This window comes from Crenothrix sp. (genome assembly GCF_043729335.1).
GTDB lineage: Bacteria > Pseudomonadota > Gammaproteobacteria > Methylococcales > Methylomonadaceae > Crenothrix.
In genome coordinates, this window is sequence record NZ_JAYTLQ010000019.1 from 1 (window position 1) to 115,343 (window position 115,343).

A 115,343-nucleotide genomic window follows, 5' to 3' on the forward strand; every position below is an offset into this window, starting at 1 on the left:
TGAGCTTGTCGAACCATGAACTACAAGTCCTTCGACAGGCTCAGGACGAACGGAGTATTTTATAGTACTCGACATTATAAAGCTGACTAAGTACTAGTACTCGACAATGTAAGATTGACTGAGTGCTCGAAGTGATTAATTTTCGAGTTCTAATTCAGGGTACATTTTGGATAATATGGGAATAAAGCCACGGTGTCTAGATTATTTTTGATAATTTTCACATGCAAACTTGTAAAAATTAATATATCAGCTACGTGTGATTAAATGCTTTGTAAATCAATTATATTTTATACAAATATATAGCATTGTTGACTTAATTTTGATAAATTTTTACAATTAATAAGGTTGCGTTATTGGGTTTTCCCAATTCATTTTTGCAGCAGTAATTTGTGATGGTTGCTGTTGAGCAATCGGGATTTAAATTACATCTTTTCTTTCAATTTTAAAAATCGCTGATACCGGCTGATTGATAACGTCCCATTTTCAACCGCAGGCAATATCGCGCAGCCTTTATCGTGCGTGTGGCTGCAATCGTTAAATTGGCATTCATCCATCAACGCCTGAAATTCGCGGTAACCATAAGCCAGTTGCGCATCAGATAATTCAGCCAAGCCAAAAATAGCCACGCCTGGGCTGTCGATTAAATCACCGCCATCGGGCAAATGGTACAGGGTTGCCGCCGTAGTGGTGTGGCGACCGTGTTTGGTGGTGGCGGAAACCGTGTTGGTTTTTAGCAGTTTATCCGGCAAAATAGCATTGGTTAATGATGATTTACCCACGCCGGATTGCCCAGCAAACAAGCTTACCTGACCTTTCAATGCTTGCTTAAGCGCCTCCATACCCGAACCGCTGGCCGCACTCACACGATACAGCGCATAGCCCAAATCTTCATAAACACGAAGTTCTTGTTCAATAATGTCAGACAGTGGCAGATCAGTTTTATTCAGCACCAAAGCGGCGTCTATATTCCGATTTTCGCAAATCGCCAGATACTGATCCAGCAACAGAAAATCGCAGCGCGGCTCTACCGCAAACACCACAAAAATAGTATCGATATTGGCGGCTACCGGTCGGCTTTTGGCGCTTTTTGAGGGGCGTACTAAAACTGAGCGGCGTGGTAAAATTTCTTCAATACGGCCTTGATCTTCCGATGCTCGTGACCACAGCACACGATCGCCCACCGCGACGGTATCCAGCCGTCGCACCGTTTGGCAAAGTATGATTTGATTGTCATATTCAACCGCAATTCCCTGACCCAAATGGGCAATTACCAAACCTTCGTTATGCGTCATCCTAAGCTTTGGCTTCTAAATGTGCGATGCGGATGGCGGCTGGCGGGTGGCTGTAATGGAAGGCAGAATACAGCGGATCGGGCGTTAACGTGCTGGCATTTTCTTCGTATAATTTAACTAAGCCACTGATCATTTTGCTGGCTTTCGCATTGGCGGCGGCAAAATCGTCGGCTTCAAATTCAAATTTACGCTGAAAATACGCGCTGATCGGCTGCATAAAGAAAGTAAATGACGACGACACCAACATAAACAACAATAAAGCCACGGCATTAGAACCGTGATCGACACCCAGGCCATTAAAGAACCAGGGTTTATTAATCAGCCAGCCTAAAATGGCAAGGCTGATTAAGCTCATGATGGCGCTGGCGAGCAGCATTTTAATAACGTGTTTACGCTTAAAATGGCCTAATTCATGTGCCAATACCGCTTCCAGTTCTTCGTCGTCTAAGGAGTTAACGAGGTTGTCATAAAATACGATGCGCTTATTATTGCCAAGGCCAGTAAAATAAGCATTGCCATGACCGGAACGCTTAGATCCATCCATAATAAAAATACCCTGGCTGCTAAAGCCGCAACGCTCTAATAAACCTTGAATCCGGTTTTTTAACGAACCTTCTTCCATCGGGGTAAATTTGTTGAATAACGGGGCAATTACAGTAGGGAACAACCAGCTAATCAATAACGAAAAGCCCATCATAATGGCCCAGACCCAAATCCACCAGCTGGAGCCAACGCCGTCCATCACCCATAAAATCAAAGCCAATAAGGGTAAGCCAATGGCCGCACTTAAACCCAGTTGCAACAAGTGATCTTTAGAAAATTGGGCTACCGTACTTTTATTAAAGCCAAACTTTTCTTCAATAACAAAGGTTTGGTACACGCTGGTAGGAATGTCAACCAGCATCATCAGCAACGAAGTTGTGGCAATTGCAGCCACGCCAGCGAAGATAGGTGATGAAATCTCCGCCGACCAGTAATTGAAAATGGCATTAACGATGCCCCCTAAAGTAAAGAGCAACAAAGCGATCAGGCTAATAATGCTGTCGATTTTGCCGAGCTTGCCTTTTTCCAGGGTGTAGTCAGCGGCTTTTTGGTGCGCTTCTAACGAAACCGTGTTTTTAAAGGCATCCGGCACTGCGGAGCGATGTTCTGCCACATAGTTAGCCTGGCGTTGTGCCAGCCAATAATGCACTGCAAAAGAAAGAGCTACCGTGCACAAAAAAATAAAAGTAAACGTATTCATAGGTTAAAATCGTCGTGTTTAAGAATTAATATACAAAGATGTGTCAATGCTACACTAACCATAACAGTGAATACAAAGAAATCAACCTATGACGCAAAATCCTCAGCACCTTATCTGGATCGACCTTGAAATGACAGGGCTTAATCCGGACACTGATGTCATCATCGAAATAGCAACAATTGTGACCGATAAAGACTTAAATATCGTGGCAGAAGGCCCCGTATTGGCGGTACATCAACCGGATGCTGCGTTGGCGGCAATGGATGATTGGAATCAAAAACATCATGGCCAGTCCGGTTTGATTAAGCGAGTAATGGCATCAACGATTGATGCGGTGGAAGCGGAACGCCGGACACTGGAGTTTATAAAACAATGGGTACCTGAAAAAAAGTCGCCGATTTGTGGTAATAGCATTGGCCAGGACAGGCGGTTTTTGTGGCGTTATATGCCTACTTTGGAAGCCTATTTTCATTACCGTAACCTGGATGTGTCTACGCTAAAAGAACTGGCAGCACGTTGGGCTCCTAATTTAAAAGATGGCTTTAATAAGCAATCCAAACATCAGGCATTGGATGATGTGATTGAATCAATTGAAGAATTACGTTATTACCGGGAACATTTTATCAGAGTGTAACTGGGGTTGTGTTTTCCACATAAGATTTGTCCTTTTCGTGGGCAATAATTGAAATTAGCGTGTAACCATGAATCATATCATAGGGTTGGCATTAGGAGGCGCATGTGGTTCGGTGCTGCGGTTTTTGGTGTCGACTGGCATTTACCAGTGGCTGGGGCGTGGGTTTCCTTATGGTACGCTGACCGTTAATCTTATTGGATCATTCCTGTTGGGATTGCTGACAGAGGCGCTAGTCTTGCAGCGAGTAGCGATTGCACTGGAATACCGGACGGCTATTTTAGTGGGCTTTATTGGCGCGTTCACTACCTTTTCTACCTTCGCTTTTGAAACCTTGTATTTGCTAGAACAAGGGAGCGTGAGCAAAGCTGCGTTAAATGTTTGCGTAAGTGTTATTGCCTGTGTGTTTGTGGTATGGATAGGGCTGATATCGGGCCGTTATTTGTTTGCGCATGAATATGCGGTGGTACATTGGCAAGGCGGCATGATGCCTTATGCCATGCTGGCGGTGAATGTATTGATTGCCTTTCTGATTGGGCTAGTGACAGCTCTGCTTTCACAAAAAGTCACGTTGCCTATTGAGCAACATGCCGTCATTATCATTATTACCGTGGGTGGGTATTTAACCTTGTCGGGGTTGTACTTAGTGTTGTATTTAATTGAACACGGTTATACCAGTGCGCAACATCCTAAAGCGATGTTGACAGTATTCGCTGTTAACACATTGATGTGTTTATCCGTTATGTGGTTGGCGTTGTGGGCCGTTAAACAGCTAGGAGCTGATTGATGAATGACGCCTACAAGTTAACAGCAATGCTGGCGGTTACGCTGGGTGTTTTTGTCTGGTCAGCTATTAACCCGCATTATTATCTCACTTGGTTTTTGGAAGTGTTGCCCGTTATTATCGGTTTTGTTGTGCTGGTTTTAACCTTCAAATCATTTCCTTTGGCTCAACTTACTTATGGCTTAATCACCTTGCACGCTGTAATTCTTATGGTCGGAGGGCATTATACGTATGCGCAGGTTCCTGCGTTTGATGCGCTTGGCCATACATTAGGCTGGACCCGTAATAATTACGATAAGTTAGGCCATTTTGCCCAAGGTTTTGTGCCTGCTATTATTGCCAGAGAGATTTTATTGCGTAAAACGGCATTGCGAACCGGTAAAATGCTGTTTTTTCTGGTTATCTGCGTTTGTCTTGCCATTAGCGCAAGCTATGAATTGCTGGAATGGCTGGTTTCGGTGCTATCCGGCAGTGCTGCCGATGATTTTTTAGGCACACAAGGCGATGTTTGGGATACCCAAAAAGATATGGCTTTTGCATTCATGGGTGCAGTGCTTGCCCAATTAACCTTGGCACGATGTCATGAGCGCAGTATGTTAAAAATCGGCCAGTAATAATCCTTTTCAGTTTATAAATTATTTTAAGGTAAAGCGTATTATGTTAGATCCCCGTTTATTTAGAACCGAGCTTGATTTTGTCACCCAGCAGTTAAATAGACGCACATTTAACTTTAATGCCCAACTGTATTCCGACCTGGAAGCACAGCGCAAAGAAGTGCAAGTTAAAACCCAGGAATTACAAAACGAGCGCAACAGCCGATCTAAAACCATTGGCCAAGCCAAAGCCAAAGGTGAGGATACTCAGCCGTTGTTGGATCAGGTACAGCATTTGGGTGATGCACTTAAAGAAGCTGAAAGTGCCTTAAATGATATCCAGGAAAAAATGACGCTGATGATGGAAGGCATTCCCAATATTCTCGATGAGTCCGTACCCAATGGCAAAGACGAAGCCGCAAATGTTGAAATCTCCCGCTGGAGCGAGATACCTGAATTTAGCTTTACGCCCAAAGATCATGTCGATTTGGGTGGCCAGCTTAAGCAGATTAATTTTGAACTGGGCGCAAAAATCGCCAGCAGCCGTTTTGTAGTGTTAAGCGGCGGTTTGGCCAGATTGCAACGTGCTATTATTCAGCTCATGCTGGATACCCATACCGATGAACACGGTTATAGCGAAACCTATGTGCCGTTTTTGGTGAATGCTGATAGCTTGCGCGGTACCGGACAATTGCCTAAGTTTGAAGACGATTTGTTCAAAGTCAACAGTGATCCGGCTTTGTATTTAATTCCAACCGCCGAAGTGCCCGTCACCAATATTGTTCGGGACGTGATTGTTGATGCCAAAGATTTACCGCTGAAATTTGTTTGTCACAGCCCGTGTTTTCGCAGTGAAGCCGGTGCTTATGGCCGTGACGTACGCGGCATGATCCGTCAGCATCAGTTTGAAAAAGTTGAAATTGTGCAAATCGTAAAGCCTGAAGATTCTGCCAAAGCCCATGAAGAACTGACCGGTCATGCGGAAGCCATTCTTAAAAAATTAAAATTACCCTATCGCAAAATGCTGTTGTGTGCGGGAGATACCGGATTCTCTTCCAGTAAAACATTCGATCTTGAAGTGTGGTTACCAGGGCAGGGTGCGTACCGGGAAATTTCATCGTGCAGCAACTTTAAAGATTTCCAGGCGCGGCGCTTGCAGGCACGCTGGCGCAATCCGGAAACCGGCAAGCCGGAATTGGTGCATACCTTAAATGGCTCAGGTTTAGCGGCGGGTAGAACCTTGATTGCAGTCATGGAAAACTATCAGGATGAACAGGGGCGAATTCAGATTCCCGAAGCATTATTGTCTTATATGGGTGGAATGACGGTGATTGAATAACATCTACAAATGCACTTTTTGAGTTTACGCAGACTATTTGAAAATCGAATCAAAATTTGCCAATTCCTTAACAAAATATAGTTTTTAAATGTACTTTGGTGTTGAGGCTGCTCTAATAATGACTAGCCGTGTGGATGTTTTTATCTGTATCTCATAGATCAAACCGTATATAATCAAGTTATTTTGTTAAATCTTTTACTGAATTCAGACCGGAAAAAAACATGCTGGGTAAGCTAGTTAAATTAGTGATAGGAAGCCGTAACGACAGGCTGGTCAAGAAGAAAAGAAAGCTGGTAAATAGCATTAATGCGCTGTCTTCTCAATACGAAAAATTGTCTGATGAAGCGCTAAAAGCTAAAACCCAGGAATTTCGTAATCGTCTTGCACAAGGCGAAAAACTGGACAATTTGCTGCCAGAAGCTTTTGCAGTAGTGAGGGAAGCCTCGGTACGCGTTTTTGGTATGCGTCATTTTGACGTACAGCTGATCGGCGGCATGATTTTACATGACGGCAAAATTGCCGAAATGAGAACCGGTGAAGGTAAAACCTTAATGGCAACCTTGGCGGCGTATTTAAATGCCCTGCCAGGACAAGGTGTGCATGTTATTACCGTCAATGATTATCTGGCCAAGCGTGACTCGGTGTGGATGGGCAAGCTCTATAGCTTTTTAGGCTTAACCACTGGCGTTATTATCAGCCAGATGGATAATGAAGAACGCCGCGTCGCCTACAATTCTGACATCACTTACGGTACCAATAATGAATTTGGCTTCGATTATCTGCGCGATAACATGGCGTTTACCCTGGAGCAAAAAGTCCAGCGTGAATTAAGCTTTGCGATTATCGATGAAGTCGATTCCATTCTTATCGATGAAGCCAGAACGCCGCTGATTATTTCCGGCTCTACCGAAGAAAATACCGATATTTATGTTCAGATTAATAACATCATTCCGTTATTGACCAAGCAAGAAAAAGACGGTGAGCCTGGCCATTACACGATGGATGAAAAAACCCGTCAAGTGCATTTGACTGAAGCCGGACACGAGCGCGTCGAAGACTTAATGGTTGAGCATGGCTTGATGCTGGATGGCAGCAGTTTGTATGATGCGTCCAATATACGGCTCATGCATTACCTCAATGCCTCTTTACGTGCCAACGTGCTGTATAGAAAAGATGTCGATTATATTGTTACCAATAGACAGGTTGTTATTGTCGATGAGTTTACTGGGCGCATTATGACCGGGCGTAGATGGGGCGAAGGTTTGCACCAAGCCATTGAAGCCAAAGAAAAAGTGCCGATTCAAAATGAAAACCAGACGCTGGCTTCCATTACCTTTCAAAACTATTTTCGTTTGTATCACAAGTTGTCCGGTATGACCGGTACTGCTGATACCGAAGCGTTTGAGTTGAATAAAATTTATGGGCTAGAGGTTATTGTCATTCCGACCCATCGCAATATGATCCGTAAAGATTTAGGCGATATGGTGTATTTGACCACCGATGAAAAATACAACGCAGTCGTTAATGATATTAAGCGCTGTGTGGAAAAACAGCAGCCTGTTCTGGTCGGCACCACTTCAATCGAAAATTCCGAGCGCATCTCCAATCTGTTAAAACAGCAAGGTGTTGCGCACGAAGTCCTTAATGCCAAGCAGCATGAACGCGAAGCGCATATTATCTCGCAAGCCGGCCAACCCAGCGCAGTTACCATTGCAACTAACATGGCCGGTCGCGGTACCGATATTGTATTGGGCGGTAATCTGGATGCAGAATTAGCGGCTCTGGACGTTAACGCCAGTGCAGCTGAAATACAAAAAGTACGCGAGGATTGGCAAGAGCGCCATAATCAGGTGGTCGCTAGCGGTGGTTTACATGTTATCGGTTCGGAACGCCATGAATCGCGCCGTATTGATAACCAGTTAAGAGGCCGTTCAGGACGGCAAGGTGATCCCGGATCCACCCGTTTTTATCTGTCTTTGCAAGATGACTTGATGCGTATTTTTGCATCTGATCGTGTCGCGGGCTTAATGAAAAAACTCGGTATGGGAGATGGTGAAGCCATTGAGCATCCGTGGGTAACGCGCTCTATTGAAAATGCACAACATAAAGTTGAAGCCCGTAACTTTGATGTCCGTAAAGAAATTTTAGCGTACGACGATGTTGCCAACGACCAGCGTAAAGTGGTTTATACCCAGCGCAATGAATTAATGGGCGCAGAAGAAATTTCCGAAATTATTACCGCCATACGGGAAGATGTGGTCAACAACTTGATTACTCAGTACATTCCGCCGAAAACTATGGCGGAACAGTGGAATATTCAAGGCTTGGAAGAGCATATCCAACAGGAATTTAATGTTGAAGTGCCCGTGCCCAAGATGTTTGAGGAAAATAATGCGCTCAATGAAGCAGCACTGCGTGCGCGTATTATTAGCATTTTGGAAGAAAGCCATAAAGAAAAAGAACAGCAAATTACCACACCGGTCATGCAGCATTTTGAAAAATCTGTCATGTTGCAAGTGTTAGATAATAGCTGGAAAGAACACTTGGCGGCGATGGATTATTTACGCCAAGGTATCCATTTTAGAGGTTATGCGCAAAAAGATCCCAAGCAGGAATATAAACGCGAAGCCTTCACCATGTTTACCACTTTGCTGGATCGTATTAAATACGAAGTCATCAGTATTTTGTTTAAAGTTCAAGTCAATGAAGACGAAGATGTGCAGGTTATCGACGATCAAATGCAATTGCCTAAAGATATGCACTTTGAGCATGCGTTAGCGCCATCAATAGACGATTACGATAACGCGCAAGCCAGTGTCTTTGGTGAGGACGAGTTGGCAGTTAATATGAGTGACAATAATACCGTGGGTCGTAACGATCCTTGTCCTTGTGGCTCTGGCCTTAAGTTTAAACAATGCCACGGCAAAATCAGCTAAAGCATAATCAACGCTGTACTGTTTATAGCTGCTATCTTATAAAAAACTCTTCGATAGGGTAATCGTATAACACCCGAATACCCTATCGATCAGTTCCTTGTTATTTCAAAAGTGGCGGTAAATGCTGCTAGCCGTTTTATCCAGTAAGCATTTTGTTCCTCTGTTTAATTGCTGTTTGCTTTTACCTGAACAGACGGTATATCAGCCGATGCATCGCTCGTTCTCCCTGTTCTTGTTGATAGCTCGCCTTTAAGTAGATGGCCAAAATGGTCTTTCTTTCATATTTCAGTCGAGATTATTGCATGTCGAACAACACTATTACTGCCCCTGAAATTCTAAGCCCGCACAGCCATAAAGCTTCCAGTAGCGCATTGTTACTGGGTGCTATCGGCGTGGTGTATGGCGACATTGGTACCAGCCCGTTATATGCTTTAAAAGAATGTTTTCTTAGCGAACACGCGCCAGCGCTGATCCCAGCCAATATTTTAGGTGTGTTATCGTTGATTTTTTGGTCGATCATGATGGTGGTCACCTTGAAATACTTGGTTTTCATCATGAAGGCCGATAATCACGGTGAAGGCGGTATTTTGGCGTTGTTCGCGTTAACGCACAAACTCACCGGCGATAAGGGTTTTTTAGCTAAATTTGCGTTAACGGCGGGTTTATTAGGCGCGGCACTGTTTTACAGCGATGGTATTATCACCCCTGCCATTTCGGTATTGAGTGCCGTGGAAGGGCTAGGCGTTATTGCCCCAAAATTGGAAGCCTTTATCTTGCCGTCTGCGCTGGTAATCTTGGTGCTGTTGTTTTCTATTCAGCATCATGGCACCGAGCTTATCGGCAAGTTTTTTGGCCCCATTATGTGCGTGTGGTTTCTGGTGCTGGCGACACTGGGTGTGGTGAATATATTGCAGCATCCTGACGTTTTACAAGCCGTAAACCCCCGTTTTGCCTGGCACTTTATTCAGATGGATCCCCATCGCAGTTTTCTTAGCTTGGGTGCTGTAGTGCTAACGCTGACCGGTGCTGAAGCTTTGTATGCGGACATGGGGCACTTTGGCAAAACCCCCATACGGTATGCGTGGTTTAGCTTTGTTGCCCCCGCGTTGTTACTGAATTACTTTGGACAAGGCGCGTTACTTATCCAAAATCCAGCCGCAGTACAAAATCCTTTTTATTTATTGGCGCCTGAATGGGCGTTGATACCTTTGGTGATATTGGCGACATTAGCCACAGTCATTGCCTCGCAAGCAGTAATTACTGGCGCATTTTCCCTGACCAAACAAGCCGTGCAATTAGGATTTTTGCCACGGGTACAGATTGAACATACTTCTGCGAAAGAAATTGGCCAAATTTATGTGCCGCTGGTTAATTGGGGCTTGTTAGTCGGTGTTTTATTGTTGGTGATATTATTCAAAACTTCCGGTGGACTGGCGGCAGCTTATGGTATTGCTGTAACTGGCACTATGGTTGTTACGACATTGCTGGCCGGTATTGTTATGCTACGTGGCTGGCATTGGCATTGGGCAAAAGTGACGGCACTTATGGTAATTTTTCTTGCAGTGGATCTGGCTTTCTTTAGTGCTAATCTGCATAAAATTCCCAGTGGCGGCTGGTTACCGCTAGCGATGGGTGTTATTATTTTTACGGTATTGTTAACATGGCGTCAAGGCAAGCAGCTCATGGCCAAACGCCTTTTAGAAATCATACCCTTGAACACCAACACGGTAAATGTGCGTAATGATCTGGTCTTACAAGTGCCAGGCACTGCGGTTTTTATGACCAGCGACAGTGGCTCGATTCCCATCGCCTTTTTGCACAATGTAGAACACAATAAAGTGTTGCATGAACGTGTGGTCTTTCTTACTTTACATACTGAAGATGAACCTTATGTTATGGATGCCGAGCGCATTGTGATTCAAGATTTAGGCGCCCAATTTTTTCGTGTGCTTGTTCACTATGGCTTTATGGAAGATCCTGATGTTCCAACCGCTTTGGCTTTATGTACCTCCCACGGTTTAACGTTTGATTTAGGACAGACTTCTTTCTTCTTAAGCCGCGAGATTGCTATTCCTACTGTGCGCCCTGGTATGGCTTTATGGCGCGAGCATTTCTTTAGCTGGATGGGGCGTAATGCGGCCAGCCCTATGGAATATTTTAACCTTCCGGCGCATCGGGTGGTGGATTTGGGCTGTCATCTCGAAATTTAGAAAGTGTTTGCTATGTCGTAGTTTTTAGCTAAATACATTCGAAATGCGACTAACCCAAATACTATGAGCTTACGCTACCAGATCAACCTCAGAATTTTGCTGTCATCGCTGTGTATTTTGTTTTTGGGTGGCGCAATCGCCGTGTGGCAGGCGAGGCAGTCTGTTAATAAAGAAGTTGAATCATCGATTAATTTGGCTGCGCAACTCATTTCTATTGCTTTCGCTCAAAACTCGCCTGCGGCTTATCACTCTGGCGATTGGCTGCCCCAATTGAATATACTCAAAGAAACACGACATTTGAGCATTCAGCTTCAGGAGTCTGGTGGCAAAATTACCCGCTTTAGCGCTAAGAAACAGCCTATCTACTCAGATGACTCCCCGCCACAATGGTATATTCAGCTGGTTGAAAGCAAGCACCCGAAATCAGAACGCCCACTTATTGCGGCTAATGGCCAACAATTAACATTGGTTATTTTGGCTAACCCGCTGGATGAAATTACCGAGGCTTGGCAAGAAAGCCTGGCGTTTTTTAACTCTGTTTTATTATTGATGCTGTTTACCTTCTTAACGGTCAATCTGGTTTTTAACAAAGCATTACAATCCATAGCCACGATTGTTAATGCGCTAAAAACTATTGAAACTGAGGATTATCAACATAAACTACCGGATTTTTCCATCCAGGAATACGACCGTATCGCCAAAGCCATTAATCATTTGGCTGATAAGCTTAAAGCAAGCCAACAAGATAATCGGGCATTAACGCAACATTCGCTGGCTATACAAGAAGACGAACGGCAAAAACTGTCGCAGGAATTACACGACGAACTCAGTCAATCATTAACCGCAATTAAAGTGATGGCGGTAACCTGCGCCCGTCCAAAAGCAGATATTAAAAACACTTCCGATACTATCGTTGAAGTCTGCGATCATTTGATTAACGTCGTGCGCTCCATGATGCGCCAATTGCATCCGTTAATACTCACTGAATTAGGCTTAAAAGCCACTATGGAAGACTTGGTGTATCAGTGGTCAGTCAGAAATCCACAATTAAAACTGGTTCTGGACTGTTCGAATGCTGTTGATGAGTTAGAACAGCACATTGCCATCCAACTGTTCCGGGTAGTGCAAGAATGCCTGACCAATATTGTGCGCCATGCTCACGCTACGCAAGCCTATATCACTATGAGCATTAATCCTGCAACCCACACTTTGCACCTACAGGTAAATGATAACGGCAAGGGCTGCGATATCCAACAAATCAATCAAGGCTTCGGGCTATTGAGCATGAAAGAGAGAATAAAAAGTTTAGGCGGTGAGTTAAACTTTCAAACTGCGCCACAACAAGGCTTGTGTATGGTTGCAATTATTCCGCTATTATGAAAACACCAATCAAAGTTATTTTGGTAGATGATCATGCCATTGTGCGAGCCGGTTTTCGTATGTTGTTGTCTACTGAAGACAGTATTGACGTGGTGGCAGAAGCCGAACGCGGCGAAGAAGCTTGGCAATTGTATTTAAAACATCGTCCGGATGTGCTGATAATGGATTTATCTATGCCCGGCATTGGTGGACTTGAAACTATTCGGCGAATTTGCAATAAAGACAGCGATGCCAAAATTTTGGCGTTTAGTGTGCATGATGAAATGGTCTATGTGAATAGAGCGTTGGATGCTGGAGCCAAAGGTTATATCAGTAAAAACAGTGCACCGTCTTCTTTGATAGAAGCCATACAAGCCATCGCAGCAGGTAACGATTATATTGAACCGGTATTCTTGAAAAACAGTATCGATCAAATCCCCGAAACTGATTACAAGGCTATTATTGAATCACTTTCACCCAGAGAGTTTGATGTATTTTTATTGTTGGCTAAAGGTTTGACTGCGCATAAAATTTCAGAAGACCTGTGTTTGGGCTATAAAACTGTGGCTAATTACGGTACGCAAATCCGCAGTAAGTTAAAAGTTTCTTCTGTGGCTGAATTGGTGCATATTGCGTTGGTTTCTGGGGTTATAAAAAGTTGATTTTTGTCGCTAAAAATATAAGATTTAATTAATGATCTCACCTGAAACAAGACAGAACGTAGAAGGTGTATGCTACGTTCTGTCTCGCTGCATGGACTGCCTATGGATTTTTAGGTAATAATGTCAGCGCCAGCTCTGCCGGTGCGTTTTTTGACTTCACAAAACCGTTCTGCTAATTCAGCCAATTCAGTCAAAGCCACTTGAGCATCCTGATTATGTTTAGTTGCGTCGGGTTCAAACTTTTCCAGATAGATTCTTAAGGTAGCTCCCACGGTACCGGTGCCGGAAAGCCGGTAGACAATACGCGAACCGTTGTCGAAACCAATGCGAATCCCCTGATTTTTGCTAACGCTGTTATCTACCGAATCTTCATAACTAAATTCGTCCGCATATTTAACCGTGTAATCACCAAATGATTGCCCTGCTAAAGTCGGTAATAGATCTCTAAGATGAGTAATCAGATCATTGGCAATGGTTAAATCTACCGCTTCATAATCATGGCGACAATAAATATTTCTGCCGAAAGTACGCCAATGTTCATGCACAATATCTTCAACTGACTGCTGTTTGACAGCAATCAAATTCAGCCAGAATAATACCGCCCACAAGCCGTCTTTTTCACGGATATGATTGGAACCGGTGCCAAAACTTTCTTCACCGCAGAGCGTTATTTTGCCCGCATCCAATAAATTGCCGAAAAACTTCCAGCCCGTAGGCGTTTCAAAGCATGGAATATTTAACTGCGCTGCCACTCTATCTACCGCTTGGCTGGTCGGCATAGAACGGGCAACACCGCTCAGCCCTTGCGCGTAAGCCGGAATTAAATGCGCATTGGCCGTCATAATGGCAAGGCTGTCGCTGGGGGTGACAAAAATATTGTCGCCGGTAATCATATTACGGTCACCGTCACCATCGGAGGCCGCGCCAAAAGTAGGTGCAGCAGCGCTGAACATGATTTCGGCCAGTTCTTTTGCATGGGCAAGGTTGGGGTCAGGATGGTGACCGCCAAAATCTTCTAAAGGTATGGCATTTATTAGTGAATCGGAGCTTGCACCTAGCATTTCAACCAGTATTCTTGTCGCGTAAGGCCCTGTAATAGCGTGCATGGCATCAAAAAGCAGGGTGATTTTGCCTGAACCGATGGTTTGTTTTAACAGATCAAAATCAAAAATTGATGCCATTAGCTCAGCATAATCGGTAACGGGATCAATAATATTAATAATGACACCGTTGGAATTTTGGCTACCAAGACTGTCTAAGTCTATATCGTTCATCTCTAATATTTTATAGCTATCAATGGATTGACTTCTTTTATAAAAGGCATCTGTGTATTTTTCAGTTGCAGGGCCACCATTGCTGACGTTGTATTTAATACCAAAGTCTTCATCAGGCCCACCGGGGTTATGGCTGGCAGAAAGCACTAAGCCGCCATAAGCTTTATTTTTACGGATAATATGTGAGGCTGCGGGGGTAGACAACAGCCCACCTTGGCCTATAATTAGTTCGCCGAAACCGTTGGCTATAGCCATTTTAATAATGATCTGAATTGCCTGACGATTAAAGTAACGACCATCACCGCCCAAGACTAGGGTTTTTCCGGTAATATCTTCCAGAGAATCGAAAATGGATTGGACAAAATTTTCCAAATAACCCGGTTTTTGGAATATCTTGACTTTTTTTCGTAGTCCTGAAGTACCTGGATTTTGGTCAGTATAGGGTTGAGTTGTAATTGTCTTTAATTGCATACTTTGTCCTTGTTGTGGTGATAAATATGGTGAATAAGTTACACCAAAACCTCTAATGATTGTATAGGATTTATGTTACGCATTTTTTTGTTGTTATTTTGTGTGTTTTCTTCTTTTAATAGTTTTGCAAATAAAGATGAAGATGAAGAGGCAGATATTTGGTTGTTAGTAGATACGGCTGCCAGAAAGATTGAAATAAAAGAGGGACAACGTACTGTCGAAACATTGGACAAAATTGCGATTGGTCGGGGCGGTGCGGGGTTTAAAGATCATCGTGGCGATGACATTACGCCTATGGGAACTTATAAGATAGGCTGGATCGGTGAAAAAAGTGCGTTTCGGCGTTTTTTTGGCTTGACCTATCCGTCAGTTGAAGATGCCCAAAAAGCCTTGCGCAAGGGCATGATTAACCAATTTACCTATAACCGCATTTCTGATGCACATCGCTATGAAGGCATACCGCCGCAAAATACCCCTTTAGGGGGGCAAATTGGTATTCATGGCCTTGGAACCGCCGATCCTAAGGTTCATGAAATATTTGATTGGACACACGGTTGTATTGCTTTAACTAACGCACAAATTGATAAATTATATGAATGGATAGAGCCAGGTACGGTAGTAAAGATAAAATAAAGCTGGAAAATATGAAAAACAGTGCTAGAATTATAACAGTATTGCTTTTTTATAATAAACATCAGAAATAAGGAAAAAACATGAAAAAATTAGTAAAATTATCTATGATTGCTTTGGCTTCTAGCTTAGTCGTTGGTTGTGCCACTAACTCAGATATCGAAAATTTGCAATCACAAATTGACGGCTTGAAAACTTCTGTAACTCAAGCATCTTCTGACGCTGCTAGCGCACAAGCTGCTGCTTCTGAAGCAAAAGACGCTGCTAACCGTGCTGCCTCAGCTTCTGAAGAAGCTAACCGCAAATTGGACAAAATGTTCGAACACACAATGCGTAAATAATACATATTTTTTGTTCGTAGCACTAAAAAAGCCCGGTAGCTTTATTGCTCCGGGCTTTTTTTATGTGCACTTATTTATAAACTAGCTTGTAGGCTATCAGTTATTTGCTGGTGCCTTGGAATCTTTAGCTTCAGGTTCATTAGTACCTGATACGCTTTCAACAGCTTTATTAACAGCATTTTTGGTATCTTCAACCATCGTTTTTACGCCTTCAACGGCATCTTTGGGTAAGCCCACAATACCTGCATTGGTTGTCGCAGTTTTTTCTTTAGCATTACTGGGATTTTTATTGGCAGCATCGCTTTGAGCGTTGTCAGCAGGCGCTTCTTTTTCGGCAATTTTTTGCGCTGAATTAGAGGTTATTGCCGGTGCTGAGTCTTTATCTACTTTTTTAACCATTGTGTCGGAAGATTTTGAACTATTGCCCGATTTATCCTCCGATACTTTGTCGGTAACAGCATCAACTGCCTGTGTTACGGCATTTTTTGTATCTTCAGCCATTGTTTTTGCACCTTCAACGACACCTTTGGGTAAACCTACAATACCGGCACTTGAGGTTGTGGGATTTTCTTCAGCATTACTGGGATTTTTATTAGCAGCATCAGTTTGAGCATTGTCCGCAGGTGCTTCTTTTTCGGCAGCAGTTTGTGCAGAGGCAGCGTTTTTGTCTGTTTGGCCGGAAGTTGAATCATTGCCTGGAGCCTTATTGGTGTCAATTTTGTCATTTGATGCCTTACCCGTAACAGAGTCTACGGCTTTGTTCACTACATCTTTGGTGTCTTCAATAATATTTTTCACCCCTTCTACGGTATCTTTAGGCATGCCTACAATACCGGCACTGGTTGGATCAGATTTTTTGCTCGTAGTGGACTTTATAGTATGGTCGGGAGTTTTGGGTTTATAAGCAGTCTGTTTGTTAAACGATTTAGCAAATTCATCTGCTTCTTTTTGAGCCGATTTAATGGTGCCGACAGAAGTGCTTTTGCTGTCATTATTACAGGCTGTCATTGAAGCCAGAGTAATAAAAATGCTCATTAGGGGTAATATCTTCATATCAAAACCTCGCGTTTTGTAGTAAATAACATGGATTAAAATTTCAATAGACTAAAAGTGATAACGCTACTAACTTCTGTAAAAATGTTTGGATTTGGTTTCTATAAGATTTTAAATCTGCCATAATCAAAAAAAGAGTTAATACTTTTTAGCATTCGTTGAAAAATATACCTGCGACATACTCTAGGGTCTGTACGTCATCTAACATAGGGTTGCTTTTTTGGGCTACCAATGCTTTCTAAGCAATAATTTAGTAGGGCTGATAGTTCAGAAGTGATAACTAGTGAGGGGGCTATTTAAATTATTAAAATGTGCTGTTTTTTGTGACACTTCAGACTCAAAAAAAAAATTATTTTATTTGATTTAAATTAAGTCGTGTTTGTTGATAGACGTAAAGTCGAAAAAGTAGTATTCTGATCACGCTCGACTACAGACTAAAGACTGTTAAAATTTTGGCCTGTTTTTCTTTTACTATGCTTCACAAGGAAATTTATGAAAAAAATATTGGCAACGTTGGCTATTTCTTTATTCACTTTAACTGCTTTTGCAGCGGGTAGCCCGTTGAATGAAGATTTCACAGAACTTCTTAGCATCTCCGATAAAATACTTGAAGCTGCTAAAAGTAGTGATGGCGCTACAGTTACTTCTTTAGCTGAACAAGGTGTTTTAGTTGCTAAAGACCAAGGCATGAAAGGTCAATCACCTGGTTTGCAAAGAGTTGCTGAAAGAATGAAAGCAGCTAAAAAAGCTGGCAAAAAAGGTGACTTTGAAAAAGCCACTACAGTTATGAATGAAGCGATCGCAGAAATGAAAAAAGTCAAACCAGCACCACATTTTGGTGGCGGTTCTGAATCAACATCTTATGGAATTTTAGAGAAATAACTCTTAAAGCTTCAGTGTTGTTATAAAGATGAAAGCGGGACAGTGTCCCGCTTTTTTTATGCCTGTGTTTTTTGGTTTAACGCGATTTTTTCACTGTACAATCCAGTTTTAGTGAGGAGAAAAATGTATATTTCACATTTTGAAAATCATTATACAACCCGTATTGGCTGGTTACGTGCTGCAGTACTGGGAGCCAATGACGGTATTGTGTCTATGGCGAGTTTGGTATTGGGTATTGCTGCGGCCAACGTGGGAAGAGATCAAATTCTTCTGACTGGCGTTGCAGGGCTTGTTGCCGGTGCTATGTCTATGGCGGCGGGAGAATATGTTTCGGTCAGCTCGCAAGCGGATGTTGAAAGCGCTGAGCTTATCCGTGAGCGCTACGAATTGGATAACTCTTGGGATTATGAACGCGCTGAATTAACCGAGTTATATATAGAACGCGGCCTTGAGCCGGAATTGGCTCAACAAGTTGCTGACAAACTTATGGCGCATGATGCGCTGGCCGCTCATGCACGTGATGAATTAGGATTGTCGGGGATTCATCAAGCCAAGCCGATTCAAGCGGCTTTTGTGTCTGCAACTACGTTCGCTGCAGGCGCAGCGCTGCCTTTAGGGTTAATGTTACTTATTCCACCCGCAATGATTGTTGCCGGTGTGGCGACAGGTTCTCTTGTTTGTTTGGCTTTTCTCGGTGCATTAGCTGCGCGTGCAGGGGGTGCCAAGGTTTTTATCGGTGCAGGTCGCGTTACCTTGTGGGGTGCGGTTGCCATGATGGCAACGGCAGCAGTGGGTCATTTTTTTGGTGTTGTGGCTTAAATCAACTCGTAAAAATTAAGTCCTCACTTTCTCTTTCTTCAAAATAGCTGCATGGTGAGCGAGGTTGAAGTCTGTCATACCGGTTGTTCGTTAACTCCGCTCAGTAAACGGTGGATCAAAATGTTGGCTTGAAGACGAGACGCTAATCTTTGGTGCTAGATTAAATTTCGTTTTTTTAAAGTCACTTTATTTTTATTTGCCCTAAATAACCTTAAATTGTGACTGAAGTCACATTTTTTTTAAAAATATTCTTATTAACGCATAGTTAAATTAGCCTGCTCTATACTTTGAAGCACGGTATGGCCGCTTACAGTGGTCGTTACCCTCTACACAAAATCTCAGCTAATTATAAGGATATCTTTTTATGAAACACCCTAAATTATTACCCCTAACTGCCGCCATGGCTCTATTAATGGCTTCTGTAGTCCCTTTGCCAGGATTGAGTAGTGTTGCGTTTGCGGCCAGCAATAATATAGATCAAGATAGTGATAATGATGGCATTAAAAATAAAGCCGATTTGGACGATGATAACGATGGCATTGTTGATAAAAAGGATTTTGATGATGATAACGATGGCATCCCCGATAGCAAAGATTTAGATGACGATAACGATGGTATTTCCGATAAAAACGATACTGTAGACAGTGACGGCGATAACGACGGCATCCCTGATTATAAAGATAAAGATGACGATAATGACGGTATCTTGGATAGTAAAGATAAAGATGACGACCATGACGGCATCGCCGATAAAAAAGATAACGACGATAATGATGATGACAATGACGGCATTGAAGATTTTCTGGATAAGGATAATGACAATGACGGTATTCCCGATGTAAAAGACATCGACGATGATAATGACAGTTTGTCAGATACTACCGAAAAGCTGGACGACACTGATGACGATAACGATGGTGTTGCTGATAATGTCGATAACGATGACGATAATGACGATAATGACGGTGTTGCCGATAAAATCGATACTGATGATGACAACGATGGTATCGTCGATAAAAATGACACGGATGATGATAACGACGGCGTGTTAGATCAAAACGATATCGATGACGATAATGACGGCGTTGCTGATAAAGACGATGAATCGGGTAGCGATGATGATAATGATGGTGTCTTAGATGATGTCGACGTGGATGATGATAACGACGGCATTGATGATATGGAGGATATGGACGATGACAATAATGGCCAAGATGACGGCCAGGATATGGGCGTTTACGATGAAGATGAAGATGGCACCGAAGATAGTCTAGATACCGATGATGACAACGATGGCGTTAGCGATGCAATAGATGTCGATGATGACAATGACGGCGTTACCGATGTTAGCGATATGGATGATGACAATGACGGTGTTTCTGATGATATTGATACCGACAACGATAACGACGGGGTTGCTGATACTGATGAGGATGTTTGTGATGACATTGACAACGACGGTATTCCAGATGACGAAGATGAAGATAATGACAACGACGGCATAATAGATTTTGAAGATGACGACATTGACAACGATGGTTTACATAATGACCATGACCATGATCATGGCAATAAAGGCCGCAAAACTCAGGGCAAGTACTTCACTCTGGATGAAAGCTGTGAATACAGCTGATAGCCGCTTTAATGTAATTTAATCACCTAAAACAGGGTGGAGCTCTAAACTCCGCCCTGAATAGTTTCACCCATAGTTTTATCTGTAGTCGTTCAAACCTAATCTGGCCATTGTTGGTTTTTAGACAAGTCGGCCAAATTTTTTCTTGCTGTAGCAATAGCCGCCCTAACCGTATCCGGTGCAGTACCGCCAATATGGCTACGCGCAGCTACCGAGCCTTCCAGTGTTAAATATTCAAAAACATCTTCGCTAATCAATCCCGAAAATTGCTGTAATTCGGTTAATGCCAGTTCAGCTAAATCACGACCTGTCTCTACACCTAAACGCACCGCTAAACCGACCACTTCATGGGCATCTCGAAACGCCATGCCTTTACGTACCAGATAATCCGCCAAATCGGTCGCTGTTGCAAAGCCCCGTTTTGCGGAATTATACATATTGGCTTTTTTGGGGGTGATGTGCGGCATCATATCGGCATACGCCCGCAGGCAGTTGACGATGGTATCCACGGTATCAAACAGCGGTTCTTTATCTTCCTGGTTGTCTTTGTTGTAGGCGAGTGGCTGGCTTTTCATCAGCATTAATAGCGATACCAAATGCCCTGTGACGCGGCCCGATTTGCCGCGCACCAGTTCTGGTACGTCAGGGTTTTTCTTTTGCGGCATGATGGATGAGCCGGTACAAAATGCATCGGGGATATCAATAAAATCAAACTGGGCACTAGACCACAGGATCAGTTCTTCCGAAAACCGCGACAAGTGCATCATGATCAAGCTGGCAGCGGCGGTAAATTCAATGGCAAAATCCCTATCACTGACCGAATCCAGCGAATTGGCCGAAGGCTTACTAAACCCCAGTAATTTTGCGGTCATAAAACGGTCAATCGGGTAGCTGGTGCCCGCCAATGCCGCAGAGCCTAAAGGCATAATATTGATGCGCTTGCAGCAATCTTGCAGGCGTTCATAATCGCGGTTGAGCATTTCAAACCAGGCCATCAGGTGATGTCCAAAAGTAATCGGCTGGGCTACCTGTAAATGGGTAAACCCCGGCATAATGGTGTCGGCGTTTTGCTCGGCCAAGTCTAAAATAGCACTTTGCAGGCGGATGAGCTGAGCGTTAATACAGTTAATTTCGCTGCGCAAATATAAGCGAATATCGGTGGCAACCTGGTCATTACGCGAGCGTCCGGTGTGCAGTTTTTTACCGGCGATGCCTATTAAATCGGTTAAGCGGGCTTCAATGTTCATGTGGACATCTTCCTGCTTGATCGACCAGACAAATTGGCCGCTACTGATTTCCAGTCGGATACGATCCAAGCCTTCTATAATGCTGGCGCATTCCTGCTTAGTGATTATGTTGCAAGCACTGAGCATGGTGGCATGAGCGATAGAACCTTGTATATCTTGCTCTGCCATACGTTTGTCAAAATCGACAGAAGCGGTGAAGACTTCAACAAAGGCATCGGTGGCTTGTGCAAAACGCGCACTGGAAAGTTTATCGGAATTAACGGTGGACATGAGATTTTGGCGTAATGGCTGAAAATGCTTAATTATACAACCAAGCGGTAGTCATCCATTAAAATCAGGGCAAATTGATGTAAATCAAGCCAGATAAATTTTTTCAGGCTAGTCTCGGCGCATAATGGCAATCACGCTAGAAGTGATATTATTCGCTTTTTTCTTACTCAACACGACATCAAATGACAAGCTATGGATAACACTATTGACCGGGTAAAAAATTATTTGCTCAGCTTACAAGATAATATTTGTAATAGCCTAGAAGGTGAAGAGCCCGAAGCACGCTTTATTGAGGACTTATGGCAACGTGCTGAAGGCGGTGGTGGCAGAACGCGTGTTATCAGCAACGGCCAGGTTTTTGAACAGGGCGGGGTTAATTTCTCCCATGTATCGGGTTTTCAATTACCGCCGTCCGCGACGGCCAAACGCCCTGAACTGGCTAACCGGGAATTTGAGGCGATGGGGGTGTCGTTGGTAATGCACCCTAATAACCCTTATGTACCTACTGTACACGCCAATATTAGGTTTCTTATCGCCAAAAAAGCCGGTGAATCGGACATTTGGTGGTTTGGCGGTGGTTTTGATTTAACGCCGTATTACCCGTTTAAAGAAGATGTTATCCATTGGCATCAAACGGCCCTTGCAGCTTGCCAGCCGTTTGGTGACGAAGTTTACCCCACCTATAAAAAATGGTGTGATGAGTATTTTTATTTAAAACACCGTGATGAAACCCGTGGTGCAGGGGGTTTATTCTTTGATGATTTGAATGAATGGGGTTTTGAACCGTGTTTTGCGTTTATGCAAAGTGTGGGTGATCATTTTTTGAAAGCTTATTTACCGATTGTGCAACAACGCAAAAATACGGTTTATGGAGAACGGGAACGTGATTTTCAATTATATCGACGTGGCCGTTATGTGGAGTTTAATCTGGTATTTGATCGGGGCACTTTATTTGGTTTGCAATCGGGGGGTAGGACCGAATCTATTTTAATGTCCATGCCACCTGCGGCTATCTGGCGTTATAACTGGCATCCCGAAACCGGAACGCCAGAAGCAGTGTTGTACGAGGAGTATTTAAAACCCCAAAATTGGTTGGGGATTTAAGCAAGATTACTATAACTTCGGATCGGTAAAAACCTAACGGCTGCGAGAAGCCTGAGGTTTAGCACGTTGTGGTCTTTTAGGGTCATCATATTTATGTGCAGCCGCTCTGGCATTACGATCACTGGGTTTTTTAGTGTGCCGTAAGTCTTTCTTGCCGTTGGGTTTGGCGGGTTGTTTTCTGGGTGCATCAATTACCTTGAGTGATACCGGTTCATAACCTGTATCAACCACACGCGGTATTGTGCGTTTGAGGATTTTTTCGATTTCTACCAGTAAATGCGCCTCATCCGGGCACACCAACGACAAGGCTTCACCTTTAGCGCCCGCGCGTCCTGTGCGGCCTATGCGATGGACATAATCTTCCGGCACCTGCGGCAAATCAAAATTAACGACGTGCGGTAAATCATCGATATCCAAGCCGCGTGCTGCGACATCGGTTGCTACCATTACCGTCGCTTTGCCGGTTTTAAAATACTCCAACGCTTTATTGCGTGCGCCTTGGCTTTTATCGCCGTGTAAGGCCGTACTGCGTATGCCATCTTGAATCAGTTGTTTTTCCAGGCGGTCAGCACCGTGCTTGGTGCGTACAAACACCAATACTTGTTGCCAGTTATTACTGCCTATCAAGTACGATAATAGCGCACGTTTATCCTCACGATTAATACCGTAAACGCGCTCGGAGATATTGTCAGCAGTAGCATTTTGCTTGGCGACTGCAACCTCAACGGGATTGTTAAGTACTGTTGCAGCCAATGTTTTAATGGCATTAGGCACTGTTGCCGAGAATAACAAGCTTTGGCGTTGCTTAGGTAGCGAGCTCATAATCTGACGGATAGACGGTAAAAATCCCATATCCAACATACGATCAGCTTCATCCAATACCAGTATTTCCACTTGGCTTAAATTAACATTTCTTTGCTGGAGATGATCAATTAACCGACCTGGCGTGGCAACAATAATATCGCAGCCTTTACGTAAATTACGGGCCTGCATAATAATGCTAGCGCCGCCGACAATCACTTCGGCGCGTAACGACAGGTTTTTTCCGTAGGTATTAACATTTTCATGTACCTGCGCAGCCAATTCGCGGGTAGGCGTTAAAATAACGGCACGTACTGGCCGTGAGCTATGGTGTACTTTTGTTGAAGCAGTTAAAAGTTGCAGTAACGGTAAGGTAAAGCTGGCGGTTTTGCCGGTACCGGTTTGTGCGCCGGCCAGTACATCGCGGCCTTCCAAAATAAGTGGAATGGTTTGTTGTTGTACGGGAGTGGGCGTGGTGTAGCCTTGTTCGGCGACAGCGGTAAGAAGTTCCTGGATTAAACCCAGTTGTGAAAAAGACATGAAAGAAAACCTTTATGAGCTAAATGAATGAGGAATTGAAATATGTGGCAACGCGGTCTGTGATTAACAGCTCGGTGCTACGCATTCGGTAGGTAGAAAAACGGGAAACAATATTTACTTAGGCAACGCTTTGTCAGGTAAATATTATCCGCCGGTCATATTCATGTGTCGCAATATAACGGGCTGCTCGTGGATATTAAACTCATGTTTTTCGGGTTTAATCCGCATGGCGTCAACAATGGCTTGTTTTAAAGCCATCATGTCATTTGGATGGGTACGCATGACGTGTTTTAAATCAACAGAATGCTCATTGCCCAAGCAAAGTAATAAGCGTCCTTCAACAGTCAATCGTACGCGATTGCAGGTACTGCAAAAGTTAGCACTGTGTGGCGAGATAAAACCGACACGGGTTTGGGTATCAGCCACTTTAAAATAATCCGAAGGCCCGCCGGTTTTTTCAGTCGTGGCGATTAAGGAAAATTTTTCGGTTAAATCAGCCCGGATTAAATCGCTAGGGTAATAGGCTTCAGAGCGGTTGTGCTCATCAATGATACCTAACGGCATTTCCTCTATAAAGCTGATATCAATGCCCTGATCAACGGCAAACTGAACTAGATCGGTGACTTCCATGTGGTTGCGGTTTTTAAGGATGACAGCATTAATTTTTAAACGCTCAAACCCCGCTGTTTTAGCGGCTTGAATACCGCGCAGCACTTGATGCAAATCGCCAGTACGGGTAATCGCTTTAAATTTGTCAGCATCGAGGGTATCCAAGCTGATGTTAATGCGTTTTAATCCTGCTTGTTTTAATGGCTCTGCCATTGTTTCCAACTGGGAGCCATTGGTAGTTATCACCAGCTCATGCAAGCTTTCAATGCTACCCAGCTGTTGCATTAACTCCAGCGCACCCTTTCTGACCAGCGGTTCGCCGCCGGTTATTCTGATTTTTGTTACGCCCAGTTCGGCAAAGGCTTTCGCCAGCGTATAAATTTCTTCTAAGGATAAAATCTGGTTGCGCGGCAGAAATGTCATGTCTTCGGCCATGCAGTACACGCAGCGAAAATCACAACGATCGGTGATGGAAATTCTTAAATAAGTCACAGCCCTACCAAAACGATCAATCAGTTGTGTAGGTTCAGGGAAGCAGGTCATACAGCAGTCAACATAAAAACTAGAGTGGCAATAATAACATACTATGGGTTTAAGCTGATAAATCGCTTAGTAATTGGCATTGATTTAGGCTCCTCAGTCTTAACGGTTATTGTGTTTATTGTCCCCGCCTTTGAAGACAAATCCTTTCCTTTGTAATGCCTAAAATTTTGATACTCCTGTGTGCTGTCTTCGGCTTGCTTGGGCATATTTTGTCATGTGGAGACAATTCTTGTCATAACACAGCTTAGTGTTATTAGGGCTATTTGAAAGATAAAGTAATTTAAAATCAATTTGTTGGCGTTGTTTTTTGCAGTGGCATGGTAAGTGCTTGATCTTTTGAAAGATTCAAAATTCTTTCTGGCTATTTAAATACAAAAGGCATTTTTATGTTAACAAAACATTCGATTACAGTTGTCAAGCTCGCCACTTTACTGTTGTGCAGCCAATCAGCTATGGCTAACAGTTTTAGTTTTACCGGCAATTTTACCTATGACAATGATGTACAGCTTTTTAATTTCTCCCTGGCATCTGATTCAACAGCATTAACGATCCACACGCTCTCTTTACTGGGTGCTACTAACGCAGCAGGAAATCTCATAAGTGGTGGCGGTTTCAATCCCTATTTGGCGATTTTTGATGAGAGCGGTGCATTGATAAAAGACACTTCCGGGAAGAATGAAAGTGAAGAATCCATTATTGCCAATTACGGCACGCTCCTGGCCGGTACTTACACTTTGGCCTTAACCCAATTTGACAATATTGCTGTAGGCACTTATTTGTCCGAAGGGTTTGCTGATGATTATGTTTTGGCTTCATTTGATCCTACTCCCTTTACAACAATGGGTGGTGGCGGCAGTAGCCATTGGGCGGTAGATATTCTTACTGCGGATACTGCTACCAGTGTGCCCGCACCCGAAGCGCTAACTTTAACCTTGCTAGGGTTGATCGGTTATGGCGCAAAGACACGCGTTAAATTCAATATTAAAACAGGCTTATCTGCCTAATTTTTTAAGCCTTATATAATTATAAAACGGTGATTACCATGAACTTTGCCCTAAATCCTCTCCGCCTTGCTATTTTGTTGGCTAGTCTTAGCCCATTGGCCGCACAAGCGGTTATTGCCCCCATTATTGCTGATACTAATATTGCTGCTGCAAATGCAGGTACATTGGTTACTATTAATATTAACGCTACCAACACGGGGTTGATGAATTTTGATTTATCTACCCTGCCAGATGGTATTAAGCCTGAAGATATTGCGAAAGCGACGCTGGTGTTTTATGTAAAAACAGTACCGACTGGCGGCAAACTGCAAGCTAGCCCTATTACTGCGTCATGGACTGAAACGGTTGTTACCTCTGCGAATGCACCGGTATTCCCTTTTAGCTCACTCTCTGCAACCAGCGCTACCATCAGTGCCAATAGCGGCAATAGATATTACGGTCTTGATGTTACCGCAATGGTAGCGGATTGGGTGGGTTTTCCAGCAAATAATCACGGTCTTGCACTGGAGCCAGATAGTATATCGCCGGTATCCCTTACTTTAGATAGCAAAGAATCTCTTCAAACCAGTCATCCTGCGTATATTGAAATTGTTTTGAAAGGGCCATCTGGGGCTGTGGGTGAGACAGGCGCACAAGGTCCTATGGGTCTAACAGGCCCTGCTGGTTCAGCGGGAGCTCAAGGCATACCAGGTGCAGTCGGACTTACTGGTTTAACGGGTGCCCAAGGTATACAGGGTATTATGGGTTTACAGGGACCCATAGGTCTACCGGGTTCAATAGGACTTACTGGTTTAACGGGGCATCAAGGTATACCGGGTATTCAAGGTGAGGTCGGCCCAATAGGTTTGCAGGGGCCAATAGGCCTTACAGGTGATAAAGGCGATAAAGGTGACATAGGCTTGCCGGGCGAACAAGGCTTACCTGGAAAAGATGGTGCAGATGGGCAAGATGGTGCGCAGGGTCCTCAAGGTCCAGCAGGTGCAGATGGACAAGACGGAGCACCAGGTGCCCAAGGTCCAGCAGGTGCAGATGGACAAGACGGTGCGCAGGGTATACCGGGTATTCAAGGTGAGATTGGGCCAATAGGTCTTACTGGCGATAAAGGTGACATAGGATTGACGGGTGAACAAGGCTTACCGGGGACAGATGGTGCCGATGGTCAAGATGGCACAGATGGTGCAGATGGACAAGACGGTGCGCAGGGTCCTCAAGGTCCAGCAGGTGCAGATGGACAAGACGGAGCACCAGGTGCTCAAGGTTTAACAGGGCCGCAAGGTCCAGCGGGGGCAGCCGGTGTTAAAGGTGACACTGGCGCAGTTGGTCCTCAAGGCCTTCAAGGCCTTCAAGGCGTACCAGGCACTGTAGGTTCTTTCCCTGTAGGCACGGCATCCGGTGATATACAGTATTGGAATGGTGCCCAGTGGACAATGCTGCCTAAACCTAGTATTAACGGCAAAACCTTGCATTTTTGCAGTGGCATACCTAGCTGGTCAGCTTGCACTACTTACACTATTGGCAGCACAGGACCTTCAGGCGGTAAAGTCTATTATGTAGATGCTACTGGCGAGCATGGCTTAGAAGCATTCTTGACAGATGATACCGGTGCTACATGGAGCAACGCAATTATTGCAGCAAACGCTCATGGAACAGGTTGGCATTTGCCGACAAAAACCGAGCTGGAATTGCTGTTTGAACAAAAAGCTGCTGTAAGTGTTACGGGAACTAACTATTGGAGTTCTACAGCAGCCAGTGCAGCTAACGCATGGGCTCAAAACATTAACAATGGAACGAGTGCTAGCGGTACTCAGGGTAACTTTGTAAAAACCAGTTCATTTGCAGTACGGGCAGTTAAGGTTTTTTAAACTAAAAAGCTCTAAAATTACTTAGCAAAGAGTTTGATGTATACCTTTTCAAGTTATACGAATAATCTTTATTTGGGATCTCTTTTATTGCATAAACCGTCTAGAGGTGGCTTTAGGCGGTTTTTTGTTTAGGACATAATGGTAAATGAGTTGAGTGTGTAGACTGAAAGAGACGTAACTTTGCTAGCAAGATGAAAATCCAATGCCCAGGTTTAACATCCTGGCTGACTAGCGCATTTAATGCACATACTGGCATGAGGAATGGCTTTTAAACGTTCTTGACTGATGGTTTCACCACACAGTTCACAAATGCCATATTCACCTTTATCAATGCGGGCGAGGGCTTGAGTTATCATTTCTCGTTGTATCCGCGCGGAGTTACCTAAAAAATCCAGCACTTGGTCATTTTCAGTTTGAGTGGCTTGTTCTTCAAAATCTTGTGCCAACGGTTCATCAATATGCTGAACGTCAGCGGTAATTTTGCCTAGTCGATCGTCAAGTTCTTCCAGCATTTCAAATAGTTGCTCACGTACCGAGTCATATTCTTTCATAATAAATCCTCCATAGCCTTCATAGCCTTTTTGTGGGGTACTGGGTGGCAGTGTTTTTAATGCTAACCCGTGTATCGTACACCTACATTAATAAAATGTAATTAAGCCACCGTTAAAATCGGTAAGCTGCCGTTAATTTTATTAATCACAAAAGCTTGTGGAGCAGACATTAAGTAACGTGCACGAAATAAGTTGAACCACATAAAACACCGCTCCCGTTCGTGCTGAGCTTGTCGAAGCATGAACTTGCTCAAGTTATTTCGTGCGCGTTACTAAACTTGTTGGGGCCGTTCAGGGTCCCAAATACATGATGTGCCGTATCGTTGGGGTTTGATGCCTTACCCCAACTGCTAAGACTTATCTTAGCTTAAAGGGATAGCCCGAAAAATGCGTTTCATAATGGCGCGCAATAGGGCAGGGTGGTGGAGTATTGTTTAACAGGCTATCAGCAAATAGCTTGCTGTACCACGGTATGTACAAGCTACCTTTTGCACCAAATCCGTTAAAAATAGCCAATTTTTTATGGTGCGGATGATGGCCGATGAACGGTTGTTTGTCTAGGGTGCATGGCCGAATATGAGCTTGATGGCTAATGAGTGTTGCTGTTGATAGGCTGGGGGAAATCACCTGGAGCTCCTTCAGTAAGCTGTTTTTGCCAGTAACAGTAGGTTGTAAATTGATATGATTTCTATCAAAAGTTGCGCCCACACGAATATGCTGGTTGTTTAAGGGAATCAACCACTGGCCGTAGTTGAGTATTTTATCCGGTAAGAATGTCGGATATTGCAGCGTTAAAATCTCGCCTTTTGCCGGTTGAAAGGGCAACCAAGAAAACCAGGGATTTTGCATAGCGAGATAACCTTCACAAAAAATAATCATTTTTGGGTTTAAATTGTGCCAGCGTAAATCTGGGGTAAGTTGAAGGTCTTGGTAATTAAAGACGGCACCTTGATAAGTGTTATTGGCAATAAAGAAATCTTTGAGGCACTTAAGTAACGGACACGTTAACAGGTAGCCGGTTTGCTTTTGCTCAAGATAACCCAGCGGCGTTTGAAGGTGATCGATAGGGACAATGCCCAGCTTATTGTCGTTAAGATAAGGGTGATAGTCCGCTGTATTACTGCGCTTTAACCCGTAATGGCACTCACTGACATTGCGAAAAATCCGCAGCATGGGCTTTTCTATGTAAAACGGCTGCTGAAAAAAACGGGCCAATTCTGCATAAAGCATTTTTGCGGCGGGTAATAAGGTGTCGATATCGTCGGTTTTTACCATGCGCATACCGGTAATAGGATTAATTAATCCAGCGGCAACTTGCGACGCATTTTCTTTGCCATTATCAGTAATAAGCACTGTGCAGCCACGTTGCATGAGTTCCCATGCCAATAAACTGCCCGCTAAGCCTTGGCCGATAATAAGAAAATCAACGTTCATGATGCGTATGCGCCAGTTTGAAGAAAAAATTTTGCATTGATTTTTGAAGTATTTAGTAAAAGAAGATGCGTGAGCATTAATAACCTGTAAAAAGTAGCCTACGTTAAGATCATCTAAAAGCTTTGCCGGAATTGTGCTTGAGTGATTGATGGTTGCTCATTCGGGTTTATCCATCATAGAATGCGCTCTTCTTCTCTCTTTAAATAGGAATATGCAATGTCAGATACAATTTGGTTTAGAACCGGTGAAGCAACCGTATTTGCAAGTGACGGCCAAGGTACCGATGCTATGCCGGAAATACTGATCGGCAGCGTTAAAGGCCCTGCTGGCCATGCGTTTGCTAACTTAATGGGGCAAACCGAAGGCCATACGCGCATGTTCGCTATTCGTGCATGTAATCAACAAGTTAAACCGGCAACGATCATTGTGCCTAAAGTCACTATGAAATCGAGTGCTTATATCAATTTGTTTGGTGGGCCGGTACAGTCTGCGGTTGCCGATGCTGTATTAGACAGCGTGATTGCCGGTGTTATCCCTGCTGATCAAGCCAATGACTTGTGTATTATTGCCATGCTCTGGATTGCACCTGAATGCGCTACTAATCCGGAATTAGACCGCAAAGACCTGTACCGCACTAATTACGAAGCCATGAAGCTGGCTATTTCTCGCGCCATGAATAATTCGCCTAGTATTGAAGAATTAATAGCTAACCGTACTAAAATTACGCATGAAATGTATGATCCTGAAACTGGCGAGTCTCAGTGGTAATTATTGGGCTAGAGATTTAATCGCTCATGTAAAAGTCAGTGATATAGGTTGATAGGGCGTAATATAACGTATGTGTCCTAATCTACTGCGCTGTAGACGAAGCAAAAAATACAATGAGGCTTGGCAGGTTTTATAAATCTCCCAAGTCTTTGTTGCGTTATAGGGAAAGCCACTAGTCTTTTAAAACATTACAGAAATTTGATATACCTCGCTAGTTTTATATTTTACAATTCGGTTGGGTGTAGGGCGTTTAGCTGTCTTGCAGCTGTGTAACGTAACCACCATAAATACAATAAATTAATAATACGTTTTGGAGGGTAGTATGTTTAAAATTCGTTTGCTAGTTACAGCAATCGCTCTGCTGGGTTCAATTTCCGTTAGTTCTGCATGGGAAGCCTTGCCAACCACTGTTCCAGCTCCGGCTGATAATCCCACCACTGAGGCTAAAGTCACTTTAGGGCAAATGTTGTACCACGATCCAAGGCTGTCTTCTACCGGTACTGTATCGTGTGCATCTTGCCATAACACTATGTTAGGCGGTGAGGATAACAGACCCAATGCTATGGGTGTTAATGGCCAAACGGGTGGACGCAGCGCACCTACCGTATGGAACTCTGCCTTTAATACCGTTCAGTTTTGGGATGGCCGTGCTGCAACTTTAGAGGCGCAAGCCGCAGGCCCCGTTACTAATCCTATCGAAATGGGCATGAAAGACTGGGATGAGGTGGTGGCGCGTTTAGAAAAAATTGAAGGCTATCAAAAAGCTTTTGATGCGGCCTTTGGGACAGCGCCTATCTCTAAAGATAACGCCACCAAAGCCATTGCTGCTTATGAAAGAACTTTAATTACGCCTAACAGTCCTTATGACAAGTTTGTTAACGGCGATAAAGAAGCGTTAAACGTACAACAGATTCGGGGCATGGAAAAAATGGCGGAATTGGGATGTACCAATTGTCATAGCGGTCCTGCGTTTAATGGACCGGGCGTGTTTCAGAAGTTCCCTGCCTTTAAAAATGGTTTTTTTGAAGCGCAACATCATTTCAATAAGGATAAGGGTTTAGCCGAAGTCAGTAAAAAAGTTGAAGATGAACATCTCTGGAAGGTTCCAACCTTACGTAACATTGCACTGACTGCGCCGTATTTCCATAATGGTTCGGTTAAAACCTTGGATACTGCTGTTAAAATTATGGGCAAAACCCAATTGAACAAAGATTTATCGGATACAGAAGTCGCTGATATTGTGGCCTTCTTGAATACCTTGACCGGTGAATTCCCTGTGCAAAAAATGCCGATTTTACCCCAGACAGCAGGCAGTACCTTTAATTAATTATTTTAGGGCTTCCAACTTAAGGCGGGACAGGTGAAGGTGTGCCGTTCGTGGTGAGCTTGTCGAACCATGAGCGGTACACCTCAGGCCCTTCGACAAGGCCGGTGCGCCTTATTGAGTGTCCCGTCTTTCAGCGTTTTCAGTATCGATTAGTTATATTCGAGGGAATACAAACCTAGGTTTGTACTCCACTACTAATAATTAATGTTATTCACCTGATATGAAAACGCTGTATGTGTGTAGCCGTATTTTTAGAGACGCGTTATCGCGTCTCTATTTTTGCTCAGGCTGGTAAATTTTTAACGCGGCCATTCGTGTTTCTATTTTTTTAACCAGGTTTTTATAAACTGGGCTTTGTATGGAACCATAGCGCTTTTTAAACTCCGCTTCGTCCATGTGCTCAGGTAAGTCAGTCGGGTCAGGCATAAAATCACGGTAATCGTTAATTTCCGACATAAATTTTTGAAGCTTGCGGGCACTTTCTGGGGAAGCCGTAGCCATTTCTCCAAACCGCGTTCCGGCTTTATCTGCCGTTAAATCGACAAAACTAAAGCCACTGCCGTCTTTGGCATCACTGAGTTCTTTTTCCTCGCCCACCATTCTGGCTAATTGCCCATTGGCTGATGCGGTAATAGCCGCCGAAGCAATAAAATGCTGTGCCAAATCGATTCTTTTGTATAAAAACGTCGACGTTTGCCTGACGGAGGTGGTATCCAGTATTTGCTTGGGTAAGGTTTGCTGGCCTTCTTTATTCACATAATCATTGATAGTAAAAATAACCTGCTTGTTTTCTTCAATGGCAGTATCCAATGCAGATTTTTGATAGGCAGTTGCAAACAAAGGTTTAAGCAATTCTGCCAGCGACAAACGCCAATTTGGATCATGATGAGCAACAATATCCAGCAGTTGTTGTTGATAGGGATTGATTGCAATGCTGTCTGTGCCATGCGTCAATAAATCACGCGCCTTAACCAGGGTTTCACGATTGGAATGGTAAGTGATCACGATTTTATTGTCCCCTATGTCGACTGCCTGAATAGGATGGGTGGCTAAAATAAAATAGTCTTTTAAAGAGCTGTGTTCAATAACTTTGTTGATAACAAAGGCCGCTAACTTAGAAGGCAGCAACAATTTACCGGCTTTAAATTTGGTGAGACTGGGCAAAGCTGCGTTGTCTTCATTGCCTAAGCGGAAAGTGACATTGAGATATTTGCCAAAAGGATTTTCCGGTAGTGTTGCCGTAACAATAAATTTCAGTTTATTTTCTTTCAGGGAAATATTAACCGCGCTTTTGCTGTAGCGGTTCAATAGATAATTGGCCGCCAGATTTAAATCAGCGCGTGTTAACTCCAGCGTCCCAATTTCGTCGGGTTTGGTTTTAGAGCCTTCGTGCAATATTTTTTGTGCCCTTACCATATCGGCACGGGTCAATGTCCACTTTAAGGCAACATCAGGTGTGTTACCCACTCCAAAAAAAACCAATATCGCACACAATAGCAACAGCGTTGCCATGCCATATAGCAGTAAACGTGATAATGTTTTCATAAACAAGGCTTATGAAAACTCCATTTTGAAGCCAGCCGATTTAAAATAATCAGCTTCCTGAGCAAGATCAGCATGGGTTAAAGGCCGTTGCAATAGATAGTCTTTAGGAAATTGTAGCCGAATTTTATTTTTTACTAAGGCTATTTTAAAATCGGGCAGGCTGTGGTCATAACGATTACGGTGGAGCACAACCGACAACCGTAAAATAACACTCAGATAAATAGCTTGCTCGTCCCATGGCGTAGGTAAATCGCTGAAATTAACCGTGGAAAATTTACGTCGATGCGCTTTAACCACGGCGGCCAGCATTTTTTGATCCTGACTGGAAAAACCAGCTAAATCACCATTTTCAATAATATAAGCACTGTGTTTATGATACTGGCTGTGCGCAATATCCATGCCTATTTCATGCAAGGCCGCCGCCCAATTTAAAAATTGTATGGCAATATTGTTTTTGAAGAGCGGGATATCATTATTGAGCTGCATCACCATGGCGGCAATCGTTTGTTGAATACGCGCCGAATGTTCTCGATCAGTATGATAGCGTTCGGCCAGCGCATAGACTGTGGTCGAGCGGATATCGTCATCATATAAGCGGCCTAGCAAATCCAAAATTAAGCCTTCGCGCAAAGCACCCTCAGAAATAGTCATTTGCTCAATACGCAAACTTTTAAAAGCAGCGTAGACGATTGCCATTCCACCGGCAAACACCGGCAAACGTTCGGCATCTAATTCTGGCAGGTTCAATTCATTGACATGGCTACACTGGTTCATGTAAGCCACCAGTTGATCCAGGCCGTCGCGGGTGATGCCATTATTGCTCCAGTTTTTGGCCTGCAACACTTTGGCAATTGAGCGCAAACTACCCGATGCGCCTATTGCCTGTTGCCAATGTTTACTGTGGTAATCTTTTTCAAAAGGCTCCAGACGTTGCTCGGCAAACAGTGTTGCCTGGGTAAATGCACTTTTGGACAATCGACCCTCCTTGAAAAACTGATTGCTCATTGAGACGCAGCCCATATTTAAGCTTTCTTTTTTTAGCGGCGTATTACCAGAACCGATGATACATTCAGTGCTGCCACCGCCAATGTCCATCACAAAACGCTTGTCACCATTACCGCCCAGACTGTATGCCACGCCCATGTATATCAGCCGCGCCTCTTCAATGCCGGAAATAATATGGATGGGATGGCTTAAGGCTTGTTCGGCTTTAAGTAAAAATTGTGGTGCATTTTTTGCCATACGCAGGGTATTAGTGCCCACGACTCGCACATTGCCATGTGGAAAATCGCGGATACGTTGCCCAAAACGTTCCAGACACTCCAAAGCCCTTTCCTGCGTTTTAGTATCCAGCACGTTTTTTTTATCTAATCCGGACGCTAAACGTACCATCTCTTTCAGGCGATCAATAATTTGTAGGCTGCCGTTGTTGTAGCTGCATACAATCATGTGAAAGCTATTAGAACCCAGATCAACAGCGGCAACAATTTCAGGGGTTTTTTTTGACACGACATATCCGGTTTTTAACTACAAAATTTAGTAGTTTCTGCTAGAATCGACGGCTTTAACTGCCGTCTTAAATGAAGCCACTGTTTGAGACGGGTATTAATTTAACTTATTTAAGAGATTCCGTTAAGTAATAGTTTTAATATGCATGCATTGTCCCTACGTAATCTCAAAAAAACTTATAACAATGGCTTTGAAGCGCTCAAGGGCATCGATCTTGACGTGGAAGCCGGCGATTTTTTCGCTCTGCTCGGTCCCAATGGTGCCGGGAAGTCCAGTGCGATTGGCATTATCAGCTCTTTAGTGAATCCTACCAGTGGGTCAGTCAGTGTATTTGGGCATGATTTAAAAACCGAACGCGAAAAAGCTAAAAGCTGTATTGGTTTGGTGCCACAGGAAATCAACTTTAATCAATTTGATACGGTAAAAGCCATTGTTTTCAATCAGGCGGGTTATTACGGCATGTCGCGTAAACTTGCCTTGCAGCGCACTGAATACTGTCTTAAGCAAATGGATTTATGGGACAAGCGTGACAGTGTTTCCAGAAGGCTTTCCGGCGGCATGAAACGCCGAGTGATGATTGCCCGTGCCATGGTGCATGATCCTAAGTTGCTGATTCTTGATGAGCCTACCGCGGGCGTAGATATAGAAATCCGCCGTGCTATGTGGAAGCTGATGAAGGAAGTCAATGACCAAGGCACCACCATTATTTTAACCACGCATTATTTGGAAGAAGCCGAAAGCCTGTGCCGCAATATTGCTATTATTGATCAAGGCAAAATCGTGGAAAATACGGATATGGCCAGTTTATTGGCGCGGTTAAACCTGGATCATTTTGTACTGGATTTGGCTGAAGCTGTCACCACGATCCCACATTTAGACGGCTATCATATTGAGCAAATTAGCGGTAAAGTGCTTAACGTCGCGGTGCCGAAAGCCGCCGGTCTTAATCAGTTATTTACCCAGCTCAGCGCCCAGAATATTAAAGTTATCAGCATGAAAAATAAAACCAATCGGTTAGAACAGTTATTTATGGACTTAATTGACTCCAAACCCGTACGCGCTAGCTTATGAATCATCTGATTGCTTTTAAAACCATCGTTAGAAAAGAAATTTACCGGTTTCTACGCATCTGGCCGCAGACGTTACTGCCTCCTGCTATTACCACTGCCTTATATTTTTTGATTTTTGGCAAATTAATGGGCGATCGAATCGGCACTATTCATGGCGCAAGCTATATGGATTACATTGTGCCGGGCGTTATTTTAATGTCGGTCATCAGTAATGCGTATTCCAACGTGGTATCGTCTTTTTATTCCACCAAATTCCAGCGCAATATTGAAGAATTATTGGTAGCCCCCGTGCCCAACTGGGTTATTTTAGGGGGTTATATCAGTGGCGGAATTGCCAGAGGTTTGCTGGTAGGCGTAGCCGTCGCGTTAATATCACAGATATTTACCGATATTCCCGTTAACAATGTTATTATTGCCCTATCCAGTGCGGTATTAACCGCCACAGTGTTTGCTCTGGCCGGTTTTATCAATGCTACGCTGGCAGAAAGCTTTGATGATATATCGATCATTCCCAATTTTGTGTTAACACCACTCAGTTATTTAGGGGGCGTGTTTTATTCTGTCGATATGCTGCCGGGTATCTGGCAAAAAATATCGCTTGGCAACCCTATATTGTACATGATCAATAGTTTTCGTTATGGTTTGATAGGTATCAGCGATATTGACATACGCGTGGCGTTTGCCATGACCGGCGGTTTTATTGTCGTTTTAACCAGTATCAGTTTAATTTTATTGCACAAAGGTATTGGCATTAAAAACTAACGCTCGTTAGACCATGAAATACGAGGGATTCAGAATGAACGTATGCTTATCAACGAGTGTCGGACTTATTGGCACAGGTGTTTTTCAATGTATTTGTTCAGCCCCCCCTTTTTCAAAGAGGGAAGTGAATACTTACTTTTCAATTAACGGCTGGATAGTTACTTCCGATGAAAATAAAATCTAGGTTATGCGTGCCTCATTACAAAATTAACCCATTGAATTCCTTCTTAATCTAAACAAGACAATACTTATGCAAATTATCGCTAATTGTTACCCTTATTTCTTACTCTGTTCTATCAATGCCCCCAAAATCTAAAAAAGAGCTCGATTTTACATCAGCTAAAGATCCATACGCTCAGCGCGAAGCTGAAAAATACGAACAACCGATTCCGAGTCGGGAACTGATCCTGCAACTCATTGAACACCGCAGCAAACCGCTGTCGCGCACCGAAATTTCTGAAGCTTTTTCCCTCACCGATGAAGATCAGCTTGAAGCCCTGCGCCGCCGACTGCGTGCTATGGAGCGCGACGGCCAATTATTGTTCAATCGCGGTCAAAAATACTGCCAAGTCAACAATAAAGATTTAATTGTCGGTCGTGTTATCGGCCATATTGATGGCTTTGGTTTTATTAAACCTGATGACGGTTCGGATGATTTGTTTTTATCGCCACGAGAAATGGATCCATTGCTGCACAACGATCGCGCCATGGTGCGTATTGTTGGCATCGACAAAAAAGGCCGTCGTGAAGCCGCCGTGGTAGAAATTCTAGAGCGTAACACCCATTTCGTGGTCGGCAGACTGTATCAGGAAAACGGTTTTACTTACGTTGTGCCCGACAAGAAAAACATCGCACAAACCATTTTGCTGCAAAAAGATGGTATCGCTGGCGCTAAACAAGGCCAAATCGTTGTCGCCGAAATTATTGAACAACCCACTAAACAACGCCAGCCTATAGGCCGTATTACCGAAATATTAGGCGATCATCTTGCCCCCGGTATGGAAATTGAAATGGCGTTGCGTTCGCATGACTTGCCACATGTCTGGCCGGATGCGTTGTTAGAAGAAATCAAACCACTCACTGCAGAAGTGCCCGAATCAGCCAAGGAAAACCGTACCGATTTACGCAAAATTCCTTTGGTGACGATTGATGGTGAAGATGCGCGGGATTTTGACGATGCCGTGTATTGTAAGAAAACCCCGAAAGGCTGGAAATTGCTGGTTGCTATTGCCGATGTGTCCCATTACGTGCAAATTGGCAGCGAATTAGATAAGGAAGCCCATAACCGCAGCACCTCAGTGTATTTTCCTGAGCAAGTTATCCCGATGTTGCCGGAAATTTTATCTAATGGTTTATGCTCACTCAATCCGCATGTTGATCGTTTGTGCATGGTGTGTGAACTGTTGTTTGATGAGCTGGGCGAGGTCATTTCCTCACGGTTTTTTGATGCAGTCATGCAATCGCATGCCCGTTTAACTTACACAGATGTCGCTAAAATTCTAGTGGATGGCGATAAAGAACTCATTAAAAACTATCAACCCTTGCTGCCGCATTTGCGTGAATTATACGCATTGTACAAAGTGTTGCGTGTCAGCCGCGAACAACGCGGCGCAATGGATTTTGATACCCAGGAAACCAAAATTGTCTTTGGTGCTGATCGCAAAATTGAAAAAATAGTCCCCACTGTTCGCAATGATGCCCACAAGCTGATTGAAGAATTCATGATTGCCGCCAATGCAGCGACTGCCCGTTACTTAAGCAAGAAAAAGCTGCCTAATCTGCGCCGTATCCATGAAGGCCCTACCGTTGATAAAATTTTAAATTTAAGAACTTTTCTAGGTGAATTAGGCTTAACAATGGGCGGTGGTGCCAATCCTACACCGCTGGATTACATGCACCTGGTGGATAGCATCAAAGGCCGCGCCGATGCGCATTTAATCCAGACGGTATTGTTGCGGTCTATGTCGCAGGCAGTTTATAGCCCAGAGTTGAAAGGTCATTTTGGTCTGGCGCTGGAAGCTTATGCGCATTTTACCTCGCCTATCCGCCGCTATCCCGATTTACTGACTCATCGCGCCATACGCCATACCTTACAGGGAAAAACCGCTGACAGCTTCGCTTATGGTGTGCCTGATATGGTGATGTTAGGTGAACATTGTTCCACCAATGAGCGCCGTGCCGATGATGCTACCCGCGATGTTATCAGCTGGCTGAAATGCGAGTATATGATGGACAAAATCGGCGAAGAGTTTCCAGGGATTATTTCTGCGGTTACCTCGTTCGGCTTTTTTGTTGAGTTGGCCGATATTTATGTGGAAGGCTTGATACATATCAGCAATTTAGGGCAGGATTATTTTCATTTTGACCCGACTAGCCATAGCTTAATAGGCGAGCGCAGCAACACCCGTTTTCGTTTAGGTGATAGCGTAAAAGTTAAAGTGGTGCAGGTTAATCTGGATGAGAAGAAGATTGATTTTGAGTTGGTACAAAAAATGGGTTCTGCTAAAAAAGCCAAACCCACTAAGCCTTCTATAAAGCCTGCCAAAAAGCGCCGCAAGAAACAACACGACTGAACCCGATGAAACTAAGCAAACTCTACGGCTTACATTCTGTGCAAGCCGCACTCGATTACTCCCCGAAAAAAATTGGTAAAGCCTGGATAGACGAGCAGCGCCAAGACAAACGCCTAACACAAGCGCTTGAGGCTTTGCTTGATCTTGGCATTGAGCCGGAAAAAGTTGACCGCAAAAAACTGGATAAATTAGCCGATAGCCACAACCATCAAGGCATCGTCATTGAAGTTGAATTGCCTGCTGAATTATCCGAGAACGAACTCAAAACCGCCGTCGAATACCTGACGACACCGGCATTGTTTTTGGTATTGGACAACGTACAAGATCCGCATAATCTCGGCGCGTGTCTGCGCAGTGCTGATGCGACCGGCGTACACGGCATTATCATTACTAAAGACAACGCTACCGGCATTACCCCAACAGTGTGTAAAGTGGCTAGTGGTGCTGCTGAAACCGTCCCTGTCTACCAAGTCACCAACTTGGCCAGAACTTTACGTTGGCTAAAAGATAACGGCTTGTGGATTATGGGTGCGGCCGGTGAGGCCACACAAACCGCGCATCAAACTGATTTTACCGTGCCAATGGCGCTGGTGTTGGGTGCAGAAGGCAAAGGATTACGGCGTTTAACCAAAGAGCAGTGCGATATACTGGTAAAGTTACCAATGCTAGGGCAAGTAGAAAGCCTTAACTTATCGGTCGCTACCGGCGTGTTACTGTATGAAACCATACGCCAAAGGCAGCTCTCTGTTAAATAATGGCACAGCAACCAACATCTGTTCTTGAGGGCATCAACCTAAGCTGTATCCGTGATGATCGCGTCCTGTTTGAAAACCTCAATTTCCGCTTACCTGCTGGCCAGACTTTATTGTTAGAAGGCAAAAATGGCAGCGGCAAAACCTCGCTGTTACGGATATTGTGCGGCTTTCGCGAAGCCGATACCGGCCAAATCCATTGGTGTGGCGAAATAATTGATGACAGCCCATATTATGCCGATATGGCTTATGTGGGTCATCTGGATGGTGTTAAGAAAGAATTAACGGTACTGGAAAATTTGAAAGTATCGTTGGCCTTAGCTAAGCCTGGTGCTTATAGCATTCAACACGCTTTGGCCAAAGTCCAATTGTCAGCTTACGACGATGCCTTGGTACAAACCTTATCGGCCGGCCAAAAACGCCGCTTATCGTTGGCGCGGCTATTGATTACCCGTAACATATTATGGATACTCGATGAACCGTTCACCTCGCTCGATAAGCAAGGCATTGCTCTCATTGAAGTCCTTATGACCGAACATTGTGCCAGCGGTGGCATGATTGTGCTTACCTCACACCATGACATCGCATTGCCAGATGTCAGCGTCCAGCGTATTCACTTATCCTGATGTCTTTATCACACGCTTTTTTGGCTATCGTTCGCAGAGATTTGGTACTGGCTTTACGTCGCCGCTCGGAAGTGGCTAACCCTATTTTCTTTTTTATTTTAGTGATTACTCTGTTTCCGTTAGGAATAGGCGCAAAACCTAATATATTGCAGGCGATTGCCCCCGGCATCATCTGGGTTTCGGCATTACTGGCGACTATGTTGTCCTTGGACAGCTTGTTTCGCTCGGATTTTGACGACGGCTCACTGGAACAAATTATTTTAAGCCCACAACCCACTTCCATATTGGTGTTGGCCAAAGTCACCGCACATTGGTTGGTGACAGGATTGCCGTTACTCATCGTTGCGCCATTGCTGGCAGTTTTTTTAGGCATGCCCAACCAGGCCTTGCCCGCGTTATTAATCACCTTATTACTGGGTACGCCAATATTGAGCTTAATCGGCGCAATTGGCGTTGCCTTAACTATTGGTTTGCGGCGCGGTGGTATGATTTTATCGTTACTGGTGTTACCGCTGTACGTGCCGGTGTTAATTTTTGCCAGTAACGCGGTAGAAATTGCCAGTAGCGGCTTGGCCGTTAACGCTCAAATCAATATCTTGATTTCAATGCTAGTGATGGCTTTGGTTTTAGCGCCTTGGCCCACTGCTGCGGCTTTAAAAATGAGCATGAGTTAACATTTTTAATAGGCATGGCATTGGTTTTTATTCAAGTTCCACTTCCAATTTAATACCCAGCGCCATCCTCTACTAAGACTTGGCTTCTAGGCTAAAGCGTGGATTCATTATATTTTGGTATTTCTTTTTTTGTTCGGCTGTTAAAACCGCATCAATACGCGCACGCTTTTTTTTATCAATGTCTATTATTTTTTTCCTCAGCACTTGGGCTTTATCACGGGTTTGGATAAATACTTCATTAAGCTCTTGGGCTTGCCGTTCACTAAGATTTAACTGGGCTTTTAAGACCGCTACATTCGGATCTGTAGCGCCAGCCAACGATACTTTGTCAATGAATAGCCCCATAAATATCCAAAGACCTGATAATAATGTTTTCATGGCACACCTCGCATTTCCTGCTGGTTAAGTTATCTATTTTATATACACAGTTCAGATCGAAAAACCCCGCCCTAGTTCCATTAGGACGGGTAATAGGTTAACACCACTCTTAAGGGGTTACTTTTCTAATGGTTAAGGTACCGCTTTGTTCGAAAGAACTGGCATCGTTACTGCCGGTCATGTCAATTTTGATCTTACAAACACCGTTGCCTTTGGCTGAAAACAAACGATCTTTCCAAAACACGGTGGTTCCATTTGAGCCGTCAGAACGAGTGGCTTTTGAACGTTGCCACCATTTGTCCTGTGGAACAAATTCTTTGCTAACAGACTGCAAGCCCCAATCGTAGATAACGGGTACTTGTGGATCATAGCAACCAGAAGTACATGCGAGTTTGCCTTCATCAGGAATAACCCCAGTAGGCAGCACTTTATAGAAATCTTTTATAACGCTGCCGGTAAGGTGATCGATAGCATAGTTAACATTCCCCACCCAAAACTCAGCCGACATAGTCATCATTTGTCCTGTTTTGCTGTAGTAAGCAGTGCCGTCATAGTAAGGAAGTTTGATACCATTTAAAACATTAGGTGGGCCTCCGGTTATACGAAATTTTTTCCCGCCTAAATAAGACGGTGCAGTCATAGCTTGTTCGCTCACATTAAGGCGGAACTGTTGCACCCCATTGGAGCCGACTTTAACAAAACCAGTGCCATCCTCATCCGCAAAGGCATGGATATTCCATGTTTTGTTAGCTGCGGCTGAACATCCACCTTGATAGATAACAGCCTCAGCCTCTTGCATTGCCCCTTCGAGCGCTGCAAAGGCGGCCTTTTCGCTTTTAAATAAGTTCGGCGCCAGATAGGGTGCTTTTAAAGGCCCAGAACCGTAAGGCACTGGAGGGGGAGGGGGGTAAACGCCGCCATAAGCACTAACAGTAAATGCGGAACCCATTAAAATGACGCTGGTCATCACGGTGAATTTTGTTTTCATTGCCTTATCCTCACATTAGGATTACTGAAAATTGACATACTCAAGGTATGTCCTGTATAGACACACTTCAACTTCTACTAACGACTTGTCTTTTATCTATGGCTAACTTAATGCAATGTGTATAAACTTTTGTTTTGGTATGACACCCTATTGTCAGAATCACACATATCAAAAAGAATCTTTGTCTGTTAGTTAAAGTTGGAAAGGTAGAACTTTCTACCTGGTGATTAGCTTATATAAAAAAATCAATATTTTCTGCGCATAAATACCCATAAAAATGGGTAATATTTCACTTTACTTTTATATATTTAATCATATTAAACAATAGCTAGCGCCTACGGTATGGTGTAGTGACAAAAATCTATTTTCGAGGTTTACAGTCGACGCTAGCTGCATTTGGCTTATCGATGAAATAACGTCTTCTTAGTGCTATCATAGGCCTAAATATTGAGAAATAGGCGAGGAGAGCTGTGAAACTGGAATTGCTGGGCAGAATGTTGTTTAGCTGGATTAAAGTTATCTTGCCATGGTTATTCGTCGTATTGGTGATTGCTTTGCTAACATGGCGATACCCTAATTATCAACAGCGCACGCACAGCACTCAAAAAAGTGACCGCGAAACCGTGCTCATTCCTGGGGTTTCTGCTAAACAAACCGAGCATTTAATAGAACAAGCTGCGCCTGGCATCAATAACAGTTTTGAATGGAGCAAAGATTTAAGGGATACCTTAGCTGTGCATCATCTGGAGCTTAGCCGTGAAAACATTTGCGCCATGATTGCTGTCATTAGTCAGGAGTCTAGTTTTGCGGCAAACCCTTCTATATCGGTTTTGAGTGAGAAAGACTTGCGTGTGCTTGCAACAAAATGGATTAAATTACCGCTGTTTGAACGGCATAATGAGCGCTCATTTATAGCTTGGCTAAGGCACAAGCCCACTATAAGAAATAGTTACTGGAAAAGATTTCGTAATGCAAAAACAGAGCGGGAACTCGACTGGACGTATCGGAAAATGATTTCTGATACATTATCGTGGTCCAGCAAAGACAATAATGTGTTACAGAATAATGTCCTGTTACGTAATTTACTTGAAGATGCTAACGAAATCTCTACCATAGGCTCAATGCAGGTGGCGGTTAGTTTTGCCATGCAAATTGAAGAACAGCGGATAACGCGGCCTTTAAATCTGGAGGAGGTCTGGGCTATGCGGGATCGCATGTACACACGTAAAGGAGGCATGTATTACGGGGCGTTATTACTGCTAGGCTATGATGTAGGTTACGACAAAAAACTGTACCGCTTCGCTGATTTTAATGCGGGGCGTTTCGCTAGCCGCAATGCGGCTTTTCAGGCTACAGTTGCCGAACTGCTGGGCAAGCCGGTTACCGCCGATGGTGATTTGTTAATGTACGATCCACAGGGCAAGCCTGCCACCACTGTGAGTAATAGTGAACACGCCATCAACGAAATAATACAAAAATATGATTTAGGTTTAACCGCCATAGAAATTCATAACGATTTACTGCAAGAAAAGCAGATTAACTTTAGTCATACCCAAACTTATCAAATCATTAGGCAACACTACCAAAAGCTAATGCACAAACAGGCACTGACTGCGATAGTGCCTAATATTGTTTTGCGCAGCGAAAAAAATACTGAAATGATGAGCACCGAAAAATTTACTAACACGGTTAATAGCCGTTATCAGCAGTGCATGGGTGAGCGGTAAATTACAAGACTTTTCTCTAAACTGTGTTGTACACTAAATTAATAGCCATGATATATGATGTATCTGCACCTCAAAGGTGAGGTGGCTGTGTATTTTTTTCAGACAAAACTTGCATAAATCTATATCATACTCAGCTTTCAATCTACGGACGAAGGTCTTTACTATGCAAGTCGCAAACAATATGGCGGTTTCCATTCACTACACACTCACTAACGATGCTGGCGAGGTTCTTGATAGCTCTATAGGCCAGGATACATTGGTTTATCTGCATGGCACAGGAAATATTATTTCTGGACTGGAAAGCGCCATTACCGGCAAAGTTGTTGGCGATAAATTTAATGTCCGCATAGCGCCTGAAAATGCGTACGGCGAAATTCATGATGACAGAGTGCAGGTTATTTCCCGCGATATGTTTGAAGGCATTGATGACATTCAAGTCGGTATGCAGTTTCATGCTGATGTCAGCCAGGGCCCTGGTGTAGTCACTGTGGTGAGTGTTAATGATAATGACATCACTATTGATGGCAATCACCCGTTAGCGGGAATGGCGCTGACATTTGATGTGGAAGTCGTTAACGTTAGGCCTGCTACAGCCGAAGAAATGGCACATGGCCATATTCATGGCGATGGTTGTCATCATTAAAAATGATGGATTTTTGATAACCGGTTTTAATAAAACTAAGCTACTCTAAAGTTGAGTCGTTGACAGTGAATGTGCCGGGCTATCTAGCATCTCATCGGAATTAAGGTAAAGACGCAAGATTGTGCGTCTTTACTGGTTACATTTTGTTGGCTATTGTGCTTTAGTTTTTATAAAAAGAATAAGCGCGATTACCTCCATGGCAATAACAGGAACAACAAAAAATTGCCTGGCGGGTGTTCCCGATTTTTGGTTTCTTTATGCATTGGGCTACCGACTTAAAACGGGACATCCGTTCGAGCTTGTCGAAGGGTTTGTGGTTCATGGTTCGACAAGCTCACCACGAACGGCTTTTTTTAAACTGTCCCGTCTTAAGTGAGTAGCCATGCATTGCAAGATGAGTCGATCTTGCGTTAAATTGCGTCAAATTTATTTATTCAAGGATTTTCCAATAGTACAGCGCTCTTATGGTAGAACCCCATTCATTTCTTGATATTTCCATCAGCCATCAACAATTAAGCATTATTGAAAATAGCCACGTAATAAAAGCTTATCCGGTATCGACAGCTAAAAAAGGCGTAGGCGAGCAAAAAGGCAGTGAATGTACGCCGCAAGGCTGGCACAGTATTCGTGCAAAAATAGGAACACATCAACCGTTGCAGTCGGTTTTTAAAGGCAGGCGACCCACGGGAGAAATCTACACTACAGATTTAGCTGGAGATTATCCGCTGCGTGATTGGATATTAACCCGTATTTTATGGTTAGGGGGGCTTGAGCCAGGTAAAAACAGATATGGTGATGTTGATACCTGTTGGCGCTATATTTATATTCATGGCAGCCCCGATCATTTAGTGACGGGTGTTCCGGATTCACACGGTTGTGTACGTATGAAAAACGCTGATGTGCTGGATTTGTTTAATCGCGTTGAGGTTGGTATTAAGGTTTATATTCATGAATAAAACGCGCATAGTGCTGGGTGTGGAATATGATGGCAGCCGTTTTTTCGGGTGGCAGTGGCAAACCAAACAGCGTAGTGTACAGGCGGTATTGGAACAGGCGTTGTCGAAAGTTGCCAATCATGCCGTTACTGTGCAGTGTGCGGGCCGTACCGATACGGGGGTTCATGCGCTTGAACAAGTGGTGCATTTTGATACCAGCGTGCAACGTCATACGGATGCCTGGTTGTTAGGCGGTAATAGACATTTACCTGATGAGATCCGTATCATTTGGGTAAAACCGGCGCTGGCAGATTTTCATGCCCGTTACAGTGCAATTGCCCGTTTTTATCGCTATATTATCGCCAATCGACCGGTAAAATCAGCTTTGTTAGCGAAGCAGACGACCTGGTGCTATTATCCATTGGACGCAGATAAAATGCACGAAGCGGCGCAATGCCTGATAGGCAACCATGATTTTTCATCGTTTCGAGCGAAGGGCTGTCAATCTAAAAGTCCCTGTCGTGAGATGTATTTTATTCATGTGTACAGAGAAAATGACCAAGTTATTATGGATATTTCCGCGAATGCTTTTTTGCACCATATGGTCAGAAATATCGCAGGTGCGTTAATGGAGGTGGGTATGGGTAAGCAGCCGATAGACTGGGTGGCTTCTTTGCTGGCGATTAAAAATCGCATGTTAGCCGGTGTGACAGCGCCGCCGGATGGGCTGTATTTGGGTGGGGTGTATTATCCTGAACTTTATGGTATTGCCAAGCATCCCATATTCGCTAGATTACCGCCTGATGCGCGTCGATTCGGTTGATTGCTGTAGTAAGAATGTGTAGGGTTGTGACTATTCAAATAGCAAGTATATTGCTTTTTTATCTTATAAAATATCCAAAATGACAAATTTTTTATCGTTCCAAATTCATGGCAACGCCGATCATGCTGGCGGTAGTCCTGCTGAAAGTGTAGAAAGCCTGTTAGTTTTTATCACCGGTCTTGTCGATAAACAGCCGCTGGAAATTTTTGCTGTTTTGCTACCAGGACTGAGTAGCCTCCAGAATATTCATCCCATGCTGGTGCATTTTCCCATTGCGTTTTTATTGGGTTTTTTTGTGCTGGATGTGGTGGGGGCTTTCGCATTTAAACCCCACTGGCGTGCGGTGGCAAGCTGGTTTTTATATCTCGGCACACTTTCTGCCGTGGCTACGGTTTGCGCTGGAATTTTGGCGGCCCGAAGTGTAGAGCATGGTAATGCGGTCCATGAGATTATGGAGCGACATGAGCATTTCGGTTTTACCATACTGGGGTTGTCATGTTTATTATCCTTTTGGCGCCTGAGAGTTAAAAGCCTGGTTTGTGATGTCGCTAATAGTATTTTTATGATGCTATCTACTGCGCTGTGTGTTTTTCTGTTTTTAGGTGCTGATTTAGGCGGCTTGATGGTATACAAGTATGGTGTGGCTGTTGCGGGTGTGCATCAGGATAGCCATGATCACAATCATGGCGATGCCAGTCCATCTGTTGATACTCTGCCTTTGCAAGAATCTTTGCCTGTGACTGAGCAAGGGCATAGTGAGGCTCATGCCCATACACATAGCCATGAACAGATGGATCATCACGAGCATTAAAATATTTGAAAAATATCCTTCACCATTGCACAGCCTTATTTAAGGCGACTTTCGACGAGTAGAAACGCAAAGTATTGCGCCTCTACCTTTGATAGAATATTTTTCATAAATCGACTAAGTATCGCCCTCAACACCTGACATAAAATAATGGACAGACTAAGAAAAAAAATTCGTGATATTTCTGACTTCCCCAAACCCGGTATTGTGTTTAAGGATATTACACCGCTTATTAAAGATCCTGCGACTTTACGACTTACAGTGCATCAATTATTGCAGCCTTTTTTGTGTAGAAATATCACTGCTGTCGCTGGTATGGAAGCGCGTGGCTTTATTTTTGGTTCATTAGTGGCGTGGGAGTTGGGCTTGCCATTTGTGCCGCTCAGAAAGCCAGGAAAATTGCCTTATGAAGTGGAAAGTGTGTCTTATGATTTGGAATATGGGTCGGCAACTTTAGAAGCACATATTGATGCGTTTAATGCCGATGATCGTATTTTGCTGATTGATGATTTACTGGCAACAGGTGGAACCGCAAGGGCTAGTTGCGAATTGGTTGAAAAGCTGGGCGCTACTGTGGAGGCCTGTGCTTTTGTTGTGGAACTGGATTTCCTGAAAGGTAGGAATCTACTGAGTAATTACGAAGTTCACTCGCTGGTGCATTTTTAAAATAATCGAGACGATAAAATTTTATTTTACTGTGGTTGAACGAATATTGGTAACCGGAGGCGTGGTTGTGTTTGCGGGTGATTCAGTGCCAAAAGAAGGTGTAATGTAAGAAGGACTAGTTTGATCGACTTTCTTCGTCGTATTGGCCGTAGGGGTGGGTAATATTGTTTTTGCATCGGCAGCGCCACTTTTGGATTTTATATCCGTAGTTTCATCATCTAGCAAATCTTCGCCATAACCTGTAGGATCGGTATCTTGATCTTTGCCATCAGTGGCTAAATGTTTGCGCCACTGTAAAAATGATTCGCGAGTAAACACATAAGGATCAAGTGCGGCTTCATCAATAAACTTCAGTGAACCTTCAGCATTAGCGCGAGTATTGAGCAAAGACACTAATTGCACGGGTGCGCCCACATAGCTGGCCGGATTTGCCGCCGTATCAAATATAGCCCCGGGAATACCACGGGTAGTCACTGGCCCAAGCAACGGAAAAACTAAGTACGTCCCTTGCGGTACACCCCAAACGGCTAAGGTTTGTTCAAAATCCTCTTCATGCTGCTCTAGCCCAACTTTTTTGGCGACATCAAACAAACCGCCAATACCGACCGTTGAATTCATTAAAAAGCGGCCGGTATCTTGTGCGCTTTGGTCAAACTTAGCCTGCAACAGGTCGTTAAGCACAACATTAATATTTTTTAGGTTATTAAAAAAATTAAATACTCCGGTTTGGAGCACTTGAGGCGTAATTTTTTTGTAGGTACTTGCAATGGGTTCAGCCACGTAGTCATCAACTTTATCGTTGAAGCTGTATATTTTCCGGTTTATATTTTCATAAGGATCAATTTGGCTGGCGGCACTTTGTCCAGGATGCGTGGTTGCGCAGCCTACTAAAGTAACGCTAGCAACCGCCAGTATCAGTAATGAAAATTTTTGAATGGTACGGTTACAATGTGCATTGTAGTGCGTGTTCATGGCGGCAAACCTAAGGCATTAAAGTTTTGAATAGTTATCAATCTTTTCGTTGATTTTTGCTATTAAAGCATCAAAACCTTCACGTTGCAAAATGGTTGTGTATTCTGAACGTTTTAAAGCTAAATCACTGACCCCGTTAGCGATGATATTGATGATACGCCAGCTATCACCTTTTTCTTTGAGCATGTAATCGAATTTAACATCTTTTTCATCAGGGATAGATAAATGCGAATGTACGATTACGCCGCCTCTAGCTGTTTGTTCCTCAGAATCAATCGTAAATGATTCGCCAGCATAATCTTTAAAATTATGTGCGTATGAGGCAACGCTCAGCCTGCTAAACACATCCGCCAATTTTTGCTGTTGATCGCCGGATAGTTTTTCCCATTCTTTACCGACCACGATACGTGCAATTTTGGTCAAATCATGGCTGTTGGTCACCGGGCCGTTGAGTTTGTCATAACGCCCAGAGTAACCCAGTTTTTTGCCATTTTTCATGACATCTATTAGTTCGACCTGAAATTTGTCTACAACTTGCCTCGCTGTTTCAGCCGCGAGCGCATTCCCTATCGCAGTTAAGCTCATTAAACAGACAGCAAGAAAACGCATGCTTTTTGTAACCATAATAAAAAACCTCGAATGTAAACGATCTGATTATTTTTAAAAACTACCCATTACTCTACTCGGATGGGAATGCCCGCCAATGTTGGTAGCGTTTTTTCTGTGGCATAACGGGGAGTGGGTTCTTCAACCATATCGCCTTCAGTTTTTGGGCCTCTAATGGCGGTTAAAAGTCCTTTTAATGGATTTTTTAGCATGTCTTCAACAGCGGTGGCTTCATAGCCACAGTGTGCCATGCAGCTCGCACATTTAGGATTGTTGACTGTGCCATACTTTTCCCAGGCAGTTGTATCTATTAGTTCTTGAAAGCTGGAGGCATAGCCTTCATCGCTTAATAAATAGCAGGGTTTTTGCCAGCCGAATACATTACGGGTAGGGTTGCCCCAAGGCGTGCAATCGTAGCTTTGGTTGCCGGCTAGAAAATCAAGGTACAAGGATGAGTGGTTGAGTTTCCAGTTGCGATTTTTGCCCAGTTTAAAAATGCCTCGGAACAATTGCTTAATATCATTGCCCTTGATGAAAACATCTTGCTGTGGCGCATGTTCATAGCTAAATCCGGGGGCAATGGTAACGCCTTCAATGCCTAATGCCATGGCATAATCTAGAAATTCAGCGACTTCTTTTGGTGTTTCGCCCTGAAATAAAGTGCAGTTTACAGTGACTCTAAAACCTTTGCTTAAGGCTAATTTAATGGCTTCTACAGCGCGGTCAAATACACCGTCCTGGCAAACGGATGCATCATGCCTATCTTGCATGCCATCCAAATGAATGGAGAATGTCAGATAAGGGGACGGGGTATAATCGTCGATACGCTTTTTTAATAACAGCGCATTGGTACACAAATAAACATATTTTTTACGGGCGATAATACCCGCGACAATTTGCGGCATCTCTTTATGGATGAGGGGTTCGCCGCCGGGAATGGATACCATAGGTGCGCCGCATTCATCAACTGCCTGCATACATTCTTCAAAAGACAGGCGTTTATCAAGGATATCATCGGGATAATCTATTTTACCGCAACCCGCACAGGCTAAATTACAACGAAACAAAGGTTCTAACATCAGAACCAGGGGATATTTTTTGACCCCTTTTAGTTTTTGCTTTATCAGATAACTGGCTACGGTTAGCTGTTGACGTAAAGGAACACCCATGAGTACACACTCCTAAAAATTTATTCAAAAAATTGAGCTGCAGCGATGGATAGCCAGATCGGCTTCCAAATTACCTAACTACAAGTCCTGTTTGTTTCTAAAAAACAACAGACCGAACTAGGTGCTCTGTTGTGTCGTTGTAATATTCTAACAATGTTGTTTAGGATACTATCTTTTAGTTGACGACTCCAGCTTTTACGCCGAAATATCTAAAAATAATCCTGTGCGAGGCGATTGTGTGTTAATACGTAAAATAACAGCAGACGCGCATTAATCGGTGATTTTTGGGGTTTTTTTCGGCTATAGATAAGGTTGAAAAATAACTTAAATAAACACTCTGGCAACAAAACAACATTGTTTTGCAAAATACCAACAAACAGTCTATCATTGCTATACGCAGACCTTGAAGCCAATGTTGTAGACTATTGTTCAAATCGAGTATGAGAAATACGCAATTATTCCTGAAAGATCCGAAATTATTAAACCAGCTCTCTGACTTCGAATTTCAGTCAGTGCTGCTTGAAGGCGTGTCCAGAACATTTGCGTTAACCATTCCGCAGTTGCCACAAGGCCTGTTTGCACCTATCGCTAATGCTTATTTGTTATGTCGGATCGTTGATACCATAGAAGACGAAGTCTCTTTGTCTCCAGAACAAAAGAAATACTTTTGTTCTGAATTTACCCATATAGTGGCATCGGGCGTTAATTCCGAGCCGTTTGCGGTAGAGCTTGCGCCGTTATTGTCAGATCAGACTATTCCTGCTGAGCATGCCCTGATTCATGTTTTGCCACGCGTTATTGAAATTACCCATAGTTTTGAGCCTGATCAAATTGCAGCTTTGGCGGGTTGTGTAGAAACCATGGCTGAGGGGATGCCCCTATTCCAAGCGCAAAATTTACAGGCAGGCTTGGCAACACTGGCCGATATGGACCAATATTGCTATTACGTTGCCGGATGCGTAGGTGAAATGTTGACGAAGTTATTTTGTCATTACTCGCCAGAAATTGCCCAGCACAGGGAACAATTGCTATCACTGTCGGTATCTTTTGGCCAGGGTTTGCAGATGACCAATATACTAAAAGACATCTGGGATGATGCGCAACGTGGTGTATGTTGGCTGCCCCAAGATATTTTTTTGGAAGCAGGTTTTAATCTCAAAGAGTTGACTGCTGAAAATAGCAATGAGCAGTTTAGATTAGGCCTTGCGCGTGTTATTAGCATCGCTGATCAACATTTACATGATGCACTCAGGTACACACAGTTTATTCCTGCTCATGAAGTGGGTATACGTAACTTTTGTCTTTGGGCATTGGGTATGGCCTTGTTGACGCTGAAAAAAATTAAAAATAATTTGAGTTTTACCGCTTCCAATCAGGTCAAAATAAATCGTAAAAGTGTTAAATCTACGATTTTAACCACCAAATTAATAGGACGTAGCAACCTGTTGCTATCTTTGCTATTCGATTTTACCAGTCGGGATTTAAAAACGTCCGATTGGCATTATGTACAATCTCCCTCAAAAGCCACGCCGCTCTTTTAAGGACGACCCATGATTAATGACGCCAGTAACGAAACGGTTTCTGATACGGTTAATAGTTCCGCTACGCCGATTCGCTCTAATAAATACAGTCTTGATATTGCCATACAGCATGCGCAAAATAAGCTACTAAGCTTGCAGGATAAAGATGGTTTTTGGGTATTTGAACTGGAAGCGGATTGCAGTATTCCATCAGAATATATCCTGATGATGCACTATTTGGGCGACATCAATGAGTCTTTGCAAGCTAAAATAGCAGTGTATTTACGGTCTCGCCAAGCCAAAGACGGCAGTTATCCATTATTTACCGGTGGCGCTGGTGACATTAGTTGCAGTGTCAAGGTTTACTACGCTTTAAAAATGGCGGGCGATGCTATTGATGCCCCGAATATGCTCCGCTTAAAAGAGTACATCCTTAATCAGGGCGGCGCAGCTAAAGCCAATGTGTTTACCCGTATTACCCTGGCTATTTTTGAGCAATTGCCGTGGCGCGGTGTTCCCTATATTCCTGTGGAAATCATGTTGTTCCCCAAATGGTTTCCATTCCATCTGGATAAGGTTTCCTATTGGTCAAGAACCGTTATGGTGCCGTTATTTATATTGTGCACTTTAAAGGCTACTGCGAAAAATCCAAATAAGGTTAATATACTTGAGCTGTTTGTTACCCATCCTGATGAAGAGCAGCATTACTTTCCAGAAAGAACACTGCTAAACAAAGTTTTTTTGGGTTTGGATAAGCTAGGTCGACTCTTTAACCCCTTAATACCCCAGAGAATGCGCCAGCAGGCGTTAACAAAAGCCCAAGACTGGATTACTGAGCGCCTTAATGGCGAGGATGGTTTAGGTTGTATTTTTCCTGCCATGGTAGGGTCTTACGAAGCGCTGATGTTATTGGGTGTGCCGGAAGATCATCTTAATGTGGTGACCGCGCGTAAAGCCATCGATCGCTTACTGGTGATTAATGAACACGATGCGTATTGTCAACCGTGTTTTTCACCGGTATGGGATACTGGTCTTGTTGCTCTGGCTTTGCAAGAAGCCGATGAAAAAGGCAACAGTAACGCCTTAACTCACGCTTATGACTGGCTGAAAAGCAAGCAGCTATCCGATGAACCCGGCGACTGGCGTATTGCAAGGCCCGATTTGGCTGGCGGCGGCTGGGCGTTTCAATACGCAAACCCGCATTACCCTGATGTAGATGATACCGCTCTTGTGGCCGTTGCTATGGCGTGTTCAAACTTGCCTAATCTGGAAGAGTCTGTTCATAGAGCGACTAACTGGATTGTAGGTATGCAGTCTAAAAATGGCGGCTATGGTGCATTTGATGTCGATAATACCTATTATTATCTCAACGAAATTCCGTTTGCAGATCATGGTGCATTACTCGATCCTCCTACGGCTGATGTGAGCGCACGTTGTGCTATGGTTATGGGGCGATTGGTATCTAAACACCCGCAATACCGTCCTGCTTTAGAGCGTACCATCGCCTATTTGCGTAGCGATCAGGAAACCGATGGCTCATGGTTTGGTCGCTGGGGAACTAATTACATTTATGGCACATGGTCAGTGTTGATTGCGTTGGAACAAACCGATGTGCCTAAAACTGATCTGATGTATAGCAAAGCAGTCACTTGGTTAAAAAGTGTGCAGCGCGACGATGGTGGCTGGGGCGAAGATAACGACAGCTATCACGATGTCGGTTTGAGTGGGCAGTACAGTTTCAGTACTGCTTTTCAAACGGCTTGGGCGGTTTTAGGTTTGATGGCAGCCGGTGAAGCGCATAGCCCAGAAGTCAAAGCGGGCATTGACTTCATTTTGCGAAATCAACAGGGCGATGGGGTATGGAACGATAAATGTTTTACAGCGCCAGGTTTCCCCCGGGTCTTTTATCTAAAGTATCATGGTTACGACAAGTTTTTCCCACTGTGGGCGTTGGCACGCTACCGCAACGAGCTTAATAAAAAGTGATTACAGGTATTGTTGTCGCGTTACCCGAAGAACTTGGCACCTTGACAGAAAAACAAATTGAAAAAGGCCACTGTGTTTTTATCGCTAAGCAATTATTGGTGGTTTATGCGGGCACCGGTTGCCATAATGCGCAGGCCGCAGCCGAATCATTGCTTGCCAAAGGGGCAACCCAGCTGATCAGCTGGGGTTGTGCTGCAGGGCTGAGCCATATTTTACGCCCTGGCGATTTAGTTTTGGCCGATACCGTCATGGATACGAATGATGTTAAAATAGCCATCGATCCAGATTGGCATGGCCACAGTAAGCAGGTACTGTCAAAATCGCACGTCGTTCATGCAGGTTGTCTGCTGACTACAGCGCATATTGTTGCCCCTAGCAAGGATAAAAAACAGCTGCATTTAAAAACGGGTGCTATTGCTCTGGACATGGAAAGTGCTGCTATTGCCAAGGTTGCCCAGCAGCATTCAGTGCCTTTTCTGGCTATTCGTGTCATTGCCGATTCCGTCAACACCAGTTTACCTCGTGCTATCAATAATGCACTGAATGATCAGGGTGACATCGTTTTAAATAAGTTATTACTGTCCATTGCCAAAAATCCTATGGAAATAGCGCGATTAATCACGCTAGGATTGAATTTTCGTGCTGCTAAAATAACGCTAAAACAGGTTGCGGGGCAGTTAAATGACATTATCGCAGTTAAGCCTGGTAGCTCGATAGGCGCATAATAAGGATTTTCGTTGAATTGTTAACCCTAATTTTATAAATAAGGGTATATCTTGAGGAACACATGACTTTCAGTATCGCCGAACTTTTTGCTCAACATGCAACGGATAAATTTGATCTGTACGAACAGCATCTTAACCAGCAAATGGTCAAGGTGTTGAAAACGATAGGTTATGACCGCCATTATAAAAGAGCGCTAGGCCAATACTTGTATGATCAAGATGGCAATGAATATCTGGATTTACTCAGTGGCTTTGGCGTGTTTGCTATCGGCAGGAATCATCCTGTTGTGATCAGCGCGTTGCAAGAAACCTTACTGTTGGAATTGCCTAATCTGGTACAACTGGATGTATCAGTGCTTAGCGGTTTGCTGGCGCAAGAAATCCTTAAGACCACGCCTGAAAATATCACCAAAATGTTTTTTTGCAACTCCGGTACCGAAGCCGTTGAAGCGGCTATCAAGTTTGCCCGTTACACCACCAAACGGCAAAAAATTGTCTTTTGTGAGCATGGCTATCATGGGTTAACTCTGGGGTCGTTATCCTTAATGGGCGAAGAAATTTTCCGTGAAGGGTTTGGGCCGTTATTACCTGGATGCAGTAGCGTACCGTTTAATGATTTGGTGGCTTTAGAAAAAGCCTTGGCCAATAAAGATGTCGCTGCTTTCATCGTAGAACCGGTGCAAGGTAAGGGCGTTAATATTCCCGATGATAATTATCTGCCCGAAGTCGAGCGACTGTGTAAACAATACGGCACGCTGTTTGTCGCCGATGAAGTACAAACCGGTTTAGGCCGTACCGGCAAGTTTTGGGCGATCGATCATTGGAATGTGCAGCCTGATATGATTTGCATGGCGAAAGCGTTGTCTGGTGGCTTTATACCGGTGGGCGGCGTGGCGATGACACAAAAAATCATGGATACTGTTTATAACCGCATGGACAGAGCGGTAGTGCATGGCTCAACCTTTGCCAAAAACAATATGGCGATGGCGGCAGGCTTGGCAACCTTACATGTAATGGCAGAAGAAAAGTTAGTTGAAAACAGTGCCAAGATCGGCTCGGATATTATTACTAGTCTAAATGCGCTGTCAGGAAAATATGAATTCTTAAAAGAAGCGCGTGGCCTGGGCATGATGATTGCCATTGAATTTCAATCACCTAAAAGTCTTACCCTAAAAGCCGCGTGGGCAATGTTGGAAGCGGCCAATAAAGGCTTATTCTGTCAAATGGTGACTATTCCGTTGTTTAAAGATCAACGCATTCTTACTCAAGTTGCAGGCCACGGTATGAATGTGGTCAAGCTGCTGCCACCGTTGACTTTAACCGAAAAGGATCGCGATCACATCGTCAGCGCGTTCGATAAAACCATTGCTGACACCCACCAAATTCCTGGCTCTATATGGGATTTGGGTAAAAATTTAGCGAGTCATGCGCTTAAGAGTAAGAAAAGTGCCTAAGCACTGCCTTTGGTTATTAATTGGGATGCTCGGAATTTCTTATGGAAATTTGGCTTCGGCGCACGCGGTAATCACTGATTATTCTTTAAAGCTCATGCCGATCCATGCCAATCAGGCGGATAAGGTAGGGCTGCGCTTTAATTCGCAGGTAGAGTTGGGGCTGTCTCAAGTCTTTCTAATCAGTAAAGGCGATACACACACCGCTTTACAGATAATGCAGGGCGATAAACAAGGTGAGATTGTTGTGCTATTACCGGCATTAGAGCTAGGTGATTATGCGCTTAAATTTAAGGTTTTTGCTGCCGATGGGCATTTGACCGAAGATCTTATTCATTTTTCTGTAATACTGTAGGTCATCGGAACCATGGCAGGTATTGCAGATTTTTTAGATTCTTTAATTGGCGGCTTTGATCTGATTTGCTTTTCATTGGCAATTGGCGGCTTGTTATGGGTGCTGTTTGTGTTGCGTCCCTGGTTAGATGTGCATCAGCACAACGGTATTCTGTTAAAAAATACTATTGCTTTGTTGTACAAAAGCGCGTTTTTGTTGGCGGTGGTACAGGTTTTTAAGATTATTCTGAAAATATGGCTGATGACGGCAGTATTAGAGCGCTGGCCTTTTCCTGAATTTGCGCAAACCACGCAATTTATTGGCGGCATTATACGCAGTGCCTTAACGTTACTTTTAAGTGGTTACTATTATTTCTATTTAAGTCCTAATTCCACTTCAAAAAAACATTGGTATGGGGCGGCGCTAGTGGCATTGCCCATGATTATTTCAGGCGCTTGGCTGGTGCATGCCGCCGGGCGTTTTGATAATAAATTATTTCTTATGAGCTTAACAGTGCTGCATCAAATTGCTGCTGCTGGGTGGATAGGCGGCGTGTTTCAGCTGATTAATGTCTGGCGCTTGCGGCGTAGCAAACAGGTGAGTGCAGAATTGTGGCCTTTATTGCTCAAACGCTTCTCGCGTTATGGCATGGTATCTGTGGGCATGATTTTAGTTTCAGGGTTGCCTATGGCTTTTCAGTATATTGATAGCTGGAACGGCTTGATTGGTACAGGTTATGGTAATTTGTTGACGGTAAAATTCATCTTATTAAGCTTGGCATTAGGGTTTGCGTGGTTAAATAGATCAGCGGTGCGGCAATACGGATACGCTGGCAATGACTATAATTTAACCCAGCGCGTACCGTTTTACATTGAGGCGGAAACGTTTATTCTGATTACTTTATTGTTTACCGCTGCAAGTTTGGCATCTCAGCCGCCAGCCATAGATATTCCGACACTGACCGCTAGCTGGCAAGAAGTTTTGGAGATGTTTAGCCCTAAAATACCCCGTATCAGTTCGCCAACCCATAATGCACTTATTGCAGGGGAAGCAGGTCGAGTGGCGATTATTGATCAGGTGCCTTCAGTAGCGGCTACTGAATGGTCTAATTATAATCACAATATTGCAGGTATTTTCCTTGCCGTGATGAGTTTGTTTGCCATGCTGTCTTATATTAATCGTCCCTGGCGCAGGCTTACCAAATATTGGCCATTGGGCTTTGTTGGATTGGGCGTATTCTTGTTTTTCCGCAGTGATGCAGAAACGTGGCCATTAGGGCCGATAGGTTTTTGGGACAGCACCTTTAATAACGGCGAAGTGCTACAACACCGGATTGCGACTTTTTTGGTATTTGTGTTAGGGGTTATTGAGCTTAGCGCCCGTGCCTCCAATAACCGTAGCGTTAAACGTCCGTTATTTTTCCCCGTGCTTGCTGCTTTTGGCGGTTTAATGCTTTTAACCCATTCACATGTGGGGTTTCAAGCTAAAAGCGCCTTCCTTATCCAAGTGGGCCATACGACCATGGGAATTTTTGCTCTGATTCTGGCCTGTGGTCGTTGGCTGGAATTAAAACTGGACAGCCCCGGCAAAGAAATAGCCGGTTTTATTTCCGTTGCTGCCCTGTTTCAAATTGGGCTCACTCTCATATTCTATCGAGAACCTCTTTATTAATTATGAAACCATCACACGCTTACCCCTTGCTTGACAATATCACTCTGCCGGCGGATGTTCGTAAACTCGCCAAAGATCAGCTCAAGCCTTTGGCTAAAGAATTGCGTGAGTTTTTAACGCAATCGGTGAGTGTTTCCGGCGGTCATTTTTCAGCAGGGCTCGGTACAGTTGAATTAACCGTTGCCTTGCATTACGTATTTGATACGCCTACTGATCAATTAGTCTGGGATGTGGGACATCAGGCATATCCGCATAAAATTCTGACCGGACGCAAAGATAAGCTCACTACCATACGTACGCGTAACGGCGTGTGTGCGTTTCCAAGTCGTTCCGAAAGCGAGTACGATGCTTTTGGGGTAGGGCATTCCAGCACCTCAATTAGTGCAGCCTTAGGTATGGCGATTGCCTCTGAATTAAAAGGTGAGAGCAAGCACATGGTCGCTATTATCGGCGATGGCAGCATTACCGGCGGCATGGCTTTTGAAGCCATGAATCATGCAGGCTCCATTGATGCCAATGTGCTGGTGATTTTGAACGATAATGATATGTCCATTTCGCCCAACGTAGGCGCGATGAACAATTATCTGGCCAAAATCCTGTCCAGTAAGTTTTATTCTTCCATACGCGAAGAAAGTAAAAAGGCATTGAGTAAAATGCCTACGGTTTGGGAATTGGCGCGCCGTACAGAAGAGCACATGAAAGGCATGATTATTCCTGGCACTTTTTTTGAAGAGCTGGGCTTTAATTATATCGGCCCTATTGATGGCCATGATGTCGATATCTTGGTATCCACACTGGAAAACCTGAAACAGATTTCCGGGCCGCGTTTTTTGCATATTGTCACCAAAAAAGGCAAAGGTTACCCACCGGCTGAGAAAGATCCTTTAGCCTATCATGGCGTACCCTCATTTGATCCCGATGGTGACTGTTTGCCCAAATCAGCGCCATCGCCACATCCCACTTATACCGAAGTTTTTGGCAATTGGTTGTGTGATATGGCAGCACAAGATGAACGCTTATTAGGTATTACGCCTGCCATGCGTGAAGGATCGGGTTTGGTAAAGTTTTCCGAACAATACCCAAACCGTTATTTTGATGTGGCCATTGCCGAACAACATGCGGTCACCTTAGCCGCAGGTCAGGCCTGTCAGGGTGCAAAACCGGTGGTGGCTATCTACTCAACCTTTTTGCAACGCGCTTATGATCAGATGATTCATGATGTCGCCATACAAAATTTGGATGTATTGTTTGCTCTGGATCGTGCGGGTTTAGTGGGTCCTGATGGGCCAACTCATGCCGGTAGTTTTGATTATAGCTATATGGCCTGCATACCCAATATGCTAGTAATGGCGCCGGCTGATGAAAATGAATGTCGGCAAATGTTATATACCGGTTTTATCCATGAGGGGCCGGCATCAGTGCGTTATCCACGCGGTAAAGGCCCGGGTGTTGCTGTCCAACAAGCCATGACCGCGCTGCCCATCGGCAAAGCGGAAATACGTCAACAGGGCACGCGTATCGCTATCCTGGCGTGGGGCAGTATGGTAACGCCTGCATTGGTGGCCGGTAAACGTTTGAATGCGACTGTGGTTAATATGCGTTTTGTTAAACCTATTGATCAGGCATTAATTCTGGAACTGGCTAAAAGCCATGAGGTCTTTGTTACCATTGAAGAAAACGTCATTTCCGGCGGCGCAGGCAGTGCGGTGAATGTATTTTTGCAAGCACAAAAAATTCTTATGCCGGTGTTAAATATTGGTCTGCCGGATTGTTTTATTGAGCAAGGTACGCGCGAAGAATTACTCAGTGAATGTAAGCTTGACAGTGAATCTATTTTTAACACTATTCAGGCATTCTGTGCTTAAGACTTGCCAGTAAAGCGATGCTAGAAATAGTACAGCTGCCTATACTTGAAGATAATTATATTTACCTGATTCACGATCCGGAATCAGGTGAAACGGCTGCGGTTGATCCAGGGCTTGCACAGCCGGTTTTAGATATATTGAGCCAAAAAAAATGGCAGTTAACCTACATTTTTAATACCCACCATCACTGGGATCATGTTGATGGCAACCTGGAATTAAAGCAGAAAACCGGCTGTAAAATTATTGCAGGGCAGGGTGATTACCATCGTATTCCCGGTATAGATAGCGGGGTTAATGACGGCGATACACTGCGGTTAGGCAATCATCAGGTGGGTATTATTGCTACGCCAGGTCATACACTTAATCATATCGTCTATTATTTTGCCGAACAACAAAAGCTGTTTTGCGGCGATACTTTATTTGTTATGGGTTGTGGGCGCTTGTTTGAGGGAACTGCCGAGCAAATGTGGCAATCATTACAAAAACTGAAAGCCTTGCCACCCGCAACGCAATTTTATTGTACTCATGAGTACACGCAAACTAACGGCCAATTTGCGCTAACGGTGGAGCCGGATAATGTGCAGTTGCAACAAAGAATGCGTACGGTTAAGCAATTACGTGCCAACCATCAGCCTACTGTGCCATCGACTATAGCGCAAGAACTGGCAACTAATCCGTTTTTTCGGGAAGACAGTGCCAGTTTGCAGCAAACGATTGGCATGATGAATAAGTTACCGGTGCAGATTTTTGCAGAAATTAGACGCTTAAAAGACAGTTTTTAAATGGATAACGTTAAATACGTTGCTTATTGCGATGTGATCTGTAAAGAATATCCGCTAAATCCGTGGGTTAGAGCTGCAAACAACCACTATATAGGTATAACTACCTATGTATGAGAATAGCAACGTTGGTGTATATTTGTCTTTTAAGTAGTCACGATATTTTCAAAGTGATCTATATTCACTATACGCTTCATAACTACACAAACATCAAAAATTATGATTAATGTTTTGCTTGTTGACGATCACGAACTTGTCCGCACGGGTATTGAGTCATTATTGAATGCGATCGAAAATATTACCGTAGTTGGCATTGCTAAATCGGGGGAAGATGCCATTATTGCGGTTAAAACGTTGATACCAGATATTATTTTAATGGATATCAATATGCCCGGCATAGGCGGCGTGGAGGCGTGCCGGCGAATTTTGCAGCACGATCCTGAAGTCAAAATCATTGCCCTGTCAGTGCATAATGATGGCCCGATTCCGCACCAATTGCTCAAATTGGGGGTGATGGGGTTTATCTCAAAAAATTCGCCGGTAGAGGAAATGATTATTGCCATGAATAAAATCATGGCCGGAAAGCGTTATCTTTGCTCGGATGTGGCTAATAATCTGGCTTTTCAGGGCTTGCCCGGTACCAATGAATCGCCGTTTGCCAAGTTATCGCAACGCGAGGCGGAAGTGGTGACTTTAATTCTACAGGGCAAAACCATTCAAGAGATGGCCGAAATGTTGGCCTTAAGCCCGAAAACCGTCAATACTTACCGCTATCGATTGTACACTAAGCTTAATGTTAAAAATGATGTTGAATTAACCCGTTTGGCGGTTAAATTTAGTCATATTGATACGGGTTTAATTTGAGTTTGTTGGCTACCAACTTAACGCGGGACACCCAACAAGACGTAGCGTGGACAGGCTGTTTTGCCCACCAGCTATATCACGGTAATATCCCGCATACCCAAAGGGCATAAAGGGGCTTGCCCACCCGACAACTTACACCCCTCGACAAACTCTGGTGGCATGGTTAATACTTATTGAATGTGCCGTCTTAGATGGGTAGTCAATCTACATATGTTTAAATCTGTCAAAGCCGTCTTCAATTTAATTACAAACAACGTGCTGCTGCGTATATAATTAACATATCCCCAACGTGCCCAAAAAATAAAAAGTATGTCAATGAGTCTTAGAAAAATCACCCATCCCGTTATGATCGGTAATGTAAAAGTTGGCGGTGGTGCGCCTATTGTGGTGCAGTCAATGACTAACACCGATACCGTTAATATCACTGCAACGGTTAATCAAATTATTGAATTATCCACGGCGGGTTCTGAAATCGTCCGTATTACGGTTAATTCCGAAGAGGCTGCTAAAGCCGTGGCCGAGATTCGTAATCAACTGGATAAAAAAGGCTACGATGTGCCTATCGTGGGTGACTTCCATTTTAACGGCCATAAGTTGCTGGAAAAATATCCCGATTGCGCAGCAGCATTAGATAAATACCGCATTAATCCGGGTAATGTCGGTCGTGGTAAAAGCCGCGATCCACAATTTCAGCAAATGGTTGAATTCGCTTGCAGGTATGATAAGCCGGTGCGTATTGGCGTTAATGGCGGCAGTTTGGATCAGGCAGTATTTACCCGTTTACTCGATGAAAACCGTGCTTTAGCTAATCCGGAACCTTTACCGGCAGTAACGCGCAAAGCCATTGTTTTGTCGGCACTGGAAAGCGCGGCCAAAGCGGAAGAAATCGGTCTGTCTAAAAATAAAATCATACTGTCTTGTAAAATCAGCAATGTGCAGGAGTTGATTAGTATTTATCAGGATTTATCTGCTCGCTGCGATTATGCGCTGCATTTGGGTTTGACTGAAGCAGGCATGGGATCCAAAGGTATTGTGTCTTCATCGGCCGCGTTATCGGTATTGATGCAGCAAGGTATCGGCGACACCATCCGTATTTCTTTAACCCCAGAGCCTGGCGCATCACGTACCCAGGAAGTGATTGTAGGACAGGAAATATTGCAGACCATGGGTTTTCGTTCGTTTACCCCGATGGTGATTTCATGTCCTGGCTGTGGTCGTACCACCAGCGATTATTTCCAAAAGCTGGCGATGGATATTCAAAGCTATCTGCGCGACCAAATGCCAATCTGGCGCACGCAATATCCGGGTGTAGAAACCATGGAAGTGGCGGTAATGGGTTGTGTGGTCAATGGTCCTGGTGAGAGTAAAAGTGCTAATATTGGTATCAGTTTGCCGGGTACTGGTGAAACGCCGGTTGCACCTGTGTATGAAGATGGCGAGAAAACCGTGACTTTGAAAGGCGATAGGATTGCCGAAGAGTTCCAAGGCATTGTGCAGCGTTATATTGAGTCTCATTACAGCGTTTCGTAGAAGTTTGAATCGTTGTCGATTAGCGCAGAATTTGAAGCATACGTTATAACGGAGCTTACACAAGGCAGCGTGCTGGTCGATTTGTATTCGATTCTGAAATGAAAATAGCGGGGGGAAATATGATAAGTTCTATTTATGCGGCACTGGCGGCGTTATGGATAGTGTGGCTATCACTTGGGGTTATCAAGGTGCGCCGCGCAAAGCAGGTGCGGCTTGGCGATGGCAATGAACCCGAACTTCAGGCCGCAATTCGCGCCCAGGGTAATGCTACTGAATATATTCCCATCTCGCTCATTCTGTTGGTTTTGCTAGAACTTAGCAAATCGCCGATTGCACTCGTGCATGTGGGCGGTTGTCTCATAATTGCTGGTCGTATTTTACATGCAAAAGCATTGAGGACGGATAATCTGCGTTACCGTGTGTTGGGCATGCAGCTCACTTTTTTTGCGATAATAGGCTTGGCAATTGCTAATTTGGTCTACGGTGGCTTAACTGTATTCTTATAACCAAATTTAATCAGTGAGCTATTCTAACTTGCAGCCTTGAAATACACTGCCCTTCGTCCTGAGCTTATTGAAGGATGATTGCCCATCAGTAATTGATAGAGTGGATACCCATGACCCCAGAACAACTCATTGTAAAATGCTATGCTGAACAGGAAGGCGATTGCTGGGTTGCCGTTTGCCTTAATTTTAATTTGGCTGCGCAAGGTGATTCTTTTGAAGAAGCTAAAATCAAGCTGGAAGCCATGATTGCTGATTATGTTTATGATGCCTTGGTCGGAGAAGATAAGTTTTATGCAGCCCAATTGTTATCAAGACACGCACCGTTTTCTACCTGGCTTAAATATCACTTTATTAAGTTAAAAATTGCGCTATTACACAGTGCAGAACGTGTTTTTGATGAAATGTTGCCGCTGATTCCTGCGTGAGCGGAGAATATCCACCGCTTACCTGTAAAGATGTTAAAGCTATTCTCGCCTACCTTGGTTTTGTTGCCAGATCCACAAAAGGTACGTCACATGAACAATGGATAAAAGTCGAGAATGACAGGTTGTATAAAGTGACGGTCCGATTGCCCTAAAGCGCCGTTTTTCATAAACGCTTATCAAAAGCATGGCAGAACAAGCGGGATTGAAAAAGAAGGATTTTTACCGGATATTCAAACAAACTTTGAATTAATTGCCTCTGTAATTGAATAAATACATTGTCCACGCAGAAGAATACTCAATCTTGCAATACAGTCAACTGGAACGGCTATTTGATTTGCAAGTGGTTATGATATTGATTTTTCGCTATAATCGTCTATTGAAATTAGCGCCTATGTGTGAGTTAAGTGGATATCAAAGAATATATGCAAGACCTGGGTCAACGAGCCAGAGCAGCCAGTCGAATTATCAGCAAAGCCGAGTCCGGCAAAAAGAATCTGGCCTTGTTAAAAATAGCCGAGGCTATCGAGAACAATCAGGCCACGTTAATCAGTGAAAATCAGCGAGATTTAGAGCTTAGCCGCCAAAATAATTTGGATAACGCTTCATTAGATCGCCTGACACTATCGCCAAAAACCATTCAAGCCATGATAGATGGCTTAAAGCAAGTTGCCAGCTTACCTGATCCCGTCGGCGAAATTACCGATTTGCGGTATCAACCCAGTGGCATTCAAGTGGGGCAAATGCGCGTACCGTTGGGTGTAATTGGCATTATTTACGAATCGCGCCCGAATGTGACCATTGATGCGGCCGCGTTGTGTCTTAAATCCGGCAATGCCTGTATTTTACGTGGCGGTTCGGAAGCGATTTATTCCAATCAGGCTATTGCTGCATGTATTACCCAAGGGTTGATTGCCGCCGATTTGCCGGAAGATACCGTGCAATGTGTTGCTACCGCTGACCGTGCGGCAGTGGGTGAGTTGATCACCATGAACCAGTATGTTGATATTATCGTGCCGCGTGGTGGTAAAAGTTTAATTGAGCGGATTTCTAAAGAGGCTACTATTCCAGTCATTAAACATCTGGATGGTATTTGTCATGTGTATATTGATGACAGCGCTGATATTGATAAAGCGGTGGCTATTGCCGATAATGCCAAAACCCATCGTTATGGCGTGTGCAATGCCATGGAAACGTTATTGGTAGCGGAAACTATTGCGCCTAAAGTGTTACCTTTATTGGCTAAGATTTATCTTGATAAGGGTGTGGAGCTGCGCGGTTGTACTAAAACCTGTACACTTATTTCACAATGCAGCCGAGCTTTTGAGGACGATTGGCGTACCGAATATTTGGCGCCGGTTTTATCTATCCGCATTGTTAAAGATATCGACGAAGCGATGGAGCATATCCATCAATACAGCTCTGCACACACCGAGGCTATTGTGACGGAAAATTACACTTTGGCACGTCGGTTTTTACGCGAAGTCGATTCCAGCTCAGTGATGGTCAATGCCTCAACGCGTTTTGCGGATGGTTTTGAGTACGGTTTAGGTGCGGAAATTGGTATCAGTACCGATAAATTGCACGCCCGTGGCCCAGTAGGGTTAAACGGTTTAACGTCATTAAAGTATGTCGTGTTGGGTGACGGTCATATTCGTCAGTAAATGATTGGTATTTTTGGCGGTACCTTTGACCCTATTCATTATGGCCATTTGCGGGCGGCACTGGAAGTTAAAGAGATTTTTAATTTAACCCAAGTAAGATTAATTCCCAGCGCCCAGCCGCCGCACCGTGTGCAACCCATTGCATCAGCGGCGATGCGCTTACACCTGCTGAAGCTGGGGATTAGCGATCAACCTAGCTTTGTAGCCGATGATCGTGAGTTAAAGCGGGCAGGGCGCTCCTATATGATTGATACCTTGCACTCGTTACGACAAGATTTTCCCACTCAAAGCTTGCTGTTATTCATGGGCAGCGATGCTTTCAACACCTTGGCCACCTGGTATTGCTGGCAAGATTTATTCACTTACGCCCATATTGTAGTGTTAACGCGTCCGGGCTTTGTAAGCCAGACACTGGACGATTTTTTTATGGCGCGATTAACTACTGAATCACAAGAACTGAAAGAGCAGCAAGCAGGCAGGCTGTTTTTTCAGTCAGTTACCCAACTGGATATTTCGGCGAGTGCAATTCGACAATTGATTGCAGCAGGCAAAGATCCGGGATTTTTGTTGCCCGATAAGGTTCTAACCACTATAAAACAAAACAAACTTTACCAATAAATTAATTTTATTATTACTATCAGGAATTTAAATGCAAACAGAAGTGTTATTAAAGATTATCCAGGATGTTTTGGACGAGCATAAAGGACAAAATATTGTCACCTTAGATGTTATAAAAAAATCCAGTTTTACCGATTATATGGTAGTGGTTACCGGCACGTCCGACCGTCATCTACATGCACTGTGTGATTATGCGTCCGACAAAAGTAAGGAAAATGGGGTTAGGCCTTTGGGAATTGAAGGAGGCTTGGGTTCGGGCTGGGTGCTGCTTGATTTAGGCGATATCATTGTGCATGCTATGACAGATCAGGCACGGGATTTTTATCAACTTGAAAAATTATGGTCGGTAGGTGATGTAAAAGAAATTCAGAAACAGGCTGGTTGAGTTTCTTTATAGTTCCCGCGCTCCGGCGTGGGAATTCATTCGGCAGCGCTCCAGCGTTGCGTGACGTGGGAACGATGCGGATTCCTGTTTAAACCCGTAAATTCATCCGAAGCCTTTTTTATTAAAATAGCATCTGTTAAGCTGCTAAGCTTTTACATGGCGATCTATTTAATGCCAAACTTACCAGCAAAGCCAAAATTACCCACAAAAATTTACACTGTAGTGCAAATCAAAGCGCTCGAGCGTATTGCAATACAAGAGTGTGGTATTACTGGCTTAGAATTAATGAAACGCGCAGGGTCTGCGGTATTTTTGCGGCTGCGTGAAAACTGGCCTGATGCCATGCGCATTGCGGTTTTTTGTGGAGCAGGCAATAACGCAGGCGATGGCTATATTGTTGCCACGCTGGCATTACAAGCGGATTTGTCGGTAACAGTATATAGCGCTGTTTCGTGCGAAAAATTAAACGGGGATGCTTTGCTGGCTTATCAGGCTTACTGTGCGCTGCAAGGGCATGTCGAGCCTTTTCAGCCTGAGCAACCGATTGCAGCAGATGTGATTGTTGATGCGTTATTAGGCACAGGTTTGAACAAGCCTGTGATCGGTATTATGGCGCAAGCTATTGAGAATATTAATAACAGTCAAATTCCCGTTATTGCCGTTGATGTGCCTTCTGGCCTGAATGCAGATACCGGTGCAGTTATGGGGTATGCGGTGGCAGCTGATTGTACGGTTACTTTTATCGGTTTAAAACAAGGGCTGTTTACAGGGCAGGCCGCTGATTATTGTGGTGATATTTTTCATGATGGATTAGCCGTGCCCAATGCTGTTTTTGAGCAAGTTCCTTCAGTAACTTACCGTGTTACCGGAGCGCAATTACCGCCCCGTTCGAAATGTTCACATAAAGGTCATTATGGCCATGTATTAGTTATTGGTGGCGACCAAGGTTATTCCGGTGCAGCCAGACTGGCGGGTGAGGCGGCTTTACGTGTCGGTGCAGGGCTTGTCAGTATTGCTACACGCCCAGAACATGCCAGCTTAATGAATGTGGGCAGGCCAGAATTGATGTGTCATGGTATAGACACCGCTAACCAACTGGCCAAATTGTTAGATAAGGCCAGTGTGATTGTTGTCGGGCCAGGCTTAGGCCGTAGTGCCTGGGCCAAAGAATTATTTATTGCGTTAGTTAATGCCACTAATGTGCTTGATGCCCGTAAGCCATTGATTGTCGATGCCGATGCTTTATATTTGTTGGCCAATGCGCGCATAAAACATGCTGATTGGATTTTGACTCCCCACCCTGGTGAAGCCGCTCGACTCTTGCATATTTCTACCCCAGAAATAGAGCAGGATCGGTTTAGTGCAGTTACTGCCATACAAGCCCGCTATGATGGTATTGCCGTTTTGAAAGGTTCAGGTACTTTAATCGCTTCCAGTCATGATATTGCCGTTTCTAATACGGGTAATCCCGGCATGGCTTCAGGCGGTATGGGCGATGTCCTTAGCGGTATTATTGGAGGCTTGGTGGCTCAAGGTTTAACCCTGAAAGAAGCAGCACAGCAAGGCGTGTATTTACACGGTTTGGCAGCCGACAAAGCCCGTGAACATTACGGCGAAAGAGGATTATTAGCCAGCGATCTCATGTTTTTTATTAGTCAGGTGGTTGCATAATGACAAGCTATCTGGCAACGCCGGAAGATACCGAACAGTTTGGTGCTAAGCTTTGGCAGGGTTTGCCATCTAAAGCAGTGGTGTTTTTGCATGGCGATTTGGGTGCGGGTAAAACCACGCTGGTTCGAGGCTTTTTGCGGGCAGGTGGTTTTTTAGGTGCCATTAAAAGCCCAACCTACACGTTAGTTGAAGAGTACAGTATTGGTGCTCAAAAAATATTTCATTTTGATTTATATCGCCTTAGCGAACCCGAAGAGTTGGAATGGATAGGGATTAATGATTATTTTGACCAGAATAGTCTATGCTTCATAGAGTGGCCAACCAAGGGCGCAGGGTTTTTACCGATGCCGGATTATGAAATCCGTTTGATGACTCAAGGTACAGGTCGGCAAATAATAATGCAAACACTGAAGAATGTGTAAAAATAAATGATAGCTACTATTGAAAAACAATGACATACTGCTACAATCTAATCCAAATTATCACCTATTGAGTTGCAGCCATGAAAAATTTATTAAAAATTTTATTTTTCTATGCAGTGCAGTTAGTGTCTGTGCCGGTTTATGCGCAACAAGTTAATGTTCATGCATTGCGTTATGTAACACTGGAAAATAAGCTCCGGTTATTGTTTGATGTTACCGCATCACCCAAACATCACCGCGTTTTTGTACTGAATAATCCTCCTAGACTTGTGATTGATCTTACTGATACGCATGCACAAAAAAACCTGAGCCAACCTTCATCGGCGCACCCCTTATTTGCCAGTATCCGTACTGCACAGCAAAGTGATGATTTAAGAATTGTTGTTGATTTAAAAAAGCCGGTGAATGCTAAAAATTTCGGTCTAAAGTCAAGCAATGCAGACGGCCATCGTTTAATTGTCGATTTAATTGATAAAGGTTTGGCTTCTTATAAGCATGTTGAGAGTGAGCCGGTAGTTCAAATAGAAACGCCAAGAAAAATTGTACAGGCCAAACGTGATGCAAAAGATGAAAAAACAGACGAGCTAAAACCCGTTAAACGACATGGTAAACGCATTATTGTGGCGATTGATGCAGGTCATGGCGGCGAAGATCCGGGAGCAAGAGGTCCGCAAGGCACCATGGAGAAAGATGTTACTTTTTCAATCGCAAAAAAATTAAAAGCTTTTATTGATGCAGAACCCGGTATGAAGGCGGTTTTGGTTCGAAAAGGTGATTTTTATGTGGGGCTTAGAAAAAGAATGGCGATTGCCAGAGCAGTAAGAGCGGATTTGTTTATTTCAATTCACGCTGATGCGGTTCAGGATTCATCTGTAAAAGGTGCGTCTGTATTTACTTTATCTACCAAAGGTGCCAGCAGTGAAGCGGCGCGTTGGTTGGCTAACAGTGAAAATGCTTCTGAGTTGGTCGGGGGCGTTAGCCTTGATGATAAAGAAGATATGTTAGCTTCTGTCCTACTTGATTTATCGCAAAGCGCAACCCAGGAAGCCAGCAATAATGTCGCTTCTAAAATTCTGAAAAACTTTGAAAACATAGGCCAATTACATAAAGGTGATGTCCAGCAAGCCGGTTTTATGGTGTTAAAGTCACCGGATATTCCCTCCATTCTGGTTGAAACAGCGTTTATCTCCAATCCTTCCGAAGAGCTTAATTTATTAAGTAACCGCTATCAAAATAAAATGGCTTCAGCTATCTTTAGGGGCGTGGTTAATTATTTTAAACATGCCACCACTGATAATAGCAAAATGGCTGCTTTATAAAAGACGATATAACGCCGCTGTTAGGCAATCAACGCGTTTAACGCTTACATAAGTCCATTAGGTTGTATAGAATACGTATTTTGCTTTAAATCAGCTCATGCGTATTCACCTTCTCCCTCCCCAACTCATCAACCAAATTGCCGCCGGTGAAGTAGTCGAAAGGCCGTCTTCCATTGTTAAAGAATTAGTTGAAAACTGCTTTGATGCCGGTGCTAGCCAAATTGTTATTGATATAGAGCAGGGTGGTACACGACTCATTAAAATCAGAGACAATGGCTGCGGCATTGAAAAAGATGATCTGTCTTTAGCCTTATCCAGACACGCCACCAGTAAAATCGCTTCACTACACGACTTGGAACAGGTGGCCAGCATGGGCTTTCGCGGTGAAGCCTTGCCCAGCATCAGTTCCGTTGCGCGACTCACCCTAATTTCTCGTGTGGCCAATGATGAGTGTGCTTGGCGGGTGAGTGCAGATGGCTCTGAACGTGATTTTAACCCCCAGCCCGATCCGCATCCGCCAGGCACCACCGTTGATGTGCGTGATCTTTTTTATAATACTCCGGCACGGCGCAAATTCTTAAAAACCGAAAAAACTGAATTTGCCCATATAGAAACCATTGTGCAACGGCTGGCCTTAAGCAGATTTGATATTGGGCTTAGCCTTTTACATCATCAAAAAGAGATACTGACCTTAAAGCCAGCCTTTACTGATATCGAGCAAGAGCAGCGTATTGCAGGTATTTGTGGCCCTGCATTTATTGATAATGCGGTAAAAATTGATTTTGAATCGTCGGGTTTGCGCCTAAACGGTTGGGTGAGTTTGCCGACATTTTCACGCAGCCAGCAAGACATGCAGTTTTTTTATGTCAATGGTAGGCTAATTCGCGACAAGCTGGTGGCCCATGCAATCAAGCAAGCTTATCAGGATGTTTTGTTTCAGGGTCGCCATCCGGTATTCGTGCTCTATCTTACGCTTGATCCGGCTTTAATAGATGTCAACGCCCACCCCGCCAAAACGGAAGTGCGTTTTAGAGAAGGCCGGTTGGTACATGATTTTCTTTTCAGTGCCTTGCATCGATCATTGGCTAATGTACGGCCTGGAAAAACTACAGAACCGGCTTTTGCCTCGCCCACGTTTAATTCTACTTCCGTTTCCGAAAGTTCACGATTACCTCCTACACAGCCATCTTATCGTTTTCAGCGTTCACCGCAACAGGGCAATTTGCCGCTGCATGTTGCAGAAGATATGCAAACTTACGGGCAATTGCTGCATAGCGTTGTAGTTCCAGAAAATAAAGTAACGCCAGCGCAAACTGAACAGGTATACCCGCCCTTAGGTTACGCACTCGCGCATATTAGAAACATTTTTATTCTTTCCGAAACTAAGACGGGCATTATTTTAGTGGATGCGCATGCCGCCCATGAGCGTGTCACTTATGAGCGGTTAAAACAACAGTATGGCAACGGCGTTGTGCCCAGCCAGCCTTTACTATTACCCATTAAATTGACTGTAACTGCCGTAGAAGCTGATGTGGTTGAACAACAAAGTGAGTTTTTTACATCGTTAGGTTTTGAGTTGAATCGCAGCGGCCCTGAAACGATAGTTTTGCGTTCAACGCCTGCTTTGTTAGGGCAAACTGATGTGGATACCCTGATTAAGGATGTTTTGGCCGATTGGCTTGAGCATGGTATGAGCCAGCGTATACAAGAGCGGTCTAACCAGCTATTGTCTACTATGGCTTGTCATGGTGCGGTAAGAGCGCATCGACGACTGACTATAGCGGAAATGAATGCTTTGCTACGAGATATGGAACGTACTGAAAGAAGTGGCCAATGTAATCATGGGCGCCCCACTTGGGTGGAGTTATCAGAACAAGATTTGGATAAGTTTTTTCTGCGCGGACAGTAGTTCAATAATCGGATAGAAATAATAAGTCAACAGGCAAGTTTGAATTTTCAGCAATAAGCGTTGCAAACCAGGAATTTTGGGTTATCAAAATGGTCTATCTGTGTATGTTCAGTATATAGAAAGAGGAAAGCTCATTATGAAACATTTTGCATTAGCCGTTGTTTTTGCTGCAAGCATATTTGGGCTAAATGGTTGTGTGGCCTATGCCCCCCCCATTAGCTATCCTAGTGCTTATGGCGCAGCTCCCTACGGAGGTTATGGCTATGGTTATCAGCCTTACGGCTACGTAACTGTAGGATCGAGATTTTACGGCGGATATAGAGGTGGTTGGGGACGGCATCATTGGAGAGGCCGCCACTGGGGTGGTCATGGTTGGGGGAGGCATGGTTGGCGTTGATAGGTAAGTAAAGTAATAAGCCAATTTATTCAAGTTTTTAAACTATGGCATATAATAAAATATATGTCTCAGTCGCTCTTTTAAAGAAATGTCAGCCTTGCTTAACCATAAGCAGAGTCAGGATCAACAGTTAGGGTTGTATTTACTTTGATCGTGCGGATTACTTACCTCCTCACCTGTTTGTCTTAAATTTGGGGTGATTGTCATGCTAATATTTTTTAAATGTTCCCTAAAGTATTTTAAGCCGCAAGCGTTCAAGGAGTGCTAATCCCACCGATTCTTTTTTGCCTTTTAGCGTTAGGATATTAGCCTTTTTATTAGTTTTTAGAGCATCGGCAATTTCACCAAGCATAGCGACCTTATCAGCTTGGTGGGTATACATTGTCGATGTTTTTTTGGCTGTTGCCATGATTCCTTCATCGCACTTACTATCCTGCGACCATTCCAGTTCTTTCTGAAATTTATTCAATAGGTTCCAAGGTCTATACTTTATGAGGGTCATGTGCATTTCTCCAGGGACAATATTTAAAAAGGGGGCAAGTTTTCAGCTTACAACAAATTGCATCTTTAATCTTGATCTAAATCAAGAGAACGGCATATATGTATAATTGTATTGCATTTTAAATTGTTATTTAACATTTTGAGCTAAATCTATTCCCCACTTGGCTTGCAGATAATCATGCCGGCTATCAAAAATTAATTTCAATTTTTTACCAATGAGCATAGCGTGTAATAGTTGGCCTAACCACGCAAATGGCATGGTGTAAAACACAATATCCTCTAATAATATACCAGCGTTATTTTGAGTTAAAACCACTTCATGGCTCCAAAACTTGAAAGGGCCTACACGTTGTTGATAAATAAAACGCTTGGGCTTTTCACAATGGCTCACTTCCGATAACCATTCCATCGGTATGCCAAACACCGCTTTCATCCGATAGCTGATCATTAAACCGGCATAGATATCGTCAGGCACTGGCGACGTAATATCAACGTTGAAAAAATCCGGTGTAATTTGGTTTAAGTAATAGGGTGAGGAGAAAAATGCCCAAGCTTGTTCAATGTTTAAGGATAATTGTTGTTGGCGGTAGAGTTGGTAGATTTTCATGATTGGGGTGGAAAGCACCAACTTAATTAAAAGGGGGTTCTGCAAATGACTAAAGATTATACTTTCGTACCCGATAGCGCAAAGTTTCCCGTGTAGTGCCTAACGCCCTGGCCGCCGCCACCAGATTATTATCGGTTTTTTCCAAAGCCATTTTAATAATGTAACAATCGATATCATCCAAGGCCATACTGCCATCTAGCGGCAAGTAAATACTGTATTCTGAGTTCACCCCATAGTTTGCAGGATTATTTTCCTGTTTAGGTAGATTCAACCATTGTTCAGGAAATACCTCACCATCAGCAAACAATACACAACGCTCAATAACATTGCGTAGTTCCCGCACATTACCGGGCCAATAATGCGCTTTTAATTTTTTCCAAACTGTAGCGGGAATATCGGTTACGCGGCGACCTGCCTTAGCGTTATATTCAGCAACAAACAACGGCACGAGTTCATCCAAATCTTCTATTGCTTCGCGCAATGGTGGCAGCATCACTTTAAACACGCTTAGCCTATGATACAAATCAGCACGAAAACTACCGGTTTGTGCCATTTTTTCTAAATCCCGATTACTGGCGGCGATAATCTGAACATCCACTGAAATTTCTTTTTCTCCACCTAAGCGGCGGATCTTATGATCTTCAATCGCTTTGAGCAATTTGGCCTGTAAATCTAAGGGCATTTCGCCGATTTCATCCATAAATAACGTACCGCCAGCGGCCTGCTCCAGTAAGCCTCTATGACGGCCCGTCGCCCCCGTGAAGGCTCCTGCTTCATGACCAAATAATTCCGATTCCAGTAATTCGCGGGGTAAGGCGGCGCAATTGACTTCAATTAACGATTGAAGCGCACGCGGGCCACCGTAATGTAAAATGCGTGCCGTTAAGCCTTTACCAGTACCGGTTTCACCGCCAATAATCAACGCACTAAAGGGCACTTGGGTTAACTTGGACAGCATTTTCCGAACGGTTTGCGCGTGGCTGCTGTGCCCCACATAAGCATCCGGTGAATAACCGAGTTGCCGGTTTTTGGTTTGCTCGCTAATGCGACGTTGAATAGTTGCACCGCGTGCTGCACTGGCGACAATTAAATCTAGATGGTCTAAATCACAGGGTTTTTCCAGAAAATCATAAGCCCCAAGCCGTAACGCCCTCACCGAATCAGGTACACTGCCGTAACCGGTTAAAAACAGCCATTCGGCGTAATCGATATTATTTTTTACGGACTCCATAAAATCCAAAGCATTGCCGTCTGGTAGATTCATGTCGGAAATAATCAGCAATGGGCCTATTTTCTTTTTAAGCAACAAGTCTTTTGCTTGCGCCAGAGTAGTCGCCAATACCACTTCCCACCCTGAATTTTGGTAGTGCCGCGATAACTCTGCGCCTAACAGCTTTTCGTCCTCAATAACAAGTAAAGTTTCGATCACTACTATAACTCCAAAAAATCAAGCATCGGGTAAAAATAATAACACACAGGCACCGTGAGTCCTCTGGTTAGCCAATTTGATAGTGCCGCCCAGATCTCTAATAAAGCGCTGCACCATAGCAAGCCCCAATCCGGTACCTTGGGTGTGGCTGGTACGAAAAGGCCGGATACCATAATCGAGCATCTCCTGGGAAAAACCGCTGCCGTTATCGGCGACTTGAATAGTTAAACCCAGTCTATCTTTATGGGCTTTAATGGCGATGGTATCGCCTTGTGTAGACATGGCACCTGCGGCATTCAGGATAAGATTTAACAAAATTTGCCGTATTTCCGATTCCGGTAAAAATACTAACAGCGGTGCTGGTGCATCAACGTCTATATTAATATGCTGGGCAATTTGGTAACGGGCGAGAATAACCAAGTCACGGATTAATACGCTTAAATCGAAATGTGAGGCCGCTTCGGGTGCATGTTTGCTTTGGTCAAGCATTCTATTAAGCAAGCGTGTCAAACGCTTTAGCTCATCATCAATCATCTGCATTCTTTCAGTTTGATTTTTGTCATCAATTTCCCTGCGTAAGTTACTGAATGCCATTTGAATGCCCGCCAAAGGATTGCGGATTTCATGCGCCAGTTCGGCGGCAACTTCGCCGATTGCCGCCAGCCGTTCGGCCCGTGCCAGGCTGTATTGTTGCTCTAATATCGCCTGCGTTGCCAAGCGCACTTCGCGTTGCAGGGATTGCGCGTGCAGACGGTTAGCTTCTTCCAGATCGGCAAGATGAGCGACCATGTGGTTGTAGCTGTCGAACACCGGCAGCAGTAACGGATCAAGATGGTGTATGGCGATAGGCGTGTAGCTTTCTTCGGTGAGCTTTTCCAATAGTTGCCGCAAATCGTTAAGCGGATGCAAAATTCTAAAATGCAAAAATAACATGGCGCCCAGCAAGATCAGAACAAACACTAATAACGCGACATAAAGCTCAGTTTGGGTTTCAAGGTTGATGTCTTCCAGCATGTTTTCACGTTGTAAGCCTTCCTTATCCAAGGTCTCATTCATCGCGTTAAGTACCGCTGATAAACGCTGATGTTTTTCTGGCCGTTCCAGTGAGCCAATATCAGCCAACATTGATTCTATTTTCTGCAAATTCTCCCGCGTCATGGTGGATAAATGCCGTTGGTCCGTCATTAGTTCTTGCATTTTCTTCAAGGTGGTATTGAGCTCCACTGGCGGCACGCTACTATCAGATTCGGTTAGATAATCGAAAACCGACTGTTGCAATCCTACAGATACATTTTGAATGCGATGAGAATAGTTGACGTAGGACACCACCGTTTGAAAGTGATGCACGTTACGCCAAATCATGCCACCCAAAATAGCCAATGCCAGTAATAAAAGTCCAAGAAAAACCAGGCCTCGGCGTTGAGCGGGACGGTAAAAAATGGGCTGCATAGCATCTCCAAATAAAAGTTAAAGCATTGAACCTGCTGAATGTTTATGATGTGGTTTTAGCAAACACCACCACAATACGCGTTCCACCAGTAGTTATAGTGTCTAATTCAAGATACGCTTTGTGCAAGTCGGCAATCTCCTTAACAATTGCCAATCCCAATCCACAGCCATTACCCGGACTGTTCGGCATACGATAAAAACGCTCAAAAATTTTATTTTTTTCACTGTCAGGAATGCCAGGGCCATCGTCTTCAACCGTTAAACTGGCTGTCGGGAAATGATTAAGTTTGACGACAATATTGCCACCCTTGTATCCGTAAGTAATGGCATTATCCAGAAGATTAGTCAGTAACTCCCCTAACAAGATCTCATCGCCAAGAATAAAAATCGAGTGTTCGCTAGATTCCAGGCTTAACTCTATTCGACGTTGCAAGGCCTTGGGGACCCAATCGATACAAACTGCCTTAATCACACTATAAAGATTGACCGGTTTTAATTCATTCATGCCATCAATAGGCCCTGACTTTGCCAATACCAACAATTGGGTAACCGTGTGCGATAAACGGTCCGCTGAATTTTGCATTTGCAACAGGGCTGGCTTCATTGCCGACAAATCTTGTTCACGTAACGCTCGCTCTGCCTGCACAACCAAGCCAGCCAAAGGGGTGCGTAATTGATGTGCCGCATTGGCAATAAATTGTTGCTGGGCATCAATAGCGATGGTCAAGCGTTCAAACAAGCCATTAATGGTATCGGTAAGTGCGCGAACTTCCAAAAAAACATGGGCTTCCTGAATAGGGCTTAAGTCGCGTGAAGAACGTTGTGTAATTTTATCGGCTAACACATGCAGAGGCTGCAAGCCGCGTTTCAAACCTATCAACAAACAAAGGCTGGCAATAACAACCAAGACAAATTGTGGTATCAAATCAGCCAAAAGAATATCGATCATCATTTGCTGGCGCTTATTGAGGGTTTCCGCCACATGAACAAAAAGCTTGTCCGGCGTTTCCTTTTTCAGCACCTGCATGGACACCACACGTACCGGTTCGCCATTAATGTCGGCCTTAAAAAAAACCGGATGCGCCCAATCTACCGGCTCTACAGCCTCCGGTACTAACGCATCTCCGGCCAGCAAACCTTTTGTGGCTGAACTGATTTTGAAATATGTTTTATCCAGATCATCCCATTTGATGATCTCCAGTGCTGCGGGTGGGAGCTCAACAATTATATCGGCATCCTTAACTTTAATTTCCTGTGCCAAAGAACGTGCCGAGTCCAGCAACCAGCCATCATAGGTTTTATCCACATAATGCAGGGTAACAAAATAAGATAAAACCGACTCCAGCGAAATAAAAAAAATCAACGGTATAATCAGGCGAAACAGAATTCCGGTTTTAAGACTTTTCCTTTTAGGCATCGCTGATCTCCAATAAATAGCCCAGGCCGCGCAGGGTTCTTATTACTCCCCCATAAGGCTCTATACGTTTTCTGACCCGATGGATGTATACCTCAATGGCATTGTCGGCGAGTGCATCGCCTTCCGTGGGTAAGCGCTGTGCCAGCCGGTCTTTACAAACAACTTTCCCTGCCTGTAGCAACAGTATTTCCAGCACGGCGTATTCGCGCGGCGATAGCATCATATCCTGACCATCGGCCAGAATCCGATGGTCATGGGTATTAAGAGCCAGGCGGCCAAGCACAATATCATTATGAAAGCCGCCGTAGCAACGTCTGATCAGCGCATGGATTCTGGCCTCCAATTCCCTAAGTTCAAAGGGCTTGGTCATATAGTCATCAGCTCCCTGCTCAATGCCTTGTATTCTGTCGTTGATGCCATCGCGTGCCGTTAAAATTAATATTGGCATAGGGACTTTACGCCGCCGTAATTGCCGTAATAACGCTAACCCATCCATATCTGGCAAGCCTAAGTCCAGCACGATCAAATCGAAATCTTGTGCCAGCATCAGATGCTCGGCGTAAGCGCCGGTTGTTGCACACGTCACCGAATAGCCACTTTTGCTTAAGGTATATAATAAGCCATCCGCTAATACGGCATCATCTTCTACTAGCAAAATGTTCATTTAGCTGCTCAGTTAGCATTGAAAGGTTGTTGAAAGGTTGTGTGCATACACTAAGCTCATATTAAACGTTATTAAGGTTTTGATCAAAATCATCAGCCTGAAATAAATTACTCAAAATAAATCAAGCCATTTGAATCATGGAGCGAATACAATATGCAATCGTTTGAAAAATTATTATTGGAAAACAAGGCGTGGGCGGCAGAAAAAAAACGGGTGGATCCTAAGTTTTTTGAACAGTCGGCAAAAGCGCAAAACCCTGAATTTCTCTGGATAGGCTGCTCAGATAGCCGCGTACCTGCCGAAATTATCGTCAATGCCGAACCCGGAGAAATTTTTATACACCGCAATATCGCCAATCAAATGGTAGAGACCGATTTTAATTCGCTCAGCGTTTTGCAATATGCGGTCTCTGTATTAGATGTCAAGCACGTTATCATTTGTGGCCATTACAATTGCGGCGGTATTAAGGCGGCTTTAGGCAAACAAAACCCTAATCTGGTCATTACCAACAAATGGCTGATGCATATTAAGGATATTTACCGTTTCCATAAAAATGAAATTGATGCCTTACCCACCGAAGAACAACGTGTTAATCGATTGGCTGAACTCAATGTGATTGAACAGGTAAAAACTATCTCCCATACCTCAATTATTCAAGGTGCCTGGCACAATCATCAGCGCCCTGTGCTGCACGGCTGGATATATGGCTTATCTGATGGCTTACTGAAGCGACTTATTACACTCTATCCAGACACCCCTCTTGACCCTGTCTATAAGTATGATTTTCAAACAGAGCGCACCTATTAACTATTTAATAACTAACTCAATATAATGCATAAACACATCGGCTTCTATGCAAAGCATTTAAGGAGCGATATTCCCGCTGGTCTTGTCGTATTTTTGGTCGCGTTGCCGCTTTGTCTCGGTGTGGCCTTAGCCTCTGGCGCACCGCTGTTTTCAGGATTAATCGCCGGTATGGTGGGCGGTTTGGTTGTTGCGTGGGCAAGTGGTTCTCAGTTAAGTGTTTCAGGCCCTGCCGCTGGATTAACGGTTATCGTTTTTAACGCGATTGAAAGCCTGGGCAGTTTTCCTGGTTTCCTGGTGGCTGTTGTGCTGGCTGGGTTTCTTCAGCTTGTGTTCGGTTTTCTGAGGGCAGGCATCATCAGTGCCTATTTTCCTTCCTCGGTTATTAAGGGCATGTTGGCGGCCATCGGTTTAATACTCATCATGAAGCAATTACCCCATGCAATTGGTTACGATGCCAGTTTTGAAGGCGATGAAAGCTATATGCAGGAAACCGCATCTTCAACGGTCGAAGAGTTACTGAGTGCGTTACACTTGATTTCACCAGGCGCAACACTGGTTAGTGTAGCGGCATTGCTAATATTGATACTGTGGGAAGCTGCTTTTATTAAACGCATTGCTGCGTTAAGAATGATTCCTGGTGCCTTGATCGCGGTTATCTGGGGTGTAACTTACAATGCCGTAGCTTTAATTAAAGCCCCTGACTGGGCAATCTCCAGCAAGCACTTAGTGTCACTGCCGGTAACAGACAATCCAACGGCATTTCTTCAGCTGTTTACTTTCCCTGATTTCAGCTTTCTAAGCAATCCGCAGGTGTATAGCATAGCGGTAACCTTAGCGATTATTGCCAGCTTGGAAACCTTATTAAGCCTGGAAGCGGTGGATAAAATGGATCCTATAAAACGGGTTGCACCGACCAACCGGGAACTGAAAGCTCAAGGCGTTGGCAATATGCTCAGTGGTTTGATTGGTGGTTTGCCAATAACAGCCGTGATAGTGCGCAGTGCCGCCAATGTCAATGCCGGTGCTCAGAGCAAAGTGTCTTCTTTTGTTCACGGCCTGTTATTACTTTGCAGTGTTATGTTTTTTGCCCGCTTTCTTAATCATATTCCGTTGTCTTGTCTTGCGGCTATTTTGTTGCAAACCGGCTATAAACTGGCAAAACCTAAGCTTTTTATGGAGTTTTTCCATAAAGGCTGGAATCAGTTGATTCCGTTTGTCGCCACTATTGCAGCAATATTGTTGACTGATTTATTGAAAGGTATCATCGTCGGCATATTGATCGGCCTGTACTATGTCATCCGCGCCAATCACCATGCCGCTATTTCAATGAGGCAATCAGGCAATCACTATTTGTTGAAATTAAATAAGGATGTCAGTTTTCTTAATCGGGCATTGCTAAGAAAGTTTTTCGATCGGATTGAGGAGGGCAGTACTTTGATTATTGATGGCTCGAAAACACGGTTTATCGACCATGATATTCTCGAAACCATTGAAGATTTCTTACAGGCCGCGCCAGATGCCAATATAAAAGTGGAAACCATCGACTTAAAAGGCAAAGAAAAAATTAAATATTTGGAGGACTAATCCAACCCCCCAAATATTATCGATTCGTCACCGTGAAAGGGTTGGTGTTGGGTAGGCTAAATGCTCGCAAGGCAGAAAACAAGGTAGCTACTTTATGCCAGCCCTTTCACGGTGAAAACTTAATAGATGATTCTACAGCAGAGCTATCATTTGTTAATCAGACAACTGGATTATATGAGGCTAACTATTATGGTATTGCCAAGACTTTCAATCAACAATCCTAAAGCCATTATAAAACTGGTATTAATACTGGTCGCCTTGGTTTTATACGACACGCTATGGGATTTGTTTTTATCGCTACTCCATTTTGTGTTGGGAACCCTTCATATCTTGTTCGAGTTTTGCGAACACACGCTCGAAAGGCTTATTGAACATATTTTTCACGCCGATCCACGCACCGCTGAAATTATTGTCTTTTATATCATACTCAGCATCGGCGCTTACGTTGCGTTTAAATTGATGCAGGCGTTACCACAGTGGTATGGCAAATTAGCTGAACAACTGACTGACTACTGGCACAACGAAAAAACCAGAACCGTAAGCTATTGGCAACATCAACCTACTGCCGAAAAAATAAAATGGAGTTCGATTTTTATTACCAGCACATTTTTCATGTTTCTTTGGATTTTTAGCTAAGCTGGACATATCATGCGCATTAACCTCCAGTGTCCGGTTTAGTTTCCCTATACCGCAATTGCCTCGCTGCCAACGGATGTTCTGAGTAAGGCAAATGGCTATCCAGGCCAGTAAATTCGCATGAACCACCACGCGCTTCATAATTGTGTTGAAAATCATGAAAAAACTCCATGACGGTATGGTCAATCAGCGTGGTGCGATTGAGCAGGAACACCACCGACTTACCGTTTTCCAATTTAGCCAGCGCATTTTTTAAGGACAGGAAATTGGAGAAAATAACCGCATCTTTGATTTCAACCACATAAGAATCTGCCTGGGTCGAATCAATATTAAAATGAATTTTATACAAGTTCTCAAATTTGATTCCGCGTGCCAAGTGGATTGCAAATTTAGCGACAACCCCCATCGCGACACCGATCAGTAAATCGGTTGCGATGACACCCACAATGGTAATCACGAACAAAAATAATTGTTCAATACCTATGCCCATCACTTTGGCAAATGCTTGCGGTGATGCTAGACGAAAGCCGGTAAATACTAATAGCGCCGCCAGTGAAGCCAGCGGGATACTGTGAATTAAACGCGGGAACAACATCACAAATAACAGTAACAGCGCGCCATGGAAAAAATTAGCCCAGCCGGTTTTTGCACCGTTATTTACATTAGCAGAGCTACGTACAATTTCCGCAATCATGGGTAAACCACCCAATAAGCCACACAGAAAGTTGCCTATACCTACAGCCGTTAAATCTTTATCCAGATTAGAATGGCGTTTGTAGGGGTCTAATTTGTCAACTGCCATTGCACTCAGCAAACTTTCCAAACTACCTACCAGACCAATAGCAACAACCGCTTCCCAAAATTCCAGAGATGCTATCTTGGAAAAGTCAGGAAAATAAAAGCTGGACATAAAATTATTAGAAATGGCTACTAAAAATTTTGGGCCAACAGTGGCTTCATGGTGTGGCAAAAAAGTCGCATCCGGCAAAAACAGGTACATGTGTTGATGTTCTAAATCAAAATATTTTGCCAATGCAATACCTACCAAGACCACAATCAGTGGTGCAGGAATCATCTTTAGCGTGGGATTTTTAACTTGTGACCACACAATTAAAATGGCTAAACCGGTAAAGCCAATCATGGCAATTTCAGGATTCAGATTCATCAGGCTGTGGGGGATTTGCGCCATGGTACTCATCAGGCTGCCTTTTTCCGGCGTAACGCCTAGTACGACATGGATCTGTTTGGTCATGATGATAATGCCAATCGCGGCTAACATCCCGTGTATGACTGATGCCGGGAAAAACGAACTTAATCGACCCGCTTTAAACACTCCCATACCAATTTGCAAGACACTGGCAATCACAATGGCCGCCAAAGTATACCGGTAACCCGCCATCGCATCGCCTTCGCCCAAGCTTTGTACGGCATCTAAAACAACAACAATCAAGCCCGCCGCTGGACCATTAATAGTGACATACGAGCCACTGAGACGCGAAACCACCAAGCCACCTATTATGGCGGTAATAATTCCGGCGGAAGGTGGGAAACCAGATGCCATCGATATGCCGAGACATAACGGTAAGGCAATCAAAAAAACCAGAAAACCGGACAGTAAATCACTGCGCCAATTTTCTTTTAAACCGGCAAAACCGGTTTTTGGTACATCAGACAACAGGGCGTTGCTCATATAAAAACCTCATTATTATTGAATACACATCATTTTTATTTAAAGTTATAGCGATAAGCGTGCCAATATCAATAAATAATAGCAATGCATTGATAAATAATAACTAATTGATTTTTGGGTTTTATTTTTTTTTATCAATACGTTCTTGCCGGTTCAAATAAACCATAGCTGTGGTTTATTTGAACCATTTCTGCGCTTACTTCTTAATGTGATTATCAGATAGGTTAATTTTCGCGTCCCCCTAAATTTTGCATAGTTACTGCGTACCAAATTCTCCAGATGGTTCACTTAAACCATTGCAGTGGGGCAATTCAACCATTTAAAGTATTCTTAAAGAAATAACATTATAAATATCATAAGCATAATAGATGGCATGATAAGTGCTTATAACTAAATATCATCCTGAATTAAATGCCAACTGCTATTAATTGATATTTAACTTCATCAAATTCCTGGTATTTCCTCATCGAGGTTTAACTACAAAATGAAAATGGACAATCATACGGTTTATACAATGAATACTAAAGCACCTGAGCCACCCAGCAGCGTAGACAAATTTAATCTTGATAAGGCTATTGAACACATCGCTCACTGGCTACCTACCCAAGGCCCTATTAAAGATTTTATTCATCACAATACCTTGCATTCCGTTCAGCATTATCCTTTTCACCAAGGCGTTGCGGTCGCTGCAAAAGTATTTGGTGCCAGAAGTTATCTGCCACTGGACGATTACAAAAGTCTGTATAACAAAGGCAGAATAACCCCAGCTGCACTTGAATGGGCGGTGGCACGCTCCGGCTTAATCGGTAAAGCACAAGATGGGCTTACCTCAAGGTTATTTGTAAAAGACACGCACAGTCATTATCCACCGCTTTCTATTGCCAATAATGGTATACGCAATGCACTGCTTAACCACTTGGAAATAGATTTAAATGCACAAGTGCATCCGGTTATTTTTCGTTTATTAGGTAATTATCTTGATCAAGGCATCAGCCGCTGGACCATGCCCAAAGATGGTGAGCGTTTCTGGGACTGTATATTAAGGCTTGTACACAACAGTTTTTTACCGCTTTATCCTTTTCATGACAGCTATATTCGTGAGCTATTGCTGGAAACACCGGATCAAGTGATTGCTACTTGTTTAGATAAAATAGTCGGTGACGAAGCTTTATACGAACAGTATTTACTGGAAATATTGTTGGCGCATCCTGGCTGGTCAGGCATGGTCAGTATGATTGAGCAAGCGCCGCAAATACTATTAGTGCCCCGGTTGATTTCTTTAAAAGAACTGATTGCGGTAGAGTTGGCGTGTGAGCTGGCCTTTCTGCATAAGAAAAAAGGTGAGGGCTTTCAAAATATTGCGCAACTACCCGCGCTTGCCAGCATTCCGCGATTGGAGAGTGTCGCTAATAGCGCAAAAGTATCTGTGCGCTTAAAAGTATGGCACGAAGCCATGGAATGGGCCTTGCATACAGAGCTATTAACCGCCATCAAAACTCAGCAAAAACCGCCTGAATCCGATGCAACATCAGCGATGAAAATACAGGCATTTTTTTGTATTGATGACCGGGAATGCTCAATACGCCGTCATTTGGAAACGGTAAACCCTAATATTGAAACTTTCGGGGCGGCTGGATTTTTTGGTATCGATTTTCTGTATCAGGGCTTGGATGATGCCTATCCTGTGGCTCAGTGTCCTGTGGTTATCACGCCTAATCATTTGGTTATGGAATCCGGCAAGCCGCCAAAACCCAAGGACAGTGATTTTACCAACATGCACTTTACCTCGCACAGCCTGTTTAGAGGTTGGCTATTTACCCAAACCTTAGGGATAGGCTATGCCATACGACTGGCTTGGAATGTGTTTCGCCCTAGCTCACAGTTGCCGAAAATAAAAACCCTCAGTGAAGTTCCGGCCCATTCCAAGCTGCATTTACTCAGAGAATCTGATACGCCCACTAAGGATGGCTATTTATTGGGGTTTTCATTTACCGAAATGGCTGATCGCGTGGGCGGCCTGTTAACCAATATTGGTTTAACCGATAACTTTGCTGCTTTGGTAGTGATTGTGGCGCACGGTTCCAGTAGTGTGAATAATCCCCATTTCGCGGCTTATGACTGTGGCGCTTGTTCCGGTAAACCGGGATCACCCAATGCCCGTGCTTTTGCCTGGATGGCCAATCATGAATCGGTACGTAAAATACTGCGAGAACGTGGCATTGATATCCCTACCAACACCCGCTTTATTGCTGCGTTGCACAATACCAGCCGGGATGAAGTCACTTATTTTGATGCCCAGTTGCATGAAACTTTCGCGTTTAAAGAACTGGATGCGTTTAAAGCCACCATGACGCAAGCGTTGGAACTTAATGCCAAAGAGCGTTGCCGCTGGTTTGAGCTAGCTCCTAAAGCCCTTAAAAAATCGCACCAACATGTTCGCGCCCGTGCATCGTCAATCTTTGAACCGCGCCCCGAATACAACCATTCTAATAATTTGTATTGCGTGGTCGGAAAGCGGGAATTAACTAAAAACCTATTTCTTGATCGCCGTGCCTTCCTACATTCTTATGCCGCAGAAACGGATGCCACAGGCGCTATTTTGGTTAAAATTCTGGGCGCAATTATTCCGGTTTGTGGTGGTATTAATCTCGAATATTTGTTCTCCAGAATTGATAATTCTGTGTATGGCGCGGGCACTAAATTGCCGCATAACGTGATTGGCTTGCTGGGTGTTGCGAACGGTGTCGAAGGCGATTTGCGTACCGGTTTGCCGCAACAAATGATTGAAGTCCACGAGCCGGCACGTTTGCTTATTGTGATTGAGCAAACGCCAGAGATTATCGATAAGGCCTTGGCCAAAATCGGGGCGCTTAAAGAATGGCTGGATAATGACTGGGTTCGTGTTGTCGCGTGCAGGCCTATAGATAGAGAGCTGTCGTTGTACTCGCTGTCTGGCTGGCAAGATATTGACTTACCCACAGAAGCATCAACGCCTTTATTCACGCGTCCGGAACATTTGTTTGATATCCAAAACCAAACCATACCGGCACAACAATTGACACGGAGCGCGTCATGAATCAACTTATACTCGCGTGCCAGTTTATACCGGCGCTAGGCTTTTTATTGGTGTTTTTATCGCCTAATAACGAGAAAGTAATCTCGACTATTAGCGCCTGGATTACCCATTTAACAGGCTTAAGCATTATTGTCATGCTGGCGCTGTGGGCAAGCCAAGGGTTCCCCAATGTTGAGTACGAATGGTTTAGCTTGTACGAAACAGCGGATTATCACTTCCCGGTTCTGTTTTTTCTGGATCGGGTCGGCGCGGTTTATTTGCTGTGTGTATGGATTATTTTTTCTATTATCGTTAAATACTGCCGCTATTATTTGCACAGGGAAACCGGTTATAAACGCTTTTTCTTGAATATTTTTGGCTTTTTATTCGGGCTTAACCTAATTATTTTGTCCGGTTCTATTGATATGTTATTTGCTGGCTGGGAGATTGTCGGCATTTCATCCTTCCTGTTGATTGCCTTCTATCGCCACCGGGTACAGCCGATAAGAAATGCACTGCGGGCTTATACAATCTATCGTTTTTGCGATATTGGCTTGCTGCTGGGCACCTGGATGAGCCACATGTTATTTCACGAAAGTCCGCATTTTAGCCAACTCAACAGCCTGTATGAAAGCACGCTATTGGCCTCATTAGGCTACGGCGAATTATCACTGCTCACCTGTTTAATTATTATTGCCGCCTCGGGCAAGTCGGCACAATTTCCGTTCTGCTTTTGGCTGCCGCGTGCTATGGAAGGGCCAACGCCTTCCAGTGCCATTTTTTATGGTGCTTTGTCTGTGCATTTAGGTGTTTTCTTGCTGCTGCGCACCGACCCGATCTGGAGCTACCACTATATTACCCGCGCCATTATTTTTAGTATCGGCTTATTGACAGTCTTTATCGCCAGCCTGTCTGAAAAAACCCAATCCAATATTAAAGGCCAGATTGCTTACGCCTCCATCACCCAAGTGGGCTTTATGTTTATCGAGCTGTCCTTAGGCTTGGATACGCTGGTGTTATTCCACTTTATGGGTAATGCTTTTTTACGCTGTTATCAGTTGCTGGTGTCGCCTTCTATTATCACGCATTTATTACGGGTAGAAGGGGCTGCGGATACTGATTTTTACGTTGAAAAAAGCCCGATGCGCCAGTTTTTGCCCATTTCCATACGCAACCAGTTACCGGAGGTGTTACAAAACACTTTATATGTATTTTCGTTACAAGAAGGCGGTCTGGAATTTTTAGTACGCAGTTTATTATGGACACCGTTTAAACGCATCGGGGGTTGGATAAATGCGCTTAATTTATGGTGGACAGGATTAGTCGTCTTGGTAAATGTCAGTATTTGTGCAGCGATGATTACTGCGGGTATAGATATGAAATACCTGGCCATACCCGTCTCATTAGCGATGATTGTTGCCTCATCCAGCGCCTTTAGCCAAAAGCACAGCCCGTTTAAAGTATGGAATAGCATCTTATTAAGTTATGTGCTTTCCGGGGTCGCGGTTTTGATGATTAACCCCAATATTGGCTCTGATGTATTGATGTTTTTTTCTGGCATTTTTCCTTCCTGGCTATTAGGGATCATTGTTTTACATAAGCTGCTTAAAAACCAAAATTTCAAAGAGGCGCCGTTTGCTTTTAGGGCCATGGCAGAAACCCAGCCCAAGTTGTCGCTGCTATTGTTTATCAGCTTCTTGGGGATAGTGGGCTTTCCTATCACCCCTGCGTTTTTAAGTGAAGACATTCTGCTAGCCCATGCCAGTAGCGAGCATCCCTGGTTTGCCTTGCCTATCACTATTGCTTTTGTGGTTAACGGGATAGCGGCGGCACGGGTCTATTTGAGATTGTGCATGGGTAGAGCTAACGAAACATATAGCGTAACGAACTAATTTATAGGAGCACTATTTATGATAAGCAAAAAAAATACAGCATTAAGCGTTTCAGTGTTAATCCTAAACGCAATCATTTTTATACCGCCTGTTGCAGCAGAGGATGATGTATTCCAAGATTCCGGTAGTTGGTCGCAAATAGTGGGTGAAGGTAGCTTGGGGTTTATTGACCCTAAACTGAGCAAGGCGCGAATATGGCTGGAAGGCCAGGCTCGTGTCAATGACGACTTCGGCCATTTTTATCAGGGCATGGTGCGTGCTGCTGTGGGCTATTCCATCACTGACCGCGCCACATTGTGGGCGGGTTATACCTGGTTGCCGACCGAAAATATCGGCAAACCCTATGTTAACCAGCAGGATGTCTGGCCGGCGTTTCGTTATGTATTACCTACCGACTATGGCCCAGTCACTTTTAGAACTATGCTGGAAAGTAATTTTATCCCCGGCAGCGATGTGCGGTTTCGTCCCCGCCAAATGGTCAAGTTTATGCATCCGTTTGAATTTCAGCCAAAACTCAGCTTTATCACCTGGGACGAATTTTTTATCCGTGTCAATACCACAGCTTCTGGCCAGGCAGGTTTTGACCAGAACCGCGCTTTCGTGGGGCTAGGCTGGACGTTTAATAAAAACTTCCGTCTTGAAGGAGGCTATATGAATCAATATCTGGATGATGCCACCCATACCAATAATACTATGCGTCATTTGGCGATGGTGTCATTATTTATGAATTTTTAAATAATGCCGACAGTTTATTATAAAAAATTTTTTATTATAGGAATTTATACGCAATGAGTATTTTTAATAAGTTCAAAATGATTTCTTCTCTTACAGCGATCATTATCATTAGTGGCTGTGGAGGGTACGGCAATGGAATGTACGGGAATACGAACTCTAATGGACAAGGTTCAGGGGGAGGCAACGCTATGGGAAGTGGAAATTATGGCGGACTGTTTGGTAATGCAGGATCTAATGTATTAGGCTCTGTCGTCAGTAGTGCAATGGGCGGTGGTATTGGGGGCACCGTTCTAAGTTCTATTATTCAAGGGATGGGGAGTAACGTCTTAAATGGACAAATTGGCTCTCAATTATCCCCGACTGACCAAAACTTTAGACTTCAGCAATTAGGGGGTGCGGTTCATTCAGGAACTGTCAAGCAAGCACAGCAATGGACTAATCCGCAGACGGGCAATACCATCGCGCTTAACCCAGTTGGCCAGCAAACTCTCCATTCAACCACACAGCAAACTTGTCAAAACCTGCAAGAAACGGTCACGCAGCCTAATGGCCAGAACATTACCGAAAACCGATTGGCTTGTTTAAATGCGCAAACGGGAAAATGGAATTTGGTGCATTAAGATTTTTATTTTAGATTTATAGCCCTAAGATAATAGATGCGTCGTGTATGCGCGTACGCTGGTTTTTTATACTTTTGTTTATTGCAGTTCTGGAAATTAGGGGCAAGCAGGATTTGATCAAAACCGTGGTTTCGTTGGGCTTGGTTGGACGTTTAATAAAAACTTTCGTCTTGAGGGAGGCTATATGAATCAATATCTGGATGATGCTACCTATACCAATAACACTATGCGGCATTTGGCGATGGTGTCATTATTTATGAACTTCTAAACTTTGCTCTACAATTGGTTTATACATCTGCAACGCTTATTCGTCTACTTTCAGACGAAGAGCAATCAGCAGATACCAACGAGGAAATAAGTTATGCGCATACGCTGGTTTTTTATACTTTTATTTATTGCAGTTCTGGAGATTAGTCCGATACCCATCACACCCTTAATACTCATTTGGATCGTGCTGTTTCGGCCAGCGTGGTTTTATAACGCTGTGCTCAAAATTTATGGCAAGCAGCCGTGATGGGGATAGAACTGGCCATGTCTTCAACATTTATTTGTTGTCCAAGTTGCGGAAGCAATCAAGTCGCTAAACGGGGTAAAACCAATAATGGAACACAGCGTTATAGCTGTTTGGAAACCAATTGCTTAATGCAGACGTTCATCCTGGACTACAGCTATAACGGTTGTGTCTCCCATGCAAAGCAGCAAATCCTTGCTATCGCGGTATCCACTAATAATATTCGTAATGTCGCTTTGGAGCAGGACATTAGTTCGAGTACAGTTATTAAAAAGAAGAAAAATATAACGCTGCATTGATTTTTTTTGCCTGAACAAATGTCATCGGTATGTAAAAGCAACTCAACTGGGTAAATCAGCGCTTGCCCGTTTCAGAATAATATTTTGCTAAAAAGACAAACATTACAAAATGGTAATGTGTCGGAAGCTTTCCTGCAATGTGCGCTACGTTATTCTATATTCGAAATCAGGCACACCGTCTGATATGAATAAGGATTGAAAATGAGCCATAAATATAGCAAAACCCTGATAGCTACACTTAGCATGGTTATCATAACCGGCATCACTGTTAACTTAGCCCAGGCCACTGAAGCGAAAGAAAATAAAGCCAAAGAGCTAGCGCTTTTTAGCCAGGCAAAAATTTCATTAACCGATGCCATCAAAGCCGCAGAACAAAAAACCGGCGGCAAGGCCGTAGAAGCAGATATAGATGATGAATCAAGTTCGGTTCAGTTTGAAATCGGGATTCTTAAAGACAGCAAGCTCCATGAAGTGATGGTGGATGGCAAAACGGGTGACGTCGTTAAAGTTTCCCAGGATGATGAGGCTAACGAAGGCGCTGAAAACGAGAAAGAGTAAACTTAATGCCGGGGCATATTTGGCCCGGCATTGTTTTGAAACTATGAAAATATTAATTACTGAAGATGATCATGAAACCTTGACTTATGTCTCAGCAGGTTTGCAACAGGCAGGTCATATTGTCGACTCGGCAAAGGATGGCTATGAAGGTTTGTTCCTGGCCAAAGAGGGAGACTATGATTTGCTGGTTGTCGATCGCATGTTGCCGGGTCTTGATGGATTGAGCCTGGTAAAAATGTTGCGTAGTGCCGGTTGCAATATACCGGTGCTATTTCTTACCACTATGTGCGGCATTGATGATCGTGTTGAAGGCCTAAATGCGGGTGCTGATGATTATTTAGTCAAACCGTTCGCTTTCAGTGAGCTTAGCGCACGGGTCAATGCGTTGCTACGCAGGCCAAGAGAGTCAGTAGAACAAAAAATCTTGCAGGTTGCAGGGCTTGAAATCGACCTGCTGAAAAGAGCTGTCAGGCGTAGTGGGCAACTCATTGATCTACAGCCCACTGAATACCGTCTGCTTGAATATCTGCTACGCCATGCCGGGCAAATTGTTACACGCACCATGCTGCTGGAAAGCGTCTGGGATTTTCATTTTGACCCCAAAACTAACATCGTTGAAACCCATATCAGCCGCTTACGTGCTAAGTTAAATACGGGCAACAAATCCGATCTCATTCATACCGTGCGCGGCGCTGGCTATCTCATTCATGAAGCTAATTAGCAGGGTTGGCAGCATCAGTTTTAAATTGTCGGCCTTATATTTAGGGCTGTTTTTAGTGTCATTTCTAGCGATTGGCATAGCCGTTTATATGTTAACGACCCAGACCCTGGAGCAACAGCTTAAAAACAGTATCGAGATGGAAGTGAATCGGCTGAAAACTGAATATGATTCAGGTGGTATAGCCGAATTGGCAGACGAAATTAACGAAGTTGATGGAAAGGGCTCACGCAGTCTTCTTGAATACGGGGTTATTCAGGGTAATGGTACGTTGATAGCGGGAAGCTTCTCAGGTTTTAAAAATTTTGCGGGCTGGCAGACTGTCACGCAATCAGCTAAGGCCAATAAAGTAGGAAATACATTTCTCTATGTCAGGGTTATAGCTTTATCCAATAATATTTGGCTGGGGGTAGCTCATAACGGCGAGACTATTCAGAATGCCGGTGCGGCGATTATTCGGGCATTTATTTGGGGCTTTGTTTTAGTTATTTTTCTGGGTGCAATGGGCGGGCTGTACCTGAGCCGCGCTTTCCTGAGAAAAATACAGAGCATTACAACATCGACACAGGCCATTATTGCAGGCGATCTAAAGCATCGATTGCCCGTTTCAAAAAACCGCGATGAACTCGATGAGCTGGCTTTTTTGCTAAACCGTATGCTGGATAAAATTGGCCTGTTACTTGAGAATATCCAGCAAGTTTCCAATGACATCGCACACGATCTGCGTACGCCGATCAGCCATTTAAAATTCAGGCTGGAAGATACACTTACCAAGAACCTCACGGCTGAGCAATACCCAGAACGCATAGCCTTCGCCATTGAAGAAGTTGACAGCATTCTTGATACTTTCTCCGCCATGCTGAGAATTTCCCAGATAGAATCCGGTTCCCGCCGTAGCGGTTTCAAAACCGTTAATCTCAGTGCTATCGTTGTTTCGGTGATTGATGCACTACAACCGGTCGCCGAGGAACAGGGGAAAGCTATTCGCGTAGACATTGATCAAGATGTCACACTGACCGGTGATAAAGAACTGCTGACGCAACTGGTCTTTAATCTGCTGGATAATGCCATCTTGCACACGCCTTGCAACACACAGATACAGGTCAGTCTGCGATTGTCAGATGCGCACATTGAATGGGTGGTGGCAGATAATGGTTCAGGTATTGCTGAAGTCTATCACCAGAAAGTATTCCAACGTTTTTACCGCCTTGAGCAAAGCCGAACCACGCCAGGTAACGGCTTGGGCCTTAGCATTGTTGCTGCTATCGTAGCGCTGCATGAAGGGAGCCTAACGCTGTTTGATAACAAGCCAGGTCTTAAAGTTGTACTACAGTTGTCGAGTCAATGAATGACTCCTTTCTCGTCCACTTAACCGTACCCACCTTTGAATACAGTCATAATGCCCAAGCCATTACATCGACAGGGATTTCAAACAACCTCGCTAATGAGATTATTTTGCGTATTAACGACACTGTTTTCGCTAGCGTGTACGACTTACCATGCTAAAACATTAAATACTCAAACGGTAGCCCAATACAACAAAACGCCATCATCAGATCAGTTACAAATGCTGGCATCTCACATTAAACACTCTTTACTTAAGCCGGTGGTATTTGAGTTATCGGATGGTTTATCCCCTGATGAGGCGGCGATTTTAGCGGTTTTGCAAAATAAAGATTTGCGCCTTGCCAGAAATAAACTGGGCATTGCCAATGCTCAATTATTACAGGCGGGTTTATTACCTAATCCTCGTCTTGCCTATAATATTGCCGGAACCACAGGGGGATTAGATGCAGGCAAGGTAACAGGCTACGGTTTGAGTTTAGATTGGGAAGTCACTGCCTTGTTAACACAAGCCAATAGAGTTTCTGGCGCTAGTGCCGAACAAAAATCAGTTAATTTGCAAATTGCCTGGCAGGAATGGCAAGTGGCGCAAGCCGCAAAATTGGCGTGTTATCAATGGCTAGTGTATGCCCAGCAACAAGCCTTGTTAGAAGATAGCCTGCAACGTTTGACGCACAATAACGAACAGCTAAAAATAGCCGTCGATAAAGGTTTGATTACTGCGTTGGAAAGTATGTCCGGCGTCACCGCACAAACCACGCTGGAAAATCGTTTAGAGGGTGTGCTAGCTCAAAAAAGCCTACATCAACAACGACTCAACCGAGCGTTAGGACGGCAGCCCGATGAGTCTATTCCGTTTCAGGAAACCACCGCATTGCCTGAAGAATTGACTGTGTCCAGCTACATGCAACTTACCAGTAACTTATCACAACAACGCCTGGATTTATTGGCCTTGCAACAAGGCTATCAAAATCAGGAACAGCAAGTGCACATTGCTGTGTTGCAACAGTTTCCTAAAATCAGCATTGGTATTACCCATACCAAAAACAACAGTGATTACTACACGATGGGGGCAGGTATTTCGTTGTCGTTGCCGGTGTTCGATCAAAATCAGGGTGCGATTGCCTTGGCTAAAGCCAATCGGCAAACCTTGTTTGATGAATACAGCAATCGTGATTTTCAAAGCAAAGCCGATATTGCCGAATTGCTGGTGACCATCACTTCAGTAAACGGCGAAATTAAAACCTCTCATACCGCTTTGTCCAGCTTAGAAACATTGCTGGACGCTTACGATACCGCCAGCCAGCAAGGGCAAATTGACCGGCTGGTTTATTACACGGCGTGGAGTAATGTACTCGATAAAAAAGTGGATTTATTGACCTTGCAGTTGCATTTGATTGAAGCACAAATTGCTTTGGAAACGGCTACAGGACGCTATTCTTTATAAAGGTAGACATGTTGCGGGCCTTAATCAGGTTTTCGTACTTCGACAGATGGCAAAATTTAATGGAATTTATACTTCGTGGGTTAAAAATACCTGTTCCAGAATTATAGCCCCTAAATTGAAAATTGCTGACGTAATTGTCCTGCATACCGAAGGCAAAAAGGTTTCGCGTCGCGGACTTTTCTGTAAAATCAGGCTGTCTCTATTGGGCTGTAGCGGGGATCATAAATCCTGTTAAAAAATAAAATCTAATCGTTTTAGCTGGGTGGCTGCGTAGTGACAAATACATTTTTAAAATTTCGTACCAACTGGTTTTTGGAGTCGGTATTTCTACAAAATTACGATCAGGTTTAAACGAAATGACATTTTACGGCAACACATTGCGTCAAATTCCAAAAGGTATTTGGGTGCTTGGCTTCGTCAGTATGCTGATGGATATTTCATCAGAAATGATTCATAGTTTGCTACCCCTTTTTATGGTGACCACCCTTGGTACCAGTGCATTTGTTGTTGGTATGATTGAAGGGTTAGCCGAAGCCACGGCATTAATTGTGAAAGTATTTTCAGGAATATTGAGTGATTATATCGGTAAACGCAAAGGGCTTGCCGTGTTTGGTTATGCATTAGGAGCCTTCACCAAGCCCTTGTTTGCTTTAGCTTCCAGTAATGGGATCGTATTAACGGCTCGATTACTCGACAGGGTAGGGAAAGGTGTGCGCGGAGCACCCCGTGATGCTCTGGTTGCTGACATTACACCCCCTCATTTACGAGGTGCCGCCTTTGGTCTGCGCCAGGCATTGGATACGGTAGGCGCTTTTTTGGGCCCCTTGCTGGCAGTGGCATTAATGCTGCTTTGGGCTAACGATTTCAGAGCGGTATTCTGGGTAGCTGTTATTCCAGGTATGCTCGCTGTTACGCTTCTTTTTTTTGGGGTTCATGAGCCGGAACGATCACAATCCGAACAAAGAACTAATCCAATCCGGCGGGAAAATTTGCAACGCCTGAGTGTGTCGTATTGGTGGGTCGTAGCCGTAGGCGCAATTTTCATGCTAGCGCGTTTTAGCGAAGCTTTCCTAGTGTTGCGGGGTCTTCAATCTGGAGTTCCTATCGCATTTACACCCTTGGTTATGGTGGCAATGAACCTGATCTATGCGCTTTCAGCCTATCCCTTTGGTAAGCTGTCCGACAAGGTGTCACACACCTGGCTGTTGGCATCGGGGCTGGTTGTTTTGATAGTCGCCGATCTGGTTTTAGCGCACAGTAATCACTGGTCTGTTCTGTTGGCAGGGGTTGTATTATGGGGTATTCACATGGGTATGACGCAGGGTCTGTTGGCCGCTATGGTCGCTGATACTGCCCCGGCTGACTTGCGGGGCACAGCCTATGGATTTTTTAATCTTATGAGTGGCCTGTCCATGCTAGTTGCCAGCGGGATGGCGGGGTTTGTCTGGGATAGGTTTGGTGCTGAATTTACCTTCTACACCGGAGCTGTTTTTTGCTTGTTAGCACTGGCTGGATTGGTTTTGCAACCCGCTCGCCCATTGCCGTAAAGTGATTCTTACATTCAACTTATTAAGTGCCATCGATAATAATCTGACCTGAAAAAGGCTAGCTCCATAAATGAGAAATTGCCGACACGAGACTATATGATGAAATTCAAATTACCCTTGCGTTTACTGTGTGTATCCGCAACGCTGCTTACGGCTTGCAGTGCAGAGCAAGCACAAGAAGCTGCACCCGCTGAAGTGGCCGCCATTGCCAAAGTGCAAACCCAGAAGCTGCGCTATGCGGATATGAGCGCAACGTTGACAGTCTACGGCTCAGTCGTGCCGTTATCGAACACCCTGCAAACGCTGACCGTCCCTTATGCCAGCCGTATCGATAATGTCTATGTCACCAATGGCCAAACCGTTAAAATGGGCGATCCATTACTCTCTTTGCAACCTAGCGAAGATGCGCTGTTAGTGGTAAAACAGGCACAACAAGATTTAGCCGCCGTCAAACAGGAGCACCAATTATTATTGGAGCGCGTCCAGCTAAAACTGGCGACACAACACGATGTGGTTATCAGCCAGTTGCGCGTCGATCAATCCAAAGCATTGATACAAGACTTAACGGCACGCGGCTCTATGAAAGCACATACCTTTAAAGCCACACAAGCGGGTGTCATTTCGTTAGTCACTGCACAAGAAGGCCAACGCATACCGGCTGGAAGTCCTTTGTTGCAATGGGTTGCACAAGATCAGCTAGGGGTTTCTTTGGGGGTTGAACCCGAAAATTTCGCCCAATTGCATAATCAGCAACCCGTTTCGATAAGCCCCGTCAATCGCCCACACACGCCACCAATCAACGCGCATATTGAACTGATCAATCAGCAAATTGACCCACTGACCCATTTGTTAAGCGTACTGGTTAAACCGGCTGCAAAATCCATCTTGCTGCTGAACGAAGCCGTACAAGCGCAGATTAATCTGGCTAGTAAACAAGCGTTAATTGCACCCAGATCAGCCGTTTTGCCGGATGGCGATGCGTACAGCGTATTTACCGTGGTGTCTAATCATGCCGTCAAACACACGGTACAAATGGGCTTGGAAACCAGCACAGACGTTGAAGTCATCGACCCCACCCTAAAAGCCGATGACGACATCGTGGTATTGGGCAATTACGAATTACAGGACGGCATGGCTGTTGAGGTTAAACAGCCATGACCCAATGGGCTTATCAACATCGTAGATCGGTTTTGTTTACGCTGGTTTTGTTCGCACTGGCGGGTTTATGGGTGATGAAATCACTGCCCGTTAGCCTGTTTCCACAGGTTATTTTTCCGCGTATCGTCATCAATATGGATGCCGGTGACAAACCCGCCGAGCGTATGGTGATTGAAGCCACTATTACGGTAGAAGAAGCCGTTCGCGCTGTGCCCGGCGTGCTGAATGTACGCTCCACCACCACGCGCGGCAGCACCGACGTGGCGATCAATTTTGTCTGGGATATCGACATGGTATCGGCCATGCTACAGGTGGAATCGGCGATCAATCAAATCCGTACCACCTTGCCGCCGACACTTGCGTTTACCGTGCGGCGCATGGAACCTACCGTGTTTCCGGTATTGGGTTACAGTTTAACGGCCAGCCATCAATCCGCTGTTACTTTACGCGACATCGCTACTTACCAAATCAGGCCGTTGTTATCAACGATAGCAGGCGTTGCCAAAGTTGAAGTGCTGGGCGGTGCGCTTGCCGAATATCAGGTGATCGTCGATAGCGCAAAGCTACGCGCTTTTAATCTCAGCATTGATGAAATCGCCAAATTGCTGGCAACCAGCAATGTGCTGCAAGCCGTTGGTCGCTTGGAGCAAAACTACAAGCTGTATTTATTACTGGCCGATCATCAGTACCAAACTCTCGAACAGATTTCCAACACGGTATTGCGTCAAGGTTCTAGTGGTTTGCTGTTGTTAAAAGATGTGGCGAAAATCAGCAAAACCACCGCGCCGCAATGGCAACGCGTTACCGCCGATGGCAAAGATGCGGTGTTGTTTCAAATCATCCAGCAACCCGATGGCAGTACCGTCAACATAGCCCAAGCGGTACAAGAAAAATTAGCCGTGCTGAAAAAATCACTGCCCGCTGATGTCAAAATCGCCAAGTGGTATGACCAAAGCGACTTGATCGTTGCTTCGGCCGGAACGGTAAAAGAAGCTTTGTTGATTGGATTAAGCCTGGCTGTCGTCACCTTGCTGGTATTTCTGCGTAATGGTTACGTTACCCTCATTGCCGCGATTACCGTACCAATGGCTTTAGCCGCCACCACGTTAATCCTGTACGTGATGGGGCAAAGTTTTAATATCATGACCCTGGGCGGCATGGCGGCGGCAGTGGCGCTTATTATTGATGATGCCATCGTCATGATCGAACACATCATGCGCCGCTTGCATGAAGGTGTTGGCAACGCGCGTGAACGCATTCAGGCTGCTGCCACGGAATTTAGCAAACCACTGGCGGCATCGTCAGCGGCAACTATTGTTACTCATATTCCGCTGGCATTTTTATCGGGTGTTAGTGGTGGATTTTTTAAAGCTTTATCACTGACGATTGCTTCGGTACTCAGTATTTCTTTTCTGGTGGCCTGGCTAGCTGTACCGTTATTAGCGGCACGAGCTTTGACCAAACACCCTGTGGAAAAAGAAAAAATTTCTCGGCTAACGCAGTGGTTTCATGATACTTATACACGCTTAATGCAGGTTTTATTGCCGCGTCCCTGGTTGATATTAACCGCTTTGGCACTTTTGTTAGCCGGTGGTTTTTACGCTGAACGCACTATCGGCTCTGGTTTTATGCCCTCAATGGACGAGGGCGGTTTTATTCTGGATTACCGTGCGGAATCAGGTACGTCGGTGACTGAAACCGACCGCTTGTTACGGCAAGTCGAAAGCATAGTGCAGCAAACGCCGGAAGTTGAAACCTATTCACGGCGCACCGGCCTAAGTTTAGGCGGCCATATTACCGAAGCCAACGAAGGGGATTTTTTCATCAAACTTAAACCCATGCCGCGCCGTAGTCTGGACGACATTATGGACAGCATGCGCTCTGAAATACTTACGCATGTACCCGGTTTGGAGATAGAAATGGCCAAACTGATGGCCGATATGATCGGTGATTTAACCGCCGTACCGCAACCGATAGAAATCAAGCTTTATGCTGATGATGGCGAGTTATTAACTACCGTCGCGGAAAAAGTCGCCGATGCCTTAGGCAAAATACAGGGTGTTGTCGATATTAATAACGGTGTTATTCCAGCAGGCGATGCGTTAACGATACGGGTATTACCCGAACAGGCGGCGTTAGCGGGGCTGAGCAGCGATGAAATCAAGCTGGCTTTAAATGCCTATTTAACCGGAACGCTGGCCACACAATTACAGGAAGGTATCAAGATGCTTAATTTGCGCGTGTGGATTCCTGAACACGACCGCGCTAATACCTACGCGCTGAAACAGTTACCCATACGCACGGCTACCGGTCAGTTTGTACCTTTGCAACGGGTGGCAGAAATAACCACCGTAACAGGTCAGCCACAAATCCATCGCGATAATTTAAAGCGCATGGTGGCGATAACTGCGCGGCTCAACGGGCGTGATTTAGGTTCTGCCATCACCGCCATTGAGCAAACCTTAAAGCAACCCAATATGCTGCCGCGTGGAGTCTATTATGTTTTAGGCGGTCTCTATGCCGAACAGCAAACCGCATTTACTGATATGCTGGTGGTGTTTATCGCTGCGGTCGCGCTGGTATTTGTGTTATTGCTGGCGGTTTACGAATCGTTTCGTGTTGCGGTGGCGATGATATTAACGACGTTATCATCAATGGCGGCGGTGTTTATTGGCTTGTTGTTAACCCATACCGAGCTTAATATTATGGCGATTATGGGCATGACAATGGTGATCGGTATCGTCACCGAAGTGGCGGTGTTTTATTATTCTGAATACGAGAATTTGCCGAATGCCGAACAGCAACCGTGGCAGCATCTCATTGATGCCGGTATTAACAGAATGCGCCCGATTGCCATGACCACGCTTGCCGCGATTTTTGCTTTATTGCCTTTGGCACTCGGCTTAGGTGCGGGAGCAGAAATGCTCCAACCTTTAGCGATTGCGCTGATTTTTGGCTTGGTGATACAGATTCCGTTGGTGTTGCTGGTATTGCCGGGGTTTTTACAGCTATTTAGAGTTCATTTGACAAAATGTTAGGTGCACTTGTGGGTATTTGTCTCAATTAAATCTTTACTGATTTAGAGCAAGCATCCAATTTGCTTTTACGGATATCAATTTCCTGCTTGGAGCTGCCATTAGATTGACCTAAGCACCAATTGTAATGACCATCAACGTTATCATGCCATCGATCCCCCGCCAGATTACAGCCTAATTTCAGATTTTTTTTCTGCTGATCAACGGCTACGCGGGCATATCGATCGCATTTAAAATGCGTTAAGCCATTGGGATTGACGGTAGGGCTAATAAGCACCAAGCCGAATAACCCTAATAGAATCTGCCGTTTTATTGAATTGATTAGTGGAATTTCCATCTCAAAAAATCGAAAGCCTCCGCCAATAATAGCCGCGACAATACAACCAATACCCATAATAATAAGAAGATTGTTTTCCATCTCCTAGCCCCCCTAGCGGTAAACTCAACTGATAAATACTTAAAAACCCGTGCCTACCAAGCTTTTCAACATGGTTTTATTGGCTAAACAATGCGAGCCATCTATTGGATCAATCGCTCGACGAGGACGCTTTAACCGGCACTCTTCTGGATCATTGGGATGCTCAACCCCATAAAATGCATTGATGACCGATTGTTCCTGATCATGATTAAAGGCGTGCGCTTGACCAAACATAACAAACTGAAATACCAAAGGCTGGTTTGTCGCCACCCAAGTGAAGTCTGATGACCAAGCTAACTCACCCTTGGTGCATCCCGCATAGGCATTGGTTCTGGACAAGGGGACTCCGTCTGTTGATTGGCCCCATGTTGCCAATGAATAACACCTGCGCGGCAATGTCATTTGGCAATAATAATGCAGGGTAATATCTGACCACTGTGCGCTTGATTTTAAAGTTTTTAAACAAGCCGTTGTTGCTTTATGGCCTTTATCAGTATGTCCAAGTTCACCCAGACGCCGACTACCAAATGTATCGGCACTCTGGTTCATAGCCTCTAGTATGGCTACGCCGGGGATATCTAAATTAACACCGGGGGCGTTGGCGACATAATCGGCATAGGCACTAGTAGAAACCAAAAGGTCGACTTCATCTTGTGTTGGCATAGATCGCCAATTTTGCACGGGTGGGGTTTTATCATCGGAGGTAGTAATGGCTAGATTAGCCAGCGTGGTATTATCCAGAACTCCGGTAACCGGTAGGTCAGATGTATCCTGGAAGGCCACAATGGTTGCGGTGGTATCTTTGTTCAGCATGCCATCAAGTGCGCCGGGACTAAAGCCCTGCGCAGTAAGATTGGTTTGTGCTTGTTGAGTAATGGGATTATATCCGGCGGCAAAATCCACAGGATAAAATTCTGTACCGGATGCCATGCTACTCATCAATAGCGGAATAAAATAGCACCGTCTATTAACTTTTATGAATGCCTGTAAGTCCATATCTTGCCCTCCACACTACACAAATACCATTACTAACTATTTCCATTACTTAAGCAGACAGAGCCAAACTTTAAGTAGATTTAATAGTAAAGCAAAATTGCGTAAAAATCTGTGAACTATTTCACACACAGATGAAGTATTTTTTTTCTAATTTGTGCTATAGCGTTTGGAGAACAAGCTAGCTTTTTTGAGAACATGACCGCATGCGGTTAGTCTTGTTGGCCGTCAACTCGTGCGCTGGACAATATGGGAAAATATACAAAAACAAATAATGAAAATGCCGCCAACCATAGCAATATAGACATATAAATTAAATTGCCATACCAGCTAGGTAAAGCAATCGGTAACAATACCCTAAACACCGCAGCCAAATTAATCAACACAAAGGCAATGACGATGCTATTGGATGCGCGTAACGCTCTGCCGGTATGGCCTAAAGAGACTCTGGCCATCATGCCCACAGTGAGTACGCCGATACCGCCTAGGGTAAACGCATGGATAGCAACAGAGGGTAAGACGATTGCATAAGCCGATAATGCGGTTAAACCAAATCCTAAAATTAGCCAGCTGTAGCCGGTATACAGCACCCATAACAATGGCACATACCAGATTTTTTGGACATACCAACTATAAACCCGCACCAGATTAGCCAGCGCAGCAATAATACTGGCAATCGCCAACACAGTGCCGGTAATGCCAAAAATTTGTAAATCAAAGACTAATACTGCCGAGGCAATCGCTAACGCATCCAAAAGCGGATTTTTGATAACCAGGCTTGAGGATAAGCCTCGACTTGTAAAGAAAGGAAAAATACGACCGGCAATAATCAAAATAAGGACGATGATAGTCGCCATAATAATTTGAATGCCGATAGCCGCAGTTGATTTTTGAAAGCCCAGGATTTCGCTGTGGATTAGGCCGTTACCTACACTCAACAACAGTAACAAGCCTACAAAAATTAAGTTTTTATACTGTCTAGCACGCAAAATGGGTTTGCTGACCTGATAAGCTAATATCGGTAAAAATGCAAAGTCGGTTAGCGCAATCAGCACATCAGGCAATAAGCCTTCGTAAAAGGGGACGACGCGCCCGTACAACCACAACAGTGCCAATGCGGCTAACGGCTTTCCGGTTAGCGTTTCTGCACCTGTCCAGTTTTTAACCGCTGTCAGTAAAAATCCAGCAATAACCGCCACTGTATAACCCATCAGCATTTCATGCGCATGCCAATAGGTTCCGGAAAAATAATTATCCTGCGTGAGTGCCCCTTTAAAAATACAACTCCAAAGTATCAGTAAAACCAGTGCAGATAAGCCTGCCAAAGCAAAAAAAACTCTAAAGCCTAAGGCAAACAGAGGGTAATCGGCAAGAGTGTGTATTTTCATCATGATTAACTTTCCAACCAGTCTAATTCGGCATTGGTAAAGCCTGCAATTATACGCATTTCTCGATTAAAAGGGCCTTTCGGCTTACCGCCCCGATAATAGTGCGTAATTAAGGTTTGATAATGGGCTTCCGGCACTAATCCATGTTGTCCGCATACAAATTTAAACCAATGTGAGCCACGCTCTACATGACCGACTTCATCGGTTAAAATTCGTGTTAATAGTGCAACGGCAATCGTATCATTCTTCGCTGCAAATTTAGCGATAAGGCTCGGAGTGACATCCAGACCTCGTGCTTCCATGCAGCGTGGCACCATTGCCAAACGCCCTAACAAATCATCTGCTGTATCGACAGCATGATCCCATAAGCCATTGTGGGCAGGCAGGTCACCATACTGGACATTCAGGTTGCGTAAATGACCTTGCAACAATTCAAAATGCTGGGCTTCTTCATCGGCAACACGCAGCCAATCTTTATAAAATTGCTCAGGTAATCCGCGAAATCGGTACAATAAATCCCACGCCAAGCTGATGGCCATAAATTCCACGTGCGCGATGGCATGAAAAAACGCCACAACACCTTCATGAGTGGTTAACTTGCGGTTGGGCATGGCGCGCGGCGGTAATAATTCCGGTTTAGCGGGAAAATTAACGTTATCAATGGTCATCACCGGGCTATTCGTGCCAAAATGCAATAGCCCTGATTGTTCACATTGCCAAGCATGATGAGTAAGTGCCAACTTTTCTTCTATACTTGGGCTACCTAAAAATGCTTCAGCGCATTCAAATACCGTTTTCATGATTCGCCTTTTATGATGATTAAACCGCAAACAGATAGAACTAAACTTTTAAACATTCTGGCCTTATGTGCTTATTGCACTTATATTTACTGGCTTTCCGCGCAAACATCGCTAAAGCCACCGATTGATTTTGGCATTCTATACCAAGACAAGCTGTATCATGCCAGCGCTTATTTCATTATGGGAGTTTTGGCATGGCGTTGTTTTAGGTGCTTTACTGCTCGAACCATGACCTTGGCTTTAATCAGTATTGCTTTTTGTAGTGTGTATGGCGCAACGGATGAGTGGCATCAGTCGTTTGTAAGTGGGCGATCTTCTGACGCAATGGATTGGCTTGCCGATACGATCGGTGCAAGTTTAGCGACATTTTTTTTGAGTCAGCCGAGGATTAGCGTTAATAAAAATGCTTGGCATTGAGTGATTTTAGGTTTTACTTAAACCTTAAAAAAATACGGGGGTACAAATACTATGGTTGTATTGTAAATGCGCTTCTTGACGCTCATGCTCGTATTTGGCAATGCTTGTTAGTTTAATGATCAGGCTATTAAGTAGCTTGTATTTTTAAGCTGAAAACGATTGAATAAGCCTAGCTTGATGTAATGATTGAGGGTTCAATGCCAATCTTTGTGATTTTGTTTTAGATAAGGAAATAATCCTTATGTTAGGCGGTTTTGTGTAGCGTTTAGCGGCGTTAAATCTAAAAGCTTTAAAGAAAAAAGCACGCTAATAAATTTGAGCGTTGTATGGTGCCTCGGGCCGGAGTCGAACCGGCACGGTGTTACCACCGAGGGATTTTAAGTCCCTTGCGTCTACCAATTTCGCCACCGAGGCATCGATAACGTTGATGAGGCGGCCATTATATAGTAACAAAAAAAATAAACTAGCCTATCTATGGTTTTTTTATTACAAATTGGTATATTTACAGGAACATTGGTTACTGAATTGCATAAATCAAGCACTTACACCCTTTAAGCGAGTTGTAAAATGACATGGCGTACTAAGTATTTTTACCTACTGTTGCTCATGCTGCTGAGTAAACCGTCTCTTGCCGATGATAATTTGCTTATGTTGGGTGATTTTTCGTCAGGCTCACTCACAAATTGGCAAATCCGAGAATTTAAAAATAAGACCCAATATCAATTTATCGATGACGCGGGCACTAAAGTTTTAAAAGCAGAAAGTGTTAATAGTGCTTCCGGACTTTTTAAAGAGCAGCGCATTGATCTGCAAAAAACACCGATCCTCAATTGGCGCTGGCGCGTTGATAACATGCTTGGAAAAATTGACGAGCAATCCCGTTCAGGCGATGACTATGCCGCACGAATTTATGTGGTTGTTCCTAGTGGTATCGCTTTTTGGCGTACTAAAGCCATTAATTATGTCTGGGCCAGCACTACACCCAAAGGGAAAGCATGGCCAAACGCCTTTGCGGGCGATAACGTTATGATGATCGCTGTTCGTTCATCCGATGATAAAACTGGCACATGGTATACAGAAAAGCGGAATGTGCTTGCCGATTTTAAACAACAATTCCATGAAGATATCCCGTATATTGATGCCGTCGCCATTATGACAGATACCGACAACACCCAAGGTAAGGCTACTGCTTACTATGGTGATATTTACTTTAGCAAAAACTGATTATGCACGATACGCTTCCTTATCTTAAACATACCGATTTTCCTGCCATTAATCGGCATGCACTACAAATAGTGCAGCTTAACTTGGGCTATTTGTGTAATCTCAGTTGTACGCATTGCCACGTTAATGCAGGCCCCAAGCGTACGGAACTTATGGATAAGGCCACTATTGACCTCATTTTGGATTTTGTGCAGCAGCATGCTATCCATACGCTGGATTTAACCGGCGGTGCTCCAGAAATGAATCCGCATTTTAAATATTTAGTTACTAAGGCCAGAAATCTGGGTATTAAGGTTATTGATCGCTGTAATTTGGTCATCCTGCAAGAACCTGGCTATGAAGATGTCGCTGGATTTTTGGCCGAGCATAACGTTGAAATTATTGCCTCTTTGCCGTGCTATTTAGAAGATAACGTCGATAAGCAACGTGGCAAGGGTACGTTTAATGCGAGCTTGTTAGCCTTGCAAAAACTAAACAAGCTAGGTTACGGGCAACCGAATAGTCCGCTCAAACTCAATCTGGTCTTTAACCCGCAAGGCACTAGCTTACCTCCCGAGCAAAATGCATTGGAATTCGCTTACAAGCAGCATTTAAAACAGCACTATGACATTGACTTTAATCAGTTATTTGCACTAGCTAATTTGCCCATTCAGCGTTTTGGCAGTATGTTAATTAGCAAAGGGTTATTTGATGATTATATGCAAGTTTTAAAAAACAGCCACTGCGAAAACAATCTTGAGCATGTGATGTGCCGTAATACCTTGAGCATTGATTGGCAAGGCTATGTTTACGACTGCGACTTTAATCAAATGCTAAATCTGCCCCTGGGTGGCTATGATAAAGCCAAGATTCATCTTCGTGAGTTATTGGATGATAGTCTGACTGATGCGGCGATTGCGGTAGGTGAACATTGTTATGGCTGCACCGCTGGGCAAGGCAGTAGTTGTGGTGGCGCGTTGCAGTTAACCTAACGGATGCGGGTTGAATTTACAAGTTAAAGCGGGGCAAGTGAATTACTCGTGCGTGGTAAGTTTTCCAATCAATGAGTGCCCCGTTTTATGTAGATCGCCCAGAATGGCATGAAATAAATTTCAAGTATGTGTGACAACAGACGGACATTATTTTTAAAAATTAATATTATAAAAGTTTACGCTTAACCACCTTGAGTATCTTTTAATCAGGCACTGGGGATTTTTTATGAATGTCATTTTATGAATAATTATTTCGAGTCTGCGGTTTCTAAGCAGCCCACATCGCTCAGCATAATGGTCGACATTTTAGGGCTGCTGATTTTATTAGGATTACTAGGCGCTGGATTTTGGCATTTGCTAGAATCTGTAACTGATATTTCTCCCTGGTTGTTTGGGTTGCTGTGCATCGGGGGATTTGTTGGCTTTTCCCTGGTAGGGCTTTTAGTTGTGCATCGACAGGTTTATCAGCGACTAACCGTGGGGGTAACGTTAATTGACAATGGCGTGGTAGGCTGGTTTTTTTCTGGAATGCTAGTGATTTATGGTATTACTTTAGGTTTAATTGTCGTGGCTACCTGGCAAAGCTCTTCCCAAGTATCAGAAATTGTTTCTAAAGAAGCGGCTGGGATTGCGGCTATTTATCGGGATATAACGGGTTATCCATCACCTGCAAGAGAAGCGCTGGATAAACAAATTTTTAACTACACGGCCTTTATTGTAGAAAAAGAATGGCCTGCTCAACGTCGAGGGGAAATTTTGGATGGAGGGACGCGTATGCTTAATGATTTTCAGCGCAATTTATACCGTTTTGAACCCAAAACAGAAAGTCAAAAGATGTTACATGCGGAGGCACTCAGCATGTTTAATCGAATGGTCGAATACCGTCGTATGCGCATAGAAACTGTGCATTGGGGCGCTCCGCCCATTTTATGGGCTGTGGTGTTGGTGGGCGGTGTATTGTGCATTAATTTTTCTTATTGTTTTCATTTAGAGGACGTAAGATTGCATGCATTATTAACAGGAGGACTGGCGACCATGATTGGATTGTTGATTTTTCTGACCGCTGCGTTAGACCGTCCCTATCACGGTGCGGTGAGTGTGCCATCTGATGCTTACCAATTGATTATTAACAAGGTTATGACAGTTGAATAAGCGAGGTATACGCGAATTTTATGCCTTAAGCTGCTAATTCATTCAAGACTTTGCTAGTAATGTCAAATTTAAAAACTCAATATGCAGCCGCCTACAGAGCGATAGATTTTCGCAAATATCCTGAGCTTTATCCTGTGGGAAAAGGTGAGCAAGGGGTTCTTATGGCAGAACCTTACAAATCGGAAATTTTGCCTTTTTGGCGATTTAAAACGCTTGCGATGGCTCAGCAATCCGCGGAAAAAATTTATGCTTTGTTTTTGGCGTATAAACAAACCAATGAATTTGTGGGCATGGACATGGCGCGTAAATATCTGATGATGGGCTGGACGAGATCTCGTCGTTACGCTAATCATCCCAGTGGCCGAAAATATAACCCCGATAAAAGCGTTAAGAAGCAAGCTGATGATGCATTAACCTCCGAAAAAGCGCAAGCAGCAGCCATTTTTTTTGCGTACTATCAAAAAGCCAAAACTGATCAAGATTACCTTCAAATGCTTAAAGAGCATGTGATATTGTACAAAAACTATTGTTCAAGGCATGACTCAAAAGCCGTGCATCTGAAAGATTATTAGGTGATTGATTTAGTGGCTACCAACTAAGACGGGACAGTTTTAAAAAAGCCGTTCGTGGTGAGCTTGTCGAACCATGAACCACAAGTCCTTCGACAAGCTCAGACGAACGGACGCTCCGTAGCCGATTTCAGTTAAGTAGGGTTTTTCAGGGCAGTTTGGGGCAGGTTTACCAACGGGCTTTTTTGCGATTCCATTGATATAGATAATGGGCGAATTTGTTGTATAAAGTCTCGGCAATAGTGCTTAGCACAGGCACGGCCAGTAGTTTTCCAAGCCAGCGCTGCGTTGGCGTGCGTATCCACAGTTCTTTAAAGGCTTCGGAGCCTACATGGATGCGGCCTTGCTCATCTTTAATATGCAAGCGCTCGCGCACTTCTTCCACCGTCGCGCCAAGCTGCTGAACCGCTTCAGGGTTTTTATGGATATCAATCCATTCGATATCCACGTCATACAAGCCCATGACTTGACGCTGAGAATTAATACCCGCGCGACATACCGGGCAAGCACTATTGAAATAAACCTGTGGTTTTGCTGGGTTGCTCAATTTTGTAACCTATAACGTAGTCAGAAATAATGAGGCGTTCAATGAACTCAGGTAAGGAATCGGTTTAGACAAAGCTTACGGAATATCCCCAAATTTCGCAAATAACATTCCTTCTATTCACTTTTGCGATCATCTTCATCATTCTTTTCAGTGTCTTCGCCATAATCCCGTAGTTTTTTACCTTCCTTGTTCTCGTTGGCAGACACCTTCATCATAAACACCATTCCGGTCACCACCACTATCACCATCACTACTTCCATTATCATGCGCATCATTGTCATCACCCCTATTATAGTAAGTTGAGAGTTAGCGGAGCATCCTTTTCTCTGCCATCTTGCAGATTTTGTTAGCTTATCTTTTAGCCCTCATTTGATGGCCTGTCAACCTCTTTAACCGTTATGAGCAGGCTATGGCGTTATTTGATAAAGCAATATTAAAATAATTATCAGCAGTAGTGCAGATAACCCCTGCCAAAATCGCAATGGATTACGCTGTATCAGTGGGATGAAATCTTCGGTGTGCATAAAGCTGGGATTGGGATTATTTAAGTCGTACAGAAATTCCGTCAATTCGTTATAACGGGTATGTGGCGTTATCGCCGTGGCTTTTTTTAGTGCGCCATCAATCCAGAGGGGAACCATAGGGTTATGATGAAAACTCGGCACATAGCGTAAGCTGGCTAAATAACCCTGGCTGGGTTTTTCTGGCATATCCTGGCTAAACGGTAAGCTGCCATTGAGCATTTCATAAGCAATCACTGCCAGAGAATATAGGTCAGATTTTACTGTACCGCGTTGTGCGCTGTGGTATTCGGGGGCGGTGTAATTCAGCGTACCCAAAATATTATCTTCGCTATCCGCATCTATAGGTAAAATTTCGGAGATACCGGCAATTTTTACCGAACCAAAATCGATAATTTTAACCACGCCGTTTTTGTCGAACATAATATTTTCCGGCTTAAGATCTTGGTGCAGCATCTCTTTACGGTGGAAAGCATGCAAGCCCTTGGCAATTTGTTCCACTATTTTTCGAACCGTTAAGATGTCGGCTTTGGGGTTAGCCGTTATCCATTCTCTTAAGGTGTGCCCTTCCAGATATTCGGTGACGTAATACACGCAGCTTTTAATACGGTCACTGCTGAGAACTTTAAGCACATTATCATGATTAATACGCTTTCCCGCCCATTCTTCATGCAAAAAATGCTCAATGAAATGAGTGTCGTCATCATAAAGTATGGAGGGTGTTTTTAGGATGACCTGCGTATGGGTGAGGGTATCCAAGGCGCGGTAAATTTGGGTACGCTTGCTGGCATGCAGTTCCGCTTCGATACGATAGCCATCCAGCAGCATACCCGACTGTAACGGCGGTGGAAACGGAAGATTGGCGTGGCGACGCAGGATTTCGTCTTCCTTGGCATCCGGTAAGCCTTCAACCCTGAGCAATTGGCAGGTCAGATTATCATCGCTGTTATTGGTCTTGGCCTGTTGCACAATGTTTGCAGCCAAAATGGACAGCTCGATGTTTTCGGCAAGTAAGTTCTTTAGGGTTTTATCGTCGATGAAATCGTGTATGCCATCTGTGGTCATCAAAAACAGATCATTTTTTTCCAGAGGCAGGGTTTTGTAATCCACTTCTAATCGGGGCTCTATGCCCATCGCACGGCTTAAGTAGTTTTTATCATGAGAAGCCCAGATACGATGGTCGCGGGTGATTTGTTCAAAATTGCCTTTCCGCACACGATAAATTCTGGAATCGCCAATATGAAAAATGTGTGCAGTGGTGGATTTCAAAACAATAATGCTTAAGGTGCTCACCATGCCTTTAGCTGATTGATAACGGATTTGGCCTTGGCTGTACAGCCATGAATTTGTGGCGGAAAGGATTTTTTGTCCAGCCTGCTTAACCGACCAAGTATCCGGTGTGCTGTAATAATCGCTAAGAAAACTGCCAACACAGGATTGGCTGGCCAATTTGCCGGCATCGCTGCCGCTCATGCCATCGGCAATGGCAGCAACAATGCCTTTGTGGGTCAGTTGCGGTTCGTCCGGCATGATAGCGCCGACAAAATCTTCGTTGTCGGCCTTTATGCCTTTATCGGTAGCAAAGCCAATGCTGGCTTTGAGTGTGGTCATTGTCAACTTAACTCAATCATTTCAATAGAACCATCTTCCAGCACTTCTGCCATGTGGCCTTGTGGTTCATCAATAAATTGCACGGCCAGTAATACCGTTACCGCTACCCCGCCCATTACCAAGAAAAAGATCGATGGCGTAACAAACGACAAGATAGTCAAAAACACCACCCCGCCAACATTACCATACGCCCCCACCATACCGGCAATCTGTCCGGTCATACGGCGTTTAATTAACGGTACGATAGCATAGACTGCACCGCAGCCACCCGACACAAAACAAGAGCACGACATCGTCAGCAACACCACCACAACGATCGGCCACTCGGCATCAATGGACGACATAATAAAATAACCCAATGCCATGCCGGCCATAAATACCGTCAGCGAAAACTTGCGGCCAAACTTATCGCTAAACCAGCCGCCCATAGGCCGCGCCACCAAGTTGATAAAGGCAAAACAGCCGCCTAACAAACCGGCTTGTATCATGGTAATGCCTTGCGTTTCATGAAAAGTTTCAAAAAAGAACATCGGCAACATTGATACGACAGCAAGCTCAGAACCAAAGGCAATCATATACGCCAAGTCTAAAATCGCCACTTGTTTAAACTTGTATTTATGAATCTCTTCGATAGGCTTTTGCAAATGCTCTTCGTTAATATGCACGATTTTGTACACGTTATAGGCAAACAAGCACCAGATAGCAATATGGATGAACACCGCTGTGGTAGCTGAGATCAGGCTTGTATAATTGGCGCCACCAAAAGCCGATACCTTCCAAGTGATCAAGCTTAATGCCGCATACAAAGGTATATTCATCAGCACATAAAAGAACAGATCCCAGATGCTGGATACTTCCATTGCACCGGCTTTTTTGGGTTTAAAATAAGTCGAGCCTTTCGGGGTGTCGGTCACACTAAAAAAATACACCACTGAATAGAGCAGGGCGATAACACCGGTGCAAGCAATGGCATAACGCCAGCCTTCATCGCCACCAAACATTAGCGCAAGCGATGGCAAGGCGATAGCGGCAGCGGCAGAACCAAAATTACCCCAGCCGCCGTAAATGCCTTCAGCAATACCAACCTGTTTGGCCGGAAACCACTCGCCCACCATGCGAATGCCGATAACAAAGCCCGCACCAATAAAGCCCATTAAAAACCGCGCTAACGCCAGCTCTTGAAAGTTAGTGGCGACCGCGAACATAAAGCAGGGGATACTGCCCAGCGCCAGCAAAGTTGAATAAGTGCGTTTAGGGCCGAACTTATCCACCAGAATGCCAATAATAATACGTGCCGGAATGGTCAACGCCACGTTTAAAATTAGGATGGTTTTGATTTCCGGCTGACTAAGATTAAGCGTTTTGGCAATCGACAGCATTAACGGTGCATGGTTAAACCACACGACAAAGCTGATAAAGAACGCTATCCAGGTCATGTGCAGGATTTTAATGTTCCCCGAAAACGAGAACAGGTTGAGTTTGGGTGATGACATGATGCGTTGCTCCATCAAATAAAAGTTACGTTATTTAGGTAAAAGCAATTGTTATGCCATATTAGTTGGGATGGGGTAATTTAAGAGTGGTGTTTATTTTGGGGCGTGTTTCTATAAGGATGGGGCAATAGATAGTCTGCAAAATTAGAGTGCTTCTATTAAGGTAGTAGCCGCTAGTCATCCGTTTTTTATGCACTATAAATGCACCCTGCGCACTGATTTAGTGCGCCAATACGCACAGCTTTTGTGCTCATTATTAAAAATGCGCTATAAATCAGTTTGTTGATTTTATGGCATACGAATTGCTTTATCTATAATAACGGAACAATCGAGTTATTGGGGTAGAGCATGAGTACAAAAAAGTCACTGGTCGTTATCGGAAACGGTATGGTAGGACAGCATTTCTTGGCCAGCTTAGTGGCCAGCCAGTGCAAAGACAGTTATCACATTACCACCTTCTGCGAAGAGCCTCGCGCCGCTTATGACCGTGTGCATTTGTCGGCGTTTTTTTCAGGTAAGACCGCAGACGATTTGTCTTTAGTAGAAGATGGCTTTTTTGCCGATAATAATATTACCCTGCATTTGGGTGACAAGGCTGCAAGTATCAATCGCAACAGCAAAACCGTTACTTCAGCCAAAGGTCTTACCATTGCTTATGACACATTGGTGTTAGCCACCGGCTCTTATCCTTTTGTACCGCCCGTGCCTGGGCATGACAGGCCGAATTGTTTGGTGTATCGCACTATTGAAGATTTGGAGGCGATGGCCAGTGCCGCCAAAACCAGCAAGGTTGGCGTGGTGGTCGGTGGTGGTTTGCTAGGGTTGGAAGCCGCCAAAGCGTTAACTGACTTGGGGCTAGAAACCCATGTCGTAGAGTTCGCCCCACGTTTGATGGCGGTGCAGTTAGATGAATTTGGCGGTGCCATGTTACGCCGAAAAGTGGAAGCTTTAGGCCTGCAAGTACATACCGGCAAAAATACCACCTTGATTACCGATGGCGAAACCTGCGTCAACAAGATGTGCTTTGCCGACGGCGAAGAGTTGGAAACCGATATTATATTGTTCTCAGCCGGTATCCGTCCGCGTGATGACATAGCCCGTGCGTGCGGCTTGGACGTAGGGCCACGCGGCGGCATTGTCATCGACAACCAATGCAAAACCTCCGACCCTGCCATCTATGCCATCGGTGAATGTGCGTTATGGAATGGCATGATCTACGGCTTGGTTGCACCTGGCTATGCGATGGCACGGACTGTGGTGGCTGATCTTGCCGGTGCAGAAGGTAGCTTTACCGGCGCAGACATGAGCACCAAATTAAAACTGATGGGCGTGGATGTCGCCAGTATCGGCGATGCCCATGCCAAATCGCAGGGCGCGTTGGTCTACACCTACCAAAACGGTGCGACTGAGGTTTATAAACGCCTGGTGGTCAGCCAGGACAAAAAGCAATTGCTGGGCGCAGTGTTAGTGGGCGATGCGTCTGGCTATGGTACGCTATTGCAATACTGTTTAAACGGTATCGAATTGCCGGAAAATCCCGATGCGCTGATTTTACCGCCACGCGGCGATGAATCGGTGGGCTTGGGGCCGGATGCCCTGCCGATGTCGGCACAAATCTGTTCTTGCTACGATGTAAGCAAAGGCGCAATCTGTCAGGCCATAGACGCAGGCGCTATTACCTTGGGCGCGTTAAAAGCGCAAACCAAAGCCGCGACCGGCTGCGGTGGTTGCGGGGCGTTGCTAAAATCCGTTATGGACTGCGAGCTGACCAAGCAGGGTATCGCGGTCAGCACCGATCTGTGCGAGCATTTTCCGTACACCCGCCAAGATTTGTATAATTTGGTGGTAGTGGAAAAAATCAAAACTTTTGATGAGCTGCTGGATAAACACGGCCACGGCAAAGGCTGCGAGATTTGCAAACCGACCATCGGTTCTATCCTGGCCTCGTATTGGAACGAGTATGTGCTGGCCAATGAACATTTAGGCCTGCAAGACACCAACGATACCTTTTTGGCCAATATGCAAAAAGACGGCACCTACTCGGTGGTGCCGCGCATTAC

Annotated in this window: 102 protein-coding genes, 1 tRNA gene and 1 pseudogene (1 of these 104 running past the window's edge); 72 read left to right on the top strand and 32 right to left on the bottom strand. The window is 44.2% G+C overall.

The features are described 5' to 3' along the window. Positions 1–422 precede the first annotated feature (422 nt). Positions 423–1,292, bottom strand: a complete 870-nt coding sequence (rsgA, locus tag ACHZC4_RS04750; RefSeq protein WP_394752674.1) for a ribosome small subunit-dependent GTPase A — start codon at positions 1,290–1,292, stop codon at positions 423–425. Between the two features lies 1 nt (position 1,293). Beyond that, positions 1,294–2,535 (bottom strand): M48 family metallopeptidase, encoded by a 1,242-nt coding sequence (locus tag ACHZC4_RS04755; RefSeq protein ID WP_394752675.1) that lies wholly within the window; start codon positions 2,533–2,535, stop codon positions 1,294–1,296. 88 nt (positions 2,536–2,623) lie between these two features. Here ACHZC4_RS04755 and orn point away from each other — a divergent pair, with 88 nt between their 5' ends. From orn to ACHZC4_RS04795, 8 genes are all read left to right on the top strand, one after another. Then, complete coding sequence (gene orn / locus ACHZC4_RS04760) at positions 2,624–3,169, top strand: oligoribonuclease (protein ID WP_394752677.1); 546 nt, start codon at positions 2,624–2,626, stop codon at positions 3,167–3,169. A gap of 67 nt (positions 3,170–3,236) precedes the next feature. After that, positions 3,237–3,953, top strand: a complete 717-nt coding sequence (crcB, locus tag ACHZC4_RS04765; protein ID WP_394752678.1) for a fluoride efflux transporter CrcB — start codon at positions 3,237–3,239, stop codon at positions 3,951–3,953. After that, the gene (locus ACHZC4_RS04770; protein WP_394752679.1) at positions 3,953–4,564 is read left to right on the top strand and encodes a DUF2238 domain-containing protein; all 612 of its coding nucleotides are present in this window, start codon (positions 3,953–3,955) and stop codon (positions 4,562–4,564) included. The genes crcB and ACHZC4_RS04770 overlap by 1 nt, the downstream gene beginning before the upstream one ends. Before the next feature lie 43 nt (positions 4,565–4,607). Beyond that, the gene (gene serS, locus ACHZC4_RS04775; RefSeq protein ID WP_394752680.1) at positions 4,608–5,882 is read left to right on the top strand and encodes a serine--tRNA ligase; all 1,275 of its coding nucleotides are present in this window, start codon (positions 4,608–4,610) and stop codon (positions 5,880–5,882) included. Between the two features lie 221 nt (positions 5,883–6,103). Further along, positions 6,104–8,818, top strand: coding sequence for a preprotein translocase subunit SecA (secA, locus tag ACHZC4_RS04780; RefSeq protein WP_394752681.1), 2,715 nt, complete (start codon positions 6,104–6,106; stop codon positions 8,816–8,818). A 302-nt stretch (positions 8,819–9,120) separates the two neighbouring features. Next, a complete protein-coding gene (locus ACHZC4_RS04785; RefSeq protein WP_394752682.1) occupies positions 9,121–11,028 on the top strand; it encodes a potassium transporter Kup in 1,908 nt (635 codons plus the stop codon). 63 nt (positions 11,029–11,091) lie between these two features. Next, positions 11,092–12,408 carry an ATP-binding protein gene (locus ACHZC4_RS04790; protein ID WP_394752683.1) on the top strand — a complete coding sequence of 439 codons (1,317 nt, stop codon included), beginning with the start codon at positions 11,092–11,094 and terminating at the stop codon, positions 12,406–12,408. Next, complete coding sequence (locus tag ACHZC4_RS04795; RefSeq protein WP_394752684.1) at positions 12,405–13,049, top strand: response regulator; 645 nt, start codon at positions 12,405–12,407, stop codon at positions 13,047–13,049. The genes ACHZC4_RS04790 and ACHZC4_RS04795 overlap by 4 nt, the downstream gene beginning before the upstream one ends. A 110-nt stretch (positions 13,050–13,159) precedes the next feature. On the opposite strand, the gene ACHZC4_RS04800 is transcribed toward ACHZC4_RS04795, so the two are convergent. Further along, positions 13,160–14,794 carry an alpha-D-glucose phosphate-specific phosphoglucomutase gene (locus tag ACHZC4_RS04800; protein WP_394752685.1) on the bottom strand — a complete coding sequence of 545 codons (1,635 nt, stop codon included), beginning with the start codon at positions 14,792–14,794 and terminating at the stop codon, positions 13,160–13,162. Positions 14,795–14,866: 72 nt separating this feature from the next. Here ACHZC4_RS04800 and ACHZC4_RS04805 point away from each other — a divergent pair, with 72 nt between their 5' ends. Together ACHZC4_RS04805 and ACHZC4_RS04810 are read left to right on the top strand one after the other, a co-directional pair. After that, entirely contained in the window at positions 14,867–15,427 is a 561-nt protein-coding gene (locus tag ACHZC4_RS04805) for a murein L,D-transpeptidase family protein (RefSeq protein WP_394752686.1), read from the top strand. 80 nt (positions 15,428–15,507) lie between these two features. Next, positions 15,508–15,765 (top strand): Lpp/OprI family alanine-zipper lipoprotein, encoded by a 258-nt coding sequence (locus ACHZC4_RS04810; RefSeq protein ID WP_087146782.1) that lies wholly within the window; start codon positions 15,508–15,510, stop codon positions 15,763–15,765. 96 nt (positions 15,766–15,861) lie between these two features. Here the strand turns inward: ACHZC4_RS04810 and ACHZC4_RS04815 are convergent, their stop codons facing one another. After that, complete coding sequence (locus ACHZC4_RS04815; protein WP_394752687.1) at positions 15,862–16,818, bottom strand: hypothetical protein; 957 nt, start codon at positions 16,816–16,818, stop codon at positions 15,862–15,864. A gap of 492 nt (positions 16,819–17,310) precedes the next feature. Between ACHZC4_RS04815 and ACHZC4_RS04820 the strand changes: the two genes are divergently transcribed. The 3 genes from ACHZC4_RS04820 to ACHZC4_RS04830 all read left to right on the top strand — a co-directional run bounded on the left by ACHZC4_RS04820 (position 17,311) and on the right by ACHZC4_RS04830 (position 20,152). Further along, complete coding sequence (locus ACHZC4_RS04820; protein ID WP_394752688.1) at positions 17,311–17,700, top strand: hypothetical protein; 390 nt, start codon at positions 17,311–17,313, stop codon at positions 17,698–17,700. Between the two features lie 123 nt (positions 17,701–17,823). Continuing rightward, complete coding sequence (locus ACHZC4_RS04825) at positions 17,824–18,519, top strand: VIT family protein (protein ID WP_394752689.1); 696 nt, start codon at positions 17,824–17,826, stop codon at positions 18,517–18,519. Between the two features lie 364 nt (positions 18,520–18,883). Then, entirely contained in the window at positions 18,884–20,152 is a 1,269-nt protein-coding gene (locus tag ACHZC4_RS04830; protein WP_394752690.1) for a hypothetical protein, read from the top strand. A gap of 98 nt (positions 20,153–20,250) precedes the next feature. On the opposite strand, the gene argH is transcribed toward ACHZC4_RS04830, so the two are convergent. Further along, positions 20,251–21,669 (bottom strand): argininosuccinate lyase, encoded by a 1,419-nt coding sequence (gene argH, locus ACHZC4_RS04835; RefSeq protein ID WP_394752691.1) that lies wholly within the window; start codon positions 21,667–21,669, stop codon positions 20,251–20,253. Between the two features lie 192 nt (positions 21,670–21,861). On the opposite strand from argH, the gene hemF reads away from it, so the two are divergent. After that, positions 21,862–22,773 (top strand): oxygen-dependent coproporphyrinogen oxidase, encoded by a 912-nt coding sequence (gene hemF, locus ACHZC4_RS04840; protein WP_394752693.1) that lies wholly within the window; start codon positions 21,862–21,864, stop codon positions 22,771–22,773. A gap of 33 nt (positions 22,774–22,806) precedes the next feature. Here hemF and ACHZC4_RS04845 read toward each other — a convergent pair whose 3' ends face one another. Beyond that, complete coding sequence (locus ACHZC4_RS04845) at positions 22,807–24,114, bottom strand: DEAD/DEAH box helicase (protein ID WP_394752694.1); 1,308 nt, start codon at positions 24,112–24,114, stop codon at positions 22,807–22,809. Between the two features lie 144 nt (positions 24,115–24,258). Continuing rightward, positions 24,259–25,266, bottom strand: a complete 1,008-nt coding sequence (gene moaA, locus ACHZC4_RS04850; RefSeq protein WP_394752695.1) for a GTP 3',8-cyclase MoaA — start codon at positions 25,264–25,266, stop codon at positions 24,259–24,261. A gap of 386 nt (positions 25,267–25,652) precedes the next feature. Here moaA and ACHZC4_RS04855 point away from each other — a divergent pair, with 386 nt between their 5' ends. Both ACHZC4_RS04855 and ACHZC4_RS04860 read left to right on the top strand, forming a co-directional pair. Further along, complete coding sequence (locus ACHZC4_RS04855) at positions 25,653–26,270, top strand: DVUA0089 family protein (RefSeq protein ID WP_394752696.1); 618 nt, start codon at positions 25,653–25,655, stop codon at positions 26,268–26,270. 38 nt (positions 26,271–26,308) lie between these two features. Next, complete coding sequence (locus tag ACHZC4_RS04860) at positions 26,309–28,132, top strand: DNRLRE domain-containing protein (RefSeq protein WP_394752697.1); 1,824 nt, start codon at positions 26,309–26,311, stop codon at positions 28,130–28,132. 212 nt (positions 28,133–28,344) lie between these two features. Here the strand turns inward: ACHZC4_RS04860 and ACHZC4_RS04865 are convergent, their stop codons facing one another. Both ACHZC4_RS04865 and ACHZC4_RS04870 read right to left on the bottom strand, forming a co-directional pair. Next, positions 28,345–28,683: a TraR/DksA family transcriptional regulator gene (locus ACHZC4_RS04865; protein WP_394752698.1), complete on the bottom strand. Its 339-nt coding sequence runs from the start codon at positions 28,681–28,683 to the stop codon at positions 28,345–28,347. Between the two features lie 357 nt (positions 28,684–29,040). Further along, on the bottom strand, positions 29,041–30,117 hold the full coding sequence (locus tag ACHZC4_RS04870; protein ID WP_394752699.1) for an NAD(P)/FAD-dependent oxidoreductase: 1,077 nt from the start codon (positions 30,115–30,117) through the stop codon (positions 29,041–29,043). Positions 30,118–30,333: 216 nt separating this feature from the next. Here ACHZC4_RS04870 and fae point away from each other — a divergent pair, with 216 nt between their 5' ends. Next, the gene (fae, locus tag ACHZC4_RS04875) at positions 30,334–30,885 is read left to right on the top strand and encodes a formaldehyde-activating enzyme (RefSeq protein ID WP_394752700.1); all 552 of its coding nucleotides are present in this window, start codon (positions 30,334–30,336) and stop codon (positions 30,883–30,885) included. 322 nt (positions 30,886–31,207) lie between these two features. After that, positions 31,208–32,212 (top strand): cytochrome-c peroxidase, encoded by a 1,005-nt coding sequence (locus ACHZC4_RS04880; protein ID WP_394752701.1) that lies wholly within the window; start codon positions 31,208–31,210, stop codon positions 32,210–32,212. A gap of 273 nt (positions 32,213–32,485) precedes the next feature. Here ACHZC4_RS04880 and ACHZC4_RS04885 read toward each other — a convergent pair whose 3' ends face one another. Then, complete coding sequence (locus ACHZC4_RS04885) at positions 32,486–33,757, bottom strand: hypothetical protein (RefSeq protein ID WP_394752702.1); 1,272 nt, start codon at positions 33,755–33,757, stop codon at positions 32,486–32,488. A 9-nt stretch (positions 33,758–33,766) separates the two neighbouring features. Continuing rightward, complete coding sequence (ppx, locus tag ACHZC4_RS04890; RefSeq protein ID WP_394752703.1) at positions 33,767–35,266, bottom strand: exopolyphosphatase; 1,500 nt, start codon at positions 35,264–35,266, stop codon at positions 33,767–33,769. Between the two features lie 141 nt (positions 35,267–35,407). Between ppx and ACHZC4_RS04895 the strand changes: the two genes are divergently transcribed. The 6 genes from ACHZC4_RS04895 (at position 35,408) to ccmB (ending at position 41,723) form a co-directional block, all read left to right on the top strand. Then, positions 35,408–36,337, top strand: a complete 930-nt coding sequence (locus ACHZC4_RS04895; RefSeq protein ID WP_394752704.1) for an ABC transporter ATP-binding protein — start codon at positions 35,408–35,410, stop codon at positions 36,335–36,337. After that, on the top strand, positions 36,334–37,098 hold the full coding sequence (locus ACHZC4_RS04900; protein ID WP_394752705.1) for an ABC transporter permease: 765 nt from the start codon (positions 36,334–36,336) through the stop codon (positions 37,096–37,098). Before ACHZC4_RS04895 ends, ACHZC4_RS04900 begins: the two co-directional genes overlap by 4 nt. Positions 37,099–37,397: 299 nt before the next feature. After that, positions 37,398–39,671, top strand: coding sequence for a ribonuclease R (gene rnr, locus ACHZC4_RS04905; protein ID WP_394752706.1), 2,274 nt, complete (start codon positions 37,398–37,400; stop codon positions 39,669–39,671). A 5-nt stretch (positions 39,672–39,676) separates the two neighbouring features. Continuing rightward, on the top strand, positions 39,677–40,426 hold the full coding sequence (gene rlmB, locus ACHZC4_RS04910) for a 23S rRNA (guanosine(2251)-2'-O)-methyltransferase RlmB (protein ID WP_394752707.1): 750 nt from the start codon (positions 39,677–39,679) through the stop codon (positions 40,424–40,426). Continuing rightward, positions 40,426–41,049, top strand: a complete 624-nt coding sequence (gene ccmA, locus ACHZC4_RS04915; protein ID WP_394752708.1) for a cytochrome c biogenesis heme-transporting ATPase CcmA — start codon at positions 40,426–40,428, stop codon at positions 41,047–41,049. Before rlmB ends, ccmA begins: the two co-directional genes overlap by 1 nt. Then, positions 41,049–41,723, top strand: coding sequence for a heme exporter protein CcmB (ccmB, locus tag ACHZC4_RS04920; protein WP_394752709.1), 675 nt, complete (start codon positions 41,049–41,051; stop codon positions 41,721–41,723). The genes ccmA and ccmB overlap by 1 nt, the downstream gene beginning before the upstream one ends. Positions 41,724–41,795: 72 nt before the next feature. Here the strand turns inward: ccmB and ACHZC4_RS04925 are convergent, their stop codons facing one another. Together ACHZC4_RS04925 and ACHZC4_RS04930 are read right to left on the bottom strand one after the other, a co-directional pair. Continuing rightward, entirely contained in the window at positions 41,796–42,101 is a 306-nt protein-coding gene (locus ACHZC4_RS04925) for a hypothetical protein (RefSeq protein ID WP_394752710.1), read from the bottom strand. A gap of 109 nt (positions 42,102–42,210) precedes the next feature. Next, positions 42,211–43,089 carry a hypothetical protein gene (locus tag ACHZC4_RS04930; protein WP_394752711.1) on the bottom strand — a complete coding sequence of 293 codons (879 nt, stop codon included), beginning with the start codon at positions 43,087–43,089 and terminating at the stop codon, positions 42,211–42,213. 470 nt (positions 43,090–43,559) lie between these two features. Between ACHZC4_RS04930 and ACHZC4_RS04935 the strand changes: the two genes are divergently transcribed. The 6 genes from ACHZC4_RS04935 to ACHZC4_RS04960 all read left to right on the top strand — a co-directional run bounded on the left by ACHZC4_RS04935 (position 43,560) and on the right by ACHZC4_RS04960 (position 48,691). Then, positions 43,560–44,816, top strand: coding sequence for a DUF1615 family protein (locus ACHZC4_RS04935; protein WP_394752712.1), 1,257 nt, complete (start codon positions 43,560–43,562; stop codon positions 44,814–44,816). A gap of 163 nt (positions 44,817–44,979) precedes the next feature. Beyond that, positions 44,980–45,459, top strand: coding sequence for a peptidylprolyl isomerase (locus ACHZC4_RS04940; RefSeq protein WP_394752713.1), 480 nt, complete (start codon positions 44,980–44,982; stop codon positions 45,457–45,459). A 464-nt stretch (positions 45,460–45,923) separates the two neighbouring features. After that, a complete protein-coding gene (locus ACHZC4_RS04945) occupies positions 45,924–46,415 on the top strand; it encodes a L,D-transpeptidase family protein (RefSeq protein WP_394752714.1) in 492 nt (163 codons plus the stop codon). After that, positions 46,408–47,217: a tRNA pseudouridine(38-40) synthase TruA gene (gene truA, locus ACHZC4_RS04950; protein ID WP_394752715.1), complete on the top strand. Its 810-nt coding sequence runs from the start codon at positions 46,408–46,410 to the stop codon at positions 47,215–47,217. Before ACHZC4_RS04945 ends, truA begins: the two co-directional genes overlap by 8 nt. 79 nt (positions 47,218–47,296) lie before the next feature. Beyond that, the gene (locus ACHZC4_RS04955) at positions 47,297–48,028 is read left to right on the top strand and encodes a DUF2231 domain-containing protein (RefSeq protein WP_394752716.1); all 732 of its coding nucleotides are present in this window, start codon (positions 47,297–47,299) and stop codon (positions 48,026–48,028) included. Between the two features lie 147 nt (positions 48,029–48,175). Continuing rightward, positions 48,176–48,691, top strand: coding sequence for an adenine phosphoribosyltransferase (locus ACHZC4_RS04960; protein ID WP_394752717.1), 516 nt, complete (start codon positions 48,176–48,178; stop codon positions 48,689–48,691). A 21-nt stretch (positions 48,692–48,712) separates the two neighbouring features. On the opposite strand, the gene ACHZC4_RS04965 is transcribed toward ACHZC4_RS04960, so the two are convergent. From ACHZC4_RS04965 to hpnH, 3 genes are all read right to left on the bottom strand, one after another. Further along, positions 48,713–49,663, bottom strand: coding sequence for a VacJ family lipoprotein (locus tag ACHZC4_RS04965; RefSeq protein ID WP_394752718.1), 951 nt, complete (start codon positions 49,661–49,663; stop codon positions 48,713–48,715). Between the two features lie 18 nt (positions 49,664–49,681). Further along, entirely contained in the window at positions 49,682–50,248 is a 567-nt protein-coding gene (locus ACHZC4_RS04970; RefSeq protein ID WP_394752809.1) for an ABC transporter substrate-binding protein, read from the bottom strand. Between the two features lie 89 nt (positions 50,249–50,337). Then, positions 50,338–51,438, bottom strand: coding sequence for an adenosyl-hopene transferase HpnH (hpnH, locus tag ACHZC4_RS04975; protein ID WP_394752719.1), 1,101 nt, complete (start codon positions 51,436–51,438; stop codon positions 50,338–50,340). A 440-nt stretch (positions 51,439–51,878) separates the two neighbouring features. On the opposite strand from hpnH, the gene ACHZC4_RS04980 reads away from it, so the two are divergent. The 20 genes from ACHZC4_RS04980 to ACHZC4_RS05075 all read left to right on the top strand — a co-directional run bounded on the left by ACHZC4_RS04980 (position 51,879) and on the right by ACHZC4_RS05075 (position 73,476). After that, positions 51,879–52,979, top strand: a complete 1,101-nt coding sequence (locus ACHZC4_RS04980; RefSeq protein WP_394752720.1) for a phytoene/squalene synthase family protein — start codon at positions 51,879–51,881, stop codon at positions 52,977–52,979. Between the two features lie 9 nt (positions 52,980–52,988). After that, entirely contained in the window at positions 52,989–54,944 is a 1,956-nt protein-coding gene (shc, locus tag ACHZC4_RS04985; protein WP_394752721.1) for a squalene--hopene cyclase, read from the top strand. Beyond that, a complete protein-coding gene (locus ACHZC4_RS04990; RefSeq protein WP_394752722.1) occupies positions 54,941–55,669 on the top strand; it encodes a phosphorylase in 729 nt (242 codons plus the stop codon). The genes shc and ACHZC4_RS04990 overlap by 4 nt, the downstream gene beginning before the upstream one ends. A gap of 62 nt (positions 55,670–55,731) precedes the next feature. Further along, positions 55,732–57,123: an aspartate aminotransferase family protein gene (locus tag ACHZC4_RS04995; RefSeq protein ID WP_394752723.1), complete on the top strand. Its 1,392-nt coding sequence runs from the start codon at positions 55,732–55,734 to the stop codon at positions 57,121–57,123. Beyond that, positions 57,116–57,475 carry a copper resistance protein CopC gene (locus tag ACHZC4_RS05000; protein ID WP_394752724.1) on the top strand — a complete coding sequence of 120 codons (360 nt, stop codon included), beginning with the start codon at positions 57,116–57,118 and terminating at the stop codon, positions 57,473–57,475. Before ACHZC4_RS04995 ends, ACHZC4_RS05000 begins: the two co-directional genes overlap by 8 nt. Before the next feature lie 12 nt (positions 57,476–57,487). Beyond that, the gene (locus tag ACHZC4_RS05005) at positions 57,488–59,125 is read left to right on the top strand and encodes a copper resistance D family protein (RefSeq protein WP_394752725.1); all 1,638 of its coding nucleotides are present in this window, start codon (positions 57,488–57,490) and stop codon (positions 59,123–59,125) included. 2 nt (positions 59,126–59,127) lie between these two features. Further along, positions 59,128–60,990: a 1-deoxy-D-xylulose-5-phosphate synthase gene (gene dxs / locus ACHZC4_RS05010; RefSeq protein ID WP_394752726.1), complete on the top strand. Its 1,863-nt coding sequence runs from the start codon at positions 59,128–59,130 to the stop codon at positions 60,988–60,990. Between the two features lie 17 nt (positions 60,991–61,007). Beyond that, on the top strand, positions 61,008–61,772 hold the full coding sequence (gene gloB / locus ACHZC4_RS05015) for a hydroxyacylglutathione hydrolase (protein WP_394752727.1): 765 nt from the start codon (positions 61,008–61,010) through the stop codon (positions 61,770–61,772). Positions 61,773–61,988: 216 nt separating this feature from the next. Beyond that, positions 61,989–62,633 (top strand): response regulator, encoded by a 645-nt coding sequence (locus ACHZC4_RS05020; protein ID WP_394752728.1) that lies wholly within the window; start codon positions 61,989–61,991, stop codon positions 62,631–62,633. A gap of 309 nt (positions 62,634–62,942) precedes the next feature. After that, positions 62,943–64,163 (top strand): flavodoxin-dependent (E)-4-hydroxy-3-methylbut-2-enyl-diphosphate synthase, encoded by a 1,221-nt coding sequence (ispG, locus tag ACHZC4_RS05025; RefSeq protein ID WP_394752729.1) that lies wholly within the window; start codon positions 62,943–62,945, stop codon positions 64,161–64,163. 119 nt (positions 64,164–64,282) lie between these two features. Beyond that, positions 64,283–64,669 (top strand): MAPEG family protein, encoded by a 387-nt coding sequence (locus ACHZC4_RS05030; RefSeq protein WP_394752730.1) that lies wholly within the window; start codon positions 64,283–64,285, stop codon positions 64,667–64,669. Positions 64,670–64,779: 110 nt separating this feature from the next. Further along, complete coding sequence (locus ACHZC4_RS05035; RefSeq protein WP_087143594.1) at positions 64,780–65,094, top strand: DUF1902 domain-containing protein; 315 nt, start codon at positions 64,780–64,782, stop codon at positions 65,092–65,094. 422 nt (positions 65,095–65,516) lie between these two features. Next, a complete protein-coding gene (locus ACHZC4_RS05040) occupies positions 65,517–66,755 on the top strand; it encodes a glutamate-5-semialdehyde dehydrogenase (RefSeq protein WP_394752810.1) in 1,239 nt (412 codons plus the stop codon). After that, complete coding sequence (nadD, locus tag ACHZC4_RS05045; RefSeq protein WP_394752731.1) at positions 66,756–67,373, top strand: nicotinate-nucleotide adenylyltransferase; 618 nt, start codon at positions 66,756–66,758, stop codon at positions 67,371–67,373. A gap of 31 nt (positions 67,374–67,404) precedes the next feature. Beyond that, positions 67,405–67,758, top strand: a complete 354-nt coding sequence (gene rsfS, locus ACHZC4_RS05050) for a ribosome silencing factor (RefSeq protein WP_394752732.1) — start codon at positions 67,405–67,407, stop codon at positions 67,756–67,758. A 171-nt stretch (positions 67,759–67,929) separates the two neighbouring features. After that, the gene (locus ACHZC4_RS05055; RefSeq protein ID WP_394752733.1) at positions 67,930–69,429 is read left to right on the top strand and encodes an NAD(P)H-hydrate dehydratase; all 1,500 of its coding nucleotides are present in this window, start codon (positions 67,930–67,932) and stop codon (positions 69,427–69,429) included. Beyond that, positions 69,429–69,851 (top strand): tRNA (adenosine(37)-N6)-threonylcarbamoyltransferase complex ATPase subunit type 1 TsaE, encoded by a 423-nt coding sequence (gene tsaE, locus ACHZC4_RS05060; RefSeq protein WP_394752734.1) that lies wholly within the window; start codon positions 69,429–69,431, stop codon positions 69,849–69,851. The genes ACHZC4_RS05055 and tsaE overlap by 1 nt, the downstream gene beginning before the upstream one ends. Before the next feature lie 80 nt (positions 69,852–69,931). Further along, positions 69,932–71,170, top strand: coding sequence for an N-acetylmuramoyl-L-alanine amidase (locus tag ACHZC4_RS05065; RefSeq protein WP_394752735.1), 1,239 nt, complete (start codon positions 69,932–69,934; stop codon positions 71,168–71,170). 97 nt (positions 71,171–71,267) lie between these two features. Beyond that, positions 71,268–73,079, top strand: coding sequence for a DNA mismatch repair endonuclease MutL (mutL, locus tag ACHZC4_RS05070; protein WP_394752736.1), 1,812 nt, complete (start codon positions 71,268–71,270; stop codon positions 73,077–73,079). A 136-nt stretch (positions 73,080–73,215) separates the two neighbouring features. Beyond that, entirely contained in the window at positions 73,216–73,476 is a 261-nt protein-coding gene (locus tag ACHZC4_RS05075) for a hypothetical protein (RefSeq protein WP_394752737.1), read from the top strand. A gap of 229 nt (positions 73,477–73,705) precedes the next feature. Here ACHZC4_RS05075 and ACHZC4_RS05080 read toward each other — a convergent pair whose 3' ends face one another. The 6 genes from ACHZC4_RS05080 to ACHZC4_RS05105 form a co-directional block, all read right to left on the bottom strand. Next, positions 73,706–73,978 carry a hypothetical protein gene (locus ACHZC4_RS05080; RefSeq protein ID WP_394752738.1) on the bottom strand — a complete coding sequence of 91 codons (273 nt, stop codon included), beginning with the start codon at positions 73,976–73,978 and terminating at the stop codon, positions 73,706–73,708. Between the two features lie 126 nt (positions 73,979–74,104). Beyond that, positions 74,105–74,584 (bottom strand): hypothetical protein, encoded by a 480-nt coding sequence (locus ACHZC4_RS05085; RefSeq protein ID WP_394752739.1) that lies wholly within the window; start codon positions 74,582–74,584, stop codon positions 74,105–74,107. 49 nt (positions 74,585–74,633) lie between these two features. Next, positions 74,634–76,013, bottom strand: coding sequence for a sigma-54-dependent transcriptional regulator (locus tag ACHZC4_RS05090; protein WP_394752740.1), 1,380 nt, complete (start codon positions 76,011–76,013; stop codon positions 74,634–74,636). Positions 76,014–76,031: 18 nt separating this feature from the next. After that, on the bottom strand, positions 76,032–77,462 hold the full coding sequence (locus tag ACHZC4_RS05095) for a sensor histidine kinase (RefSeq protein WP_394752741.1): 1,431 nt from the start codon (positions 77,460–77,462) through the stop codon (positions 76,032–76,034). 43 nt (positions 77,463–77,505) lie between these two features. Beyond that, positions 77,506–78,879, bottom strand: a complete 1,374-nt coding sequence (locus ACHZC4_RS05100; RefSeq protein ID WP_394752742.1) for a sensor histidine kinase N-terminal domain-containing protein — start codon at positions 78,877–78,879, stop codon at positions 77,506–77,508. Further along, a complete protein-coding gene (locus ACHZC4_RS05105; protein WP_394752743.1) occupies positions 78,872–79,543 on the bottom strand; it encodes a response regulator in 672 nt (223 codons plus the stop codon). Before ACHZC4_RS05105 ends, ACHZC4_RS05100 begins: the two co-directional genes overlap by 8 nt. A gap of 153 nt (positions 79,544–79,696) precedes the next feature. Here ACHZC4_RS05105 and ACHZC4_RS05110 point away from each other — a divergent pair, with 153 nt between their 5' ends. From ACHZC4_RS05110 to ACHZC4_RS05120, 3 genes are all read left to right on the top strand, one after another. Beyond that, a complete protein-coding gene (locus tag ACHZC4_RS05110) occupies positions 79,697–80,350 on the top strand; it encodes a carbonic anhydrase (protein ID WP_394752744.1) in 654 nt (217 codons plus the stop codon). Positions 80,351–80,374: 24 nt separating this feature from the next. Then, positions 80,375–81,934, top strand: a complete 1,560-nt coding sequence (locus ACHZC4_RS05115; RefSeq protein ID WP_394752745.1) for a SulP family inorganic anion transporter — start codon at positions 80,375–80,377, stop codon at positions 81,932–81,934. Between the two features lie 126 nt (positions 81,935–82,060). Further along, on the top strand, positions 82,061–82,570 hold the full coding sequence (locus ACHZC4_RS05120) for a hypothetical protein (RefSeq protein ID WP_394752746.1): 510 nt from the start codon (positions 82,061–82,063) through the stop codon (positions 82,568–82,570). 19 nt (positions 82,571–82,589) lie between these two features. On the opposite strand, the gene ACHZC4_RS05125 is transcribed toward ACHZC4_RS05120, so the two are convergent. After that, the gene (locus ACHZC4_RS05125; RefSeq protein WP_394752747.1) at positions 82,590–84,260 is read right to left on the bottom strand and encodes a SulP family inorganic anion transporter; all 1,671 of its coding nucleotides are present in this window, start codon (positions 84,258–84,260) and stop codon (positions 82,590–82,592) included. Between the two features lie 514 nt (positions 84,261–84,774). Here ACHZC4_RS05125 and ACHZC4_RS05130 point away from each other — a divergent pair. The 13 genes and pseudogenes from ACHZC4_RS05130 to ACHZC4_RS05190 all read left to right on the top strand — a co-directional run bounded on the left by ACHZC4_RS05130 (position 84,775) and on the right by ACHZC4_RS05190 (position 101,182). Next, complete coding sequence (locus ACHZC4_RS05130; protein ID WP_394752748.1) at positions 84,775–87,336, top strand: YbcC family protein; 2,562 nt, start codon at positions 84,775–84,777, stop codon at positions 87,334–87,336. Then, positions 87,333–89,207: a proton-conducting transporter membrane subunit gene (locus ACHZC4_RS05135; RefSeq protein ID WP_394752749.1), complete on the top strand. Its 1,875-nt coding sequence runs from the start codon at positions 87,333–87,335 to the stop codon at positions 89,205–89,207. Before ACHZC4_RS05130 ends, ACHZC4_RS05135 begins: the two co-directional genes overlap by 4 nt. Positions 89,208–89,225: 18 nt before the next feature. Then, complete coding sequence (locus tag ACHZC4_RS05140; RefSeq protein ID WP_394752750.1) at positions 89,226–89,942, top strand: DUF2490 domain-containing protein; 717 nt, start codon at positions 89,226–89,228, stop codon at positions 89,940–89,942. Between the two features lie 188 nt (positions 89,943–90,130). Further along, the gene (locus tag ACHZC4_RS05145; protein ID WP_394752751.1) at positions 90,131–90,562 is read left to right on the top strand and encodes a hypothetical protein; all 432 of its coding nucleotides are present in this window, start codon (positions 90,131–90,133) and stop codon (positions 90,560–90,562) included. A 115-nt stretch (positions 90,563–90,677) separates the two neighbouring features. After that, positions 90,678–90,830, top strand: a pseudogene (locus ACHZC4_RS05150) (DUF2490 domain-containing protein); the annotation flags it as partial. A 263-nt stretch (positions 90,831–91,093) separates the two neighbouring features. After that, complete coding sequence (locus tag ACHZC4_RS05155) at positions 91,094–91,372, top strand: IS1 family transposase (RefSeq protein ID WP_394752752.1); 279 nt, start codon at positions 91,094–91,096, stop codon at positions 91,370–91,372. 201 nt (positions 91,373–91,573) lie between these two features. Then, complete coding sequence (locus ACHZC4_RS05160; RefSeq protein ID WP_394752753.1) at positions 91,574–91,930, top strand: PepSY domain-containing protein; 357 nt, start codon at positions 91,574–91,576, stop codon at positions 91,928–91,930. 43 nt (positions 91,931–91,973) lie between these two features. Further along, complete coding sequence (locus tag ACHZC4_RS05165) at positions 91,974–92,651, top strand: response regulator transcription factor (protein ID WP_394752754.1); 678 nt, start codon at positions 91,974–91,976, stop codon at positions 92,649–92,651. Next, a complete protein-coding gene (locus ACHZC4_RS05170; protein WP_394752755.1) occupies positions 92,638–93,996 on the top strand; it encodes a sensor histidine kinase in 1,359 nt (452 codons plus the stop codon). Before ACHZC4_RS05165 ends, ACHZC4_RS05170 begins: the two co-directional genes overlap by 14 nt. A 51-nt stretch (positions 93,997–94,047) precedes the next feature. Beyond that, complete coding sequence (locus tag ACHZC4_RS05175; protein ID WP_394752756.1) at positions 94,048–95,439, top strand: TolC family protein; 1,392 nt, start codon at positions 94,048–94,050, stop codon at positions 95,437–95,439. A gap of 356 nt (positions 95,440–95,795) precedes the next feature. Next, the gene (locus ACHZC4_RS05180; RefSeq protein WP_394752757.1) at positions 95,796–96,986 is read left to right on the top strand and encodes an MFS transporter; all 1,191 of its coding nucleotides are present in this window, start codon (positions 95,796–95,798) and stop codon (positions 96,984–96,986) included. A 96-nt stretch (positions 96,987–97,082) separates the two neighbouring features. Next, complete coding sequence (locus ACHZC4_RS05185) at positions 97,083–98,144, top strand: efflux RND transporter periplasmic adaptor subunit (RefSeq protein ID WP_394752758.1); 1,062 nt, start codon at positions 97,083–97,085, stop codon at positions 98,142–98,144. Continuing rightward, positions 98,141–101,182 (top strand): efflux RND transporter permease subunit, encoded by a 3,042-nt coding sequence (locus ACHZC4_RS05190; RefSeq protein ID WP_394752759.1) that lies wholly within the window; start codon positions 98,141–98,143, stop codon positions 101,180–101,182. The genes ACHZC4_RS05185 and ACHZC4_RS05190 overlap by 4 nt, the downstream gene beginning before the upstream one ends. Before the next feature lie 25 nt (positions 101,183–101,207). Here ACHZC4_RS05190 and ACHZC4_RS05195 read toward each other — a convergent pair whose 3' ends face one another. The 4 genes from ACHZC4_RS05195 to ACHZC4_RS05210 form a co-directional block, all read right to left on the bottom strand. Next, positions 101,208–101,597, bottom strand: coding sequence for a hypothetical protein (locus ACHZC4_RS05195; RefSeq protein ID WP_394752760.1), 390 nt, complete (start codon positions 101,595–101,597; stop codon positions 101,208–101,210). 39 nt (positions 101,598–101,636) lie between these two features. Further along, positions 101,637–102,536 (bottom strand): peptidoglycan-binding protein, encoded by a 900-nt coding sequence (locus tag ACHZC4_RS05200; RefSeq protein WP_394752761.1) that lies wholly within the window; start codon positions 102,534–102,536, stop codon positions 101,637–101,639. Positions 102,537–102,802: 266 nt separating this feature from the next. Then, positions 102,803–103,978 carry an NnrS family protein gene (locus tag ACHZC4_RS05205; protein ID WP_394752811.1) on the bottom strand — a complete coding sequence of 392 codons (1,176 nt, stop codon included), beginning with the start codon at positions 103,976–103,978 and terminating at the stop codon, positions 102,803–102,805. Positions 103,979–103,983: 5 nt separating this feature from the next. After that, entirely contained in the window at positions 103,984–104,778 is a 795-nt protein-coding gene (locus tag ACHZC4_RS05210) for a ferritin-like domain-containing protein (protein ID WP_394752762.1), read from the bottom strand. Positions 104,779–104,790: 12 nt separating this feature from the next. On the opposite strand from ACHZC4_RS05210, the gene ACHZC4_RS05215 reads away from it, so the two are divergent. Next, positions 104,791–105,195, top strand: a complete 405-nt coding sequence (locus ACHZC4_RS05215) for a VanZ family protein (protein ID WP_394752763.1) — start codon at positions 104,791–104,793, stop codon at positions 105,193–105,195. Positions 105,196–105,522: 327 nt separating this feature from the next. On the opposite strand, the gene ACHZC4_RS05220 is transcribed toward ACHZC4_RS05215, so the two are convergent. After that, a tRNA-Leu gene (locus ACHZC4_RS05220) sits at positions 105,523–105,609 on the bottom strand. Positions 105,610–105,762: 153 nt separating this feature from the next. Here ACHZC4_RS05220 and ACHZC4_RS05225 point away from each other — a divergent pair. The 4 genes from ACHZC4_RS05225 (at position 105,763) to ACHZC4_RS05240 (ending at position 109,114) form a co-directional block, all read left to right on the top strand. Further along, positions 105,763–106,419: a DUF3047 domain-containing protein gene (locus tag ACHZC4_RS05225; protein ID WP_394752764.1), complete on the top strand. Its 657-nt coding sequence runs from the start codon at positions 105,763–105,765 to the stop codon at positions 106,417–106,419. 2 nt (positions 106,420–106,421) lie between these two features. Beyond that, entirely contained in the window at positions 106,422–107,390 is a 969-nt protein-coding gene (arsS, locus tag ACHZC4_RS05230) for an arsenosugar biosynthesis radical SAM (seleno)protein ArsS (RefSeq protein WP_394752765.1), read from the top strand. A 240-nt stretch (positions 107,391–107,630) separates the two neighbouring features. Further along, positions 107,631–108,542 (top strand): DUF4239 domain-containing protein, encoded by a 912-nt coding sequence (locus ACHZC4_RS05235; protein ID WP_394752766.1) that lies wholly within the window; start codon positions 107,631–107,633, stop codon positions 108,540–108,542. 59 nt (positions 108,543–108,601) lie between these two features. Then, positions 108,602–109,114, top strand: a complete 513-nt coding sequence (locus ACHZC4_RS05240) for a DUF4385 domain-containing protein (protein WP_394752767.1) — start codon at positions 108,602–108,604, stop codon at positions 109,112–109,114. Between the two features lie 166 nt (positions 109,115–109,280). Here ACHZC4_RS05240 and ACHZC4_RS05245 read toward each other — a convergent pair whose 3' ends face one another. From ACHZC4_RS05245 to ACHZC4_RS05260, 4 genes are all read right to left on the bottom strand, one after another. Continuing rightward, positions 109,281–109,658: a DUF393 domain-containing protein gene (locus ACHZC4_RS05245; protein ID WP_394752768.1), complete on the bottom strand. Its 378-nt coding sequence runs from the start codon at positions 109,656–109,658 to the stop codon at positions 109,281–109,283. 113 nt (positions 109,659–109,771) lie between these two features. Beyond that, the gene (locus ACHZC4_RS05250) at positions 109,772–109,933 is read right to left on the bottom strand and encodes a hypothetical protein (RefSeq protein ID WP_394752769.1); all 162 of its coding nucleotides are present in this window, start codon (positions 109,931–109,933) and stop codon (positions 109,772–109,774) included. A gap of 132 nt (positions 109,934–110,065) precedes the next feature. Next, on the bottom strand, positions 110,066–111,790 hold the full coding sequence (locus ACHZC4_RS05255) for a protein kinase (RefSeq protein WP_394752770.1): 1,725 nt from the start codon (positions 111,788–111,790) through the stop codon (positions 110,066–110,068). 2 nt (positions 111,791–111,792) lie between these two features. After that, complete coding sequence (locus ACHZC4_RS05260) at positions 111,793–113,283, bottom strand: NarK family nitrate/nitrite MFS transporter (protein ID WP_394752771.1); 1,491 nt, start codon at positions 113,281–113,283, stop codon at positions 111,793–111,795. Positions 113,284–113,631: 348 nt separating this feature from the next. On the opposite strand from ACHZC4_RS05260, the gene nirB reads away from it, so the two are divergent. Continuing rightward, positions 113,632–115,343 carry the 5' portion of a nitrite reductase large subunit NirB gene (nirB, locus tag ACHZC4_RS05265; RefSeq protein WP_394752772.1) on the top strand. 826 nt of this gene lie beyond the right edge of the window, so only the first 1,712 of its 2,538 coding nucleotides appear in the window; it begins with the start codon at positions 113,632–113,634; its stop codon lies beyond the right edge, outside the window.

Bases quoted from the DNA above. Each gene is read 5' to 3' on its own strand.
- rsgA (WP_394752674.1), bottom strand. From the start codon at position 1,292: ATGACGCATAACGAAGGTTTGGTAATTGCCCATTTGGGTCAGGGAATT.
- ACHZC4_RS04755 (WP_394752675.1), bottom strand. From the start codon at position 2,535: ATGAATACGTTTACTTTTATTTTTTTGTGCACGGTAGCTCTTTCTTTT.
- orn (WP_394752677.1), top strand. From the start codon at position 2,624: ATGACGCAAAATCCTCAGCACCTTATCTGGATCGACCTTGAAATGACA.
- crcB (WP_394752678.1), top strand. From the start codon at position 3,237: ATGAATCATATCATAGGGTTGGCATTAGGAGGCGCATGTGGTTCGGTG.
- ACHZC4_RS04770 (WP_394752679.1), top strand. From the start codon at position 3,953: ATGAATGACGCCTACAAGTTAACAGCAATGCTGGCGGTTACGCTGGGT.
- serS (WP_394752680.1), top strand. From the start codon at position 4,608: ATGTTAGATCCCCGTTTATTTAGAACCGAGCTTGATTTTGTCACCCAG.
- secA (WP_394752681.1), top strand. From the start codon at position 6,104: ATGCTGGGTAAGCTAGTTAAATTAGTGATAGGAAGCCGTAACGACAGG.
- ACHZC4_RS04785 (WP_394752682.1), top strand. From the start codon at position 9,121: ATGTCGAACAACACTATTACTGCCCCTGAAATTCTAAGCCCGCACAGC.
- ACHZC4_RS04790 (WP_394752683.1), top strand. From the start codon at position 11,092: ATGAGCTTACGCTACCAGATCAACCTCAGAATTTTGCTGTCATCGCTG.
- ACHZC4_RS04795 (WP_394752684.1), top strand. From the start codon at position 12,405: ATGAAAACACCAATCAAAGTTATTTTGGTAGATGATCATGCCATTGTG.
- ACHZC4_RS04800 (WP_394752685.1), bottom strand. From the start codon at position 14,794: ATGCAATTAAAGACAATTACAACTCAACCCTATACTGACCAAAATCCA.
- ACHZC4_RS04805 (WP_394752686.1), top strand. From the start codon at position 14,867: ATGTTACGCATTTTTTTGTTGTTATTTTGTGTGTTTTCTTCTTTTAAT.
- ACHZC4_RS04810 (WP_087146782.1), top strand. From the start codon at position 15,508: ATGAAAAAATTAGTAAAATTATCTATGATTGCTTTGGCTTCTAGCTTA.
- ACHZC4_RS04815 (WP_394752687.1), bottom strand. From the start codon at position 16,818: ATGAAGATATTACCCCTAATGAGCATTTTTATTACTCTGGCTTCAATG.
- ACHZC4_RS04820 (WP_394752688.1), top strand. From the start codon at position 17,311: ATGAAAAAAATATTGGCAACGTTGGCTATTTCTTTATTCACTTTAACT.
- ACHZC4_RS04825 (WP_394752689.1), top strand. From the start codon at position 17,824: ATGTATATTTCACATTTTGAAAATCATTATACAACCCGTATTGGCTGG.
- ACHZC4_RS04830 (WP_394752690.1), top strand. From the start codon at position 18,884: ATGAAACACCCTAAATTATTACCCCTAACTGCCGCCATGGCTCTATTA.
- argH (WP_394752691.1), bottom strand. From the start codon at position 21,669: ATGTCCACCGTTAATTCCGATAAACTTTCCAGTGCGCGTTTTGCACAA.
- hemF (WP_394752693.1), top strand. From the start codon at position 21,862: ATGGATAACACTATTGACCGGGTAAAAAATTATTTGCTCAGCTTACAA.
- ACHZC4_RS04845 (WP_394752694.1), bottom strand. From the start codon at position 24,114: ATGTCTTTTTCACAACTGGGTTTAATCCAGGAACTTCTTACCGCTGTC.
- moaA (WP_394752695.1), bottom strand. From the start codon at position 25,266: ATGACCTGCTTCCCTGAACCTACACAACTGATTGATCGTTTTGGTAGG.
- ACHZC4_RS04855 (WP_394752696.1), top strand. From the start codon at position 25,653: ATGTTAACAAAACATTCGATTACAGTTGTCAAGCTCGCCACTTTACTG.
- ACHZC4_RS04860 (WP_394752697.1), top strand. From the start codon at position 26,309: ATGAACTTTGCCCTAAATCCTCTCCGCCTTGCTATTTTGTTGGCTAGT.
- ACHZC4_RS04865 (WP_394752698.1), bottom strand. From the start codon at position 28,683: ATGAAAGAATATGACTCGGTACGTGAGCAACTATTTGAAATGCTGGAA.
- ACHZC4_RS04870 (WP_394752699.1), bottom strand. From the start codon at position 30,117: ATGAACGTTGATTTTCTTATTATCGGCCAAGGCTTAGCGGGCAGTTTA.
- fae (WP_394752700.1), top strand. From the start codon at position 30,334: ATGTCAGATACAATTTGGTTTAGAACCGGTGAAGCAACCGTATTTGCA.
- ACHZC4_RS04880 (WP_394752701.1), top strand. From the start codon at position 31,208: ATGTTTAAAATTCGTTTGCTAGTTACAGCAATCGCTCTGCTGGGTTCA.
- ACHZC4_RS04885 (WP_394752702.1), bottom strand. From the start codon at position 33,757: ATGAAAACATTATCACGTTTACTGCTATATGGCATGGCAACGCTGTTG.
- ACHZC4_RS04895 (WP_394752704.1), top strand. From the start codon at position 35,408: ATGCATGCATTGTCCCTACGTAATCTCAAAAAAACTTATAACAATGGC.
- ACHZC4_RS04900 (WP_394752705.1), top strand. From the start codon at position 36,334: ATGAATCATCTGATTGCTTTTAAAACCATCGTTAGAAAAGAAATTTAC.
- rnr (WP_394752706.1), top strand. From the start codon at position 37,398: ATGCCCCCAAAATCTAAAAAAGAGCTCGATTTTACATCAGCTAAAGAT.
- rlmB (WP_394752707.1), top strand. From the start codon at position 39,677: ATGAAACTAAGCAAACTCTACGGCTTACATTCTGTGCAAGCCGCACTC.
- ccmA (WP_394752708.1), top strand. From the start codon at position 40,426: ATGGCACAGCAACCAACATCTGTTCTTGAGGGCATCAACCTAAGCTGT.
- ccmB (WP_394752709.1), top strand. From the start codon at position 41,049: ATGTCTTTATCACACGCTTTTTTGGCTATCGTTCGCAGAGATTTGGTA.
- ACHZC4_RS04925 (WP_394752710.1), bottom strand. From the start codon at position 42,101: ATGAAAACATTATTATCAGGTCTTTGGATATTTATGGGGCTATTCATT.
- ACHZC4_RS04930 (WP_394752711.1), bottom strand. From the start codon at position 43,089: ATGAAAACAAAATTCACCGTGATGACCAGCGTCATTTTAATGGGTTCC.
- ACHZC4_RS04940 (WP_394752713.1), top strand. From the start codon at position 44,980: ATGCAAGTCGCAAACAATATGGCGGTTTCCATTCACTACACACTCACT.
- ACHZC4_RS04945 (WP_394752714.1), top strand. From the start codon at position 45,924: ATGGTAGAACCCCATTCATTTCTTGATATTTCCATCAGCCATCAACAA.
- truA (WP_394752715.1), top strand. From the start codon at position 46,408: ATGAATAAAACGCGCATAGTGCTGGGTGTGGAATATGATGGCAGCCGT.
- ACHZC4_RS04955 (WP_394752716.1), top strand. From the start codon at position 47,297: ATGACAAATTTTTTATCGTTCCAAATTCATGGCAACGCCGATCATGCT.
- ACHZC4_RS04960 (WP_394752717.1), top strand. From the start codon at position 48,176: ATGGACAGACTAAGAAAAAAAATTCGTGATATTTCTGACTTCCCCAAA.
- ACHZC4_RS04965 (WP_394752718.1), bottom strand. From the start codon at position 49,663: ATGAACACGCACTACAATGCACATTGTAACCGTACCATTCAAAAATTT.
- ACHZC4_RS04970 (WP_394752809.1), bottom strand. From the start codon at position 50,248: ATGAGCTTAACTGCGATAGGGAATGCGCTCGCGGCTGAAACAGCGAGG.
- hpnH (WP_394752719.1), bottom strand. From the start codon at position 51,438: ATGGGTGTTCCTTTACGTCAACAGCTAACCGTAGCCAGTTATCTGATA.
- ACHZC4_RS04980 (WP_394752720.1), top strand. From the start codon at position 51,879: ATGAGAAATACGCAATTATTCCTGAAAGATCCGAAATTATTAAACCAG.
- shc (WP_394752721.1), top strand. From the start codon at position 52,989: ATGATTAATGACGCCAGTAACGAAACGGTTTCTGATACGGTTAATAGT.
- ACHZC4_RS04995 (WP_394752723.1), top strand. From the start codon at position 55,732: ATGACTTTCAGTATCGCCGAACTTTTTGCTCAACATGCAACGGATAAA.
- ACHZC4_RS05005 (WP_394752725.1), top strand. From the start codon at position 57,488: ATGGCAGGTATTGCAGATTTTTTAGATTCTTTAATTGGCGGCTTTGAT.
- dxs (WP_394752726.1), top strand. From the start codon at position 59,128: ATGAAACCATCACACGCTTACCCCTTGCTTGACAATATCACTCTGCCG.
- gloB (WP_394752727.1), top strand. From the start codon at position 61,008: ATGCTAGAAATAGTACAGCTGCCTATACTTGAAGATAATTATATTTAC.
- ACHZC4_RS05020 (WP_394752728.1), top strand. From the start codon at position 61,989: ATGATTAATGTTTTGCTTGTTGACGATCACGAACTTGTCCGCACGGGT.
- ispG (WP_394752729.1), top strand. From the start codon at position 62,943: ATGTCAATGAGTCTTAGAAAAATCACCCATCCCGTTATGATCGGTAAT.
- ACHZC4_RS05030 (WP_394752730.1), top strand. From the start codon at position 64,283: ATGATAAGTTCTATTTATGCGGCACTGGCGGCGTTATGGATAGTGTGG.
- ACHZC4_RS05035 (WP_087143594.1), top strand. From the start codon at position 64,780: ATGACCCCAGAACAACTCATTGTAAAATGCTATGCTGAACAGGAAGGC.
- ACHZC4_RS05040 (WP_394752810.1), top strand. From the start codon at position 65,517: ATGCAAGACCTGGGTCAACGAGCCAGAGCAGCCAGTCGAATTATCAGC.
- nadD (WP_394752731.1), top strand. From the start codon at position 66,756: ATGATTGGTATTTTTGGCGGTACCTTTGACCCTATTCATTATGGCCAT.
- rsfS (WP_394752732.1), top strand. From the start codon at position 67,405: ATGCAAACAGAAGTGTTATTAAAGATTATCCAGGATGTTTTGGACGAG.
- ACHZC4_RS05055 (WP_394752733.1), top strand. From the start codon at position 67,930: ATGCCAAACTTACCAGCAAAGCCAAAATTACCCACAAAAATTTACACT.
- tsaE (WP_394752734.1), top strand. From the start codon at position 69,429: ATGACAAGCTATCTGGCAACGCCGGAAGATACCGAACAGTTTGGTGCT.
- ACHZC4_RS05065 (WP_394752735.1), top strand. From the start codon at position 69,932: ATGAAAAATTTATTAAAAATTTTATTTTTCTATGCAGTGCAGTTAGTG.
- mutL (WP_394752736.1), top strand. From the start codon at position 71,268: ATGCGTATTCACCTTCTCCCTCCCCAACTCATCAACCAAATTGCCGCC.
- ACHZC4_RS05075 (WP_394752737.1), top strand. From the start codon at position 73,216: ATGAAACATTTTGCATTAGCCGTTGTTTTTGCTGCAAGCATATTTGGG.
- ACHZC4_RS05080 (WP_394752738.1), bottom strand. From the start codon at position 73,978: ATGACCCTCATAAAGTATAGACCTTGGAACCTATTGAATAAATTTCAG.
- ACHZC4_RS05085 (WP_394752739.1), bottom strand. From the start codon at position 74,584: ATGAAAATCTACCAACTCTACCGCCAACAACAATTATCCTTAAACATT.
- ACHZC4_RS05095 (WP_394752741.1), bottom strand. From the start codon at position 77,462: ATGCAGCCCATTTTTTACCGTCCCGCTCAACGCCGAGGCCTGGTTTTT.
- ACHZC4_RS05100 (WP_394752742.1), bottom strand. From the start codon at position 78,879: ATGCCTAAAAGGAAAAGTCTTAAAACCGGAATTCTGTTTCGCCTGATT.
- ACHZC4_RS05105 (WP_394752743.1), bottom strand. From the start codon at position 79,543: ATGAACATTTTGCTAGTAGAAGATGATGCCGTATTAGCGGATGGCTTA.
- ACHZC4_RS05110 (WP_394752744.1), top strand. From the start codon at position 79,697: ATGCAATCGTTTGAAAAATTATTATTGGAAAACAAGGCGTGGGCGGCA.
- ACHZC4_RS05115 (WP_394752745.1), top strand. From the start codon at position 80,375: ATGCATAAACACATCGGCTTCTATGCAAAGCATTTAAGGAGCGATATT.
- ACHZC4_RS05120 (WP_394752746.1), top strand. From the start codon at position 82,061: ATGATTCTACAGCAGAGCTATCATTTGTTAATCAGACAACTGGATTAT.
- ACHZC4_RS05125 (WP_394752747.1), bottom strand. From the start codon at position 84,260: ATGAGCAACGCCCTGTTGTCTGATGTACCAAAAACCGGTTTTGCCGGT.
- ACHZC4_RS05130 (WP_394752748.1), top strand. From the start codon at position 84,775: ATGAATACTAAAGCACCTGAGCCACCCAGCAGCGTAGACAAATTTAAT.
- ACHZC4_RS05135 (WP_394752749.1), top strand. From the start codon at position 87,333: ATGAATCAACTTATACTCGCGTGCCAGTTTATACCGGCGCTAGGCTTT.
- ACHZC4_RS05140 (WP_394752750.1), top strand. From the start codon at position 89,226: ATGATAAGCAAAAAAAATACAGCATTAAGCGTTTCAGTGTTAATCCTA.
- ACHZC4_RS05145 (WP_394752751.1), top strand. From the start codon at position 90,131: ATGGGAAGTGGAAATTATGGCGGACTGTTTGGTAATGCAGGATCTAAT.
- ACHZC4_RS05155 (WP_394752752.1), top strand. From the start codon at position 91,094: ATGTCTTCAACATTTATTTGTTGTCCAAGTTGCGGAAGCAATCAAGTC.
- ACHZC4_RS05160 (WP_394752753.1), top strand. From the start codon at position 91,574: ATGAGCCATAAATATAGCAAAACCCTGATAGCTACACTTAGCATGGTT.
- ACHZC4_RS05165 (WP_394752754.1), top strand. From the start codon at position 91,974: ATGAAAATATTAATTACTGAAGATGATCATGAAACCTTGACTTATGTC.
- ACHZC4_RS05170 (WP_394752755.1), top strand. From the start codon at position 92,638: ATGAAGCTAATTAGCAGGGTTGGCAGCATCAGTTTTAAATTGTCGGCC.
- ACHZC4_RS05175 (WP_394752756.1), top strand. From the start codon at position 94,048: ATGCCCAAGCCATTACATCGACAGGGATTTCAAACAACCTCGCTAATG.
- ACHZC4_RS05180 (WP_394752757.1), top strand. From the start codon at position 95,796: ATGACATTTTACGGCAACACATTGCGTCAAATTCCAAAAGGTATTTGG.
- ACHZC4_RS05185 (WP_394752758.1), top strand. From the start codon at position 97,083: ATGATGAAATTCAAATTACCCTTGCGTTTACTGTGTGTATCCGCAACG.
- ACHZC4_RS05190 (WP_394752759.1), top strand. From the start codon at position 98,141: ATGACCCAATGGGCTTATCAACATCGTAGATCGGTTTTGTTTACGCTG.
- ACHZC4_RS05195 (WP_394752760.1), bottom strand. From the start codon at position 101,597: ATGGAAAACAATCTTCTTATTATTATGGGTATTGGTTGTATTGTCGCG.
- ACHZC4_RS05200 (WP_394752761.1), bottom strand. From the start codon at position 102,536: ATGAGTAGCATGGCATCCGGTACAGAATTTTATCCTGTGGATTTTGCC.
- ACHZC4_RS05205 (WP_394752811.1), bottom strand. From the start codon at position 103,978: ATGAAAATACACACTCTTGCCGATTACCCTCTGTTTGCCTTAGGCTTT.
- ACHZC4_RS05210 (WP_394752762.1), bottom strand. From the start codon at position 104,778: ATGAAAACGGTATTTGAATGCGCTGAAGCATTTTTAGGTAGCCCAAGT.
- ACHZC4_RS05215 (WP_394752763.1), top strand. From the start codon at position 104,791: ATGATGATTAAACCGCAAACAGATAGAACTAAACTTTTAAACATTCTG.
- ACHZC4_RS05225 (WP_394752764.1), top strand. From the start codon at position 105,763: ATGACATGGCGTACTAAGTATTTTTACCTACTGTTGCTCATGCTGCTG.
- arsS (WP_394752765.1), top strand. From the start codon at position 106,422: ATGCACGATACGCTTCCTTATCTTAAACATACCGATTTTCCTGCCATT.
- ACHZC4_RS05235 (WP_394752766.1), top strand. From the start codon at position 107,631: ATGAATAATTATTTCGAGTCTGCGGTTTCTAAGCAGCCCACATCGCTC.
- ACHZC4_RS05240 (WP_394752767.1), top strand. From the start codon at position 108,602: ATGTCAAATTTAAAAACTCAATATGCAGCCGCCTACAGAGCGATAGAT.
- ACHZC4_RS05250 (WP_394752769.1), bottom strand. From the start codon at position 109,933: ATGATGCGCATGATAATGGAAGTAGTGATGGTGATAGTGGTGGTGACC.
- ACHZC4_RS05255 (WP_394752770.1), bottom strand. From the start codon at position 111,790: ATGACCACACTCAAAGCCAGCATTGGCTTTGCTACCGATAAAGGCATA.
- ACHZC4_RS05260 (WP_394752771.1), bottom strand. From the start codon at position 113,283: ATGTCATCACCCAAACTCAACCTGTTCTCGTTTTCGGGGAACATTAAA.